The organism is Pseudoxanthomonas sp. CF125, from assembly GCF_900104085.1.
GTDB lineage: Bacteria > Pseudomonadota > Gammaproteobacteria > Xanthomonadales > Xanthomonadaceae > Pseudoxanthomonas_A.
In genome coordinates this window covers 1,791,751-1,906,773 of sequence record NZ_FNLD01000001.1, presented here as the reverse complement: position 1 = coordinate 1,906,773, position 115,023 = coordinate 1,791,751, and the positions used below count along the sequence as shown (strand labels likewise).

98 protein-coding genes, 1 other RNA gene and 1 pseudogene (2 of these 100 cut by a window edge) are annotated in these 115,023 nt (G+C 64.4%); 53 read left to right on the top strand and 47 right to left on the bottom strand.

Annotated features, from left to right (window positions below):
- A pseudogene (locus BLR66_RS08555) lies at positions 1–1,103 on the bottom strand (sodium-translocating pyrophosphatase); its annotated part reaches 967 nt to the left of the window's first position; the annotation flags it as partial.
- Positions 1,104–1,366: 263 nt separating this feature from the next.
- On the opposite strand from BLR66_RS08555, the gene BLR66_RS08550 reads away from it, so the two are divergent.
- Positions 1,367–1,888 carry a hypothetical protein gene (locus tag BLR66_RS08550; RefSeq protein ID WP_255402347.1) on the top strand — a complete coding sequence of 174 codons (522 nt, stop codon included), beginning with the start codon at positions 1,367–1,369 and terminating at the stop codon, positions 1,886–1,888.
- Positions 1,889–1,939: 51 nt separating this feature from the next.
- On the opposite strand, the gene BLR66_RS08545 is transcribed toward BLR66_RS08550, so the two are convergent.
- The 3 genes from BLR66_RS08545 to BLR66_RS08535 all read right to left on the bottom strand — a co-directional run bounded on the left by BLR66_RS08545 (position 1,940) and on the right by BLR66_RS08535 (position 5,133).
- Positions 1,940–2,488, bottom strand: coding sequence for a DUF2846 domain-containing protein (locus BLR66_RS08545; protein ID WP_093283317.1), 549 nt, complete (start codon positions 2,486–2,488; stop codon positions 1,940–1,942).
- 2 nt (positions 2,489–2,490) lie between these two features.
- A complete protein-coding gene (locus BLR66_RS08540) occupies positions 2,491–3,207 on the bottom strand; it encodes a hypothetical protein (protein WP_093283313.1) in 717 nt (238 codons plus the stop codon).
- A gap of 396 nt (positions 3,208–3,603) precedes the next feature.
- The gene (locus tag BLR66_RS08535; RefSeq protein WP_093283308.1) at positions 3,604–5,133 is read right to left on the bottom strand and encodes an acetaldehyde dehydrogenase ExaC; all 1,530 of its coding nucleotides are present in this window, start codon (positions 5,131–5,133) and stop codon (positions 3,604–3,606) included.
- Positions 5,134–5,378: 245 nt separating this feature from the next.
- Here BLR66_RS08535 and BLR66_RS08530 point away from each other — a divergent pair, with 245 nt between their 5' ends.
- The gene (locus tag BLR66_RS08530; RefSeq protein ID WP_093283303.1) at positions 5,379–7,307 is read left to right on the top strand and encodes a sigma-54-dependent Fis family transcriptional regulator; all 1,929 of its coding nucleotides are present in this window, start codon (positions 5,379–5,381) and stop codon (positions 7,305–7,307) included.
- A 378-nt stretch (positions 7,308–7,685) separates the two neighbouring features.
- Here BLR66_RS08530 and BLR66_RS08525 read toward each other — a convergent pair whose 3' ends face one another.
- Positions 7,686–8,942 carry a 6-phosphofructokinase gene (locus BLR66_RS08525; protein ID WP_093283298.1) on the bottom strand — a complete coding sequence of 419 codons (1,257 nt, stop codon included), beginning with the start codon at positions 8,940–8,942 and terminating at the stop codon, positions 7,686–7,688.
- 123 nt (positions 8,943–9,065) lie between these two features.
- Here BLR66_RS08525 and BLR66_RS08520 point away from each other — a divergent pair, with 123 nt between their 5' ends.
- From BLR66_RS08520 to BLR66_RS08510, 3 genes are all read left to right on the top strand, one after another.
- Complete coding sequence (locus tag BLR66_RS08520) at positions 9,066–9,644, top strand: adenylate kinase (protein WP_093283286.1); 579 nt, start codon at positions 9,066–9,068, stop codon at positions 9,642–9,644.
- Positions 9,645–9,802: 158 nt separating this feature from the next.
- Positions 9,803–11,176, top strand: a complete 1,374-nt coding sequence (gene mpl, locus BLR66_RS08515) for a UDP-N-acetylmuramate:L-alanyl-gamma-D-glutamyl-meso-diaminopimelate ligase (protein ID WP_093283282.1) — start codon at positions 9,803–9,805, stop codon at positions 11,174–11,176.
- A 93-nt stretch (positions 11,177–11,269) separates the two neighbouring features.
- The gene (locus BLR66_RS08510) at positions 11,270–11,851 is read left to right on the top strand and encodes an LON peptidase substrate-binding domain-containing protein (protein ID WP_093283277.1); all 582 of its coding nucleotides are present in this window, start codon (positions 11,270–11,272) and stop codon (positions 11,849–11,851) included.
- A 457-nt stretch (positions 11,852–12,308) separates the two neighbouring features.
- Here BLR66_RS08510 and BLR66_RS08505 read toward each other — a convergent pair whose 3' ends face one another.
- Entirely contained in the window at positions 12,309–14,324 is a 2,016-nt protein-coding gene (locus BLR66_RS08505; protein ID WP_093283273.1) for a bifunctional DedA family/phosphatase PAP2 family protein, read from the bottom strand.
- A gap of 344 nt (positions 14,325–14,668) precedes the next feature.
- Between BLR66_RS08505 and BLR66_RS08500 the strand changes: the two genes are divergently transcribed.
- Positions 14,669–15,487 carry an SDR family oxidoreductase gene (locus BLR66_RS08500; protein ID WP_093283268.1) on the top strand — a complete coding sequence of 273 codons (819 nt, stop codon included), beginning with the start codon at positions 14,669–14,671 and terminating at the stop codon, positions 15,485–15,487.
- A 35-nt stretch (positions 15,488–15,522) separates the two neighbouring features.
- Positions 15,523–15,960, top strand: coding sequence for a VOC family protein (locus BLR66_RS08495; protein ID WP_093283265.1), 438 nt, complete (start codon positions 15,523–15,525; stop codon positions 15,958–15,960).
- Positions 15,961–16,022: 62 nt separating this feature from the next.
- Here the strand turns inward: BLR66_RS08495 and BLR66_RS18870 are convergent, their stop codons facing one another.
- Complete coding sequence (locus BLR66_RS18870) at positions 16,023–16,724, bottom strand: hypothetical protein (protein ID WP_143014589.1); 702 nt, start codon at positions 16,722–16,724, stop codon at positions 16,023–16,025.
- Between the two features lie 723 nt (positions 16,725–17,447).
- Here BLR66_RS18870 and BLR66_RS08490 point away from each other — a divergent pair.
- The 3 genes from BLR66_RS08490 to BLR66_RS08480 all read left to right on the top strand — a co-directional run bounded on the left by BLR66_RS08490 (position 17,448) and on the right by BLR66_RS08480 (position 21,149).
- Positions 17,448–19,151, top strand: coding sequence for a S8 family peptidase (locus BLR66_RS08490; protein WP_176943799.1), 1,704 nt, complete (start codon positions 17,448–17,450; stop codon positions 19,149–19,151).
- A gap of 197 nt (positions 19,152–19,348) precedes the next feature.
- Positions 19,349–19,888: a cysteine hydrolase family protein gene (locus BLR66_RS08485; protein ID WP_093283252.1), complete on the top strand. Its 540-nt coding sequence runs from the start codon at positions 19,349–19,351 to the stop codon at positions 19,886–19,888.
- A gap of 25 nt (positions 19,889–19,913) precedes the next feature.
- On the top strand, positions 19,914–21,149 hold the full coding sequence (locus tag BLR66_RS08480; RefSeq protein WP_093283247.1) for an acetylornithine transaminase: 1,236 nt from the start codon (positions 19,914–19,916) through the stop codon (positions 21,147–21,149).
- A gap of 166 nt (positions 21,150–21,315) precedes the next feature.
- On the opposite strand, the gene BLR66_RS08475 is transcribed toward BLR66_RS08480, so the two are convergent.
- The 4 genes from BLR66_RS08475 to thiE form a co-directional block, all read right to left on the bottom strand.
- Positions 21,316–22,440: a trans-sulfuration enzyme family protein gene (locus tag BLR66_RS08475; protein ID WP_093283242.1), complete on the bottom strand. Its 1,125-nt coding sequence runs from the start codon at positions 22,438–22,440 to the stop codon at positions 21,316–21,318.
- Positions 22,430–23,062, bottom strand: coding sequence for an HAD-IA family hydrolase (locus BLR66_RS08470; protein ID WP_093283237.1), 633 nt, complete (start codon positions 23,060–23,062; stop codon positions 22,430–22,432). The genes BLR66_RS08475 and BLR66_RS08470 overlap by 11 nt, the downstream gene beginning before the upstream one ends.
- The gene (hemL, locus tag BLR66_RS08465) at positions 23,059–24,351 is read right to left on the bottom strand and encodes a glutamate-1-semialdehyde 2,1-aminomutase (protein ID WP_093283231.1); all 1,293 of its coding nucleotides are present in this window, start codon (positions 24,349–24,351) and stop codon (positions 23,059–23,061) included. The genes BLR66_RS08470 and hemL overlap by 4 nt, the downstream gene beginning before the upstream one ends.
- A 111-nt stretch (positions 24,352–24,462) precedes the next feature.
- Entirely contained in the window at positions 24,463–25,104 is a 642-nt protein-coding gene (gene thiE, locus BLR66_RS08460; RefSeq protein ID WP_093283228.1) for a thiamine phosphate synthase, read from the bottom strand.
- Between the two features lie 67 nt (positions 25,105–25,171).
- On the opposite strand from thiE, the gene BLR66_RS08455 reads away from it, so the two are divergent.
- The gene (locus tag BLR66_RS08455; protein WP_093283224.1) at positions 25,172–25,363 is read left to right on the top strand and encodes a rubredoxin; all 192 of its coding nucleotides are present in this window, start codon (positions 25,172–25,174) and stop codon (positions 25,361–25,363) included.
- A gap of 94 nt (positions 25,364–25,457) precedes the next feature.
- Here the strand turns inward: BLR66_RS08455 and BLR66_RS08450 are convergent, their stop codons facing one another.
- The 3 genes from BLR66_RS08450 to BLR66_RS08440 form a co-directional block, all read right to left on the bottom strand.
- Complete coding sequence (locus BLR66_RS08450) at positions 25,458–26,303, bottom strand: SirB1 family protein (protein WP_093283221.1); 846 nt, start codon at positions 26,301–26,303, stop codon at positions 25,458–25,460.
- A 259-nt stretch (positions 26,304–26,562) separates the two neighbouring features.
- Positions 26,563–27,003: a DUF192 domain-containing protein gene (locus tag BLR66_RS08445; protein WP_093283217.1), complete on the bottom strand. Its 441-nt coding sequence runs from the start codon at positions 27,001–27,003 to the stop codon at positions 26,563–26,565.
- Positions 27,004–27,202: 199 nt separating this feature from the next.
- On the bottom strand, positions 27,203–27,637 hold the full coding sequence (locus BLR66_RS08440) for a hypothetical protein (protein ID WP_093283213.1): 435 nt from the start codon (positions 27,635–27,637) through the stop codon (positions 27,203–27,205).
- A 179-nt stretch (positions 27,638–27,816) separates the two neighbouring features.
- On the opposite strand from BLR66_RS08440, the gene BLR66_RS08435 reads away from it, so the two are divergent.
- On the top strand, positions 27,817–28,203 hold the full coding sequence (locus BLR66_RS08435) for a hypothetical protein (RefSeq protein WP_093283210.1): 387 nt from the start codon (positions 27,817–27,819) through the stop codon (positions 28,201–28,203).
- A gap of 142 nt (positions 28,204–28,345) precedes the next feature.
- On the opposite strand, the gene rpiA is transcribed toward BLR66_RS08435, so the two are convergent.
- The 7 genes from rpiA to BLR66_RS08400 form a co-directional block, all read right to left on the bottom strand.
- Positions 28,346–28,999 (bottom strand): ribose-5-phosphate isomerase RpiA, encoded by a 654-nt coding sequence (gene rpiA, locus BLR66_RS08430; protein WP_093283206.1) that lies wholly within the window; start codon positions 28,997–28,999, stop codon positions 28,346–28,348.
- Between the two features lie 113 nt (positions 29,000–29,112).
- Positions 29,113–29,580 (bottom strand): EVE domain-containing protein, encoded by a 468-nt coding sequence (locus BLR66_RS08425; protein ID WP_093283202.1) that lies wholly within the window; start codon positions 29,578–29,580, stop codon positions 29,113–29,115.
- Entirely contained in the window at positions 29,577–30,176 is a 600-nt protein-coding gene (locus BLR66_RS08420; RefSeq protein ID WP_093283197.1) for a 5-formyltetrahydrofolate cyclo-ligase, read from the bottom strand. The genes BLR66_RS08425 and BLR66_RS08420 overlap by 4 nt, the downstream gene beginning before the upstream one ends.
- Positions 30,177–30,390: 214 nt before the next feature.
- Positions 30,391–30,575: non-coding RNA, 6S RNA (ssrS, locus tag BLR66_RS08415), on the bottom strand.
- A 124-nt stretch (positions 30,576–30,699) separates the two neighbouring features.
- On the bottom strand, positions 30,700–31,002 hold the full coding sequence (locus BLR66_RS08410) for a cell division protein ZapA (protein WP_093283192.1): 303 nt from the start codon (positions 31,000–31,002) through the stop codon (positions 30,700–30,702).
- A complete protein-coding gene (locus tag BLR66_RS08405; protein WP_093283188.1) occupies positions 30,999–31,217 on the bottom strand; it encodes a TIGR02449 family protein in 219 nt (72 codons plus the stop codon). The genes BLR66_RS08410 and BLR66_RS08405 overlap by 4 nt, the downstream gene beginning before the upstream one ends.
- Positions 31,218–31,448: 231 nt before the next feature.
- The gene (locus BLR66_RS08400) at positions 31,449–33,710 is read right to left on the bottom strand and encodes a putative bifunctional diguanylate cyclase/phosphodiesterase (protein ID WP_255402346.1); all 2,262 of its coding nucleotides are present in this window, start codon (positions 33,708–33,710) and stop codon (positions 31,449–31,451) included.
- Positions 33,711–33,867: 157 nt separating this feature from the next.
- On the opposite strand from BLR66_RS08400, the gene BLR66_RS08395 reads away from it, so the two are divergent.
- The 3 genes from BLR66_RS08395 to BLR66_RS18865 all read left to right on the top strand — a co-directional run bounded on the left by BLR66_RS08395 (position 33,868) and on the right by BLR66_RS18865 (position 36,292).
- Entirely contained in the window at positions 33,868–34,410 is a 543-nt protein-coding gene (locus BLR66_RS08395; RefSeq protein ID WP_093283180.1) for a UPF0149 family protein, read from the top strand.
- Positions 34,410–35,762: a Xaa-Pro aminopeptidase gene (gene pepP / locus BLR66_RS08390; protein ID WP_093283176.1), complete on the top strand. Its 1,353-nt coding sequence runs from the start codon at positions 34,410–34,412 to the stop codon at positions 35,760–35,762. The genes BLR66_RS08395 and pepP overlap by 1 nt, the downstream gene beginning before the upstream one ends.
- Positions 35,763–36,031: 269 nt before the next feature.
- Positions 36,032–36,292 carry a hypothetical protein gene (locus BLR66_RS18865; protein WP_143014588.1) on the top strand — a complete coding sequence of 87 codons (261 nt, stop codon included), beginning with the start codon at positions 36,032–36,034 and terminating at the stop codon, positions 36,290–36,292.
- Between the two features lie 499 nt (positions 36,293–36,791).
- Here BLR66_RS18865 and BLR66_RS08385 read toward each other — a convergent pair whose 3' ends face one another.
- The 10 genes from BLR66_RS08385 to rph form a co-directional block, all read right to left on the bottom strand.
- A complete protein-coding gene (locus BLR66_RS08385; RefSeq protein WP_093283171.1) occupies positions 36,792–37,247 on the bottom strand; it encodes a YybH family protein in 456 nt (151 codons plus the stop codon).
- A gap of 96 nt (positions 37,248–37,343) precedes the next feature.
- The gene (locus BLR66_RS08380; protein WP_093284590.1) at positions 37,344–37,673 is read right to left on the bottom strand and encodes a low molecular weight protein tyrosine phosphatase family protein; all 330 of its coding nucleotides are present in this window, start codon (positions 37,671–37,673) and stop codon (positions 37,344–37,346) included.
- Between the two features lie 10 nt (positions 37,674–37,683).
- Positions 37,684–39,027: a Xaa-Pro dipeptidase gene (gene pepQ, locus BLR66_RS08375; RefSeq protein ID WP_093283168.1), complete on the bottom strand. Its 1,344-nt coding sequence runs from the start codon at positions 39,025–39,027 to the stop codon at positions 37,684–37,686.
- Between the two features lie 121 nt (positions 39,028–39,148).
- Positions 39,149–39,496, bottom strand: coding sequence for a PilZ domain-containing protein (locus BLR66_RS08370; protein ID WP_093283164.1), 348 nt, complete (start codon positions 39,494–39,496; stop codon positions 39,149–39,151).
- Complete coding sequence (locus BLR66_RS08365; RefSeq protein ID WP_093283160.1) at positions 39,493–41,928, bottom strand: DUF1631 domain-containing protein; 2,436 nt, start codon at positions 41,926–41,928, stop codon at positions 39,493–39,495. Before BLR66_RS08365 ends, BLR66_RS08370 begins: the two co-directional genes overlap by 4 nt.
- 94 nt (positions 41,929–42,022) lie before the next feature.
- Positions 42,023–43,204 carry a radical SAM family heme chaperone HemW gene (gene hemW / locus BLR66_RS08360; RefSeq protein WP_093283157.1) on the bottom strand — a complete coding sequence of 394 codons (1,182 nt, stop codon included), beginning with the start codon at positions 43,202–43,204 and terminating at the stop codon, positions 42,023–42,025.
- Complete coding sequence (locus BLR66_RS08355; RefSeq protein ID WP_176943798.1) at positions 43,174–43,470, bottom strand: antibiotic biosynthesis monooxygenase family protein; 297 nt, start codon at positions 43,468–43,470, stop codon at positions 43,174–43,176. Before BLR66_RS08355 ends, hemW begins: the two co-directional genes overlap by 31 nt.
- 20 nt (positions 43,471–43,490) lie before the next feature.
- Positions 43,491–44,087 carry an RdgB/HAM1 family non-canonical purine NTP pyrophosphatase gene (rdgB, locus tag BLR66_RS08350; protein WP_093283150.1) on the bottom strand — a complete coding sequence of 199 codons (597 nt, stop codon included), beginning with the start codon at positions 44,085–44,087 and terminating at the stop codon, positions 43,491–43,493.
- Complete coding sequence (locus BLR66_RS08345; RefSeq protein WP_093283143.1) at positions 44,084–44,476, bottom strand: VOC family protein; 393 nt, start codon at positions 44,474–44,476, stop codon at positions 44,084–44,086. The genes rdgB and BLR66_RS08345 overlap by 4 nt, the downstream gene beginning before the upstream one ends.
- Before the next feature lie 106 nt (positions 44,477–44,582).
- Positions 44,583–45,308, bottom strand: coding sequence for a ribonuclease PH (rph, locus tag BLR66_RS08340; RefSeq protein WP_093283139.1), 726 nt, complete (start codon positions 45,306–45,308; stop codon positions 44,583–44,585).
- 67 nt (positions 45,309–45,375) lie between these two features.
- Between rph and BLR66_RS08335 the strand changes: the two genes are divergently transcribed.
- From BLR66_RS08335 to BLR66_RS08315, 5 genes are all read left to right on the top strand, one after another.
- A complete protein-coding gene (locus BLR66_RS08335) occupies positions 45,376–46,236 on the top strand; it encodes a YicC/YloC family endoribonuclease (protein ID WP_093283135.1) in 861 nt (286 codons plus the stop codon).
- A gap of 132 nt (positions 46,237–46,368) precedes the next feature.
- Entirely contained in the window at positions 46,369–46,980 is a 612-nt protein-coding gene (gene gmk / locus BLR66_RS08330) for a guanylate kinase (RefSeq protein ID WP_093284586.1), read from the top strand.
- 174 nt (positions 46,981–47,154) lie between these two features.
- Positions 47,155–47,454, top strand: coding sequence for a DNA-directed RNA polymerase subunit omega (rpoZ, locus tag BLR66_RS08325; protein ID WP_093283131.1), 300 nt, complete (start codon positions 47,155–47,157; stop codon positions 47,452–47,454).
- A gap of 493 nt (positions 47,455–47,947) precedes the next feature.
- Positions 47,948–50,116 (top strand): RelA/SpoT family protein, encoded by a 2,169-nt coding sequence (locus BLR66_RS08320; protein WP_093283126.1) that lies wholly within the window; start codon positions 47,948–47,950, stop codon positions 50,114–50,116.
- A 123-nt stretch (positions 50,117–50,239) separates the two neighbouring features.
- Entirely contained in the window at positions 50,240–50,620 is a 381-nt protein-coding gene (locus BLR66_RS08315; protein WP_093283122.1) for a RidA family protein, read from the top strand.
- Positions 50,621–50,779: 159 nt separating this feature from the next.
- Here the strand turns inward: BLR66_RS08315 and BLR66_RS08310 are convergent, their stop codons facing one another.
- Positions 50,780–51,826 (bottom strand): AraC family transcriptional regulator, encoded by a 1,047-nt coding sequence (locus tag BLR66_RS08310; protein ID WP_218119607.1) that lies wholly within the window; start codon positions 51,824–51,826, stop codon positions 50,780–50,782.
- A 151-nt stretch (positions 51,827–51,977) separates the two neighbouring features.
- Between BLR66_RS08310 and BLR66_RS08305 the strand changes: the two genes are divergently transcribed.
- From BLR66_RS08305 to BLR66_RS08275, 7 genes are all read left to right on the top strand, one after another.
- The gene (locus BLR66_RS08305; protein WP_093283119.1) at positions 51,978–53,213 is read left to right on the top strand and encodes a parallel beta-helix domain-containing protein; all 1,236 of its coding nucleotides are present in this window, start codon (positions 51,978–51,980) and stop codon (positions 53,211–53,213) included.
- Positions 53,214–53,222: 9 nt separating this feature from the next.
- Complete coding sequence (locus BLR66_RS08300) at positions 53,223–54,362, top strand: SO2930 family diheme c-type cytochrome (RefSeq protein ID WP_093283113.1); 1,140 nt, start codon at positions 53,223–53,225, stop codon at positions 54,360–54,362.
- 76 nt (positions 54,363–54,438) lie between these two features.
- A complete protein-coding gene (locus tag BLR66_RS08295) occupies positions 54,439–56,883 on the top strand; it encodes a TonB-dependent receptor (RefSeq protein ID WP_093283109.1) in 2,445 nt (814 codons plus the stop codon).
- 104 nt (positions 56,884–56,987) lie between these two features.
- Positions 56,988–59,093, top strand: coding sequence for an ATP-dependent DNA helicase RecG (gene recG, locus BLR66_RS08290; protein WP_093283104.1), 2,106 nt, complete (start codon positions 56,988–56,990; stop codon positions 59,091–59,093).
- Between the two features lie 90 nt (positions 59,094–59,183).
- Positions 59,184–60,122 (top strand): nucleoside hydrolase, encoded by a 939-nt coding sequence (locus tag BLR66_RS08285; protein ID WP_093283101.1) that lies wholly within the window; start codon positions 59,184–59,186, stop codon positions 60,120–60,122.
- A gap of 73 nt (positions 60,123–60,195) precedes the next feature.
- Entirely contained in the window at positions 60,196–60,444 is a 249-nt protein-coding gene (locus BLR66_RS08280) for a type B 50S ribosomal protein L31 (RefSeq protein WP_093283098.1), read from the top strand.
- A 224-nt stretch (positions 60,445–60,668) separates the two neighbouring features.
- Positions 60,669–61,958: a citrate synthase gene (locus tag BLR66_RS08275; RefSeq protein ID WP_093283095.1), complete on the top strand. Its 1,290-nt coding sequence runs from the start codon at positions 60,669–60,671 to the stop codon at positions 61,956–61,958.
- A gap of 73 nt (positions 61,959–62,031) precedes the next feature.
- Here the strand turns inward: BLR66_RS08275 and BLR66_RS19480 are convergent, their stop codons facing one another.
- The 5 genes from BLR66_RS19480 to BLR66_RS08245 form a co-directional block, all read right to left on the bottom strand.
- Positions 62,032–63,963 (bottom strand): XVIPCD domain-containing protein, encoded by a 1,932-nt coding sequence (locus tag BLR66_RS19480; protein ID WP_143014587.1) that lies wholly within the window; start codon positions 63,961–63,963, stop codon positions 62,032–62,034.
- Positions 63,964–64,005: 42 nt separating this feature from the next.
- Positions 64,006–65,223, bottom strand: a complete 1,218-nt coding sequence (locus BLR66_RS19190; RefSeq protein WP_176943797.1) for a hypothetical protein — start codon at positions 65,221–65,223, stop codon at positions 64,006–64,008.
- A gap of 10 nt (positions 65,224–65,233) precedes the next feature.
- Positions 65,234–66,913 (bottom strand): type IV secretory system conjugative DNA transfer family protein, encoded by a 1,680-nt coding sequence (locus BLR66_RS08255; protein WP_093283086.1) that lies wholly within the window; start codon positions 66,911–66,913, stop codon positions 65,234–65,236.
- A 299-nt stretch (positions 66,914–67,212) separates the two neighbouring features.
- Positions 67,213–67,866, bottom strand: a complete 654-nt coding sequence (locus tag BLR66_RS08250) for a hypothetical protein (protein ID WP_093283085.1) — start codon at positions 67,864–67,866, stop codon at positions 67,213–67,215.
- Positions 67,867–67,969: 103 nt separating this feature from the next.
- Positions 67,970–70,462, bottom strand: a complete 2,493-nt coding sequence (locus BLR66_RS08245; protein ID WP_093283082.1) for a penicillin-binding protein 1A — start codon at positions 70,460–70,462, stop codon at positions 67,970–67,972.
- Between the two features lie 214 nt (positions 70,463–70,676).
- On the opposite strand from BLR66_RS08245, the gene BLR66_RS08240 reads away from it, so the two are divergent.
- From BLR66_RS08240 to BLR66_RS08170, 15 genes are all read left to right on the top strand, one after another.
- Positions 70,677–71,735 carry a pilus assembly protein PilM gene (locus BLR66_RS08240; RefSeq protein ID WP_093283079.1) on the top strand — a complete coding sequence of 353 codons (1,059 nt, stop codon included), beginning with the start codon at positions 70,677–70,679 and terminating at the stop codon, positions 71,733–71,735.
- On the top strand, positions 71,735–72,562 hold the full coding sequence (locus BLR66_RS08235) for a PilN domain-containing protein (RefSeq protein WP_093283076.1): 828 nt from the start codon (positions 71,735–71,737) through the stop codon (positions 72,560–72,562). Before BLR66_RS08240 ends, BLR66_RS08235 begins: the two co-directional genes overlap by 1 nt.
- Positions 72,559–73,269, top strand: coding sequence for a type IV pilus inner membrane component PilO (gene pilO / locus BLR66_RS08230; protein WP_093283073.1), 711 nt, complete (start codon positions 72,559–72,561; stop codon positions 73,267–73,269). Before BLR66_RS08235 ends, pilO begins: the two co-directional genes overlap by 4 nt.
- A 2-nt stretch (positions 73,270–73,271) precedes the next feature.
- Positions 73,272–73,814: a pilus assembly protein PilP gene (locus BLR66_RS08225; RefSeq protein ID WP_093283069.1), complete on the top strand. Its 543-nt coding sequence runs from the start codon at positions 73,272–73,274 to the stop codon at positions 73,812–73,814.
- 14 nt (positions 73,815–73,828) lie between these two features.
- Positions 73,829–75,730, top strand: coding sequence for a type IV pilus secretin PilQ (locus BLR66_RS08220; protein WP_093283065.1), 1,902 nt, complete (start codon positions 73,829–73,831; stop codon positions 75,728–75,730).
- Between the two features lie 158 nt (positions 75,731–75,888).
- Complete coding sequence (locus BLR66_RS08215) at positions 75,889–76,911, top strand: AAA family ATPase (RefSeq protein ID WP_093283061.1); 1,023 nt, start codon at positions 75,889–75,891, stop codon at positions 76,909–76,911.
- A 19-nt stretch (positions 76,912–76,930) separates the two neighbouring features.
- On the top strand, positions 76,931–77,839 hold the full coding sequence (locus tag BLR66_RS08210; protein ID WP_093283056.1) for a DUF58 domain-containing protein: 909 nt from the start codon (positions 76,931–76,933) through the stop codon (positions 77,837–77,839).
- On the top strand, positions 77,839–78,291 hold the full coding sequence (locus tag BLR66_RS08205; protein WP_093283046.1) for a DUF4381 domain-containing protein: 453 nt from the start codon (positions 77,839–77,841) through the stop codon (positions 78,289–78,291). The genes BLR66_RS08210 and BLR66_RS08205 overlap by 1 nt, the downstream gene beginning before the upstream one ends.
- Positions 78,288–79,304 carry a vWA domain-containing protein gene (locus BLR66_RS08200; RefSeq protein ID WP_093283042.1) on the top strand — a complete coding sequence of 339 codons (1,017 nt, stop codon included), beginning with the start codon at positions 78,288–78,290 and terminating at the stop codon, positions 79,302–79,304. The genes BLR66_RS08205 and BLR66_RS08200 overlap by 4 nt, the downstream gene beginning before the upstream one ends.
- Positions 79,301–81,067: a tetratricopeptide repeat protein gene (locus BLR66_RS08195; protein ID WP_093283039.1), complete on the top strand. Its 1,767-nt coding sequence runs from the start codon at positions 79,301–79,303 to the stop codon at positions 81,065–81,067. The genes BLR66_RS08200 and BLR66_RS08195 overlap by 4 nt, the downstream gene beginning before the upstream one ends.
- Positions 81,064–82,737 carry a BatD family protein gene (locus BLR66_RS08190; RefSeq protein WP_093283035.1) on the top strand — a complete coding sequence of 558 codons (1,674 nt, stop codon included), beginning with the start codon at positions 81,064–81,066 and terminating at the stop codon, positions 82,735–82,737. The genes BLR66_RS08195 and BLR66_RS08190 overlap by 4 nt, the downstream gene beginning before the upstream one ends.
- Positions 82,738–82,876: 139 nt before the next feature.
- Complete coding sequence (locus tag BLR66_RS08185; RefSeq protein WP_093283031.1) at positions 82,877–84,181, top strand: dicarboxylate/amino acid:cation symporter; 1,305 nt, start codon at positions 82,877–82,879, stop codon at positions 84,179–84,181.
- 166 nt (positions 84,182–84,347) lie between these two features.
- Positions 84,348–86,366 carry a transketolase gene (gene tkt, locus BLR66_RS08180; protein WP_093283026.1) on the top strand — a complete coding sequence of 673 codons (2,019 nt, stop codon included), beginning with the start codon at positions 84,348–84,350 and terminating at the stop codon, positions 86,364–86,366.
- A gap of 136 nt (positions 86,367–86,502) precedes the next feature.
- Complete coding sequence (gene mprF, locus BLR66_RS08175; protein ID WP_143014586.1) at positions 86,503–89,088, top strand: bifunctional lysylphosphatidylglycerol flippase/synthetase MprF; 2,586 nt, start codon at positions 86,503–86,505, stop codon at positions 89,086–89,088.
- On the top strand, positions 89,085–90,470 hold the full coding sequence (locus BLR66_RS08170; protein ID WP_176943795.1) for a virulence factor family protein: 1,386 nt from the start codon (positions 89,085–89,087) through the stop codon (positions 90,468–90,470). Before mprF ends, BLR66_RS08170 begins: the two co-directional genes overlap by 4 nt.
- A gap of 196 nt (positions 90,471–90,666) precedes the next feature.
- Here BLR66_RS08170 and BLR66_RS08165 read toward each other — a convergent pair whose 3' ends face one another.
- Entirely contained in the window at positions 90,667–92,625 is a 1,959-nt protein-coding gene (locus BLR66_RS08165; protein ID WP_093283016.1) for an acetyl-CoA hydrolase/transferase C-terminal domain-containing protein, read from the bottom strand.
- A 109-nt stretch (positions 92,626–92,734) separates the two neighbouring features.
- Here BLR66_RS08165 and BLR66_RS08160 point away from each other — a divergent pair, with 109 nt between their 5' ends.
- Entirely contained in the window at positions 92,735–93,130 is a 396-nt protein-coding gene (locus BLR66_RS08160) for a BlaI/MecI/CopY family transcriptional regulator (RefSeq protein ID WP_093283012.1), read from the top strand.
- Positions 93,120–95,228, top strand: coding sequence for a TonB family protein (locus BLR66_RS08155; protein ID WP_093283006.1), 2,109 nt, complete (start codon positions 93,120–93,122; stop codon positions 95,226–95,228). Before BLR66_RS08160 ends, BLR66_RS08155 begins: the two co-directional genes overlap by 11 nt.
- A gap of 107 nt (positions 95,229–95,335) precedes the next feature.
- On the opposite strand, the gene BLR66_RS08150 is transcribed toward BLR66_RS08155, so the two are convergent.
- Genes BLR66_RS08150 through BLR66_RS08120 form a run of 7 tightly spaced genes read right to left on the bottom strand, consistent with a single transcriptional unit; the run spans position 95,336 to position 100,358 of the window.
- Complete coding sequence (locus BLR66_RS08150; RefSeq protein ID WP_093283001.1) at positions 95,336–95,953, bottom strand: ATP-binding cassette domain-containing protein; 618 nt, start codon at positions 95,951–95,953, stop codon at positions 95,336–95,338.
- Complete coding sequence (gene modB / locus BLR66_RS08145; protein WP_093282997.1) at positions 95,953–96,642, bottom strand: molybdate ABC transporter permease subunit; 690 nt, start codon at positions 96,640–96,642, stop codon at positions 95,953–95,955. The genes BLR66_RS08150 and modB overlap by 1 nt, the downstream gene beginning before the upstream one ends.
- 6 nt (positions 96,643–96,648) lie before the next feature.
- The gene (gene modA / locus BLR66_RS08140) at positions 96,649–97,440 is read right to left on the bottom strand and encodes a molybdate ABC transporter substrate-binding protein (protein WP_093282993.1); all 792 of its coding nucleotides are present in this window, start codon (positions 97,438–97,440) and stop codon (positions 96,649–96,651) included.
- Positions 97,437–97,940 carry a molybdopterin-dependent oxidoreductase gene (locus BLR66_RS08135; RefSeq protein ID WP_176943794.1) on the bottom strand — a complete coding sequence of 168 codons (504 nt, stop codon included), beginning with the start codon at positions 97,938–97,940 and terminating at the stop codon, positions 97,437–97,439. The genes modA and BLR66_RS08135 overlap by 4 nt, the downstream gene beginning before the upstream one ends.
- Before the next feature lie 7 nt (positions 97,941–97,947).
- Positions 97,948–98,814: an MBL fold metallo-hydrolase gene (locus BLR66_RS08130; RefSeq protein ID WP_093282987.1), complete on the bottom strand. Its 867-nt coding sequence runs from the start codon at positions 98,812–98,814 to the stop codon at positions 97,948–97,950.
- An 8-nt stretch (positions 98,815–98,822) separates the two neighbouring features.
- Positions 98,823–99,665 carry a S1/P1 nuclease gene (locus BLR66_RS08125; RefSeq protein ID WP_093282984.1) on the bottom strand — a complete coding sequence of 281 codons (843 nt, stop codon included), beginning with the start codon at positions 99,663–99,665 and terminating at the stop codon, positions 98,823–98,825.
- A gap of 48 nt (positions 99,666–99,713) precedes the next feature.
- Positions 99,714–100,358, bottom strand: a complete 645-nt coding sequence (locus tag BLR66_RS08120; RefSeq protein WP_093282981.1) for an OmpW/AlkL family protein — start codon at positions 100,356–100,358, stop codon at positions 99,714–99,716.
- A gap of 189 nt (positions 100,359–100,547) precedes the next feature.
- Between BLR66_RS08120 and gap the strand changes: the two genes are divergently transcribed.
- The 8 genes from gap (at position 100,548) to BLR66_RS08080 (ending at position 111,545) form a co-directional block, all read left to right on the top strand.
- The gene (gap, locus tag BLR66_RS08115; RefSeq protein ID WP_093282978.1) at positions 100,548–101,552 is read left to right on the top strand and encodes a type I glyceraldehyde-3-phosphate dehydrogenase; all 1,005 of its coding nucleotides are present in this window, start codon (positions 100,548–100,550) and stop codon (positions 101,550–101,552) included.
- A 180-nt stretch (positions 101,553–101,732) separates the two neighbouring features.
- A complete protein-coding gene (locus tag BLR66_RS08110; RefSeq protein WP_093284572.1) occupies positions 101,733–104,447 on the top strand; it encodes a DUF2339 domain-containing protein in 2,715 nt (904 codons plus the stop codon).
- Entirely contained in the window at positions 104,444–105,823 is a 1,380-nt protein-coding gene (locus tag BLR66_RS08105) for a DUF3999 domain-containing protein (RefSeq protein WP_093282975.1), read from the top strand. The genes BLR66_RS08110 and BLR66_RS08105 overlap by 4 nt, the downstream gene beginning before the upstream one ends.
- 185 nt (positions 105,824–106,008) lie before the next feature.
- Complete coding sequence (locus BLR66_RS08100) at positions 106,009–107,184, top strand: phosphoglycerate kinase (RefSeq protein WP_093282970.1); 1,176 nt, start codon at positions 106,009–106,011, stop codon at positions 107,182–107,184.
- A 388-nt stretch (positions 107,185–107,572) separates the two neighbouring features.
- Complete coding sequence (pyk, locus tag BLR66_RS08095) at positions 107,573–109,039, top strand: pyruvate kinase (protein ID WP_093282967.1); 1,467 nt, start codon at positions 107,573–107,575, stop codon at positions 109,037–109,039.
- 185 nt (positions 109,040–109,224) lie between these two features.
- Positions 109,225–110,229, top strand: a complete 1,005-nt coding sequence (locus BLR66_RS08090) for a class I fructose-bisphosphate aldolase (protein WP_093282964.1) — start codon at positions 109,225–109,227, stop codon at positions 110,227–110,229.
- 266 nt (positions 110,230–110,495) lie between these two features.
- Complete coding sequence (locus tag BLR66_RS08085) at positions 110,496–110,882, top strand: SMU1112c/YaeR family gloxylase I-like metalloprotein (RefSeq protein WP_093282960.1); 387 nt, start codon at positions 110,496–110,498, stop codon at positions 110,880–110,882.
- 51 nt (positions 110,883–110,933) lie between these two features.
- Complete coding sequence (locus BLR66_RS08080; RefSeq protein WP_218119606.1) at positions 110,934–111,545, top strand: ribosomal protein L7/L12; 612 nt, start codon at positions 110,934–110,936, stop codon at positions 111,543–111,545.
- Positions 111,546–111,638: 93 nt separating this feature from the next.
- On the opposite strand, the gene cysK is transcribed toward BLR66_RS08080, so the two are convergent.
- The gene (gene cysK, locus BLR66_RS08075) at positions 111,639–112,598 is read right to left on the bottom strand and encodes a cysteine synthase A (RefSeq protein ID WP_093282955.1); all 960 of its coding nucleotides are present in this window, start codon (positions 112,596–112,598) and stop codon (positions 111,639–111,641) included.
- 21 nt (positions 112,599–112,619) lie between these two features.
- Positions 112,620–114,107, bottom strand: coding sequence for a siroheme synthase CysG (cysG, locus tag BLR66_RS08070; RefSeq protein WP_093284564.1), 1,488 nt, complete (start codon positions 114,105–114,107; stop codon positions 112,620–112,622).
- Between the two features lie 169 nt (positions 114,108–114,276).
- Between cysG and BLR66_RS08065 the strand changes: the two genes are divergently transcribed.
- On the top strand, positions 114,277–115,023 hold the 5' portion of the coding sequence (locus BLR66_RS08065) for a LysR family transcriptional regulator (RefSeq protein ID WP_093282949.1). It continues 237 nt past the right edge of the window; the window shows 747 of its 984 coding nt (coding positions 1–747); its start codon is at positions 114,277–114,279; the stop codon falls past the right edge of the window.

Genomic DNA, 115,023 nt, shown 5'->3' with positions numbered 1-115,023 from the left:
GTGGTGGAGGCCGCGGCGATGTGCTGCACGGGCTTGTATTGGGTGCCGGTGTAGTACTCGGTGATCCACACGATCAGACCGGTCAACGCCAGGCCGATCAGCGCGCAGCCGTACAGGCTCATGGCGCCGTAGGCGTTGTCGCCCATCAGCTGGGTGGTGACCGGGTAGAACGCGATCGCCGACAGCACCGCCGATACGATCACGCCCTTGTACAGCGCGCCCATGATCGAGCCGCCTTCCTTCACCTTGACGAAGAACGCGCCGATGATCGAAGCGACGATCGACACTCCGCCCAGCACCAGTGGATACAGCACCGCATTCTTGCCTACCTGATCCATCATCAGTCCACCCAGCAGCATGGTGGCGATGATGGTGACCGCGTAGGTTTCGAACAGGTCGGCGGCCATGCCGGCGCAGTCGCCGACGTTATCGCCCACGTTGTCGGCGATCACCGCCGGGTTGCGCGGGTCGTCTTCGGGAATGCCGGCTTCCACCTTGCCCACCAGGTCTGCGCCCACGTCGGCGCCCTTGGTGAAGATGCCGCCGCCCAGACGCGCGAAGATCGAGATCAGCGAGGAACCGAACGCCAGGCCTACCAGCGCATGCAGCGCCGGCTCGCCGGTAATGCCCATGCGGCCCAGCACCAGCCAGTAGCCGGCCACGCCCAGCAGGCCCAGGCCCACCACCAGCATGCCGGTGATGGCGCCGCCGCGGAAGGCGACGTCCATGGCCGCGCCGATGCCTTTGCGGGCCGCTTCGGCCGTGCGCACGTTGGCGCGCACCGAGACGTTCATGCCGATGTAGCCGGCCGCGCCGGACAGCACCGCGCCGATCAGGAAACCGATCGCGGTGGGCCAGCTGAGGAAGAATCCGACCAGCGCGAACAGCACCGCGCCGGCGATGGCGATGGTGGTGTACTGCCGGTTGAGATAGGCGCTGGCGCCTTCCTGGATCGCTGCGGCGATCTCCTGCATGCGGGCGTTGCCGGCAGGTTGTTTCAGGATCCAGCGTGCGGAAATGATGCCGTAGAGAATCGCAATCGCGGCGCAGACCAGCGCCAACGTCAAACCCCAAGCTTCCAGAAAACCATGTTGTTCCAGCATGACCCCTCCCAAGGTTGGTGGATGCAATCCAGCGAACCGCTTGAGAACGTCCAACGCAACAACGGGGCAAGTCACTCGAACTAGGCAGCGGACTTGGCGACCGCAGGAACGATTCAGTGTTCTGGCAGCCCGTGTCGCGGTGTGTTCAGCAATCCCTGGAGCTCCCCGAGTATGACCGGATGGCCCCGAAGCCGCCAGACGCCGGGCCGGGGTTCAGCCGTGGCATGGCAGCCTGCGGCCTTCAAGACTGCATGGAGAACCGCATGCGACCGATGTTTCCGACCCTGTTGGCCGCTGGCTTGGCGGCGGTTTGTTCGCCCGCTTGGGCCGCCGATCCGGCGCCCGAGATCCAGCGCCCGACCGGCACCGCACAGGCGGTGGGCGCGGCCCACACGCTGCGCACCATTCCCGAGGCCTGCGCGCGCCTGGAAGGCGTGTTCACCGCCGATGCGGCGCTGCCTTACAAATACGCGGTAGTGCGTACCAGCCCGCAATGCCAGCCGCGCGCCCGCTTCGTGGATTTCGCCAAGGCCAAGCCTTCGCTGGCGGGCGGTTGGAAATTGAACGACGTGATCCGCGTGCCCAACGCCAGCTGCCCCTCGCAACAGGCCGTGGTGCGCGTGTGGCGGTTGCCTGCCGATAACACACCGAAGTTGGACGGGCAGGGCAGTGCCCGCGTGTATCTGCAGGAAGCCAAAGAGAACGCCGCCGCCGGCAAGAAGCTGCCGCCGGTGACGATGTATGCGGCGGAGATGAAAGTCGAAGGCAAAGCCTGCGGAGGCTGAAGGCAAAAAAGAAAGGCCGCTTACGCGGCCTTTCTTCGCTTCCGGCAATGCTTATTTTTTCTTGATCGGCTTGGCGGGCTTCAACTTGCCGGCCAGCGCATCGAAAGCGGCCTGGTCGGAAGGCGAGAGATTGGGGCGGCCCGCGAAAACGCCCATGGTGATGCCGCCGGTCACGTAGTAGGTTTCGCCCGCTTCCACTTCCAGGTTGAGGATGTCCTTGGCCTCGGAATGCACGGTGTACTCGTGCGCGCCCGGTTCGACGACAGAAACGAAAAAAGTGCCGTTGCTGAGCTTGCCCAGCTCGTTCTCGCCTTCGCGTACTTTGTAGCTGACGCCGCCACCGACGAATTTCTTCTCGCGGAAAAACACGATCTGGCCCTTGCCGGCAGGAGGAGCGCCGATGGAGCCGCTGGCGGCGGGCGCTGCGGTGGCGTCGCCGGCTTCTTCGGCAACGGCTTCGGTCGCCTCGGCAGCCGGTTCGGCCGTTTCCGCAGCAGCGGCTTCGGCGGCGGCGGGTTCTGCGGTTTCGGTTTGCGCGTAGGCGTAAGCGGGGCAGAGCAGCGCCAGTACCAGCAGCGAACGGTGCAACTTCGAATACATGGTTATTCCTTCGGTTCTTGGGTGGATTCGTTGGTCGTGGATCGGGTTGTCGTGCCTTCCGGAACAGGTTCGGCAGGCAGTAACGGGATCGGCGGTACGGCGGTGGGGTTCTGGTCGGCAGTGGCCGCGCTTTCCGAAGCGATTGCGACCGGTTCGGAAACTTGTGCGTCCGGCTGCGCGGGAAGTTGCAGTTCCTGCGCGATTTTCGCTTGCGCCAAGGTGCCGGCGGGGATCACGATTTCGCGACCATGCACGAAAAGAGCCAGCGGCCCCAGGGCAAAGGAGGTGGCCAAGGCCGCGTTGGTGTTGTCCTTGCCCTTGCCGCCGAGTTTGAGCGCGCGCAGCGGAATCGGCGTTCCCGAGGTTTCCAGGTAACGCGCAGCGATCAGCAATTCGCCTGCCTTGCCGCCGCTGCGCGATTTTTCGGCATGCACGATTTCGCCCACGCCTTCGATGCCGGAAGCCAGTACGGGCTTGCCCTCCACCAATACCGTCTCGGCAAGACGCAACCGGAACTTGTCGCCGCGCTTGACCAGCGCAGAACTCAAAGGCTCCAGAATTTCGATGGACACCGCTGTGCCGTCGGCGATGCGGCAGCACGTACTGCTCGTGTCCTGCGATTGCGCCAGCGCTACTGTCTCCGTAGCGGGCGCGGTTTCCTGCGCCACGCAGCACGGCGACGCCGCCAGTGCCAGCAGCACGTATCCCAACTTGAGCATAGTCCCCCGACCTGCTGTCTCCCCTGTGAGGGAGGCTAACCGAATCCGACGAGGGTTCCAATAGGCGGAGAGCAACTGGTGCTGTCGTCCCGATGCGTGCGAAGCATGGTCGTCAGCAAAAAAGCTGATTTACCAGAATCCTGTCATCCCGAGCGCAGCGAGGGATGCACGCACGCGAGAAGCGAAAAGCCAATAGCCAATAGCAGGGGAAAAAGGACCAGAGTAAATATCCGTTTCAAATCGATATTCGCTCTGGCCCCTTTTGTTGGCCCCTCTGTTGGCCTTTATCGCTGGTTCTCCAAAACTTGGAAAGCAAGAGGCCGGCGGCAAGTCGCGCCGCTGCCCGCCCACCCCCTGGATAAGCCGAGGATGAGCGGGCCGGATGGACATCAAGGCTCAGAAGAAGCCCAAGGCTTTGGGCGAATAGCTCACCAGCAGGTTTTTGGTTTGCTGGTAGTGGTCTAGCATGGCCTTGTGGTTTTCGCGGCCGATGCCCGATTGCTTGTAGCCTCCGAAAGCCGCCGCCGCCGGATAGGCGTGGTAGCAATTGCTCCATACTCGCCCGGCCTGGATGGCGCGGCCTACGCGGTACAGGCGCGCGCCATCGCGGCTCCACACGCCGGCGCCCAGACCGTAGGCGGTGTCGTTGGCGATCGCGATGGCGTCGGCCTCGTCCTTGAAGGTGGTCACGCTGACCACCGGCCCGAAGATTTCCTCCTGGAACACGCGCATCCGGTTGTGGCCGCTGAACACCGTCGGCTTGACGTAGTAACCGCCCTGCAAATCGCCACCCAACTTGTTCTGTTCGCCGCCGATCAACACTTCGGCGCCCTCGGCCTTGCCGATGTCGATATAGGCAAGGATCTTGTCGAGCTGCGCCTGCGAGGCCTGCGCGCCGAGCATGGTGTTGGAGTCGAGCGGATTACCCTGCTTGATCAGCGCTACCCGCGCCAGCGCCTTTTCCATGAACCGCTCGTAGATCGACTCCTGGATCAGCGCCCGCGATGGGCAGGTACAAACCTCGCCCTGGTTGAAGGCGAACAGCACGAAACCTTCCACCGCCTTGTCGAGGAAATCGTCGTCGGCCGCCATGACGTCTTCGAAGAAAATATTCGGAGACTTGCCGCCCAGCTCCAGCGTGGCCGGAATCAGGTTGCCGGCCGCGGCCTGGGCGATCAGGCGGCCGGTAGCGGTGGAACCGGTAAAGGCGATCTTGGCGATACGGGTGCTGCCGGCCAACGCCATGCCGGCTTCGCGGCCGTAGCCGTTGACGATGTTGAGCACGCCCGGCGGCAGCAGGTCGGCGATCAGCTCCATCAGCACCAGCAGGCTGGCGGGGGTCTGTTCTGCCGGCTTGAGCACGACGCAGTTGCCGGCGGCCAGCGCCGGCGGCAGTTTCCAGGCCGCCATCAGGATCGGGAAATTCCACGGAATGATCTGCCCGACCACGCCCAGCGGTTCGTGGAAGTGATAGGCGATGGTGTTCTCGTCGATCTCGCTGATCGAACCTTCCTGCGCGCGCACCGCGCCAGCGAAGTAGCGGAAATGATCGGCCGCCAACGGTATGTCGGCGTTCATGGTTTCGCGGATCGGTTTGCCGTTGTCCCAGGTTTCGGCATAGGCCAGAAGTTCGAGATTCTGATCGATGCGATCGGCGATCTGGTTGAGGAGATTGGCGCGCTGGGTGACGCTGGTCTTGGCCCAGGCGTCCTTGGCGGCATGGGCGGCATCCAATGCGGCTTCCACATCCTCGGCCTGCGAGCGCGGAACGCGGGTGAACGGCTTGCCGGTGACTGGGGTGATGCAATCGAAATACTTGCCGCCCTTGGGGGCAAGCCAGCGACCGCCGATGAAATTCTCGTACTGCGGCTTGAAGATGGATCGCGGGTCGGTGGCGTGCGGCTTGGCGGTAACGACGGCGTTCATGGTGTGCTCCCGGTTGGCTAGAAGGCCCTGCGGGGTGATCCCTGCGGGTACCGATTCAAAGCGCAAGCGCTGTGCCAAACCACGGGTGCTGCAATGCGGCAACACTGCAGCCAGGCGCCGCAATGAAGCCGACCAGAACTTGTTGCGATGCCGCATGAAATGCAGCTTGCATCGTCGCACGGATCGTGCTGTTAATCGGGACAGCACACGCAACAGCTGTCGCAAAACGCGACAGGAGGCGATCGGTGGCGCAACTCACTTCCAAGCAGCGGCTGGGCCAGGCACGGCGCACATTCTTCGAACGCGGAGCCGCGCCCGTCGGCCAGGTGCCGGACACCATCCTGCAATCCTGGCGGCGCTGCCAGCAATTGGGATTGACCGCGCAAAACCGGCCGGCGATGGAACCGGTACCCGATTTGCGCCTGCGCGAAATGCGCGAACGTCACGAAAAGCTGTGGCGGCTGGCGCGCGCCGAACTCGACGGCCTGCGCGGCGACGCCGTGGCCACGGGCAGCATTGTCCTGCTCACCGACGATGAGGGCTGGATTCTCGACGCCGAAGGCAGCACCGGATTTCTCGACAAGGCCGGACGGGTGGCGCTGATGCCCGGCGCCTGCTGGAGCGAAAACCGCGTTGGCACCAATGCCATCGGCACCGCCATCGTGGAAGGCCGCGGCGTGGAAGTGCGCGGCGGCGAGCATTATTTCGACCCGCACGGCATCTTGAGCTGCTCGGCGGCGCCGATCTTCGACCCTTTTGGGCAGTTGGTCGGCGTGCTCGATATTTCCGGCGACGCCAGCGTGCCCCAGTTGCATGCGCTTGGCTTGGCGCGGCTGGCGGTGGCCAATATCGAACACCGTTATTTCGACGATGGCATCAAGGGCTGCGAACTGCTGCGCCTGCACCATGCTCCGGCCCTGCTCGGAACCGCACGCGAAGGTCTGCTGGCGTTTCGCGGCGGCAGACTCGTTGCCGCCAACCGTGTCGGCCTGCATCTATTCGGGCTGGAGCGCGGCGACCTGGGCCGCACCCAATACCCGCAATTGTTCGCCGAAGCCCTCACCCGTTTGCGCGACGACGGCATGCTGCTCGACCGCCAGGGCCGCGCCTTGCACGGCCGCGTCGACGACGACGATAGCCAGCGTCCCAAGCGCCCGCCCACACGCGCACCGATCACGGTGTCGGCGGCGGCGCGCGGCCTGGGCGCCGATGCGCCGCTGTTCGATGCCGCGCTCGAAACGGATCTGCAACGCGCCTGCCGCGTACTAAACGCCGGCCTGCCGGTGCTGGTGCAGGGCGAAACCGGCACCGGCAAGGAAGTGTTCGCCCGCGAACTGCACCGCCGCAGCGCTCGCGCCGGCAAGCCCTTCGTCGCAGTCAATTGCGCGGCCTTGCCCGAAGGCCTCATCGAAGCGGAACTGTTCGGCTACGAAGACGGCGCCTTCACCGGCGCCCGCCGCCAGGGCAACCCCGGCTTGCTGCGCCAGGCCGATGGCGGTGTCTTGTTTCTCGATGAAATAGGCGATATGCCGCTGGCCCTGCAACCGCGCCTGCTGCGCGTGCTGCAGGAACGCGAGTTGACCCCGTTGGGCGGCGGCAAGCCGCTCAAACTCGACTTCGCCCTGATCTGCGCCACTCACCGCGACCTGGAAGAGGCGATCCAGGCGGGCCGCTTCCGTCCCGATTTGTTTTACCGCATTGCCCACCACGGCGTGCGGATCGCGCCGCTGCGCGAGGCCGGCGAATGTACGGAACTGGTTGCAGCGTTGTGGCAACGCATTGCCGCTGGGCGCGAGCTCGATGAGGCCGCACTGGCGCGGCTGGCGGCCTATCCCTGGCCCGGCAATCTGCGTCAACTGGCCGCGTGCCTGCGCACCTTGGTGGCATTGAGCGAACCCGATCAGCGTATCGACGTGGAACTATTGCCCGCCTATCTGCGCTGTGGCGAGCGCGCTGGGACTACGGCGCCCGTGCCGGTGCCGGCAGCCGCGTCGGCCGCAGGCGAGGCCATCAACGACCTTGACGCCATCACTCAGACTGTCATGCGCGAGGCTCTGGTCATGTGCCACGGCAACGTCGCACAGGCCGCCAAGCGCTTGGGCATCAGCCGCAGTACTCTCTACCGGCGCCTGGGCAGCGACCCGCGTGGACTGGATCCGCGACGTCTACAGTAGCTTTACGCCGCATGATTTTACGAATCCATTTCGTGCCGCTTCGGCGTTCTTGCCCCGCACGCGCCCAGGCACGGCGGGACCAACTCCAACAGCGTTAACAAGCCCTGGTAAATGTTCGGCTTTATGCATCGAAATGTTCGGCGACGCCTTCAGCCCGACCGTCCAACGACGCCTGCCAAGAAAGGCGGCAGACAACCCCGGAACGGCGGATTGCTCCCACGCTGATTGCCGTTTTTGCTGAAAGCCTGTCATCCCGAGACCCCTACGGGGTTCCGATGCGATCGGGATCATAGGGTGGGCCCTGGCCCACCATTGCGATGCATCCGATTGCGATGGCTTCGAAGCGAAGAGCGGCGGGCCAAGGCCCATCCTACGCGCTCAACCTTCCCACTTCGGCAGCTTCTTCTTCACCGCCACATTCTTCAGCGACACGTAGTTGGGCAATCCATCGCGCCCGTATGGCGGATAGGCTTCGCCGCGGATCAGCGGCTCCAGGTATTTACGTGCCGGTTCGGTGATGCCATAGCCGTCCTTGCGCAGGAAGTTGTTGGGCATCTTCTTTTCGTGGTTGGCTACCTTGGTCAGCGGCGCCGCTTCGATCTTCCACTTGTACGGCGAATCCGAGGTGCGAACGATCACCGGCATCACCGCGTTCTGCCCCTTCAGCGCGAACTGCACCGCCGCCTTGCCCGCCGCCTGCGCCTGGTCCCAATCGCTCTTGCTGGCGATGTGGCGCGCGGAGCGTTGCAGGTAGTCGGGCAGGGTCCAATGTACCTTCATGCCCAGTTCGTTCTTGACCCGGCCGGCCAGATACGAGGCCACGCCGCCCAGCTGCGTATGGCCGAAGGAATCCTTGCCGCCGCCGGCATCGGCCACGAAGCGGCCGTCGGCGTACTGGATGCCTTCGCTGGCCACCACCACGCACCAGCCGACCTTGGCCACCACTTTCTTGACCTGGGCCAGGAACGCGGCCTCGTCGTAGGCGCGTTCGGGAAACAGGATGATCTGCGGGGCGTCGTCCGGATTCTTGCCGGCCAGGCCCGCGGCCGCGGCCAGCCAGCCCGCGTGCCGGCCCATGGCTTCATAGACGAACACCTTGGTCGAAGTCTCGGCCATGGCGGCCACGTCCAGCGCCGCCTCGCGCACCGACACCGCCGTGTATTTGGCGGCAGAACCGAAGCCCGGGCAGGTATCGGTCACGGCCAGGTCGTTGTCCACGGTCTTGGGCACGCCGATGCAGGTCAGCGGATAGTCGTAGGCCTTGGCCAGCTGCGACACTTTCAGCGCCGTATCGGCCGAATCGTTGCCGCCGTTGTAGAGGAAATAGCGCACGTCGTGGGCCTTGAACACCTGCAGCAGCCGCTCGTACTTGGCGCTGTCCGCTTCCAGCGACTTGAGTTTGTAGCGGCAGGAACCGAACGCCCCGCCGGGAGTGTGGGCCAGCGCGCGGATGGCGGCAGCCGATTCCTTCGAAGTATCGATCAGGTCCTCGCGCAGGGCGCCCAGGATGCCGTTGCGGGCGGCCAGAACCTTGATTTTGCGGGCCCTGGCCTCGGTGATGACGGCCGAAGCGGAGGCATTGATGACGGCGGTGACGCCGCCGGATTGAGCGTAGAGGAGGGTGCCTGCGGCCATGGTCTAGGTCGTTCCGGATTGGTGGGATGCGGTAAGCTTGGGCCATAGCGCGGGCCGCGCTGGCGCAGCAAAGTCTAGCGCCGCCGTCCGCCATCCGGTCATTTTTGGTTTTGGGAGTCAGTAATGCGATTGGTTCTACTGGGCCCGCCCGGGTCGGGCAAGGGCACGCAGGCCGCGCGCCTCAAGGAATATCTGCAGGTTCCGCATATCTCCACCGGCGACCTGTTGCGGGCCGAAGTGGCCGCCGGCAGCCCGTTGGGCATGCAGGCCAAGGAAGTGATGGCCCGTGGCGACCTGGTCAGCGATGAAATCCTGCTGGGGATGCTCGAATCCCGCTTCAGCCGCGCCGACACCGCCAACGGCTTCATTCTGGACGGCTACCCCCGCAACCAGGCGCAGGCCGACGCGCTGGGCGTGCTGCTGCAGAAGATGGGCAAGCCCATGGACTATGCGGTACAGCTGGAAGTGCCCACCGAGTTGCTGGTGGAACGTATTGCCGGACGCGCCGCCGCCGAGGGACGTGCCGACGATACCCCCGAATCCGTACGCACCCGGCTCAAGGTCTACGACAGTCAGACCGCGCCGGTGATCGACTATTACCGCCAGCACGGCCAGCTGACCGTGGTGAACGGCGTGGGCTCGCTGGATGAGGTGTTCAGCCGCCTGATCGAAGCGTTGTCGCCGGCCAAAGAGGTCGGCTGATCCGCGCTCTACTTGTAGGAGCTGCGTAAGCTGCGACGGAATCCTTTCGGCTGCGATAACCCTCCCGAAAGCCCACAGCGTGGCGGTCGCAGCTTACGCAGCTCCTACAGGTGCAGGATGGGTTTCGTTGCCGCGGGTAAAACGGCGACAATTGGGCCATGAGCAAACTCCATATTCTCGGCATCGCCGGCACTTTCATGGGCGGCGTCGCCGCATTGGCGCGCGAGCTGGGCCATGTCGTGGAAGGCAGCGACCAGGCCATCTACCCGCCCATGTCCACCCAGTTGGAAACGCTGGGTATCGCGTTCTCGCAAGGCTACCTGCCGCAGAACATTTCCCCCGACTGCGACGAAATCGTTGTCGGCAACGCGCTTTCGCGCGGCAACGCGGCGGTCGAGGCGGTGCTGGATGCGGGCCGCAAGTACACCTCAGGCGCGCAATGGCTGGCCGAGCGCGTGCTGCCCGGCCGCGACACCATCGCGGTGGCCGGCACCCACGGCAAGACCACCACCACCACCATCCTCAGCTATCTGCTGGAAGCGGCCGGCCGCAATCCGGGCTTCCTGATCGGCGGCGTGGCCGAGGATTTCGGTGTGTCCGCGCGCGTCGGCGGCGGCAGCGAGTTCGTGGTGGAAGCCGACGAATACGACACCGCATTCTTCGACAAGCGCAGCAAGTTCGTGCACTACCGGCCGCTGGTGGCGATCCTCAACAACCTGGAATACGACCACGCCGACATCTTCCCCGACATCGCCTCGATCCAGCGTCAGTTCCACCATCTGGTGCGCACGGTGCCTGGGCGGGGGCGCCTAATCGTCAACGGCGAGGACGCGCGTCTTGCCGAAGTGCTGGCGATGGGCTGCTGGACGCCGGTCGAGCGCTTCGGGCTTCAGAACGAAGTGCCCGATGCGTCGCTGGAATGGAGCGCGCGTCTTGTCAACGAAGACGGCAGCGCATTCGCCGTGCTCCACAACGGCAACGAGATCGGCGTGGTGCGCTGGCCCATGCTGGGCCGGCACAATGTGTTGAACGGACTGGCGGCGCTGGCCGCGGTGAACGCGGTAGGCGTCGATATCGCCAGCGTGATCCCGGCCCTGGCCGACTTCCGCAGCGTCAAGCGTCGCTTGGAAGTCATCGGACAGGCCGAAGGCGTCACCATCTACGACGATTTCGCCCACCACCCCACCGCCATCCAGACCACGCTGCAGGGCTTGCGCGCGAAAGTCGGCGATGCGCGGATTGTCGTAGCCATGGAGCCACGCAGCAATTCCATGCGTCTGGGCGCGCATTCGGATGCGCTGGCGCCCTCGCTGGACGGCGCCGATGCGGTGGTGTTCCTGCATCGTCCGGAATTGGCGTGGGACGCCGGCAAAGTAGTGGCGGCGATCCGCGGCGACGCGCGCACCGTCGCCGACGTGGATGCTTTGATCGATGCGCTGCGCTCGCTGGTCCGCGACGGAGACCACGTGGTGTTCATGTCCAACGGCGGCTTCGATGGCGCGCCGCGCCGTTTCCTGGCGGCATTGCGATAATCCACGTAGGGTGGGCCTTGGCCCACCGCCTTTCCGTTCCAACGCCATGGCAATTTAATGCATGGCAATGGTGGGCCAAGGCCCACCCTACCGATGACATGCATGACCGAGTCGCTGCCGTTGTTTCCGTTGCATACCGTGTTGTTGCCGGGCGCGTCGCTGGGCTTGCGCCTGTTCGAGCGCCGCTATCTGGACATGGTGCGCGATTGCGGGCGCAATGGGCACGGCTTCGGCGTGTGCATGATCCTGGCCGGCAATGAGGCCGGGGTACCGGCCACGCCCGCCGCCTTCGGCACCGAAGCGCTGATCGAGGATTTCGATACCGGCGACGATGGATTGCTCACCCTGCAGGTGCGCGGCGCGCGGCGTTTCCATGTCAGCCGCACGCGTGTGCGTGACAACGGCCTGATCATGGGCGAAGTGGAATGGCGCGAAGCCGACTTGGACGATCCGCTGCGCCCGGAACACGCGCTGCTGGCCACGGTGCTGCAGCACTTCCTGGAGAAGATCGGCGGCGAACACAGCAAGGTCAGCAATGCGCGTTTCGACGATGCGGCCTGGGTGGGATGGCGGCTGGCCGAATTCCTGCCGCTCGAGGATGCGCAGCGATTGTCGGTGTTGCAGGAGGACGATGCGCACGAACGCTTGTCGATGCTGTTGCGGATGATGCCTTGAGTGTTCGCCTAATCGGGGTCGAGATAGCTGAAGGCTTTAGAAGTCAGGTCGTCATGTCGCCATGCTTCTGCTTCGCTTTTGATTGTGACCTGAAACCCCGTGAGATGCGGCAAGCAGGTCAGGCAAACCCCGCAGGGGCGGCGCACATGGATGTGCGCCGTTTCCGGAGGCGCAGGATGCGCCTTACGGAAATTCCTGACCTGCTTGCGGACCCGGCGGCTTTATCGCCGGGCGCATCGTTAGGGTGTGTTTCTTTGGTTACTTTCTTTGCACAAGCAAAGAAAGTGACTCGCGCGTAGCGCGGCTTTCAACAGCCGAACGGCTGGTCAACGCTCTTGCTCTGAGCTGAAAGATGGCGCCAAGAGCGCCCCCATCCGCCTTCGGCACCTTCCCCCGCAAGCAGGGGAAGGGTTCTTTCTCGAAGATGGCTGAGCCCGCGAAAGTCCCGCGGTTACCTCTACTTCGCAGTGCGATCCGTCCGGATCCGCAACACAGGTACCTGCGACTCAGGATGCAAAGCGACCCGCTGCTCCATCCCCTCGGTCGCTTCGGTCAACGCTTCCAGCGACGAGCCGGCCTCGCGCAACGGCCGCCACATGCCGACTACTTCGAAGGCACGCCGGTGCTGCAGCGTCTGCACGCTGCCGATCCACAACGGCAGCGCCTTCTTGCCCGGGCCGTCCGGCGACAACATTACCGGCGTAGCCCACAGCCGCAGCGCCAGCATCTCGCCGGGCTGCGGTCCGTCGCGCAGCATCAGCAGGCTTTCCGCGCGGGTATCCAGGGTGGCCGGTAGCACCGGCTGCCGTTGTTCGGGAAGATCGCTATCCAGCAGGTTGAGGGCCTGTTCCCAACCGGCTTCGTCCTGCATCCGCCAGCCCTTCGCCTGCAACTGCGCGCGCAGGGGAGCCAGCGGGCCGGCGACCTGCACATCCAGCGGCCAACGCTGTTCGTCGTCGAACTCGTTGCGCCGTGCGGGCTGCCGCTGCCAGTCGTTTTCCCACCAGTCTTCCAATGGAGTCGAGGTGGTGAATTGAATGACTTCAAATTGCGCCAGCAGCGGCGCGATGTTGCGCGGCGCGTGCCAGAGCGCCGCCACGGCGATGGCGCTGTAGAACAACCACGCCAGCGGCTTCATCCACAGCGAGCGGACGGTGCGGCGCCGGTAGGCGATGCCCAACACCAGCAGCCAGACGATGCCGAACAGCATTCCGCCGATGACGTCGCTCAACCAGTGCGCGCCCAGGTAGATGCGTGCGAAGCCGATCAACGCCACCACTAGGCCCGACACCAGGTAAGGCCAGATGCGCCGGCGCCCCGGCAGCTCGCGCGCGATCAGCACGGCAAAAAAGCCGAAGGTGATCGTGGCCATGGTGATGGTGATCGAAGGGAAACTGAAACCGCTGCCGACCGCGGGCGGGCGCGGAAAATCCACCGACACGCCCAACCAGGCGGTCAAGGCCAGGCCGAAGGCCAGCGCCGCCAGCCAGTGCGCCGCCGCCATCCAGCGCTTGCGCCAGGCCAGATACAGCAGCACCACCGCCGCAGCTGGGGTCAGTACTTCCCAGTCGCCCAGCGACGCAAGCGCGGCCAGCGGGTAATCGGCCAGCGGATTGCGCAAGGCCTGCATCGCCTGGTGGATGGCCAGGTCTACGCCCAGGGGTTCGCCATGCCCCAGCACCAGCGCCAGGAAGGCGAACCAGATCCAGCCCATGGCCAGCAGCATCACGCCCAGCAAGGCCAGCGGCACCGATTCGCGCCGCTGCGGGTCGAATACGGCCATCGAATAACGCCCCAGCACCGGGTGCTCGTGCGACCAGGCTAGCGCGCGCGCGAGCAGCGAGTCGGCATGCGCGGCAAACCAGCGATAGGTGTACAGCACACCCGCCCAGGCCACGGCGATCACTGCCAGCACCAATGCCAACACCAGCGCCAACCGTCCGGCGACCGCAGCCACCGCATCGTAGGCCTCGCCCAGCACCCATCCCGGGGCCAGGAACAGCACCGCCCAGCTGAGCGCGGCGATCAGGCTGGCCGGCAGATAGCGGCGCCACGGCATTGACAGCATCCCCGCGATCGCCGGCACGAAAGGGCGGATCGGCCCCACATAGCGCGCTATCAGGATGCTCTTGAGCGCATTGCGGCGGAACATCGTCTCGCCGCGATCCAGCAGTTGCGGATACTTGCGGAACGGCCAGTGATTGCGCAGCTGCGGTCCCCAGCGTCGGCCGATCTGGAAGCTGATCGCATCGCCGGCGAACGCACCTGCCGCCGCCGATACCACCGCATACGGCCCGGACAGTTCGCCCAGGCCTATCAGCATGCCCACGGCGAACAACAGCGGCAGCGCCGGCACGATCGCGCCCAGCACGATCAACGCATCGCAGAACGCGATGGCGAAGATCACGGCCCCCGCGGCCACGGGATGCGCAGTGATCCAGGCCAGCAGGTTGTCGAACCAGGAAGGATTCATTGCCGCCGATTATAAGGTGCGCGCCCAGGCCAAGCCTGGAGTGTGGGTTTAGACTGTGACCAGGCGTCGGGTATGGGACATTGATGTGTGGGTGGTGGTTCCTTCGAGTCGGTATTGGAACCCGAACCCCGGTTATCGTCATCCCAGCGAACGCTGGGATCCATCTTGATCTTGGCGTGAACCCGACGAGAGAACTTAAAAGCAAAGCAACATCAAAATGGATGACCAGCCATTCGGCTGTTGAAAAGCACTTCCAGCGTTCGCTGGGATGACGTCCGAGCGGCGACAGGCAGCGCAAGCATGTGGGTCTACCGCCCCAACAACACCGCACCACAGGACCTCGCATGACCACCCTCGCAGGCAAAACCCTCTTCATCACCGGCGCCTCGCGCGGCATCGGCCTGGCCATCGCGCTGCGGGCCGCGCGCGACGGCGCCAACGTGGCCATCGCAGCCAAGTCGTCGGTGCCCAACCCGAAGCTGCCGGGCACCATCCACACTGCTGCCGAGGCGGTGAACGCCGCTGGCGGCCAGGGCCTGGCGCTCAAATGCGACATCCGCGAGGAAGACGAAGTGAAGGCGGCGGTCGCCGCCACGGTGGATCTTTTCGGCGGCATCGACATCCTGGTCAACAACGCCAGCGCCATCTGGCTGCGCGGCGCGCTGGATACGCCGATGAAGCGTTTCGACCTGATGAGCCAGGTCAATTCGCGCGGCAGTTTTCTGTGTGCGCAGGCCTGTCTTCCGCATCTGCTGGCGGCGCCCAATCCGCATATCCTCACGCTTGCACCGCCGCCGTCGCTGGATCCGAAATGGTGGGGGCCGCACACCGGCTATACGCTGGCCAAGATGGGCATGAGTTTCGTCACCCTGGGTCTGGCGGCGGAGTTCGGGCCGCAAGGCGTCGCGGTCAATGCGCTGTGGCCGCGCACGCTGATCGCCACCGAGGCGCTGAACATGATTCCCGGCGTGGACGCCGCCAACGGCCGCAAGCCGGAAATAATGGCCGACGCCGCGCACGCCGTACTCACGCGCGGGGCCGCAGGATTCTCCGGAAATTTCCTGATCGATGACGAAGTATTGGCCGAGGCCGGCGTCACCGATCTTTCGAACTACGCGGTCGATCCTTCCAAACCGCTTTATCCCGATCTGTTCCTCGATTGAGCAGACGACTCAACGCCATCGGAGCCCCCGTCACGATGAAATACCTGCATGCCATGATCCGCGTCCACGACCTGGACGCCACCGCCAAGTTCTTCACCCAAGGCCTGGGCCTTGCCGAAACCCGACGCATCGAAAACGAAGGCGGACGCTTCACCCTGGTCTATTTCGGCGCGCCCGCCAATCCAGAAGCCGAAATCGAACTGACCTACAACTGGCCGCCCGCCGACGATTCGCCCGCCGAGGACTACGGCAGCGCGCGCAACTTCGGCCACCTGGCTTTCGAAGTCGACGACATCTACGCCACCTGCGCGCACCTGCAATCGCAAGGCGTCGTCATCAACCGTCCGCCACGCGACGGCCGCATGGCGTTCGTGCGCACGCCCGACCTGATTTCCATCGAATTGTTGCAGAAAGGCGGACGCCTGCCGCCGCAGGAGCCGTGGCTGTCGATGCCAAACACTGGGGTGTGGTGACGACAGTGGAGTGGTCTTCCAGGGTCGGGCATGTGAATGGCTGACCGGGAAAAGGCTGGTGATTAATCTACCGTGATCGTGTTGTTATTCCTGTCGGTCGAGAAAAACACCCGATACGTTGCAGGATCATTCGGGGTTGGTGGTGGGAAAGCTCGAACTATTGCCGAATATATGCCCACGCCTCTTTCGCTTCCCGCCCCGAGGAGCATAGTGGTAAATCTCCCCTCATCCATGGGGCTGCCGTTAAAAGAAGCTGCGCATACAGTGAGTCCGCATGCCAATTTGTTTAGAGAAACTCCTGTGTCGGATGACTTCAGGGAAGACCTAAGGATTTCCTCGTATAGCTTGCTGATCTGGGTTGCATCCGGGTCGGTGTAGCTTTCGGTTCTCAGCCGGTCGAGAACGCGATCAAATTCGTCCACTCCAATGATCGCGTTGATGTATCCAGTCTTTAATCCGCCGGGAGAAACCAGCAATGATTCTACTGGTCGGGGTCGTTCGGTTGGAGTTGAGTGTGCGGAAGAAGTGGCAGGGGCTACATTCTCGGAAGCTTTAGTCTTCGCCGCACTCGAGGACAGCCCATTGTCGGTGGAGCCGCTTTGCCGATCCTCGCCAGCGCTGACTGAAGATTCTGTGTTCAGTGGAGAATCGGTTTGTGCACCAAACAGCGTGGTTCTAACGCCCCGTATATCCGTCGCAAAGGTGTAAATGATCGCGATCGCAGCTACGATTGTTAGTGCGAAGATTACTTTTGTTTTGTGCATGGGCTGTCCGGTTAGCGGTGCTGGTTTATGAAATCAAGGAACCATTATGGACCCAGGACCTTTCACGATCATCGCAACCCAGCCGAACTTGCTATCTCTGACACTTAATTGCCCATTGCTATTGGAAGACACTACGCAAGAGTTCTGGCAAACAAAAGTATTTCCGTTAACTTCGACCGACTGTCTAGCAAGCGCTTTATTCATATTGGCAAGGGAGGCGATAGCCAAGACGCCGAATATGATTGCGACGCCAATTGTGCGATTCCGTAACATTTCTCATCCTTGTTAGTGCCGCTACCTTGCGGCAAGACAAAGATGTGCTTTCTTTCTGGGGGAAGTCAACTCCGTGTGTGCTGTTCAATCAAGAAAATCATCTGCGGGCTCTGAGCATTGTTGGATGGCTCACAGTAGTTCGTAGGATTTGGTTGTTTAAGCGGAGCTCTATATGGATTGATGAAATTTCGCACGGTGTGTCTTAGGCCAATTTTCACCAGAAATAAAATAACGTGGGAAATGCTGCAAATAGGTTCGTGTCGTGGAGATTGAGCGATAACGGTTTATCTGTAAGTAAAAGCACACTTGCATCGCAACGTGCGATGCAACGTTCACGGCGTAGTAGGCTCGTGACGCGTCTTCGACGCGCGTCGTTCCGTCGTCCTTCAGGACGGATTCCATCCCTTTACAAGGAAGAGCAAACCTATGTCGTTTGTATCAAATCGTCGTATGCGTATGCATGCATTGTCCTTCGCTACCGCCGTTGCGGTCTCGCTGATCGCCGCGCCCGCCATGGCCGGCAGGGTCGATCTTGCGGGTCTGAGTTCCGGGCAGGCCTATGACCAGTTCATCGTCGGCTATCGCAGCGGAAGTCCGGAGCGCGGCAGCGTTTCCAAGGCGAAAGAGTCGCTGGTGCGCGCCGCATCGGCGCAGGTAGGTGGCAAGGCGCTGGCTCTCAAGCATCTGCGCCGCATGGGCATCGGATCTGACGTGGTGCGTATCGACCGCAAGCTGGACCGGGTGGAAGCCGAATCGCTGATGCGCCAGATCGCTGCCGATCCGGATGTGGAGTACGTCGAAGTCGACCGGCGCATGCATGCGTTCCTCACTCCGAACGATACCTATTACCTGCCACGCCAATGGGATATGTACAAAACGTGGGGTATCCGGGCCGACCATGCCTGGGATGTCACGCAGGGCGCTGGCGCGGTGGTGGCGGTGATCGATACCGGCATCACCAACCACAGCGATCTCAACGCCAATATCCTGCCGGGCTACGATTTCATCGGCGATGTGACCGTCTCCAACGACGGCGATGGACGCGACAGCGATCCGAACGATCCTGGCGACTGGGTCGCTGCCAATCAGTGCGGAGGTTCGCACCCGGCGCAGAATTCAAGCTGGCACGGTACCCACGTTACCGGCACCATCGCGGCAGTCGCCAACAACGCACAAGGCGTGGCGGGGGTCGCGTACGCGGCCAAGGTGGTTCCGCTGCGCGCTTTGGGGACCTGCGGAGGTTATGACTCCGATATCGCCGATGCGATCACCTGGGCAGCCGGCGGCAGCGTGCCCGGCATTCCGGCCAATCCGAATCCCGCCGAGGTGATCAACCTCAGCCTGGGTGGGCAGGGCGCCTGCGGCACGACCACCCAGAGCGCGATCAATACCGCAGTGGGCCTGGGTGCGACGCTGGTCATTGCGGCCGGCAACAGCAATGCGAACACCGCCGGCTTCTCGCCTGCCAATTGCAACCAAGTCATCGCGGTCGGAGCCACTACCAACGCTGGGACACGTCCGGACTTCTCCAACTACGGACCCGCCGTGGATCTGGCCGCACCTGGGTCCGGCATCTTTTCCACAAACAACAACGGTACGACCGCTCCGGCAAGCGAGTCCTACGCCAGCAAGAGCGGAACGTCGATGTCGGCCCCGCACGTGGCAGGCGTGGCCGCGCTGGTCCAGTCGATCTCCACGATTCCCAAGACACCGGCGCAGATGGAAGCCCTGCTCAAGTGCACGGCTACCCCATTTCCGTCGACGGCCTCACAGCCCATCGGTACAGGCATCGTGAATGCCCGGAGCGCGGTCAACGTCGCCTTGAGCATGCCGCTGAGCGTTAGCGGCAACGGCGGCGCCGTTCCCGCCCAGACGGTGGGCGTGCGTACGTTGCTCGCTCCGGGACCGGGCAACGCGTCCTGCAACACGCAGATCTTCGTGAGCGCCAACCCGGCCAGCCCTGGCAGTTTGCAACTGCAACTGGTCGCGCCCGACGGAACGGTCTATCCCTTGCCACCGCTGGGCGGCTTCGGCACCCAGCCGTTCACGCTGAACCTGTCCGGCGAAGTGCGCGAAGGCACCTGGAAGCTGCTCGTCAACAACGCGTCCTCGACCACGGCCCCGATGCTCGGCTGGGGCATGACCTTCAACTGATCGGGTTCTCCACGCCCAGACACGTCTCGAGCCCCGGTTTGCGCCGGGGCTTTTTCGTTTCCTGGCGCACGGCTCGTGATACGCCGCACGCATTGAGCATGGAAGGCCGATGCGGCTGCGACCCGGTGTTCGCATCTGTACAATGACCAGCACAGCCATTCGATCGCGTGCTGCGCTCCTTTTGCCGGAACCTCTCAATGAAGAACGCGCTGTTGATCATCGACGTCCAGCAAGGCCTGTTCGACGAAATCCCCGCTCCCGCCGAAGCTGATGCCGTGATTGCACGCATCAACGCACTGGCTGCGCGTGCACGGGCCAGCGACGTGCCGGTGATCCTGGTTCAACACGAAGTTCCCGGCACCCAGCTGCAGCACGGCTCGCCCGGTTGGCAGCTGGACTCCCGCCTGCAGGCCGGCTCCGCCGACCATCGCATCCGCAAGACCACGCCCGATTCCTTCCTGCGCACCGGCCTGGACGAAGTGCTGGCGTTCTCCGGCGTCGAACAGCTGGTGATCTGCGGCTACGCCACCGAATTCTGCGTGGATACCACCACCCGCAGCGCCGCCGCCCACGGCTATGCGGTGATCCTGGCGGCCGACGCGCACACCACCCAGGACAAGGCGCACGCCAGCGCCGCCCAGATCCGCATCCACCACAACGCGACCCTGCCCGACATCAGCAGCTTCGGCCCGGTGATCGAAGCCGTGCCGGCGGACCAGATCCGCTTCACCTCCTGATCCATCGCTCCAGGATCCCAATCGAATGTCCGACACCGCCGACCTGCTCGCCGCCGGCCAGCACTACTACCTCCCCGTCTACCGTCCGCGCGAAGTGATCCTGGAGCGCGGGCAGGGCGCGCGGGTCTGGGACCGCGACGGCAACGAGTACGTGGATCTGTCGGCCGGCATCGCCGTTTGCGGACTGGGCCACAACGATCCCGATCTGGTCGCCGCGCTGACCGAGCAGGCCGGCAAGCTGTGGCACACCAGCAACGTGTTCTACAGCGAACCGCCGCTGCGCCTGGCCGAGGAGCTGGTCACCGCCTCGCGTTTCGCTTCGCGCGTGTTCCTGTGCAACTCGGGAACCGAAGCCAACGAAGCGACGATCAAGCTGATCCGCAAGTGGGCCACCGCACAGGGCCGCGCGCCGGATCGTCGCGTGATCGTCACCTTCCGCGGCAGCTTCCACGGACGCACGCTGGCGGCGGTCACCGCGACCGCGCAGCCGAAGTACCAGGAAGGCTACGAACCGTTGCCGGGCGGTTTCCGGTACGTAGATTTCAACGATCTGGGGCAGCTTGAAACGGCCATGGCTGCCGGCGATGTCGCCGCAGTGCTGGTCGAGCCGATCCAGGGCGAAGGTGGAGTGATGCCGGCGGCCGAAGGCTTCCTGCGCGGCGTGCGCGGACTCTGCGACCGCCACGGCGCCTTGCTGGCGCTGGATGAAATCCAGTGCGGCATGGGCCGTACGGGCACTTTGTTCGCGCATTGGCAGGAAGGCGTCACGCCGGACATCGTCACCCTGGCCAAGGCGCTGGGCGGCGGTTTCCCTATCGGCGCGATGCTGGTAGGGCCGAAGGTCGCCGAGGTGATGCAGTTCGGCGCGCATGGCACCACTTTCGGCGGAAATCCATTGGCCGCTGCGGTGGCGCGGGTGGCGTTGCGCAAGCTGGGTTCGGCGGAGATTTCGGCCAATGTTGAAAAACAAGCGCAGGCATTGCGCGATGGCCTGGATTCGCTGAATGCGGAATTTTCGCTGTTCTCGGAAGTTCGCGGTCGAGGCTTGATGCTGGGAGCGGTGCTGAAGCCGGAATATGCGGGGCGCGCCGGAGAGATTCTCGATCACGCCGCTGCTGCAGGGCTGTTGCTGCTACAGGCAGGACCTGACGTGTTGCGGTTCGTGCCGGCGTTGAATATCACCGATGTGGAAGTCGCTGATGGCATGGCGCGCTTGCGCTCGGCTTTGTCGGTTTTCGCAAAGAACTTGCCGACACCCTAAAAGCCCCTCTCCCCTCGGGAGAGGGGTTGGGGTGAGGGTACGGCGAAGTCCATGATGGTGAACTATTCTGACTCCGCCGTACCCTCATCCGGCGCTACGCGCCACCCCGTATCGAGTACGGGGCAGGCTCTTCTCCCGAGGGGAGAAGGGTTGGAACAGCGCGCACTCAAGCTTCTTGCAAGGCTTGCTGCAGATCCGCAATCAGATCGTCGATGTGCTCCAACCCCACCGACAAGCGCAGTAGATTCTGCGGAGTAGTCGTATGCGGCCCTTCCACCGAACCGCGATGCTCCACCAGCGATTCGCAGCCGCCCAGCGAGGTCGCATTGGTGAACAGCTGCAGCCTGCCGGCCATCGCCAGCGCCGCCTCACGGCCGCCGCGCAGCTGCACGCTTAGCATGCCGCCGAAATCGCGCATCTGACGCGCAGCCAGTGCGTGTCCCGGATGCGAAGGCAGGCCCGGATAGTTCACCCGTTCCACCTGCGGCTGCGCTTCCAGAAATTCGGCGACGCGACGCGCATTGGAGCAGTGCAGGGCCATGCGCGCCGGCAGCGAACGGCAGCCGCGCAACGTCAGCCAGGCGCTGAACGGCGCCAGTACCGCGCCGGTGATGTGCAGGCGATGGGCGACGCGCTTGCAGAAATCGTCGTCGTGCTTGAATGCCAGCGCCCCGCCCAGCACGTCGCTGTGACCGCCGAAATACTTGGTGGTGGAATGCATGACGATGTCCGCACCCAGCGCCAGCGGCTGCTGCAGTACCGGCGAGGCGAAAGTGTTGTCGCAGACCAGCAGCGCGCCGCGTTCGTGCGCCAGTGCCGCCAGCGCGGCGATATCGCTGACCTTCATCAATGGATTGGAAGGCGTTTCCGCCCAGATCAGGCCCACGCCTTCGGCACAGGCGGCGCGCACGGCCGCCAGGTCGGCGATGTCCAGGCGCCGGACTTCGATGCCGCGCTCGGGCAGGAATTCCGTCGCCAGCATGCGTACGCCGGAATAGCAGTCGTCCGGGACCAGGATGCGCGTGCCGGACGGTAGCGATTCCAGCAGTGTGGTGACCGCGGCCATGCCCGACGCGAAGGTCAACGCCGTGGCGGCGCCTTCCATCGCGGCGATCGCCTCGCGCAGACGGTCGTTGGTCGGATTGCTTTCGCGCTGGTATTCGTAGTCGGCGATGCGCTCGCCCGCGGGCCCGTGCTTGAAGGTGGTGGCCAGATGGATGGGCGGCGCCAGCGCGCCGGTTTCGCGGTCGCTTTCGCCGCCGGCATGGATGGCGAGGGTTTCAAGGCGCATCGGGTTGTTCCTCCAGTAGGCCGCGCTGGAACAACTCCGCGCGCAGCAGGGTGTCGTTGAGATAGTGGTGCGCGGAAAGCCCGGCGGCGCGTGCGCCTTCGGGGTTTTCGGGTTTGTCGTCGATGAAGAAGCAGGCTTCCGGTGGCGTACCCAGTGCCTCCAGGCAAAGCAGGAACACCTTGGGGTCGGGCTTGCCCAGCCTGAATTGCGCGGAGCAGAACACGCGTTGTTCGAACAGCGGGAACAGCGGCGGGCAAATGGCGGCCAGGTTGTCCCGCAGCAACAGGTTGTTGTTGGTCAGGATGGCGACGCGCGCTTTGCGCGCCACCTGCTTGGCCATCGCCAGCACGCCTGCGTTTGCGGTCATCGCCGCCGCGCGCGCGGCGACCAGATCGGCAATGGCGACCGGTGCACCCAATCGTTTCGCCAATTCCTCGGCGTGATCCTGGGCGTCGTGCAAGCCCAGGTCGGCTTCCTGTTCCAGGCCCGATTCGAACAACGCCGCAGACACCGCGCGTTCGCTGGTGCCGGTGCGTTCGGCCAGCACGCGCAGACGCGGCGCGTGATCGTAGTGCGCCAGTACGCCGTCCAGGTCGAACAGGACCAGGGCCGGCGCGCTCATCCGGCGGCGGCGACCTGGAAGGCCTCGCGTGCGGCCGCAATGGTCTGCGCGATGATCGCTTGGTCATGCGCACTGGACATGAAGCCTGCTTCGTATGCGGACGGCGCCAGATAAACGCCGCGTTCGAGCATGGCGTGGAAGAAGCGGTTGAACGCGGCCGTGTCGCAGGCGATAGCCTGGGCGTAGGTGTCGACTTTTTCGGAAGTGAAGAACAGGCCGAACATGCCGCCGACGCGGTTGGTGGTGACAGCAACGCCGGCATCACGAGCGGCCGCTTCCAGTCCGTCGCACAACGCATGGGTAGCCGCAGTCAGCTTGTCGTGGAATCCAGGCGCCTGCACCAGCTCCAACATGGCCAGACCGGCCGCCATCGCCACCGGATTGCCGCTGAGCGTGCCGGCCTGGTAGATCGGGCCGCTGGGCGCGATCTGCGCCATCAGCTCGCGCCGGCCGCCGTAAGCGCCCACCGGCATGCCGCCGCCGATGATCTTGCCGAAGGTGGTGAGGTCGGGGGTGATGCCGTAATGCGCCTGCGCGCCGCCGAGCGCGACACGGAAACCGGTCATCACTTCGTCGAAGATCAATAGCGCGCCGTGTTTGCTGCACAGCTCGCGCAGGTGTTGCAGATAGCCTTCGCGCGGCGGCAGGCAGTTGGCGTTGCCGACCACCGGCTCCACGATCACGCAGGCGATCTCGCCGCCCAGCGATTCGAACAATTCCGTGGCGCCGTCGAAATCGTTGTAGCTCAGCGTCAAGGTCAGGTCGGCCAATGCCTTGGGCACGCCGGGCGAAGTCGGCACGCCCAGCGTCAACATGCCGGAGCCGGCCTTGACCAGGAACGAGTCGCCATGGCCGTGATAGCAGCCCTCGAACTTGACGATGCGCATGCGCCCAGTCGCGCCGCGCGCCAGCCGGATCGCCGACAGCGTGGCCTCGGTGCCGGAGTTGACCATGCGTACCATTTCGCAGGACGGCACCAGCCGGGTGAGGGTTTCGGCCATGGTCACTTCGGCCGGACAGGGCGCGCCGAACGACAGGCCGTCCTGGATCGCGCGCTGCACGGCGTCGCGCACGGCAGGATGGTTGTGGCCGACGATCATCGGGCCCCATGAGCCCACGTAGTCTATGTAGCGGTTGCCGTCCACGTCGAACAGATACGGGCCGTCGGCGCGCTGCACGAAGAACGGTTCGCCGCCCACCGACTTGAAGGCGCGCACCGGCGAGTTGACGCCGCCGGGCAGCAATTTTTGGGCGCGCGTGAACAGGGTGTGGGATTTTTCGTGGTTCATGAGTGGCCGTCGATTCGTGAAGTTTCTTTTTTGTAGGAGCGGGCCCTGCCCGCGACAGGCTCTACCGGCAAAGCCCCGTCGCGGGCAGGGCCCGCTCCTACGAAGAGCGGGTTATCGGGCGAAGCAGCGGAGGTAAGCATGGACCGCAGCTACCGCATCGGCCGCGTCGTAGACGCCGGAAATCACCGCAACCAGGTCCGCTCCGGCTTCGATCAGTGAATGCGCATTGTCCGGGGTAATGCCGCCTATCGCCACCCGCGGCACGCCCAGCGAGGCGGCCCGCGACAACAGATCTACCGTGGCCCGACGAGTCCCGGTCTTGCTGCGAGTGGGAAAGAAGGCGCCGAAAGCCACGTAATCCGCGCCGGCCGCAACGGCGGCTTCGGCCAATTGCAATTGGTCGTAGCAGGACGAACCGATGATCGCCTCCGTACCCAGCAGCGCACGCGCTGCGGCGATATCGCCGTCGTCTTCGCCCAGGTGAACCCCCGCCGCGCCGACCGCCTTGGCCAGGCGCACGTCGTCGTTGACGATCAACGGTACCCCGGCGTTTGCGCATAGCGCTTGCAGCGCTGCGGCCTGTTCGTGCCGCAAAGCCTCGCCCGCCGCCTTGTTGCGGTATTGCAGCCAGGTCGCGCCTTGCGCCAGCAACGGTGCGGTACGGGCCAGCAGCCGCGCGGTGTCGGGCTCGTCCGGGGTGATCAGGTACAGGCCGCGGGGTGCGGAGCCGGGCTGCGGCCAGCGGGAATTCATCGGCAAACTTCCGGTGCGGGGTGGGGAATGGGACAATAGGCGCCCGCTTCCCCGCCATTATCCCCCGATGACCGACGCCGACGACAGCCGTTACCAGACCTGGATGTGCGTGGTGTGCGGCTTCATCTACGACGAAGCCAAGGGCCTGCCCGAAGAAGGTCTGGCGCCCGGTACGCGCTGGAAAGACATTCCGGACACCTGGACCTGTCCGGACTGCGGCGTGACCAAGGACGATTTCGAGATGGTCGAGGTCGATTGATCTTGTAGGAGCGGGCCCTGCCCGCGACAGGCTCTACCGGTAAGGCTTCGTCGCGGGCAGGGCCCGCTCCTACAACGGCGGTTTCTATAAGTGGTCAGTGCATCCGCGATTTGCTGGTGTTCAATTCCACCAGGCGCTCGCGCAGGGCGTGCGCGTCGGCTGCTTCCGGGGCCACGTGCAGGTAACGCGCCAGATCGTGCCGCGCTCCTTGCTTGTAGTCCATTTTCAGGTAGGCCAGGCCACGGTCGCGCAAGGCCTCGGGCTGGTCCGGCGAAAGCTTGAGCACGCGGTCGGCGCTGCGCGCGGCGCGGTCCCACTCGTCGCGTTCGGCGTACACGCCGTGCAGATTGCGCAGCATGCGGATCAGGATGGCGCGGTGCGAGGCCGGGTCCAGGATGTGCATCAGCGCGTTGTCGTCGGGAATGTCGCCGCCCAGGTGCGGTTTGGCGCGTTCGCGTAGTTCGTCCGCGCCCAGCGGGCGCCCGCCGTTGAACGGATCCATCACCAGGATGCCGTCGTCCACCGGCAGCCGCACCAGGAAATGGCCGGGGAAGGACACGCCGTCCAGCGGCACGCCCAGGCGGCGCGCGACTTCTATCTGCACCATCGCCAGCGAAATGGGATTGCCCAGCCGGCGCTCGAACACTTCGTTGAGGTAGCTGTTGCGCGGGTCGTAGTACTCGTCGTGATTGCCGGTGTAGCCCAGCTCGTCGAACAGGTGCCGGTTGATAGCCGCCATCTTCAGCGGCCAGGCGTCGATGGCCTCGATCTCCGGGCGCAGGTGCTCGGCGTGGCTTTGCACCAGGGTGTCGTAGAGATCGGCGTCGAGGTCGGGATATTCGTCGCGCGCGATCAGCAGCGCGGTTTCCAGCAGGGGCACGGATTCATCGGCCTGCGCCGCCAGCGAACTCCATTCCGGCAATGTCAGTCTTACCCCCATGGCCCAAGATTGGCGTCAATTACCGCCACAATCAAGCCCTGCGGGGCAGTTCGGGCGCAATCGATTCATTGATGTCGAATCGCGGTTTGTTGCCCCGTTCGTGGTGAGCTTGTCGAACCACGCTTTTCGCCGGATATTGGAGCGTCGCTGTCTGAAGAATGCCGCCAAGAGCGTGGTTCGACAGGCTCACCACGAACGGAATGGGGGACGGGGACTTCCGTGTGTCCGTGTCCCCGTGCGTCGGGGGCGTAGCCCCGACCTACGGGAGGATGTCTTTGCTGAATTTCAGCTCGGCGCCGTTCTGCAGCTTCAGCTTCGCCGCTTCGCCGGCGTTCAGTTCCAGCACGTAGCGGGCCGGCGCGTTGCTGGGATACGGCGGGCAGGCGTTGCCGGCCGAACAGGGCGGCACGTCGCGCTGTTGCGCCACCAGCTTGCGCGCGCTGTCGAAGTACAGGATGTCCAGCGCGATCTTGGTGTTCTTCATCCAGTACGCCTGCGGCTCTTCGCGGTCGTGCAGGAAGATCATGCCGGTGCCGGGCGCCAGTTGGTCGCGGAACATCAACCCGCGCGCGCGTTCGGCGTCGTCGTCGGCCACTTCTACTTTGTAGCGCTGGCCGCCCAGTTCCACCCAGCTGCTGGCGCTAGCGCAGCCGCTGAGCAGCAACATTCCGAGAAGCAGGGAAGGACGGATCGAAGGCATGCCGGTTTCCGGAAGGACGGGACGGGCCGCTAGTGTATCGGCAAGCCGCCGCCCTCCAGAACAGGGTAGTCAGAAACGGGGCAGTCAGAAGTTGATCAGAACCGCGGCCGGGTTGCGCCGATTTACGGTTCGGCGCTGCGCTTCCTGCCGGATTGCCAGCCGCCCGGGAGATGCTTTTGCCGCATGACGGGTCGCCGGTTCAGTCGCAGCGATCGTGCGGAAACAGGTAGCTGGAAATGCGCGCGGCGACCTGCACGTTGTCGCGGTAGTAGGCCGCGTTGTCGGCCAGGTCGTGCCAGCGGCGCTGGTCGCGCGCTAGTCTCAATAGCTGCCGGGTCATGCGCAGCAGCGTGTCCGGTTCCGGCGTGGCGTTGTGCTCCACGCAATATTCCAGCAATTCCAGGAACAGTTCCGAACGGTCCTGGCAATGCTCCGCTTCCTGCCGGGCGCTGCTGTGGAGCCGGTCGAGCTGGGCCTGGGGCAGAGTGGTGATGCCGACATCGGCCAGGTTCGGCCGGGAGCTGCCCTGTAGCAGGTGGACCAGGCTTTCCAGACTGGTGTGGGTAGCGGCGGGCTCGGGCGAGGGTTCCCTGGAAGTTTCTTCGCCCGGTTCACCCGGCAACGACAGGCTCATCGGCATCTCTCCGTGTCATCAAGGCCAATCCGGCATGGCATGGCCAACACCGACGGGGAATACGAGGCAGGGCGTCCCGTCATTATCGCCTTGGAATCACTGTATTAACATAATAAGTTCATGTCAATGAACATTAAATGTGAATCAGGGGGTCATGTGCACCAGTAACTTCCCTTGTCATGAGCGACGAGCGACAACAGTTTTCCCAACGGCTGGCCGAAGCGATGCGGACACTCGGCTATGAGCCGCGTCCGGCGGTGCTGTTCCGTTTGTTCAATGCCAAATATCGTGGCCGTTCTGTGAGTTTCCAAACCACTTCGCGCTGGTTGAACGGGCATTCCATGCCCGAGCAGGACAAGCTGCAGGTGCTGGCGGCCCTGTTCGGCATCGAGCCGCAGGTGCTGCGTTTCGGCAAGGATTCCAAACACCGGGTGGCCGAGACGCAGGCAGCCTGGCCAAGCGGGACCGGGGCGCGCGAGCGTCAGGTGATCGAAGCGTTCCTGGCATTGCCGCCCAAGCGGCGCGAGTTGGTGGGCGAATTGGTCAAGGCGTTGTCCAAGACTTGAATCCGCTTTGCCCCCTTTGGAAAAGGGGGCTTACGGGGGATTTGCTTTTGCTCTGTTTGTAAGCAAATAAAGCTCCAGAGTGTCAGCAGGAGCGCTGTTGGCGGCTTACTCCGGCCTGTGGCGTCGGAGGCGTAGCCCCGACCTACAACACCCGCGGCGGCTCGCCGCCGATGATCACCACGTCGGCCGGGCGGCGCGCGAACAGGCCCACCGAGACCACGCCCGGGATCTGCGACAACTCGCGCTCCATGGCCACCGGATCGACGATGGCCAGCCCGTGCACGTCGATGATCACGTTGCCGTTGTCGGTGACCACGCCGTCGCGCCACACCGGCTGGCCACCGGTCAGCGCCAATATCCGCCGCGCGGCCAGGCTGCGCGCCATCGGGATCACTTCCACCGGCAGCGGGAACTTGCCCAGCACCGGCACCTGCTTGATCGGGTCGATGATGCAGACGAACTTCGCGCTGGCCTCGGCGATGATCTTCTCGCGGGTCAGCGCCGCGCCGCCGCCCTTGATCAGGCGCTTGTGCGGGTCGCATTCGTCGGCGCCGTCCACGTACAGGGCCAGATCGCCGGTGTTGTTGAGCTCCATCACCTCGATGCCGTGCGCGCGCAGGCGTTCGGTGCTCTGGTCGGAGCTGGAGACGGTGCCGGCGATGCGGTGCTTGATCCGGGCCAGCGCGTCGATGAAGAAGGCCACGGTGGAGCCGGTGCCGACGCCGACGATCATGCCGTCTTCCACGTACTCGATGGCTTTTTCGGCGGCCAGGCGTTTTGCTTCGTTCTGCGACATGTCGGATTTCCTGTTGATCGTATCTGCAACTGTAGGAGCGGGCCCTGCCCGCGACGAAGCCTTACCGGTAGAGCCTGTCGCGGGCAGGGCCCGCTCCTACAGGGAGGGGTGATTCATTCCAGCGACAGCAGCAGCTTCCACTGCGCCGCGCTGACCGGCGATACCGACAGGCGCGAACCGCGCTGGGTCAGTGCGAAGCCTTCGCCCAGCGCATCGGCGTGCTGCTTGATCTCTTCCAGCGGGATCGCGCGCTTGAGCTTGCGCTCGAAAGCGACATCGACCAGCGACCAGCGCGGTTCCTCGCGCGTGCTCTTGGCGTCGAAGTAGTCCGACTTGGGATCGAACTGGGTAGGGTCCGGATACGCCACGCTCGCCACCTTGGCGATGCCCACGACTGCGGGCACCGCGCAGCTGGAGTGGTAGAACAGCACGCCGTCGCCGACCTGCATCTGGCGCATATGGTTGCGCGCCTGGTAATTGCGCACGCCGTTCCAGGGTTCCACGCCTACCTTCTGCAGGTCGTCGATGGAGAAGGCGTCCGGTTCGGACTTCATCAGCCAATAGCGTTTGCGGCTACTCATGGGGCTTCGTACTCATGGGGCTCGGCCAGCAGGGTTTCGGTTTCGGTGCAGATCGCGTCGGGCAGCACGTCCCAGGCTTCGGCGGCGAGCCGGTCGATGCGTTGCGCGTCGAAGCCCACGCCGACCAGCCAGGGCGGCGGCATCGAGGCGTTGCGGAAGGCGAAGCTGCGATCGTACCAGCCGCCTCCCATGCCCAGACGGCGGCCGGCGCCATCGAATCCGACCAAGGGCATGGCCACCAGCGACATCGCTTCGGGCGGCAGTGCAGAGGCTGGCTCCACGTCCGGTTCCGGAATGCCGAAGCGATTGGTCACCAGCGCGTCGCCCGGCCGCCACGGCGCGAACCGCAGCTGGTTTTCGTGATGCAGCACGGGCAGGCAATAGACCAGTGCGCGCGGCAGGCGTACTTGCCAACTGTGCAATGCGATCTCGCCATCCATCGCCCAGTACCCGGCGACGTAGCCGGAAGTAGGCGCGAAAGCGAGCGAGAGCAGGCGATTGGCCAGCGCGTCGGCCGCGGCGATGCGTTGCGGGGCGGGAATGGCGCGGCGCTGCGAACGCAGCTCGGTGCGCAGGCGGGCGCGGTCCGGAATCATGGGGCAAGCCGCGCAGGAAAATTCATGTGCGGAATTCTAAGCCAAGCCGGGCCTGACGGCCGAATGCCGTAGCGGAAAACCAGAAACGAAGAGGTGCGCCGTGCCGGACGGATGGCGCGATCGGAGGCCCGGATTGCCAACCGGATTACCAATTCGACGGAGACCCGTCGAATCGCGATGAACAGGGAGGCCACTGCTCATGCGAGGAAGAAATACATCCTCCGCCATGACGATGCTTGCGAAACGACCTTGAACCCGGGGTTCAAGTGGGAAGAGTTGGGGGCCTTCGGGCTTTCCGCTGCGAGGCGGACATGCACTCCTGGCTTCCGTTCCCTTCCCGTGGTCGTATTTAAGGGACAAGGCGAATGTTTTGCACGCCGTCGTTCACGGCAGAGGATGCGGAGGCCAGTATAGCGACGTCGCCGGAAATGCAAAGTCCGTTCGTCGGTCGAAATTCATTCTGCAGTGTGCATCGTCGTGATCGTGTTTGTTCCACGCAGCGGCGAGCGACCGTGAAACAGGATCAGCGCGGCGATTCCAGGACGCTGTCCAGCCTGCGGTGCAGATCGTCCAGCGTGGTGGAAAGCTCGCGGTCGCGCGCGCTGCGTTCGTCGCGCAGCTGCTGCAATTCGTGGGCCAGATTGAGCGCGGCCAGCACCGCCACGCGGTCCACCGCCGCCATCTTGTTGCCGCCGCGCACCTCGCGCATTTTGCTGTCCAGCAGTTTGGCCGCAGCCATCAGGCTGCTGCGCTCGCCCGCTTCCACGCCCACGGTGTATTCGCGGTCCAGGATGTGCACGCTGACCGGTTCGCTGCCGGCGCTCATGTGTGCTGCTCCAGCGACTTCAGGCGAGTGATCATGGCTTCCACGCGCGAACGCGCCTGTTCGTTCTTGGCCAGCAACTGCGAGCGCTCGCCGACCAGTTGTTCCTGCTGGGTTCGCAGGCTGCGGTTTTCGTCCGCCAGGCGTTGGCAACGTTCGACCAGCGCCTGCACGCGCGCGGCCAGGGTGCGGAGCTGTTCGATGGCGTCGTTGTCCATACGGCCACGATAGGGGTGCGCCGGGCAGGCGGTCAAGCTGCGGCTGCAGGAGCAGGCTGGAACGTCGTGAAAGCTTGTGGGAGCGGTGCGTGGGAGCGGCGTCCCGCCGCGAGCTTTTGCGGTCTTAAATCTGAAAGACGCAGGAAACCATCGGCATAGCTCAGAGCTCGCGGCGGGACGCCGCTCCCACGGGCCGCTCCCACCCACGCGCCGCTCCGAGCGACGCCGCGCTCAGGAAGCGACCGCGATCTCGTGGCCCATGCCGTACTCGCGGATGAAGCGCAGGCAGGCGTCCGGAGGCAGGGCGTGGGAAATCCAGTGGCCCTGGATCTCGTCGCAGCCGTGGTCGCGCAGGAACTGCAGCTGGGCGGCGGTTTCCACGCCTTCGGCGATGACGTTGAGCGACAGCGAGTGGCCCATGTTGATGATGGTGCTGGTGATGGCTTCGTCATCGGTGTCGTGGGTCAGGTCGCCTACGAACTCCTGGTCGATCTTCAGCGTGGTCAGCGGCAGGCGCTTGAGGTAGGCCAACGAGGAATAACCAGTGCCGAAGTCGTCGATGGCCAGCGACACGCCCAGCCGGCGGCACGCGCGCAGGGTGTCGGCATTCTTTTCGGGATTGGCCATGATCACGCTTTCGGTCAATTCCAGTTCCAGGCAGTGGGCGGACACTCCGGTCTCGGCCAGGATGCGCGCCACCACGTCGGACAGATCGCCGCGCTGCAATTGCAGCGCCGAGACATTGACCGCCACGGTCAGGCCGGGCAGGCCTTGCTGGTGCCAGCCGTGCACCGTGGTCAGCGCCTGCCGCAGCGCCCAGGCGCCGATTTCCAGGATCAGGCCCGATTCCTCGGCCAGCGGAATGAACTGGCCGGGCGAAACCTCGCCGAAGTCCTTGCTTTGCCAGCGCAGCAGCGCCTCGACTCCGGTGATGCGGTGCTTGGCCAGGGAAAGGCGCGGCTGGAACACCAGGGTGAGTTCGTCGCGTTCCAGAGCCCTGCGCAAGGCGCTGGCCAGGATCGCGCGGTGGCGGGTTTTCTCGTCCATCGCTTCCGAATACACCTGGTAGGTGTGGCGTCCGGCGGCCTTGGCCTGGTACATGGCCGTATCGGCGTGCTTCAACAGGTCGGTGGGCACCTGGGCGTGGTCCGGATACAGACTGATGCCGATGGAAGGCGATACCGACAGTTCCAGGCGCTCGCCGAAGCTGAGCGGCAGCATGAAGGCGTCGATGATCTGCTGGGCGACGGTTTCCGCGTCCTCCATCGAACCCACGTCTTCCAGCACCACGGTGAATTCGTCGCCGCTCAGCCGCGCCACGGTGTGCTGCGCGCCCACGGTCTGCTGCACGCGCGCGGCGGCGGCGCGCAGGATGCGGTCGCCGGTGGCATGGCCCAGGGAGTCGTTGATGTCCTTGAAACGGTCCAGGTCGATGAACAGTACGGCGACTTTGCCGTTCTCGCGACGCGCCCGCACGATGGCGCGCGACAGGCGCTCGGACAGCAGCGAGCGGTTGGGAAGACTGGTGAGGGTGTCGTAGTTGGCCAGGTAGCGCAGTTCCTGTTCGGCGCGCTTCTGTTCGGTGATGTCGTTGAGCACCTGCACGTACAGATTGCGCTGGCCGCTGGCGTCGGGCACTACGTTGGTCTCGACCTTGCAGAGGATTTCCTCGCCGTCCTTGCGCAGCCGCCACATCTCGCCGGACCAGCGGCCGTCGCGGCCGATGTCCTCGCGCATGCGCTCGTGCAACGCGGCATCCTGCTGACTGCTGTCCAGCATCTCCACGGGTTTGCCGATGACTTCGGCATCGGCGTAGCCGGTGATGCGGGTGAAGGCCTGGTTGACGGCGATGAAGTTGTAGTCCCAGTCCAGCACCGCCACCGCTTCGCTCATGCTGCGCATCACTTCGCTGGCGATACGGTGCTCGTATTCGGCGTTGCGGCTGGCGGTGATGTCGCGCGCGGTGCCGGCGATGCGCAGCGGCCGTCCCTGCAGGTCGCGTTCGACCACGCGGCCGCGCGCGCGCACCCAGGCCCAAGTGCCGTTGCCGCTCAGGTCCATGCGGTGTTCGGACATGAACAAGGGAGTTTCGCCCTGCAGATGGCTGCGCAGTTGTTCCATCACCAGCGGCAGATCCAGTTCATGGATGGGCGGGACGTCGCCCTGCCGGGTCAGCACGGTGATTTCCGCCGAATGCGCGGTGCTTTCGTCCGCGCGCATGTGGTGCAGGCGGCGCCTGATCAGGTCGTAGTCCCAGAAATGCTCGCCCGAGGCCCACAGCGCCAGTTTCAGGTGCTCGTCGCGCTCGCGCTGCGACTCGGTCCTGGGCGGCTCGAAGGTTTGCCGCTGCCTGGACTGCCAGTAGCGCTGCGCCGCGATCGCCAGCACCACCGCCAACACCAGCAACGCCACCCCTATCGCGGCCATCCGCGCGCCCGGAGGGGCTGACGGTATGGCGGTTGCGACCGTAACGGCGGCGGAAGCGAATGGCATGACGGGGTCTGCGGGTCCTCGCCGCGCGGAATGCGGCCGGCGGATTGGCGAGTGTAGGCACGCCGAGGACCGGACAACAAGCGGTCCGCACGGGTTTTCGTTGCTACACTTTCCGCCCGGGCTGTCGCTGTCCGAATTGCTTTACGGAATACGTTGAATGGCCGAGCTCCCCCTCATCGATGATGTGGCCCAGGCTTCCCGGCGCGCCGGGCTGGCCGCGGAACCTTCCGAGTTGCATGGCGCGTTGTGCGGCTGGTTGTCCGGCGGCGGCGAAAATGCGGCGAACTGGCCGGCGCGCGTGCTGGCCGACGACAGTCTGCCGGCGCCGGAAGCGGACAGTGCGCTGGATCAATTGCGCAAAGCCAGCGTCGCCCAGCTGGACGACCGCGGTTTCGGCTTCGAACTGCTGCTGCCGGAAATAGACGATTCGCTCAACGCGCGCGCCGATGCGCTGTTCGACTGGTGCCGCGGGTTTCTCGGCGGTTTCGGTCTGGCGGCGGGCGCGCATCCGCCGTTGTCCGAGGAAGCGGAGGAAGCCCTGCACGATCTGGCGCGGCTGGCCCAGGCGGCGCCGGAGAGCAGCGACGATGACGAAGACGAGCATGCGCTGGCCGAGATCGAGGAATTCGTCCGCGTCGCGGTTCTGCTGCTGCATGGGGACTGCGTACTGGCGCCGCGCCATCGCCAGAGCCTGAACTGATGAAAGCGTCGACGGGCATCGCCGCCGCCGAGTTCGCGCGGCGACGCAAACAGCTGATGCGGATGTCCACCGACGACGCGATCCTGATCCTGGCCGCCGCGCCGGAGCGCGTACGCAGCCACGACACGCATTACCCGTACCGCCAGGATTCGGACTTCTGGTACCTCAGCGGATTCAACGAGCCCGAAGCGGTGCTGGTGCTGGTGCCGGGCCGCAAGCACGGCGAGGCGTTGCTGTTCTGCCGGGAACGCGATCTTGAACGCGAGGGTTGGGACGGCCCACGCGCGGGCCAGGAAGGGGCGGTCGACCAGTTCGGCATGGACGACGCCTATCCCATCGAGGACCTCGACGAGATCCTGCCCGGGTTGCTGGAAGGCCGCTCGCGCGTCTATTACCACTTCGGCCGCGACGCCGAGTTCGATCTCAAGCTGATCGGCTGGGTCAACCGCGTGCGCGAACAGGTCCGTCACGGCGCGCAGCCGCCGCACGAATTCCTGGAGTTGGGCCATCTGCTGCACGAGCTGCGTCTGTTCAAGTCGAAGGACGAACTGAAGCTGATGCAGCGCGCGGCCGATATCAGCGTACAGGCGCATGAAGCGGCGATGCGCGCGTGCCGCCCCGGTATCCACGAATACGAGCTGCAGGCCGACCTGGAGCGCGTGTTCCGCGCCAACGACGCCTGGCCGGCTTACGGCAGCATCGTCGGCGCCGGCGCCAATGCCTGCGTGCTGCACTACCGCGCCAACAACGCGCGCGCCGCCGAAGGCGATCTGGTGCTGATCGATGCCGGCGCCGAGTTCCGCGGGTATGCGTCGGACATCACCCGCACCTTTCCGGTCGACGGCCGTTTCAGCAAAGCGCAGCGCGCGCTGCACGATCTGGTCGGCGCCGCGCAGGCGGCCGCCTTGGCGCAGGCCAGACCGGGCGTGCCTTACGAAGCCGGCCACAACGCTGCGGTGGAAACCTTGACCGAAGGCCTGCTGCAACTCGGTCTGTTGAAGGGAAAGCTGGAAAAGAATATCGCCAGCGGCCAGTACCGCCGCTTCTACCGGCACAAGACCGGCCACTGGCTGGGCCTGGATGTGCACGATGTGGGCGAATACCGCCTGGCCGGAGAATCGCGCCTGTTGGAACCGGGCATGGTGTTCACCATCGAGCCCGGCCTTTATGTGTCGTCCGACGACACCACGGTCGATGCGAAGTGGCGCGGCATTGGTATCCGTACCGAGGACGACGTGCTGATCACTGCGGATGGAAATCGCGTGCTGACCGATAAGCTGGCGCGGAGTGCGGATGAGATTGAAGCTCTGATGGCTAAAAGGAGCCGCGCAGCCGCTGAGCCGGAAGAATAGGTGCGCGGATCGAGTACAGCGTTATATGCGGGTGACGTCATAAATTACGACTGTTACTGCTCGGCCGATTATCGCCAATGCATAGCGATCGAATACTCAATTCGTCGCGTGTGCGTGCCATCGCTCACAGTAATGCCAACATGCCTGGCGGTGACTCCGGCAATTGTGAGTTGCATTTAGCATCGAAGCATGTCGATCATTTAGTCGCTGAAAGCTTCAGCGGTGTTGGCTAATGATGGCCGCATTGAAAATAAGAATGGAGAATGCATATGCGTAATTTATCAAGCAATGAAATTTCGGTGGTCGATGGTGGTTATGGCGGTACACCACCGCTCGGAAGTCCGAACGCTTCCACTTATTTTGAAAGGTGTATGAGCTACACCAACCCTAATGCATCTACCAGCGCGGCTCTTACCTTGGCGGCGTTGATTCCTGGAGTCGGTACGGCTCTCACATTCCTTGGTGTCGTCAACACGATCGGCACTGGCACCGCATGTGGACTGGGTACGCTTCAATACGCGCAGCATTGATAAGTCGAGATATCGCGCAATGGACAAGAATCGAGCTTCTTACCTTTGTTACACCGCAATATTCCTGTCGATATCTGGGGTTATATCGCTCATAGGCCGCCTTCTTCCACATGCTTACTGGCAGCTTGGCGTCGCTTTCGTTGCCGCAGCGATCTGCATCTTGAAGCGGAGTCGGAAAGTTCGTTAGTTTGTCTGTGCTAGCTGCCGGACGTGTCTGGCAGCTAGCTTTTCATCAAGAAGATAGAAGAACTTGCTCCGAAGCGTGCGCTCAATTGGTTTACAAGGATTGGCTGCTCCCACGAATGAAGTTCTATGAATATGCTCAATCTTAAGAAGCAGAAAACAACCTTGATCCTATTGGCGTTGTTTATCTCTGTCTGGACCCAAAGGATCCATATCCGTGACTTCTTTGACGGCGTTCTTCAAGGCTATTCGATGAATATCGCCAATCATATCGTCGCGGAATGAATTGAAAGAGAGGCCGAAATTTCTTCTGTGATCATGGGCTCTTTGGCAGCGGCAACGAAGCCTGTCCAAACACGTAGCGCCAACCGTCCTTCGTGCGCACATAGGTATCGCTGAACCACAGTTGGTAGTCGAACGGCGTACCATCTTTGTTCGTGCCCTGCATCCACAGCTTGGCGGTGACCACCGCGGTATCGCCCCACACACGCACGGTCTGCTCGCTGTCTTCCTGGTGCGTGTATTCGCGGATGTGGTCCTCGGCTTCCTTCAGCAGATCCGCCTTGGTCGACACCGTTCCGTTGCCGATGACCAGGATGAAATCGTCGGCGAGTATCTTCGCCATGCCGGCGGCATCGTTGGCTTTCACGGCGGCCTGGTACTGCGTGTCCAGCGCGGCGACGGCGGCGATGTCGTCGCTTTCCGAAGCCTGCGCCGCGAACGGGGCCAGCACAAGGAGCAAAGTGGCGATGCGTGGCGGTTGAATTTTCATGAGGCATTCCGGTTGTTGGAAGGCCTCCAGACTATGGCCTGCCTGGACCCGAAGCTCGCCGTTTTCGGACAAGGTCACCCTGTCGCTGAAGCCGCTTTATGAGGCAGGCAGATACCTGGGAACACGGGCTTTCAGCAGCTCCACCAGCGCCGGTTCCATGTAGTCGAAGTCATCCGGGATTTCCAGGCAGACCATGCGCTTGCTGGCCAGTTGCGCGCTGAACTTCGCCGACAGTTTCGAGCGATGCGCGCGTTCCATGACCAGGATCAGATCGGCCCACTGCAACAGTTCCGGTGTCACCGGGTTGTCCGCATCGCGATTGATGCCTGCCGAAGCGGTTTCGATGCCCGGCCACGACGCGAACACCTGTTCGGCGGTCGGACTGCGCAGCCGGTTGCGGCTGCATACGAATAGAACGTTCCTGATCGTCGTCGGCTCAGGCCGCGGCCGCAAACGCAGGCCGGGTCAGGTTGTCCGCATCGCCCTGCGTGCACATCACCTCGTCCTCGATGCGTATGCCGCCATAGGGGCGGAACGTACTCACGCGTTCCCAATCCACGCTGTCGGCGTAACCGTTCTTCTTCACTTCGTCCAGCAGCATGTCGATGAAATACAGACCCGGTTCGATAGTCACCACCATGCCCGGCTCCAGCACGCGCGTCATGCGCAGGTACGGGTGTCCGGGCGGGCGCGGAATCTTGCCGCCGCGGTCGCTTTCGGCGAAGCCGGCCACATCGTGCACCTGCAGGCCGATGGGATGGCCCAGGCCGTGCGGGAAGAAGGCGGCGCTGACGCCGGTTTCCAGAGCGGCTTCGGGAGAAACCCTGATCACTCCGAAATCCTTGAGGATGCCCATCAAAGCCAGGTGCGCATCGATGTGCAGTTGCTTGTAATCGACGCCGGCGCGCACGCCCTTGCCCATTTCGATCTGCGCGCGGTCCACCGCATCGATCATCGCCTGGAACTCGCCCGACTTGTCGGCCGCGTAGGTGCGGGTGATGTCGCTGGCGTAGCCGTGGAAGCTGGCGCCGGCATCGATCAGGAAGCTGCGCGAGGGAGCGGGCGCGGTACGGCCCAGCTCGGTGTAGTGCAGCACCGCGCCGTGTTCGTTCAAAGCCACGATGTTGTTGTAGGGAAGTTCGCCCAGGTCCTGGCCCACGGCGCCGCAATAGTCCATGTGGATGGCGAACTCGCTCTTGCCTTCGCGGAAAGCGGCTTCGGCCGCGCGATGGCCGCGTACGGCCAGGTGCTGGGCTTCGCGCATCAGTGCGATTTCGTACGGGGTCTTGTAGGAGCGCTGGTACTCCAGGTAATCCACTACTGCTGCCGGGTTATTGGGAGCGTAGTCGCCCAGCGCGCTCTGCGGCTCGCCCAGGATCGCGCAGCGCGCGGCCGGTTTGGGCAGCAGCGCCAGCGCTTCTTCCGGCTTGCGGATGATGTGGATGTCGAAATGCTCCACCCACCAGCCGCTGGGCGCGTCGGGCACCACATGCCAATAGTCGAAAGGCTGGTAGAAGATCACCTGGGGGCGCTGGCCCGGCCGGCTTGTATCAGATGTGTACACCAGCCAGCTGTAGGGCACGCGCGTCAGCGGCAGCCAAGCCTTGAACTGCGGGTTGACCGCATACGGGTAATCGCGGTCGTCGAAGACCTGGTAGTGCTGGGTGCCGCTGGGCACGACCAGATGGTCGAAGCCGCCGCGCGATAAAGCCTCGTCCGCGCGCTGTTTCATCGTGGCCAGGTGGTCGGCGTACAGGGCGTTGAAGTCGGGCTGGGTCATTGCGGCTACTCGTCTGGACTCCCGCAATTCTGCCGCAATTGGCGTTTCCGCGCCGTAGGTCGGGGCTACGCCCCCGACGCGGCGGAGTTGAGTTCTCGCGCGTCGGGGGCGTAGCCCCGACCTACGACCTTGCTTCGGGGCGCGCGATCCAATCGCGCAGCATCGACAGCTGGCCTTCGTCGATGGTCAGGAAACGCAGGCCCGCCCAGCTCTGGCCGGGCGTATTGGCGCTGCCTACCCAGATCAGGTGCGCGCCCACGTCGATCGCGATCGCCCGCCCGCTGGGGTCGGCGATCTCGAACCGCAGCTGGTACAGCGCGTCCTCCACCAAAGGCGCGTTGGCCACCAGCAGCATGCCCGATTCGGAAAGATTGCCCAACCGGCCGATGATCTGCTCGGACATGGTGTCGACCACCATCACCGGCTCGTGCACATTGCGGCGCTGGTTGCGGCGCGAATCGTTGCTCATGCGTTCGCTCCCTGGCCCGTCGCGGGGGCGCTGGTGAAACTGCGCAGCGCGCTGACCGTGGCGCGCCAGGCGCGATCGATCAGGCGGCCCTTGTCCTGGGTGACCACGTGCACCTGCTCGAGCGCCATCAGCCGCGCCAGGCTGTCCATCGACTGCTCGCCGATGCGCTGGCCGCGCTGGTTGACGAACAGCGCGTGGTCGGTGACCGGGCTGTACCAGGACAGGCGCTGGCGGGTGACGTCGCCCTGCTGGTTCTTGACGAACTCGAACCAGGTACCGAACGGCAGCGTGCGCAGGTAGTCGTGGCACTCCTGTTCCTTCGGCGTGCGCTCGATGTGCTTCTTCTTTGGAGCCTCCACCTGTTCGCCCAGGCGGGCGCGGGCTTTGAGGCGTGCGGTAAGCTCGGTTCGCGAAGTGGCCTCGTCGTCCTCGGCGCTGGACAAGCGTCGGGCGATGGCCGCCGCTTCGTCTGGGTGGTAGCCCACTTGCGACAAAGCCGCTTCGATCTTCGGGGTGAGTTCGCCATCGGTCAACGTGGCGCCTTCCGCTTCGCTGGCGCCGCTGGTGGCCTTGGCGATACGCTGGGTGAGTTCCACCTGTTCGCGCCATTCCTCCGAATCCTGGCCGTTGCGCAGCTGGGTCAGCGTGAGCACGTCGGCCCAGGCCTGGTTCAACAGGGCCTGGACGAATTTCGGCGGCACCTGTCCGTGCAGCGCGGTATCGATGGTTTCTGCGGCGCGCTGCTTGGCGATCTCAAGACGGTCCTTGCCGCGCGCGGCTTCCACGTGCCGCCGCTCGGTGACTTCGGCTTTGCGCGCCATCGCGCGGAAGTGCGCCTGCACATCGTTGTTGACGCTCTCGAACACCTCGTCGTCGCCGTTGTAATCGGTGACCACCCGATTCACGGCATGGTGCAGTTTCTGCAGCAGCTGCGGGTCCGCGTCGTCTTCGCCCAGCCAAGCGGCGCCGGATTCGGCCACCGAGTTCAGCAGCTCGCGTGCCGGATGCTGGGGGCGCAGGAAGAATTCGCGATCGTGCAACGCCGCCTGCGCCACCGGCACCTGCAGCCGCACCAGCAGATCAACCGCAGGCGCGTCGCGCTGCACTTCGCGTTCGATTTCGTTGTACAGCAGGCCGAGCAGTTCGAAGGTGTCGGCGTCCTGCTGCACCAGCGCCGCCTGCGGGCCATGCTGTTCGCGGACCTGCGCGAGCATGGCCTTCTGCACGTCCAGCATGGTGCGGCGCGGCTGGCCGGGTTCGGCCGCCACCGGGGCGGCCTGCAACGAACGCAGCGAGCTCAGTACGTCGTGGGTGGGAAGCGGGGTGCCGGTTGCGTGTGTCCCGGTCGCGAAAGAAGCGACTGCGGCGCCTGACGGTCTGGCGCCGGCCTGTCCGGCAGGACCCGTCGATGCCGGTCCCGTCGAACCAGACGACATCGCCGCACGGCGCCCTTGCAGCAGTTGCTGCAAGGTGGCGAAAGAAGACGCATCGCTGTTCGCCTGCTCTGCGGCGGCATTGCCGATACCCGGGATGGCCTGCGCCGCGTCGGCATGGCCGGAAACCGGCGCGGCAACGGCCGAGGCCATGGCCTGCTGACCGAACGCCGACCAGGCCGAAGGCGAGGAATGCCCGTACCAATCGGTCATGGGACGCGACGCGCCTTCCGATGGGTGGGGGCCGCTATGGCCAGGCCTGCGATTTCCCTCGTCGCTGCGCGCGCGTTGCGGCGCAAAGACCAGGCCCGGCAGCACGCCTTGCTGGGCCAGCAGGGTGTTGAGTATCTCCATCCAGCCGAGGTAATCGGCCAATGCCTTCTGATCGAAGGCCTTGTACAGCAGCAGCTGCGAATCCAGGTCGATCTTGAAAGCCGCGGCGACCGAAGCGCGCAGCACTTTGCACAAGGTCTGCGGCCCGACCGGCAGCTGCGCGGCGTCGAACGCGGGCGAACCGGCCAGTACCCCGAAACGCTGGCCCATGAGATAGAGCGGCGTACGCGCACGCGCGTCGTGGCGCCGGGCGATTTCGCGCAGCACGATGTCCTGGTCCATCTCCGCGTCTTCGACCAGGGTCATGGTCTGGTATTCGATGCGCTCGTGCGCGTCCTTGGCCGGCACGGCGCGCGGCAGGCGGATGGCGGCGAACTCGCCTTCCAGTCCGGCCAGGAACATCGGCAGCAGGTCGGCGCGGCTCTTGCGCAACCCGTGCAGGTTGGCGAATTGCTCGGCCTGCTTTTCGTTGCTGCGCGCGCGTTCGGCCAGCTTGAACAGCTGTTGTTCGGATTCGACCAGCATCTGGCCGATGCGTTCGCTCAGATCCAGAGAGACCCGGCCGAAAAAGACGCCCAGGATCTTGCGCACGCGTGGCGGCAGCGACGACGCTTGCGCGATCGTTGCCGGCATGGACGAAGGCAGGGCGGGCGGTACGCTGGACATTGTTGATTGACTCCCCTGATGCCGGTTTTAACACATTCCCCAGCGGCCAGCGCGGCGGGGGGGCGGGTCTGTAGCTCTGGTTACCGCTGCAGGGCTACGGTTCCAGGAACAGTTCCACCACATCATTGGTGAAGCGGCGGCCAAGTTCGGTGGGCACCACCCGGTCGCCCGCGACCGCCACCCAGCCGCGTACGCCGGCCTGCGCCAGGGGGGCGGCAATGCGATCGCGCTGCAGGCCGGTCCAGGCTTCGAAATCGGCCAGTGCGAACCCTTCGTTGAGCCGTAGCGCATTGAGCATGAACTCGAACGGACGCCGCCCGGGCGCGATGCGTTCGTCGCCGCCCAGCGATTGCGCAGTGCCGGCTTCGGCCAGATAGGCGGTCGGATGCTTGGTCTTCCAGCGCCGCAGGATGTCCTGCTCCGCGCCCAGCGTGAGCTTTCCGTGCGCACCCGCGCCGATGCCCAGGTAATCGCCGAAACGCCAGTAGTTGAGGTTATGCGCGCACTGCCGTCCGGGCCGCGCGTAGGCGCTGACTTCGTATTGCGCGTAGCCAGCATCGGCCAGCAGGGCCTGGCAGCGTTCCTGCATGTCCCAGGCGCTGTCGTCGTCGGGCAGGCCCTTGGGCGGCCGGGCGAAGAACATCGTGTTCGGTTCCAGGGTCAACTGGTAATGCGAAATATGCGCAGGCTGCAGGGCGAAGGCGCGCTGCAGATCGTATTCGGCCATCGCCAGATCCTGGCCGGGCAGCGCGTACATCAGATCCAGGTTGAAATTGTCGAAGCCCGCGTCCTGCGCCAGCTTCACCGCGCGCTCGGCCTCGGCGCTGTCGTGGATGCGGCCCAGGCGCTTGAGGCAGCCGTCGTCGAAACTCTGGATACCGAAACTGATACGGTTGACGCCGGCCTCGCGGTATTTATCGAAGCGTCCGTGTTCGGCGGTGCCCGGATTGGTTTCCAGGGTGACCTCCAGATTCGGCGCGAAGCGCAGCCGGCTGCTGGCGGTTTGCAGAAAACGGTCGATCTGCTCGGGCGGGAACAGGCTGGGCGTGCCGCCGCCGAAGAACACCGAGTGGATGCTGCGCCCCCATACCAGTGGCAGATCCTGGTCCAGGTCGCGGATCAGCGCATCCACATAACCGGCGAAAGGCAGCGTGCCTTTGCCTTCATGCGAATTGAAATCGCAGTACGGACATTTGCGCACGCACCATGGCAAGTGCACGTACAGCGACAGCGGAGGCGGGATCATCATGGGACGGTGTAGCGGCCGATGCGGCATTCGTCCAGGGTCAGCGTATCGCCCAGTGCGTCGATTTCCGCATAACGCGGCGCGGCGGCGCGCTGGAACGCATCGTAGTGCGCTTCGCTGAGCCAGCGGTCGATGGTGAGGTAGGCGCCGGCTTCGTGGCTGCGCAGCAGTTCGGTGTCCAGGTAGCCGGAATACTCGCGGAACAGCGCGACCCACGCCCCTTGCGGGCCGTACAGGGCCTCGAAAGCGGATTCCGATCCCGGGCGTACCGCGTATTCCCAAATCACCACGAACATCATGCCTGTCCCAAGAAGGCCTACCCTAGCGCCGATCGCAGGCGTTCGCGCAACAGCGCAAGGGCCTGGCCGCGATGGCTCAGCCGGTTCTTCAGTCCTGGCTCCATTTCGGCCGCGGACTGGCCATGAAGCGGATCGAAGAACACCGGATCGTAGCCATGTCCGCCGTTGCCATGACGCTCGTGCAGGATGCGGCCGTTCCATTGGCCTTCCACGATCAGCGGCTGCGGATCGTCGGGATGGCGCAACAGCACCAGCACGCAGTAGAAATGCGCGGTACGAAGGTCGTCGGGGATTTCCCCCAGCACCTCCAGCAACTTGTCGATATTGCGCGAGGCATTGCCGTGCTCGCCGGCGTAGCGCGCCGAATACAGACCGGGCGCGCCTTTCAACGCGTCCACGCAGATGCCGGAATCGTCGGCCAGGGCCGGCAGACCGGTGACTTGCGCCGCGTGGCGCGCCTTGATCAGCGCGTTCTCCACGAAGGTGCTGCCGGTTTCGTCGGCGTCCTCGACGCCCAGGTCGGATTGGGCCAGCAGTTCTATGGCGTCGCCCGCCAGCAGTTCGCGCAGTTCCTGCAGCTTGCCCTGATTGGAGGAGGCCAGTACCAGTCTCATGCTTTCAATTCCAATAAATCCCACTTGTTGCCGTAACGGTCGCGGAACACGGCTACGGTGCCGTAGTCCTCCTCGCGTGGCGTTTCCAGGAACTCCACGCCTTTGCCGGTCATGGCACGGTGATCGCGCCAGAAATCGTCGGTCTGCAGAAAGAATCCCACGCGTCCGCCGGTCTGGTCGCCGATGCGCGCGTGCTGGGCGTCGTCGCTGGCTTTGGCCAACAACAGGCCGGTCTCGCTGCTGCCCGGTGGCGCCACGCGGACCCAGCGCTTGCCGTTGCCCAGGTCGGTGTCTTCCAGCAGCGTGAAGCCGAGCGCGCCGGTGTAGTGGGCGATGGCGGTGTCGTAGTCGTCTACGACCAGAGTGATGAGGCTGAGGGTTTGTTTCATGGCGTCGATTGCAATGTCAGAGTGCCGTGGGAGCGCCGTCCCGGCGCGAGCTCTTTCTCGCCGAACCCCAGGAGCTCGCGCCGAGACGGCGCTCCCACGTTTGGGGTCATAGCGCCAATGCGGCGCGCTGCGCGGCGAATAATTCGCCGATGCCTTTCTCGCCCAGCGCCAGCAGGTCGTTGAGTTCGTCGCGGCGGAACGCGTGGCCTTCGGCGGTGCCCTGCAGCTCGATGAAGCCGCCGCCGTCGTTCATCACCAGGTTCATGTCGGTATCGCAGTCGCTGTCTTCCGGGTAGTCCAGGTCCAGCACCGGCACGCCGCGATAGATGCCGACCGACACCGCGGCCACTGCGCCGTGGATCGGATCGCGCTTGATTTCGTTCCTGGCCTTCAGCCAGTTGACCGCATCGACCAGCGCCACGTACGCGCCGGTGATGGCGGCGGTGCGGGTGCCGCCGTCGGCCTGCAGCACGTCGCAGTCCAGGGTGATGGTGCGTTCGCCCAGGGCGTTGCGGTCCACGCAGGCGCGCAGCGCGCGGCCGATCAGGCGCTGGATTTCCAGGGTGCGCCCGCCCTGCTTGCCGCGCGAGGCTTCGCGGTCGCTGCGGGTATGGGTGGAGCGCGGCAGCATGCCGTACTCGGCGGTGACCCAGCCTTCGCCCTTGCCGCGCAGGAAGCCCGGCACGCGGTTCTCCACGCTGGCCGTGCACAGCACCCGGGTCTCGCCGAAAGACACCAGTACCGAGCCCTCGGCATGGCGGGTGTAGCCGCGCTGGATGCTTACTTCGCGCATCTGCTCGGGGAGGCGGCCACTGGGGCGAACGACGGTCATGCGCGAATCCGTAAAAAGGGCGGGCTAGGTTACCATTCGCCTCCCGCAGCACGGCCCGGCCTTGACCATGATCCGCAGCATGACCGCTTACGCCACCGCCGAGCGCGCCACCGAGGGCGGCACCCTGGCGTGCGAATTGCGGGCGGTGAACCACCGCTTCCTGGAGCTGGGCCTGCGTTTGCCCGAAGAGCTGCGCGTGCTGGAACCGGCGCTGCGCGAGCGCATCTCCGCGCGCATCGCCCGCGGCAAGCTGGATTTCTCGCTGCGCCTGCGTTCGCCCGAAGGCGAGGGCGGACTGCAACTGAATGCAACGCTGGTGAGACAGTTGTCCGAACTGGCGCTGGACATGACCGCGCGCTTCCCGGCGCTGCGCACCGAGTTCATCGACCTGCTGCAATACCCGGGCGTGCTGCAGGCGCGTTCGACCGATGCCGAGGTTCTGCAAGCCGAAGCGTTGGCGCTGCTGGATACGCTGCTGGACCAGTTCGTCGGCGCGCGCGAGCGCGAGGGCGAAAAGCTGGCGGTGGCGATCAGGGAGCGGGTCGATGCACTGGCCGCGCGCGCGGCCGAGGTGCGCGAACTGATTCCGGTCATCCGCGCCGGCCAGCGTCAGAAGCTGGACGCGCGCTTGGCGGACCTGGCCCAGGCGGCCGATCCGGGACGCGTGGAGCAGGAACTGGTGCTGTGGCTGCAAAAACTCGATGTGGACGAAGAACTCGACCGTCTGGACAGCCACATCAAGGAAATCCGCCGGGTGCTGAAGCAGACCGAGCCGGTGGGCCGCCGCCTGGATTTCCTGCTGCAGGAGTTCAATCGCGAGGCCAACACGCTGGGTTCCAAATCGGTCGATGTGCGTACCACCAATATCGCGGTGGAATTGAAGGTGCTGATTGACCAGATCCGCGAACAGGTGCAGAACATTGAATAAGGCCGGGATTCGGGATTCGGGATTCGGGAATGGGAAGAGCCGCTGGCTTTTCAGGGTTCCGGCTGTCCTGGTGGCATGCGGATCTATTTTTTCCCCAATCCCCAATCCCCAATCCCCAATCCCGTCATGACCATGCGCGGAACTCTTTACGTAGTCGCCGCGCCCTCGGGCGCCGGCAAGAGCAGCATCGTCAACGCGGTGCTGGCGCGCGATGCGCAGATCGCGCTGTCGATCTCGTTCACTTCGCGCCAGCCGCGCCCGGGTGAACGCCACGCGCAGCATTACAACTTCGTCAGCGAGGACGAGTTCCAGCGCATGATCGACGCGGAGGATTTCTTCGAGTACGCCCGGGTGCACGGCGACTGGAAAGGCACTGCGCGCCAGTCGGTGGAGCCGCAATTGAATGCCGGCAAGGACGTGCTGCTCGAGATCGATTGGCAAGGCGCGCGTCAGGTACGGGCCAAGGTGCCCAACGCGGTCAGCGTGTTCATCCTGCCGCCCTCGCGCGAGGCGCTTGAGCAGCGCATGCGCAACCGCGGCCAGGACAGCGAAGCGGTGATCGCGCAGCGGCTGGCCGCCGCACGCGAGGAAATGTCCCACTACGGCGAATTCGATTACGTCATCGTCAATGAGGTCTTCGACACCGCGGTGGAGGAGATGTGCGCCATCTTCACCGCCAGCCGTTTGCGCAAGGAGCCCCAGGTGGCACGGCACGCCGGGCTGATCCAGACCCTGCTGGGGTAGTCCTGGACCGTCCCGCTTGCGCCACGGAAGCCAGGCCGGGGTTGCTTTCTGCGCTCAAGTTATTGATTAGCAAGGGCGAAAAGACCCAAATGCTTGCATGCGGCCGGCTCCGGCCCTACAATCCGCGCCCCTTTCTGTATTAATCGCGCGGCCCCCGGGTCGCCGGGAGCCCGCATGGCCCGCATCACCGTAGAAGATTGCCTGGAAGTCGTCGACAACCGTTTCGAGCTGGTCATGATGGCCGCCAAGCGCGCCCGCCAGTTGGCCAACGGCGTTGAGCCGACCATCGACAATCACGAGAGCGGCGACAAGCCGACCGTGCTGGCGCTGCGCGAGATCGCCGCGCGCAAGATCGACAATGAGCTCATCGACCGGGTCGAGAAGGCCGAGCGCGAACGCGCCGAGCGCGAGGCGCTGGAATGGGCCGCCGCGGAAGTGGTCGCCGACGACGATCTGTCCAAGGGCGACGACTGATCGGTTTTTCGGTCTTCGGTTGCTTATCGAACGGCCCGCGAAAGCGGGCCGTTCGTTTTTCAGGAATATTGGGATCACTGGCGATGGTTCATCGCGACCTGCCCCTCCAGTCGTCATCCCAGCGAACGCTGGGATCCATCTTGATCTTGCTCTGGCTTTTACTTTTGCTTCAAAGCAAAAGCGTTTCGCGCGCTGCGCGAGTCACTTTTCTTTGAACGGCAAAGAAAAGTAACCAAAAGAAAGCCGCCCTACGGTGCGCCCGGCGATGAAGCCGCCGGGTCCGCAAGCGGGCCGGGAATTTCCGTAAGACACATCCTGTGTCTACGGAAACGGCGCACATCCCTGTGCGCCGCCCCTGCGGGGTTTACCCGTCCCGCTTGCCGCGCCTCACGGGGTTCCTAAAGCAGCATCGCCGGCAACGGCAACCAACTGCCCTTGCTTCGCCATCGCACATTAATTTGCCGTTATATGCCCGCTGGCATAGGCTTGGGGCATGTCCCCCAGCCGCCCCGCTAAAACTGTCTCTTCTGTTCCCTCCCCGGACGACGGGGTGCCGGAATACCTGCGCCAGTTGGAGCGTGCGGCCAGCTACCTTCCAGCCGAACAACTGCCGCTGCTTCGGCGCGCTTGGGAAGTGGGCGCAGCCGCCCACGAGGGCCAGACCCGCAAGTCGGGCGAGCCCTACATCACCCATCCGGTTGCCGTGGCCCAAGTGCTGGCCGAACTGGGGCTGGATGTCGAAACCCTGATCGCCGCGATCCTGCACGACACCATCGAGGACACGCCGCTGACCCATGCCGAGATCGCCGAAGGTTTCGGCGAATCGGTCGCCGAGCTGGTGGACGGCGTCACCAAGCTGGACAAGCTGCATTTCCGCGACCGCCAGGAAGCGGCGGCCGAGAGTTTCCGCAAGATGCTGCTGGCCATGTCGCGCGACCTGCGCGTGATCATGATCAAGCTGGCCGACCGCCTGCACAACATGCGCACGCTGGGCGCGCAGAGTCCCGAGGCGCGCAAGCGCATCGCCAAGGAAACCCTGGACATCTACGCGCCCATCGCCCAGCGGCTGGGCATGAACCTGGTCAAGTCCGAACTGCAGGACCTTGGTTTCCGCGCCATGTATCCGTGGCGCCACGCCATCATCGACAAGCACATCCGCAGCCAGCCGGTGGTGCGGCGCGAATCGATGGCGCAGATCGAAGCGCACCTGTCGCAGCGCCTGACCCGCGATGGACTGGAACACCGACTGGTCAGCCGCATCAAGACGCCCTGGAGCATCTACAACAAGATGCACGGCGAAGGCAAAAGCTTCGACCAGGTGATGGACGTATTCGGTTTCCGCGTGGTGGTGGACAGCGTGCCGCATTGCTACCAGGCGCTGGGATCGGTGCATGCGCAGTACAAGCCGCTGGACGCGCGCTTCCGCGATTTCATCGCCATTCCCAAGGCCAACGGCTACCAGTCGCTGCACACGGTACTGTTCGGGCCTTACGGTTCGCCGATCGAGGTGCAGATCCGCACCATGGAAATGGACCTGATCGCCGAACGCGGCATCGCCGCCCACTGGACCTACAAGTACGGCGCGCAAACGCCCAACAGCGCGCAGAGCCGCGCCCATGCCTGGATCATGGAGCTGATCGAGAACCAGCGCGCCGCCGGTTCGTCGCTGGAATTCCTGGACAACGTGAAGGTCGACCTGTTCCCGGACGAGGTCTACCTGTTCACGCCCAAGGGCAAGATCCTGTCGCTGCCGCGCAGTTCCACCGCGCTGGATTTCGCCTACGCCGTGCACACCGACGTGGGCAACCAGGCGGTGGCTTCGCGGGTGGACAAGAAGCTGGTGCCGCTGCGCACCAAGCTGGCCAGCGGCCAGAGCGTGGAGATCATCACCGCCAAATCCGCGCTGCCCAAGCCGCAGTGGCTGGAATTCGTGGTCACCAGCAAGGCGCGCACCGCCATCCGCCACCAGCTCAAGCAGCTGGAGCACGAGGACGCGGTGCAACTGGGCCACCGCATGCTGGATCGCGCACTGGAAGATCTGGACAGTTCGCTGGAGCGTTTGCCGCAGCAGCGGTTGGAGGCGTTCCTGGCCGAGCACCGCTATCCACGATTGGAAGCGTTCCTGGCCGACGTGGCGCTGGGCAACTGGATGCCCACGCAGGCCGCGCAGGCGCTGACCGCTTATGCCGAGCTGCGCGGCGGCGGCCATTCCAAGCATTCGCAGGAAAAGATCCTGATCAACGGCACCGAGCGCGGCGTGGTCAGTTTCGCCAACTGCTGCCAGCCCATTCCCGGCGACGAGATCATGGGTTATCACACCGCCGGCAAGGGCATCGTGGTGCACCGCCTGGATTGCCCCAACGTGGTCGAGTTCCGCAAATCGCCCGAGCGCTGGATCCCCATCGATTGGGACACCAACGTCACCGGCGATTACGACGCTTCGCTGCTGATCGATGTGGAAAACCGTCCCGGCGTACTGGCCCAGGTCGCCGCCGCGGTGGCCCAGAGCCAGTCCAACATCGATCGCGTGGAGTATCTGGAACGCGACATCAATGCCGCCGTGCTGCGTTTCTCCATCCAGGTGCGCGACCGCAACCATCTGGCCGAAGTGATGCGCAGATTGCGCCGCCTGGGCGTCGTCCACGGCGTCAGAAGGCAATAACGTCCTTGGTTGTAGGAGCGGGCCCTGCCCGCGAGCTCTTGGCGACATCCAACCGAAGCAAAAGCTCGCGGGCAGGGCCCGCTCCTACATAGAATGTGTGCACGTCCCGCTTATGGAATCGCCATGACCCGCCAGATCATCCAGACCGACCATGCTCCCGCCGCCATCGGCCCCTATTCGCAAGCGGTGCGCAGCGGAAACACGGTTTATTTCTCCGGCCAGATTCCACTGGATCCGGCCACCGGCAATCTGGTGGAAGGCGACATCGCGGTGCAGGCCCGTCGCGCGTTCGACAATCTCAAGGCGGTGGCCGAAGCGGCGGGCGGTTCGCTGCCGCAGATCGTACGTCTGGGCCTGTACCTCACCGACCTGGGCCAGTTCGCCGCGGTGAATGCGGTGATGCAGGAATATTTCAATGCGCCGTTTCCTGCGCGGTCCACCGTCGAAGTATCGGCGCTGCCCAAGGGCGCGGTGTTCGAAGTCGATGCGGTGATGGTGCTCTGACGTAGGTCGGGGCTACGCCCCCGACGCGCCTGACCCGACGGAAACGTGGGAGCGGCGTCCCGCCGCGAGCTTTTGATCCTGCTTTACGCGCCGGTCGCAAGACCACGGAAAGAGCTCGCGGCGGGACGCCGCTCCCACGCTTGGTTACTTGCTTTCCGTTCACGCCATCTGCTCGCGCGCTTCGCTGGGCGTGTGCCCCGTCCAGCGCTTGAACGCGCGCCGGAACTCGCGCGCGTCGGCGAAGCCGATGCTGGTACCGACCTGGCTGATGGTCAGGTTGTGGTCGTGCAGCAATTCCAGCGCGCGCTCGGTGCGGATGCGGTCGTGCAATCGGCTGAAGCTGATCCCGTCGGCGGCCAGCTGACGGCGCAGCGTGCGTTCGCTCAGGTGCATGACCCCGGCGATGGCGGAAAGCGGCGGATTCTCGCGCACGTGCTGGCGCAGGAAGCGTTCCACCGTCGCCGACAGTTCGCTTTGCGGTGAGGCGATATCGGCCAGTTGCCGCTGGCACAGCTCCAGCACCTGGCGCGCGTTGACCGCGTTGTAGGTGGGAAATTCCAGCGCCATCCATTGGCTGTCGATCACCATCAGGTTGCGCGGGCGATCGAACTGCAACTCGCACTGGAACAGTTCCGTGTACTTGTCGGCATAGGCGGGCGCCGGATAGGTCAGCTCCAGCCGCAAAGGGCGGAACTGGGGGCCGATCAGTTCCCGCGCCACCATCAGCGAGCTGGCGAACATCTCCTCGCACAGGAACGGCAGGATCGCCGGTACGGCGACCGGCGCGCGCGCAGTCATCGCCACTTCGCCGTCGGTGCTGGTCTCGGTGTCGATATCCAGCATGGCGCCGGTGGTGCGCTGGTAGGTCATGCCCAGCAGAACCGCTTCGCCGAAGGTCGGCGCGGTCTTCATGGCCAATCCCAGCAGGCCGAAATTGCCGACGTTCTGCCGGCAGCCCACCTGCAGCCCCAGATCGGGCTGAGCCAACGCCGCCAGTGCGCGCGCCACGATCTCGCTGGCCTGGCGATAGGACACCCGGGTGGCGGGGTCGTCGATCTCCTGCGGGTCCAGGCGCATGCCTTTGAACCAAGGCGCGCTGTCCATTCCCTGCTCGCGCGCCAGCTGCACCAGATGGCACAGCATGTTGGTCGGAATGACCGCCGCCGCCAGCCGCGTTTCGCTGACCGGGTCTGTGGTGACGCGCATCGAAGCCCCTCCAGCTTGTCCGCTTTGCCCCCCCAAGTATGCCGCTCCTGCCCTCACTCCCGTCAAGGATGGCGAACCAGACTGCATCACCACCTCTGTGTGGATACGCGGCCGTATGCGCCGCCACCGCCGATATTCCGGGAGATTCCAGATGCGACAGCACGTCGTGGTAGTTGCCTTGTTGCTGGCGCTGAGCGCTTGCCAGAAAGACCAGACCGCGCCGGCAAGCGCGGCTGTCGCCGCCGGCGATGCCGGTTTCGTCGCCACCCTGCACGAGCGCCTGCTGGACGCCAAACCGGGCGAGGTGATCGAGATACCCGCCGGCAAGTTCTCCTTCGACCGCAGCCTCACCTTGCGTGCCAATGGAGTGACCATTCGCGGCGCGGGCATGGACAAGAGCGTGCTCAGTTTCAAGGGCCAGAAAGCCGGCGCCGAAGGCCTGCTGGTCAACGGCGACGATTTCACCATCGAGAACCTGACCATCGAGGATTCCAAGGGCGATGGCCTGAAGATCAGCGAATCCAAGAACATCACCATCCGCAAGGTCAAGGTGCAGTGGACCGGCGGCCCCAGCACCAAGAACGGCGCCTACGGCCTGTATCCGGTGCTGACGAAAAACGTGCTGATCGAGGATTCGGTGGCCATCGGCGCCTCCGACGCCGGCATCTACGTGGGCCAGTCCGACGGCGTGATCGTGCGCCGCAGCCGCGCCGAATCCAACGTGGCCGGTATCGAGATTGAGAACACCATCAACGCCGACGTGTACGAGAACGTGGCGACCAGGAACACCGGCGGCATCCTGGTCTTCAACATGCCCAACCTGACCCAGCAGGGCGGCAACATCCGGGTGTTCAACAACAAGGTGATCGCCAACAACACCGAGAATTTCGGCGCCAAGGGCACGCCGGTGGCCAGCGTGCCGGCGGGCTCGGGCATGGTGGTGAACGCCAACGACGACGTGGAGATCTTCGACAACGAGATTTCCGATAACGCCACCGCCAACTTCATCATTTCCAGCGTGTATTCCACCGGCTACAAAGATTCCAGCATGGCCAAGGATTTCGATCCGTATCCGGAACGCATCTACGTGCACGGCAACAAGGTCAGCGGCGGCGGCGATTCGCCCGACGGGCTGGATCTGAAAGCGCTCAAGGTGGCGATGTTCGGACTGGGCGGAAGCTTTCCCGACGTGCTGTGGGACGGTTACTACAACAAGGACCGCAAGGTCGATGGCAAGGCCGCTACGGGTCCGGAAATCTGTCTGCGCGATGTCAGCGGCGTGGTCAATGCCGACGGTCCTGGCGGTTACAAGAATCCGAGCAAGGACGCCAAGCCTTTCGAATGCGATCTGCCGCGGCTGCCGGCGGTGGATCTGGGGCGTGGTTGAGGTCGGGTGATGCAGTTTCGCGGTTTCGCATTGCTTGCTTTGGTGTCGCTGCTGTCGGCGTGCGGAGGCGAAGACGCCGGCGTGCGTTTCTTCGCCGAGGGACAGCCCAAGGCGTTGAGCGAGTGGCGCACGCTCAAGGTCGAAGACGGGCGTCTGTCTTTGAACGAAGGCGTAGTGCCGTACGATCTCAATACGCCGCTGTTCAGCGATTATGCGCACAAGCTGCGCACGGTCTGGATGCCGAAGGGCAAGTCCGCGTCGTACGCGGCGCAGAACAGTTTCGCCTTTCCGGTGGGCACCATCATCAGCAAGACGTTCTATTACCCGTTGCCCGGCGACGGGAAGTGGGACGGCAAATCGGTGGCGCGCACCGTCGGCAACGACGATCTTCAGAACGAGACGCTGGATCTTTCGAAAGTGCGCCTGATCGAAACCCGGCTGCTGGTTCGCCGCGAAGGGGGTTGGGAAGCGATGCCCTATGTCTGGAACGAGGCGCAGACCGAAGCCACCCTTAAACGCGCGGGCGAACTGATCTCTCTCGAGCTGGTGGACGGCGATGGCGGCCGCGAAGCGGTGGACTACCAGGTTCCCGACCAGAACCAGTGCGCCAGCTGCCACGCCACCGACAACAAGACCCGCGCGCTGCATCCCATCGGACCGAAGGCGCGCAATCTCAATCGCGATTTCGCCTATGCGGCCGGCAGCGAGAACCAGATCGCGCATCTCGCACGCGTCGGCTACCTGACCGGTGCGCCCGATCTCGCCCAGGCGCCGCGTAATGCGAATTGGCGGGACGCCGCTCACGCCAAGCTCGAAGATCGCGCGCGCGCCTATCTGGACGTCAACTGCGGCCACTGCCATAGCCAGACCGGTCCGGCGATCACTTCCGGCATGTGGCTGGACGCGGCCATCGACGATCGTCTGAAGCTGGGTTTCTGCAAACAACCGGTGGCGGCGGGCAAGGGCACGGGCAATCGCCTGTACGACATCGCGCCCGGCCAGGCCGATGCTTCGGTACTGGTGTTCCGCATGGACAGCGACGACCCTTCGGTGATGATGCCGGAACTGGGGCGCTCGGTCGTCCACCGCGAAGGCGTGGAGCTGATAAGGGAATGGATAAACGCGCAGCAGGGCGCATGCGATAGATGAGGGTAGCGACGGACTAATTCGGCGTGGCGATGTCTCAGCGACGATTCGCCGCATAGCAATCAACGGGGAGAGAGCGATGAAGTTGATCCAACGTGGACTGGTAGTGGGAATGCGGCGCGCCTTGTTCGGCGGATGCCTGCTGGCGGTATCGACAGGAACGGCCTGGGCGCAGCAGACCGAGGCGGCGCCGGCAGAAACCGATGCGACCACGCTGGACCGCATCCTGGTCACTGCGCAGAGCCGTACCCAGGAACTGCAGGACGTGCCGATAGCACTGCAGGTGCTGGACGACCGCATGATCCAGGACGTGGCGGCCGAAGACCTGGGCGACCTGGACAGCTTCGTGCCGGGCCTGCAGATCAACAGCGTGCAGCCCACGCAACCTTCTATCGCGCTGCGCGGCATCAGTACCGACGATTTCGGTATTGGCACCGATCCGGCCGTGGGCGTGTTCATCGACGGCGTCTACACCGGGCGCAGCGGCGGCATCTTGCTGCCGCTGACCGATGTGGAACGCATCGAAGTACTGAAGGGCCCGCAGGGCACTTTGTTCGGCCGCAACACGGCTGCGGGCGCGGTATCGGTGATCACCAAGCGGCCCAGCAACGAGACCGAGGCCGCGGCCAAACTCAGGTTGGGCAACTATGGCAAGCAGTACCTGGAAGCGATGGCCAACATCCCCCTGAGCGACCGCGCCGCGCTGCGCCTCAACGGCCTGCTGAACACCAGCGACGGCTGGTTGCAGGACGGCGCAACCGGCAAAGACCTGGGTGGCGACAACGTCTGGGCCACGCGTGCGGCCTTGCAACTGGGCATCACCGACAACACCACGGCGCTGCTGAGTTGGGACCACGAGAGTCTGGATCAGCTCGGGCGGCCCACCACCGGCATCGTGCCGTTGCCCCCGGCGCCGGGTTTGCCGGTCGCTCCAGCCGACCCGCTGACTTATCTCGATCCGCGCGACATCGACACTTTCAACGACACCGCCGCCAGCGCCGAGTGGCGCACCTTCGATGGCGTCACCTTGATCGTCGATCACGGCTTCGAATGGGGCCATCTGACTTCCACCACCGCCTGGCGCCAGTTCGATGCGCTCAATCGCGTGGAAGAGGACGGTACCAACCGGCCCAACCTGTATCTGGATTCCACCAACAGCGAGTCCAACGAGACCAGGTATCAGGAATTCAAGTTCAGCGGCGCCACCGATCGGCTCGACTGGGTGGCGGGAGTGAGCTACTACGAAGAGGAAGCGAATCAGACCAGCGAGATCAACACCACTACTACCGCGGTGGATACGGCGGTGTCCAATCTGGGTCTGGCGCCGACGCCGGACGGCACGCTGTTCGGATTCTTCTCCCAGGTGCTGGGTTCGTTCGGCATTCCGCTGACGCTCATGGACCATGCCTGGAACGAGCAGTTCTACAACACGTTGAAGACGAAATCGTATGCCGGTTTCGGCGACGTGATCTGGCATGTCAACGACAAACTCAACCTGACCTTCGGCCTGCGCTATACCCGCGACGAGAAGGACTTCAGCTGGTTCAACGACATCCGCAATGCGCCCACCCTGGACGCCACGCTCGATGCGTTGGACGCGGCTGGATTCTTCGCCCTGGCCGGCGTGCCGAAGGAATTCTTCATCTTCGACCTGGCCTTCATCGATCCGCCGGCGATGATGAATAAAGGCGTGACCAATCGCGCCAGCAAGTCTTGGAGCGACTGGAGCCCGCGCCTGGTTGCGGACTATCACTTCACCGACAATTTGATGGGCTTCGCCTCGCTGGCCAAGGGCTACAAGGCCGGCGGCTACAACGCCTTGCAGATCGGCAGCGAGTTCGACAACGAAGACGTGTGGAACGCCGAAATAGGCATCAAGCACACCTTGCCGGAGGCGCGTCTGGCCTACAACGCATCGGTATTCTCCTATCGCTACGACAATCGCCAGTCGATCCGTCTGGACAACACCAGCACTATCCCGCGGTTCGTCGTGGATACCGGCGACGTGGAAGCCTACGGCGTGGATTTCGACCTGCGCTGGCAGGTCAGCAATGCGTTCGGCATCGATTTCAACGCCGAGTACATCAACTCCAAATACAAGGACTACAACGTCAACACCGCTGCCGGGTTGCTGGATCTCAACGGGCAGCCCACGGGCGAGCCGTCGTGGTCGGCGGCGGTGGGCGGCCACTACACCTGGAACCTCGGCGATGGCGGCGACCTGCGCCTGGCCTTGCGCCACGCCTATCGCGGCGCCTGCCGCAGCAACGACTACAACCGCGGTTCGGGCGACTGCACAAGCCTGCCCAATTTCTCCACCGGAGAATCGCAGAACCGTACCGACGTCCGCCTGGGCTGGTCTTCGGCCCGCGGCCACTGGAACTGGGCGGTCTACGCCAACAACGTGTTCGACAACCAGTACGTCGGCCAGCTGAACGTGTACGGCCGCGAGGCCTTCGGCACGGTGGGCGCGGTGGTCAGCGAGCCGCGCACCTACGGGATGGAAGTAGGGGTGAAGTTCTGACCTGCGGAGATCCCGGCGCTTCCAATGCCTGGAGCTCCGTTCTGACACGCTGGCGCGGCGAATCCTGACTGGCGTTAATCCGGTGCGGTCGGCATCCTAGTCAGATGCCGTCCGCGCCACGCAGCGAAGAACCCGCCTTCAACCAGCCCATCGCCGGACAACTCGCCGGCGTGGGCCCGCGCGTGGCGGAAAAACTGGCGGCGCGCGGATTGTTGACGCTGCAGGACCTGTGGCTGCACCTGCCGCTTCGCTATGAAGACCGCACCCAGCTCACGCCCATCCGCTCCCTGCAGCCGGGGGTGCCGGCGCAAGTGGAAGGCCGGGTGGAGGCAGTCGAGCGCGGTTTCCGTTATCGCCCGCTGCTGCGCGTGGCGATCGGCGATGAATCGCACGCCACCCTGGTGCTGCGCTTTTTCCATTTCCGCGCCGCACAGGTCGCGCAGTTCGCGCCGGGCGCGCTGGTCCGTTGCTACGGCACGCCCAAGCCGGGGCAGAACGGTTTGGAAATCGTCCATCCCAGCTACCGGGTGCTGGGCGAGGGCGACGCCGCATCGCTGGGCGAAGAACTGGACCCGGTCTATCCCGCGGTCGAAGGCATCGGCCCGGCTTCGATGCGCAAGCTGATCGGGCAGGCGCTGGATCGCCTGCCCGATGAAGCTTCATTGGAACTGCTGCCGCCCGAAATGTTGCGCGGCCTGCAGTTGCCTTCGCTGCGCCAGGCCCTGCTGGGCATGCACCGGCCTGCACGCGATGCCGATGTCGCCGCGCTGGCGACCGGCACCCATCCCGCACAGCGCCGCCTGGCGCTGGAAGAGCTGCTCGCGCACAACCTGAGCCTGCGCCGGCAGCGCATCGCCTTGCAGCGTCACCACGCTCCTGCGCTGGCGGGCAAAGGCAAGCTCGCTTCGCAACTGCGGTCGGCATTGCCGTTTTCGCTGACCGGCGCGCAACGGCGCGTGTTCGCGCAGATCCGCCACGACCTGGCGCAACCCTCGCCGATGATGCGGCTGGTGCAGGGCGATGTGGGCAGCGGCAAGACCGTGGTCGCGGCGATGGCGGCCATGCTCGCGGTGGAAGCAGGCAAGCAGGCTGCGCTGGCCGCGCCGACAGAATTGCTGGCTGAGCAGCACCTGGCCAACCTGCGCCAATGGCTGGAGCCGCTGGGTATCCGCGTAGCGTGGCTGGCCGGCAAGGTCACCGGCAAGGCGCGCACCGGCGTGTTGGCGGAAGTCGCCTCCGGCGCGGCGCAAGTAGTGGTCGGCACGCATGCGTTGATGCAGGAAGCGGTCGTCTTCCACGATCTGGCCCTGGCCATCATCGACGAACAACACCGTTTCGGCGTGCACCAGCGCCTGGCGCTGCGCGACAAGGGCGCTTCCGGCCGATCGGTGCCGCACCAGCTGATCATGACCGCCACGCCCATTCCGCGCACGCTGGCGATGGCGGCGTACGCCGACCTGGACGTATCCGCCATCGATGAGCTGCCGCCCGGCCGCACGCCGGTGCAGACCATCGCCTTGAGCGGCGAACGGCGGCCCGAACTGGTGGAACGCATCCGCGCGGCCTGCGCCGAAGGGCGGCAGGCCTATTGGGTGTGTACGTTGATCGACGACAGCGACGAAGTCGTGGCGCAGGCGGCGCAGGGTACTTACGAAGCCTTGTCGGCGCAGCTTCCCGGCGTGCGCGTGGGACTGGTACACGGCCGCATGAAACAGGCAGAGAAGCAGGACACGATGCGCGCCTTCAAGGCCGGCGACATCGACCTGCTGGTGGCGACCACGGTCATCGAGGTAGGCGTGGACGTGCCCAACGCCTCGCTGATGATCGTCGAGAACGCCGAGCGCCTGGGCCTGGCGCAACTGCACCAGCTGCGCGGACGGGTAGGGCGCGGCGCGGCGGCTTCCAACTGCGTGCTGTTGTACCAGGCGCCGTTGTCGCTTATGGCCAAACAGCGGCTGGCGACCATGCGCGAAACCAACGATGGCTTCGTCATCGCCGAGAAGGATCTGGAACTGCGCGGCCCCGGCGAGTTGCTGGGTACGCGTCAGACCGGCCTGGCCGCCTTCCGCGTGGCCGACCTCGCGCGCGATGCAGGCATGCTGCCGCTGGTGCGCGAACTGGCGGACCGGTTGCTGGCCGATTCGCCGGACGTCGCCGACCGGATCATCGCGCGCTGGGTGGGCGGCGCGGCCAGATACGCGTCGGCGTAGGTCGGGGTTACATCCCCGACGGGCGCAATGCGTCGGGGACGTAGCCCCGACCTACGTGCGAAACTCCATCATCGAATTGGAAGACGAAACATGACCGACAAGATTCCCCTGTTGATCGACACCGACCCCGGCGTAGACGACGCTCTCGCCCTGTTGATGGCGTTCAACGATCCCGATCATGAGTTGGTCGGCCTGACCATCGCCGCCGGCAACGTCGGCCTGGATTACACCGTGCGCAACGCGCTCAAGCTCTGCGAAATCGCCGGGCGCCAGGACGTGCCGGTCTACGCCGGCTGCGCCGATCCGCTGCTGCATCCGTCGGTCGACGCCGCGCATGTGCACGGGCGCGATGGCTTCGGCGATATCGGCTTCGACCCCGCCACGCGCCAGGCCGAGGCCGAGCACGCCGCGCTGGCGATCCTGCGCCTGTCGCACCAGCATGCCGGCCGATTGCTGCTGGTCGCGCTCGGCCCGCTGACCAACATCGCGCTTGCGCTGAAGCTGGACCCCACGTTGCCCCAGCGCATCAAGCGCTTCGTGGTCATGGGCGGGGCGGTCAGCGCCCACGGCAACATCACCGCCGCGGCCGAGTTCAACGTCGCCTTCGATCCGGAAGCGGCGCATATCGTTTTTCAGGGGTTCCCGCATATCGACCTGGCCGACTGGGAAGCGGTGATGGCGCACGGCTTCCTGCATACCAAGGCCGAGCAATGGCTGCAGGCGGACTCCCCGCGGGCCCGTTTCTACAACCAGATCTCCCTGCAGACCCGCAACTGGTCGGCCGACCGCCGCGGCGACCATTGGCACTCGGCCGACGCCCTGGCCATGGCCTATGCCCTGCAGCCGCAAGGGGCCCAGGAGCTGCTGGACCGCCCGGTGGCGGTGGAGCTGGCCGGCACCCTGACCCGCGGCGCCACCGTGGTGGACTGGAACCGCCAGCACGGCAAGCCGGACAACGCGACCCTGCTGATGCGCTACGACCAGGCCCGTTTCGAGGCCCTGGTCCAGGCTGCCCTGGCGGCCGGTTGAAGGGCGGGTTGCACGGAAGGGCGGCGGCGGGCTAAAATGCCGCTCTTCACTTCCCTAGATACCTGGTGCCGCCATGAAGGCCGACATCCATCCCGAATACCGCGACGTCGTCTTCCAGGACGTCACCTCCGATTTCAAGATCCTGACCCGTTCCACCCTGGCCTCCAAAGAGACCGTGAAGTGGGAAGACGGCAACGAGTATCCGCTGATCAAGGTGGAAATCTCCTCCTCGTCGCACCCGTTCTACACGGGCCAGCACAAGGTCATGGACACCGGCGGCCGCATCGACAAGTTCCAGAAGCGCTACCAGCAGGCGAAGTAATTCCTGCAGCGCCGCTGTACCGGACGGCCGCGCCCAGCGCGGCCGTTTTCGTTGCGGCGCCATGACACTCCGTTCTCATCCTTTGGTCTGAACTCCGCGTTCTTTTGAGCGACGGCTCCAAAACGCGTGTGCGATAATTCGGCCATCCAGCGTCAACACGGCCTGGACTCCCGTCCCGCGCCGCCGGCATCGCCGACCGGCGCATCCCCACGAAGGAGCGCACTGTGTCAGAACTCGACCAGGCCACATTGACCGCCGGCGAAAAATCGGTGGTCATGCCGGTACTCAAACCCACGCTCGGCAATAGTTGTGTCGACATTTCCAAGCTGACCAAGGAAACGGGTCTTTTCACCTACGATTCCGGCTACACCGCAACGGCCAGCTGCAAGTCCGCCGTCACCTACATCGATGGCGACGCCGGCGTGCTGCTGTATCGCGGCTACCCGATCGAGCAATTGGCCAAGAACTCCAGCTTCCTGGAAGTGGCGTATCTGCTGATGAACGGCGAGCTGCCCACGGCGGACGAATTCGCCAAGTTCGACCATGAAGTCGCGCATCACACGATGATGCACGAGGCCTTCAAGAACTTCCTCGGCGGTTTCCGCCACGACGCGCATCCGATGGCGATGATGGTGGGAATGGTCGGCTCGATGGCCGCGTTCTACCACAACACGTTGGACCTGGAAGACCCCGAGCAGCGCCGCCTGGCCGCGATCCGGCTGATCGCCAAGGTGCCGACGATCGCGGCAGCCTGCTACCGCTATTCGATCGGTTGGCCGGTGCGCTTCCCGCGCAACAACCACGCCTACGTGGATCGCTTCCTGCACATGATGTTCGAAGTGCCCAGCGAGCCGCTGGACCTCAATCCGGTCGCCGCCAAGGCGCTGGATCTGCTGTTCATCCTGCACGCGGACCACGAGCAGAACGCTTCCACCTCCACCGTGCGCATGGTCGGTTCCACCGGCGCCAATCCGTACGCCTGCGTCGCCGCCGGCGTTGCCGCGTTGTGGGGCCCTGCGCATGGCGGCGCCAACGAGGCCGTGCTGAAGATGCTGGCCGAGATCGGCAAGCCGGAGAGCGTGAGCTCGGCGATCGACAAGGCCAAGGACAAGGAATCGGGTTTCCGTCTGATGGGCTTCGGCCACCGCGTCTACAAGAATTTCGATCCGCGCGCCAAGATCATCCGCGAGATGACCCACGAAGTGCTGGCCGAACTGGGCGTCAACGACCCGATGCTGGAAGTGGCGTTGCGTCTGGAAGAGGCTGCGCTGAAGGACGACTACTTCGTGCAGCGCAAGCTGTACCCCAACGTCGACTTCTACAGCGGCATCATCTACAAGGCGCTGAACATCCCCACCGAGATGTTCACGGTGATGTTCGCCATCGCCCGCACGGCAGGCTGGGTGGCGCACTGGCTGGAGCAGCAGGTCGACCCGGAAGCCAAGATCGGCCGTCCACGTCAGATCTACACCGGCTACGCGGAACGCGACTACAAGGGCATCGATCAGCGTTGATCGGTTCGGTTGGTGCAAGAGAAAAAACGCCCCGCATTGCGGGGCGTTTTTCTTATGCGGAGCAGGCAATACCCTAAACGCTGTGGACGGGCCCGCTGCGGCTTTGGGACACCTGTTCCTGCTGGGCCAGGAACTGGGCCTGTGTCTGTGCGTGTTCCTGCGTGGCATGTTCGAACTGCCGGTAGGAGTCCTCCGGCGGGGTCGCGGCTGCCCGCTGCGTCTCGGTCGCGCTGTAGCGGGTGGCTGGATTGTTGGGATCGCCTTGGTAGGCGATGAGGTTGCCGTTCAAGTCCGGCTTGCCGGTGGCGTAGTCCTCGCTGAATTCCAGTGCAGTCACCTTGGTCATCCCGGAGCGCCGGGCGTCGGCCATGACGCAAGCGGTGGTGCGATCGAGTTGCTGATCGGTCAAGGGTATTCCGTGGTCGGCATACAATGAGCGAACTTGATCGCGTACAGATTGATTCATGACGTGGTCTGGGTGGTCAGGATCACGTGGATCACGGGCAGTACGGTCCGCTTGGCTGGGTCCGGATAGGTTGACCCCAAGGGTACCGTTCTCAAAATTCTTTACAACGATCTTTTCGCGCAGTGTCTGATCTGTTGCGGTACTGTCCGTAATGGTCAGGTCGCCATTCACCAGTTCATAAGTGTAACGACCGTCCACACTACGATATGCGTTCTCGGGATCGGACTGCTCACCGGTGCCGCCCGTAAGCTGGCGACCGCCCCATCGCACTTCACCCTGCCGGTCACTATCCTGAATAACGTCGCCATTGCTCACGACGTAGGTATCGTGCCCTTGTCCTCCTTGGAGCTGGTCGCTACCTTGCCCGCCGATAAGAACATCATTGCCGCGCCCACCCTTGAGAGTGTCATTGCCTCCCATGCCGATCAACAAGTCGTTGCTGTCTATTTCCACATCACTCTGCGTCCGCGTAGCATCGAGCGTAGCGACGTGATCGGGGTCAACGTCTTGAATGGTAGTGTTACGCTGTTCGCGCCGCACTGCATTCTGCGTTCTAGTGTTGCCAGGATGGTCTCGATCTACTGTGGCAGTATCTTGACGGTCACGCCCTTGATCGAGGTAGATGCGGCCTGCACCGAAATTGGCATCGGTCAATCGGTCGGCAAGGTCAGGATGCTGTTGTCGTAACTCTTGGAGCAGCGTAGTGCGAGCCGGGGCGAGCGCCTCAGCAATTGTTTGCACGCGGCCATATTCACCAACTAAACCCGGATAGTCGCGATTCGCTTCTGCGATACGATTACGACGGGCGACATCGCCCTCGATAGTGGTGCCGAAATTGCGCTCTACGCGATCAATTTCATCGCGATGGAGTTGATACATTCGATACACATCACGTGCCTCTTCGGACGTGATGTTACTGGGGTCATCGTAGAGACCAAAGGTTTGTGCTTCGGCGAATCGCCGCTTACGTAACCCACCCTCGTTAGATGCTGCATCTGGGTATTGATGTTGCAGGCTGTCGCTTCCCCAGCAGTTATAACGCATCTGAAACCAGGCCTCGGCTCGATTGCCGTCCCGGATTGCATCTATCACAGGATGTTCAGGTACATTTTGAACGGGTATGCCGTTCAGCATGCCAACACCACGATTATAAGTAAGCGATACTACTGCGACTCGTTCATCAGAAAGAGGCATGTTGAGACGAATCGCAGGCGCCTCGTATTCGCGGAAAGATGCTCGTAGCAATTGGCTGGACTCGGCCTCGTTCAGAACTCTTGGAAACGCCAGTCCGAGACGAGTACGGTCTGCAGCCCCGGCATCATCGATAGCTGCCAATGATTGCCATTCTTGTTGTGTAAGATTGATGCCAGAGTTGCGCCATATTTCGACGTTGTTGTCGCGATTGAAGGTGTAGCCCCATCCGATCGTCGCTCGGCCATCGCCCACGTCCTGGGCATGAGCATGGAGCCCTTCGGTACCGATGATGGTTGTGCGCAATTTGCGCTCATATTCAGCTTGATCGAGCTCCCTATAGTCCATGCTGATTTCTCCTTTTTAAATCCGTCCTTAGCGGCCACTTGGTTAGCGGCATACTTGCGCAGCAGAATCTCTAGTTAATACATCGTCAAGCGCGACGATATCGATATCACCATCTGCGGGCCGAACAGTATCGCGAATCTTCCAGCGCATGCAGTTGCCATGAATGGAGGCCTGTACGAGATAGATCGCTCCGCTGCGCAGACTTTCTATTGTGAGTATTGCCGTATCTCCAATTGCGATGCCATGTATTACGCCGCCTTCATCAACTTGCGCTAAACGAACGCGCGCTCCAGAGGATTCACCATTCACTCTGTCGCCTTCTTGGATCAGATCAGCTGAAAACCCACCACACTCTGCTTCAGGCGCAGTCTTGTCGCACCATTTCACGGACCATTCGCCACTGAAATCTGTCTTCAACTTCTGAATCGGATGATCGGAAACGGACGCGGATGTCCGTTGCAAGCCGCTGTTGCATAGATGAATATTTGTTCTTGCGGCTTTGATAATGGCTAGGTACTGATTCGCCACCGACGGTGGCGGCCAATTCTCTACAACCTCATTATCATCCTTCCTAGCATCAACGATGTAGGACTCAAGTGTTCTCAAGCAGGAAGAGTTGAGTCCCAATTTATGCTGTGTAATTGCGATGTCGTTTCGGATTCCTCCTTCTTCTTGCCATTCAAGTACGGATAAACAATCTTCCAAGATGGGGGACAGCTTAGACAGTGCCGTCTTGTATTGCTTCTGATCGTAAAGTTGCTTGAACTCGATCCTCGTGAATTCAATTTGCCCGGAGCGGCATCCTTCTTTGGCCTTCAGGTATAGACCTTCAAACCCGCCATTCACGCCGCAAAAATGCCTGCATTCCTCTGGAGTATTCGTGGACACTGCAATGGCACCATCAGATTCTGCAAACTTCACGACACAGGAGGTATTTCCGCGATAATCAACCGCGATGCCGTTTTCATTGAAAACTTTTCCACTGAGATCGCAGACATTCTCGCCTGTGACAGACTGGATGTTAAATGAAGTCGACTTCCCAACTTGCTGGGAAATGATGAGCTGCCCCCAGCCCTTAGCGGTGACATACTCGCCCTCTTGTAGCGAGTTGGCTGAATCTGTTTTCTGTTTTGCTTCGGCTGTTGCTGCTCGTACATCTACATATGCAGGTGTTTTGGTATCTTGAGCGGCAGACGGGACAGACGCTAGAGCTGCGATATGGTAGAAAGCGATGGTCTTTAGCCATGATGGAGCATTCATATCTGTCGGCTCATAGTTTTAGCTGAGGAATTTCTATCTTCGGCAACAGCCGCTGCGTGAAATACTTGTCCTGGTAATACTTGATCTTCTCGCACATCACCGGATGTGGAATGCCTTCGTACAGAAATACCTCCTTGTCGAAGCCCATCGCCTTGAGCTCCTGCGGCAACATCAACGCCCGGCGCTCCTGAGACTCGCTGCGGGAAAAGTCCCGTCCTCGGGTGATGTTCTGTTTGCCTACCGTGGTGTAGCCCAGCATCTCCGAATAGTCATTCGCGTCCTGTTGCTCGCGAGGGGCATAGACGATCTGCAAGGCGTGATTGGTAATGAGAGTGCGCGAAACATCCTTGCCGTAGGTGGCGTCCAGTTGCGACATGCTCTGGATGATAGGCAACAGACGGATGTTGTAGCCAGCCATGTAGCTCACCGCACTGGCGATGATTTCCACCTTGCCGATGGCGGTGAACTCGTCCATCAGCAAGAGGCACTGGTGCTTCAATGCTGGATTGTTCTGCGGGAGCTCTTTGGTGTTCAGGTTGATCAGCTGACTGAAGAATAGATTGACGATCAGCCGGCTCTCGGCCAGCTTGTTAGGCTGGATGCCGATGTAGATGGTCATCTTCTTCTTGCGCACGTCGGTGAGCAAGAAGTCGTTGACGCTGGTGGCCGCATCCAGTATCGGGTTGATAAAGGCGTTCAGGGGTTCCTTGAAGGTACCGAGGATGGACGAGAACGTCTCTTCGGCCTGCGAGAGTATATTGGCGAAGGCCGTCTTGGCGTGGCCGCTAAGGTAGGGTTCCTGCGACAGGCCCTGCAGATACTTCTTCAGGTCGGTGCCGTCTCCTGAGGAGAGCCGATAGATATGCCCCAGCGTGGGGAACTGCAAGCGCTTCCGAGGCACCTTGCGCGCTCGCTGGTCATCGAAGCGTTCGAACAGATACAGCGTGAATGCCGTAAACGTGTTGCGCGCCTGGCTGATCCAGAATTTCTGGGTGTCCGAACCATCCGGGTACAACATCGCTGCGACAGCCTGGATGTCGGAAATGCGGAAAGCCGGGTCCGGCGAGATATAGCTGAGCGGGTTCCAGCGATGGGTACGGCGGTCTTCGGCGAAAGGGTTGAACAAGTAGACTTCGTGGCCTTGGGACTTGCGCCATCCGCTGGTCAGGTCGAAGTTCTCCTGTTTGATGTCCAGAACCACCATCGATTCCTGGTAGTCCAGTAGGTTGGGGATCACGACACCCACGCCCTTGCCCGAGCGGGTGGGCGCGGCCAGGATTACGAACTGTTGTCCCGGTAGCCGCACCAGCTTGCCGTCGAACCTGCCCACGACGATGCCCGTGGGCGAGGGCTTGAACATGTCCTTCCTGACCAGATCGCCACTGTGGGCGAACCGAGCCTCACCGTGCAGAGACTTGGCCTTGGGCTTGAGGATAAATACCAGGAGCGCGACGTACCCGGCTAGAGGTGCACCAAAGCCGATGGCGCCGCCAAGCTTGATCTTCTTGGCATAGGGTGCCCATTGCGGGACATCCAGCGTCTTGTAATAGCCCCAATAGGTATGCCACTTCAGAGGGATATGCTGCTTCAGCAACAGCAGGGTGAGGTAACCCGACAGGTACAGGCCAGCCAACAATGCCAGCAATCCAATTGCCAGAACGAAGGTCCATTTCGACTTGCTCACTTCCATCGCCTCCTTGGCAACAACTACAGACTCACACCTAGAGCGCCCTATCGCAGGTCTGGTTGGGCACGACAGTCAGTGTGTATTGGAGAAGGAAAGGCGATCAATATCAAAAAATTTCAAAGGTGCAAAGTTGCACACTTGCGTTCAAGTCAATCGGACAATTCTTAATGGCCCTGGCTCAAGGTAGGCCGCGGTGATCGGGTAGCGCACACCGTCAATCAATAAGTTCCATCGACTAAACAAAAATTACTGCTACTTCCGCATGCAAACGCAAGCGGGCCGATCCTGGAAAAAGAACGCCATTAACGAGATGCGTTCAGTTCATATCCCACAATCTCCTCATCGGCCAGCAACTGCCGCAGCTGCGCCAACGAAGCCCGTTTCATCGGCCGTTCGTCCACGCCCGACAGCGGCGCCTGCCGCAGGGCATCGTGCGGAAGCACGGTCACATCGAAGGTCAGTTCCTCTGCGCTGAACACCCACACCGGGAAATCGTCGCTGCGCTCGCGGTCCAGCCGCAGATGGCGTGCGCGCGCGTCGGCGGGAATGCGGTGCTCTTCCAGGAAGCGCGGCACTGCGTCGGCGTCGTCGGTATACAGCTGCAGATGCACCGGCGAATTGGCGTCTGCGGTTCCGTCCAGCACTGAGCCGACCAAACGCGGGGAAAAACCGGCGAAGAATTCCAGCGCTCGCAACGCGGCATCGCGGCGCACGCGCACCGCTTGCTGTTGCGATTGGCCGACGAACAGACGCTGGTACTCGCGTAGCGCGTCCTCAATCTCGCGGTTGCGCGGTAGCGAGGCGTCGTCGTGAATGCCCAGGCGCTCGGCGGCTTTCAGCTTGGCCTGGTGGTAATCGCGGAAACCGCCTTCGGCCATCAGCCGGGCCGCTTCGTGGGCCAACCGGTGGCGTCGTTCGCGGGTGCGGGTTTCGGCATGCTGGCGCGCGTGGTGCATGGTGAGTCTCCGCGTCGAAACCTGCGTGGACTGTACCCGATGAATGCGGCAAGTTGTAGGAGCGGGCTGGCCCGCTCCTGAACCGGCCGCTATTGGTTCGAAATCAGAAGATGTCGAAGGCGGCTTCGTCGGCGGCGGCGTTGTCGTCGGTGTTGAAGAACTCTTCGCTCTGTATGCGATCCAGGTCTTCGGCCTTGACCCATTCGGTCGCACCGTTGCTGGTCACCTGCACCATGCCCTCCGGCGGATCGTTCTGCGCGATCGGCTGGTCCTTCAACGCCTCGCGCATGAAGTCGATCCAGATGGGCAGCGCGGCCTTGCCGCCGTATTCACGGTAGCCCAGGCTGCGGAAATCGTCGCGGCCCACCCACACTACGGTGGAGTAGGGGCCGCCGAAGCCGCCGAACCACGCATCGCGGTGGTCATTGGTGGAACCGGTCTTGCCGCCCACATCTTCCCGATTGAGGACCTTGGCCGCGGTGGCGGTGCCGCGCAGGACGACATCGCGCATCATCGAAACCAGCTGATAGGCGGTGCGTTCGTCGATGGCGCGCGGGGCGACCACCAGGTTGGGGTCTACGGGCTTGGGTGCCGCGACGGGCTTCTTCGGGGCCGTTTCGGCCGGTGCTTTCGGCTTGCCGTCCTGGGCGGGACCGAAATCGAAGCCATCCACTACGGTGCTGGCCTGCTGCGCGGGAGCACCGGCGACACCGCCTCCTCCGCAGGTGCGGCAAGCGGTGGCGGGCTTTTCCTTGAAGACGACGTTGCCCTCGCGGTCCTTGATCTCATCGATGAACCACGGGGTCACCCGCGAGCCGCCGTTGGCGAACACCGCATAACCGCGCGCCATCGACAGCGGCGTGAGCGAAGCGGTACCCAGCGACATCGACAGGTTGGGTGGCAGTTCGGCTTCGTTGAAACCGAACTGGCTGATGTACTTGCGCGCGAAATCCACGCCGATACTGTCCAGCAGGCGCACCGACACCAGATTGCGCGACTGCACCAGCGCCTCGCGCAGGCGCATGGGTCCGCGGAAGCCGCCGCCGTCGTTCTGCGGCCTCCACATGTGGCCGCGGCGGTCGCGGAACACCACCGGTGCGTCCAGGACGATAGAGGCCGGATTGAAGCCGCGCTCGAACGCCGCCGCATACAGGAACGGTTTGAAACTGGAGCCCGGCTGCCGCCGCGCCTGAGTGGCGCGGTTGAACTTGTTGCCGGCGAAGCTGTAGCCGCCGATGATCGCCTTCACTGCGCCGTTGCTGGCGTCCAGCGATACCAGCGCGGCCTGGCCGCGCGGGATCTGGTCGATCTGGTAGGTCACCGGCGCGGCATCGGCCGGCTGGGCGGTTTCGCCCGGTTTTGCGGCGGTCACTTTCGGCGCGTCCATCTTGATCCGGGCCAGGTCGCCGCGCTTGAACAGCGAAGCGGGGCTCTTGCCGGTCCAGCGGCTGGCCGAGGCGGGCAGGGCGACTTCGCTGGCGTCGGGCAGGACGACGGTAATGCCGCCGTCGCTGTTGGTCCTGGCCACCACCGTGGCAATCAGTCCGTTCTGGGCGGGGATGCCGGCCACGTGCGAGGCCAGGGCCGCTGCATCGGCATCGGCGGTGACCTCGAAATGCCTTTCCACGCCGTTCCAGCCATGGCGGTGGTCGTACAGACGCAGGCCGTCGCGTACCGCAATGTCCGCCGCGATCTGCATGACCGGGTCGATGGTGGTGGTGACGTGGTAGCCCTTGGTCAGCACCTCGCCGCCGAAGCGCGCGATCATTTCCTGGCGCACCATTTCGGCCACATAGGGCGCATAGACCTCGACCGGGCGCTCATGCGGCTTGGCGTGCATCGGTTCGGCCTGGGCCTCGGCGGCCTGCGCCGGCGTGATGTATTTGTCCTCCAGCATGCGCTCGATGACATAGACGCTGCGCTGGTGGTTGCGCTCGGGGTTGCTGATGGGATTGCCGCTGGAGGGGAATTTGAGCGCGCTGACCAGGGTGGCGGTCTCGCCCAGGGTCAGCTGGTCCAGGGGCTTGCCGTAGTAGTACTCGGCCGCGGCGGCCACGCCGTAGGCGCGATTGCCGAAGAAGCTCTTGTTGAGATAGAGCTCCAGGATCTGGGGCTTGGTCAGCATGCCCTCGATCTTCATCGCAAGCATCATTTCGACCAGCTTGCGGGTGTAGCTGTATTCCGAGCTCAGGAAGAACTGGCGGGCCACCTGCTGGGTGATGGTGCTGCCGCCGGCCACGCGGCCTTCCTTGAGGGTAGCGGTCTGCCACAGGGCGCGCGAGATGCCCTTCGGGTCGATGCCCTTGTGGGTCCTGAAATTCGAGTCTTCCGCGGCTATGAACGCGTCCTGGACCTGCTTGGGGACGTTTTCGATGTTGACCGGGTAGCGCCGGGTCTCGCCGAAAAGCCCGATCAGACGCCCGTCGCTGGCATAGACGTAGAGGGGTTCCTGGAGTTCGACCGTGCGCAGGGACTGGATGTCCGGCACCTTCGAGGAGACCACGTAATAGAGGATTCCCAGGCCGATTGCGCCAAGCAGGAACAGGGCCGTAAAGGTGAAAAATGCCCAGCGCAGCAGGCGGCGGAAACGGGACATCCGGTCAGATTCCGATTGCAGAATACGTGGCGCGGGAGTATAGATGACTCGGGGTAGGGCGGTTACGTTCCGGGGGGAAACAGTGACTTGCCGGACATCTTTAGTGAACCGTGACAAGCCGCACAGGCTGGTTAACGGCTATTGCAAGTGGTGAAAACTTCGTTATTAATGTGAGCCGGGGCTGCTTGTCGTGCCTGTCGGAAGGGGAGATACCGTGGGGCTTATACCTAAAAGCCAGTCGCCGCTCATTGGCGTCGACATAAGTTCGACCGCGGTAAAGCTGCTGCAGCTTTCCCGGGTCGGCAATCGCTTCCGCGTAGATCACTACGCTGTGGAGCCGCTACCGCCCAATGCGGTGGTGGAGAAGAACATCGTCGAGGTCGAGGCGGTAGGCGAGGCGATCCGCCGCGCCGTGACCCGCGCCGGGACCAAGACCAAGTACGCCGCTGCCGCGGTAGCAGGTTCGGCGGTGATCACCAAGATCATCCCCATGCCCGCCGAGCTGGACGAGAACGACCTGGAAGCCCAGGTGGAGCTTGAGGCGGTCAACTACATCCCGTATCCGATCGAGGAAGTGAACCTCGACTTCGAAGTGCTGGGCCCGATGCCCAACAACCCCGAGATGGTGCAGGTGCTGCTGGCGGCCTCGCGCTCGGAGAACGTGGAACTGCGGCAATCCGCGCTGGAGCTGGGGGGCCTGACCGCCCGGATCATGGATGTGGAAGCATTCGCGGTCGAAAACGCCTTCGCCCTGTTGTCCAGCGAACTGCCGATTCCGCACGACGGCGTGGTGGCCCTGGTCGATATCGGCGCCACCATGACCACGTTGAACGTCCTGCGCTCCGGCCGCAGCCTTTACAGCCGCGAGCAGGTGTTCGGCGGCAAGCAGCTCACCGACGAAGTGATGCGCCGCTATGGCCTGACCTACGAAGAAGCCGGCATGGCCAAGCGCCAGGGCGGCCTGCCCGAGAGCTATGAGGTGGAAGTGCTGGAGCCTTTCAAGGAAGCCACCGTGCAGCAGATCAGCCGTCTGCTCCAGTTCTTCTACGCAGGCAGCGAATTCAACCGTGTCGACCAGATCGTGCTGGCCGGCGGTTGCGCCGCGCTGGTGGGTCTGCCGGAGATGGTGGAAGAACAGTTGGGCGTGCCGACCGTGGTCGCCAATCCGCTGGCGCAGATGACGCTCGGCCCACGCGTGCAGGCGCATGCGTTGGCCCAGGACGCTCCGGCGCTGATGATCGCCACCGGCCTGGCCCTGAGGAGCTTCGACTGATGGCGAAGATCAATCTTCTCCCCTGGCGCGCCGAGCGGCGCGCCAATCGACAGAAAGAGTTCTACGGCATGCTGGGCCTGGCGGCCGCGGGCGGGCTGGTGCTGTCGTTCCTGATCTGGTTCCACTACGGCCAGCAGATCAGCGGCCAGAACACCCGCAACCAGTTCCTGCAGGCCGAGATCCAGAAAGTGGAGGGCAAGATCAAGGAGATCGAAGCCCTGGACAAGCAGAAAGACCGCCTGCTGGCGCGCAAGAAAGTGATCGAGCAGCTGCAGGCCAACCGTTCGCAGATGGTGCATCTGTTCGATTCGCTGGTGCGCACCATTCCCGATGGCGTGGCCCTGGCCAGCATCAAGCAGGAAGGCGAGATCCTCACCCTGGAAGGCCGCGCGCAGTCCAATGCGCGGGTCAGCAACTACATGCGCAATCTGGAAGGTTCTGGTTGGATGACCAACCCCGACCTGTCGATCATCGAGGCCAAGGCGGAAGACAAAGCGGCCGGCGCGGCCGTGGTGACCTCCGAAGCGCGCCAGCTTCCGTATGTCTTCACCTTGAAAGTGAAATTGGCGAACCCGAACGCTCCCGATGCCGAAGGCAACGTGCCGGCTGCCGCAGGTACTGCGGAGTCGGGCGCGAACACCGCTGCAAACATGCCTGCGGCGCCGGTTCCGGCGGCCCCCCCGTCCGTGAGCCCAGCACCCGCCGCTGCGCCGGCACCCGGCGCGGCCCCGGCGACGACGCCCGCAGCCGCACCCGCCGCCACTTCGCCGTCCAATACACCGGCTGAGAAGCCGGCGCCGACGAATCAGGGGAGGCCGGCGTCATGAGCCAGAAGAAAGTAAAAATCAGCGACCTCGATTTCAACAACATCGGCAACTGGCCGCAGAACTACAAGATCGGGTTCTGTGTACTGGTGGGCTTGTTGATTCTGTTTCTCGCTTATTTCCTGCTGATCAAGGGCAAGCGCGAGGAGTTGGAAGGACTCGAGCGCCAGGAGTCCGACCTTCGCCGCGATTTCGAAGACAAGGCCGGTCGCGCCGCCAATCTCGAACCCTTGAAGCAGCAGTTGGCCCAGATGGAGCAGGTTCTGCAGCAGATGTTGCGCCAGCTGCCCAGCAAGACGGAAATGCCGGACCTGATCGTGGACATCTCGCAGACCGCTCTGTCCAGCGGCCTGGCCAATGAGCTGTTCCAGCCCGGCCCGGAAACTCCCAAGGAGTTCTACGCCGAGAAACCGATCGCACTGCGCATGGTGGGCAGCTACCACCAGTTCGGCGCGTTCGTGAGCGGCGTGGCGTCGCTGCCGCGCGTGGTGATCCTGACCATGCACGACATCTCGCTCAAGCCCCGGGACACCAAGGGCCGGATCACCGACAACAGCGCCCTGGAGCTATCCGGCACGGTCAAGACCTACCGGTACCTGGACGAAGAAGAAACCGCAGCGCAGGAAAAGAAAGCTGCCGAAGCGGCCAAGGCCGCCGGGGGCGCGACTCCGCCTGCAACGCCAGCGCCAGCCGCCGGTGGTGGAGCATGAGCATGGCTCTCGAGAAACCGAATCGCTTTTCCCGTCGGCTTTGCGTGCTGCTGATCGCTCTGGCGGCGACCGGCTGCGCCCGCAGCATCACCAGCACGCCTGGCGATGCGCCCAATCTTGAGAAGTGGGTCGCCGACGTCCAGGCTCGCCCGGCGCCCGCGCTTGAGCCATTGCCGGTCATGCAGCAGTTCGAGACCTTCGAATACGCCGCGCAAACCCTTCGCGATCCCTTCAGCGATGCCTGGAGCAACACCGATGGCGGTGGCCTGCGACCGGATCCGAACCGGCGCAAGGAAACGCTGGAGCAATATCCGCTGGATAGCCTGGACATGGTCGGCACGATCGGCAAGGGCGCGGGACTGATTGCATTGGTGATGGCGCCGGACAAGGTCACCTACAGGGTGCGGCCGGGCGCTTACTTGGGGCAAAGCGATGGTCGCATCACCGGCGTCCATGAAGATCGCATTGAACTTGTCGAACTTGTGCCGGACGGTGCGGGCGGCTGGCTGGAAAGGCCTGCGTCGATTGCGCTTGAAGATCAATGATTAGGGGATACACGATGACCGCTTCGAACGTTCACAGCCCATTGCCCTTCCGGCGCTTGGCCACCCATGGGGTCTGCCGCCTTGGCCTAGCTATCGGTTTGCTGGCCGTGGCCGGCGTAGCCACGGCCGCCGCGCCGGCTCCCGCCGCAGTAGCAGGCAATGCCGATCCCGCGCGGCAAGCGACGGGCAAGCTGGAGATCGCCAACATCGACTTCAAGCGAGGCGATGGAGGGGCGGGCAGACTGATCGTCCGTTTCAACGGCAAGGGGGCGATGCCCGACTTGCGCAACCAGGGGTCTTCGGTGGTCGTGGACGTCGGCAATGCCGTGCTTCCCGCCGCGCTGCAGCGACCGATGAACGTCGTCGATTTCGCCACCCCCGTGCAGCGCATCGACGCGCACGCTTCGGGCAGCGGCACCCAGGTGGTGCTGAGCACCAATGGCGCGTTCGAGTCCCTCGCTTACCAGACCGGCAACGAATACATCGTGGAAATCGTGCCGCGCGCGGCGCAATCGGCGATGGGCGCTTCGGCCTCGTCCTCGGTCGCCGCAGGTTCGGCGAGCGTGGCCGCCGCCCCGCGCGCCTACAAGGGCCGCCCGGTCACGTTCAATTTTCAGGACGTTCCGGTCCGCACCGTGTTGCAGCTGATAGCGGAGGAATCCAACCTCAACATCGTGGCTTCCGACACCGTCCAGGGCAACGTCACCTTGCGATTGGTCAACGTGCCGTGGGACCAGGCGCTCGATATCGTTTTGCGCGCGAAGGGGCTGGACCAGCGCCGTGAAGGCGGCGTGGTCTGGGTCGCGCCGCAGCCGGAGCTGGCCAAGTTCGAGCAGGACAAGGAAGACGCGCGCATCGCCATCGACAATCGCGTGGACCTGATCACCGATTACGTGCAGATCAACTATCACAGCGCTACCGAGATATTCAAAGCGTTGACCGAAGCGAAGGGCATCGGCAACGGTGGTGGTAGCGGCGGTGGCGGTGGTGGCGGAGGAAACAATCAGGAAAATGGCTTTCTGTCGCAGCGCGGCCGCCTTGTGGCCGATGAGCGCACCAACACACTAATGATCAGCGACATCCCGAAAAAGGTCGCGCAGATGCGCGAACTGATCAACGTCATCGACCGGCCAGTCGATCAGGTGTTGATCGAGGGCCGCATCGTCATCGCGACCGACAGCTTCGCACGTGACCTGGGTGCCCGTTTCGGTGTGTCCGGCAAGCACCAGTACGGCGGCAATACGGCTGTTATCGGCGACACCGCTTCCGGAAACACGGGTGGTACGGGAAACAATCGGGGCGGCTTCAACGTCGACCTGCCTGCCGGCGGCTTCGTCGATGGCACCCCCGGTTCGCTCGCCTATACCCTGCTGGGAGCCAACTTCTCGCTGGACATCGAACTGTCGGCGCTGCAGGAAGAGGGCCGTGGCGAAGTCATTTCCAACCCAAGATTGGTAACGGCGAACCAACGAGAAGCGGTCATCAGGCAGGGTCGCGAAATCGGCTATGTGACCGTCACAGGGGGTGCGAATGGTACGGCGACCCCCAACGTGCAATTCAAGGAAGCATTGCTCGAGTTGAAGGTCACCCCGACGATCACCAATGACGGCCGCGTCTTCCTGAACCTCAACGTCAAGAAAGACGAAGTCGACAGCTTTATCAATATCGGCGATTACGGCGCGGTCCCCCAGATCAACAAGCGCGAGATCACCACCGCGGTTCTGGTGGAGGATGGGCAGACGGTGGTGATCGGCGGTGTATACGAGTTCACCGATCGCAGCAGCCTGTCCAAGATCCCGTTCCTCGGCGACATTCCGTTCCTGGGCAATCTCTTCAAGAAGAAAGGCCGCCAGAAGGAAAAGGCGGAGCTGTTGATTTTCATCACTCCGAAAGTGTTGACGGTCGCCAAGCGCTGATACGCCGCAATAGCATCGAATTCGACGGGGCCGCACGCGGCCCCGTTTTTATTTGCAAACGACGTTGCTGAACAAGTGGGAATATGCCGCCATCGGCAGTGAACCATCGGTTCTCCGATCGGTCAGAATCGAGCGACGCCCTGACAGATCAAGTGCCCATGGACAGCCAGAACGCCGGCATCGCTGCCGATCCGCCCGTCATTGCCGGCAATTCCCGGCTCCACAAGGCATTCGGCGCTTTGCGCGACGGTCTCTCGGAGACCATCGTCGGCCAGTCCGCGCTGGTCGAACGCCTGCTGATCGCGTTGCTGGCCGATGGCCACCTACTGGTGGAAGGTGCGCCCGGCTTGGCCAAGACCACCGCGATCCGAGCCCTGGCTTCGCGCTTGCAGGCCGATTTCGCCCGTGTGCAATTCACGCCGGACCTGTTGCCGGCCGATCTGACCGGTACCGAAGTCTGGCGCCCGCAGGACGGGCGTTTCGAGTTCCAGCCCGGTCCGATCTTCCACCCCATCCTGCTGGCGGACGAGATCAACCGCGCGCCGGCCAAGGTGCAGTCCGCCTTGCTGGAGGCGATGGGCGAGCGCCAGGTGACGGTCGGCCGCCACACCTATCCGTTGCCGCAGTTGTTCCTGGTGATGGCCACGCAGAATCCCATTGAGCAGGAGGGCACGTTCCCGCTGCCGGAAGCGCAGCTGGACCGTTTCCTGATGCATGTGCGCATTGGTTATCCGGAAGCGGCGGCCGAGACGGAAATCCTGCGGCTGGCGCGCGAACGCGCGCGCGATACCTTGCAGCACACCGCCGAAGCGGTTGCGCGGTTGCCGATCGAAGACGTCTTCGCCGCGCGCGCGGCCGTGCTTGATCTGCACGTGGCGCCGCAACTTGAGCGCTACCTTATTGAACTGGTGCTGGCTTCCCGCGACGCCAAGCGCTACGACGCGCAATTGGGGCGGCGTATCGCATGGGGCGCGAGCCCTCGCGGCTCGATCGCGCTCGAGCGTTGCGCGCGCGCGCGCGCCTGGCTGGCGGGGCGGGACTACGTCACCCCCGACGACGTCCGCGCGATCGCGCCCGACGTGCTGCGGCATCGCGTATTGCCCAGTTACGAGGCCACGGCCGAAGGTTGGGATGGCGACAAGCTGGTCGCCGCGCTGATCGCCGCCGTACCGCTGCCCTGAGCGGCGAGGAGGCAGACGGATGAAACCGTCCACCGGCGATGGTTTGAAGCCGACACTGGCCGAGCTGGTGGCGTTGCGCGCCATCGCGCAACGAAGGCCGCCCGCACGCAAGGGAAGATATAACGTCGCCGGTCCGGCGCAATCCAGCGCGCGCGGGCGCGGGATGGAGTACGCCGAATCGCGCGAGTACGTGGCCGGCGACGATGTGCGCCATATCGACTGGCGGCTTACCGCGCGCAGCGGCCGCACGCATACCAAGTTGTTCCAGGCCGAACGCGAGCGGCTGACCTTGATCGTGGCCGATACTTCGCCGGCGCTGTATTTCGGCACGCGTGTCCGCTACAAATCGGTGCAGGCGGCGCGGGCGGCGGCGGTGGCGGTGTGGGCGGCGGTGCGCGACGGCGACCGTGTCGCCATTCTGCGCGGCAGCCGGCAGGAGGCGCCTGTGCCGCCCGCATCGGGCGCACGCGGCGCATTGCGCGTGCTCGACGCGCTGGTGCGCTGGTACTCGCAACCGCCCAAGGACGATTCGGGTCTGGCCTCGGCGCTGGATAGCGCCACGCGCCTGCTGCGTCCCGGCTCGCGGCTGATCGTGCTGGCCGATCCGCGCAGTATTGCGGCGATTCCGGAATCGCGCTGGCCCGCGCTGGCCATGCACCACGAAGTGGTCGTCCTGCTGTTGACCGACGCGCTGGAAACCGAGCCTCCCAAGGCAATGCTGCCGTTCTCGCTAGGCGACCATCGTGTCGAACTGGACCTGGGCAACGCTACGCAACGCCAACGTTGGCGGCAGGAGTTCGGCCGCCCGATCGAAAGCGCGCTGGAGAACCTGCCGCGCCGTGGCGTGCGCGCGTATTCGCTGCAAGGCGATGCGCCCAGCGAATCCTGGCTGCCGCTGCTCGGCCGCGCGCAATCGCAGGTGGCCTGATGCAGGCGCAGGAACTGGTGCTTCGCGACGTGCATGTGCCGCCAGCGCCCTCGTGGTGGCCGCCGGCGTCAGGTTGGTGGCTGGCGGCCGGTGCGATAGCGCTGGTATTCGCGATTCTGTGGTGGGTCGGGCGACAGCGTCGGCGCAGGAAGCTCGCTTGGCAGAAACTCTTCGACGACGCTTGCGGCGACGCCGCGCCCGCCGCGCAAGTGGCGGCTATTTCGGAGCTGCTGCGGCGCGCGGCGCGACGTGTGAATAAGCAGGCGGACAGTCTGCAAAGCGAAGACTGGCTGCGCCTGCTTGATGGGCAGAAGCAGAAGGCCTTCAGTGAAGGCGTTGGACGAATGCTGCTGGAAGGAGGGTATCGCCGCGAAGTGCCGACGGACGAGTTCGCCGCAGCTAAAGCGCTGGCGCGTGTGCGCTTCCTTGAATTGATGGCGGGTCGGAAATGATCGATTCCTGGCTCGAGACGCTGAAGATCGCGTTCGGCGGCTTCGCCTGGCCGTGGATGTGGCTCGCTTTCCCGCTGCCGTGGCTGGCCGGCTGGCTGTTGCCGCCCCATCGCAGTACTTCGGCGTCGCTGAAGGTGCCCTACGGCAGGCGGCTGGATGCCATCGCCACGCTCGGCGGGCGTTCGCGGCGGTTGCATATCGCTGCCCTGGCCTGGCTGGCGTGGTTTCTGCTCTGCGCCGCCGCGGCGCGTCCACAGCAACTTGGCGAAGCGGTGGCGCCACCGCAAAGCGGTCGCGATCTGATGCTTGCCGTGGACCTGTCCGGCAGCATGAGCGAGCCGGACATGGAGCTGGGCGGCAATGTGGTCGACCGGCTCACGGCGGCCAAGGCGGTGCTGGCGGATTTTCTCGATCGCCGCGCAGGCGACCGGGTGGGACTGCTGGTGTTCGGCCAGCGCGCGTACGCGTTGACGCCGCTGACCCTGGACCGCGATTCGGTGCGCGACCAGTTGCGCGACAGCGTCGCTGGCCTGGCAGGGCGCGAGACCGCCATCGGCGATGCCATCGGTCTGGCGGTGAAACGCCTGCGCGATCAGCCCAAGGGCCAGCGCGTGCTGATCCTGCTGACCGACGGCGTCAACACCGCTGGCGTGCTCGATCCGCTCAAGGCGGCCGAACTGGCCAAAGCCGAAGGTGTTCGCATCCACACCATCGCCTTCGGTGGATCGGGCCGAGGTTTTTCCATCTTCGGCCTCACCGTGCCCATGCCCGGCGGCGAAGACGAGATAGACGAGGAAACGCTGAAGAAGATCGCGCAGGAAACCGGCGGGCAATCGTTCCGTGCGCGTGATACCGAGCAGCTGGCCGGCATCTACGCCGAGCTCGACCGCATCGAACCGGTGAAACAGGAAGGCGCGCGCGTGCGTCCGCGTGTCGAACGCTACGGATGGCCGCTGGCGGCCGCCTTGCTGGTCGCGTTGCTCGCATTCCTTTTGCCGAGGCGGCTGCAATGAGCTGCTGGCTGGACTCGTTGCACCTGCTGCGCCCGCACTGGCTGTGGGCGTTGCTGGCCTTGCCTGCCTTGTGGGCGCTGTGGCGCATGCGTTGGCGCAACGACAATGTATGGAAGGGCGTGGTGGACGCGCATCTGCTGCCGCATCTGCTGGAACAAGGCGGCAAGGCCGTGCGCGGCGCACTGTGGATGGGCGCGCTGGGTTACGTCATCACCATCCTCGCGCTCGCCGGCCCCAGTTGGCGTCAGAGCGAGCAGCCGCTGTGGCAATCGCATTCGCCGCTGGTGATCGCGCTGGATCTGTCCAGCAGCATCGCGGCCTCGGACTTGCCGCCATCGCGCCTGCTGCAGGCGCGCGCCAAGCTGGCCACCTTGCTGCGCGAACGCGCAGGCGGCCAGGTCGCGCTGGTGGTCTATACGGGCGAGGCGTTCACGGTGGCGCCGCTCACCGACGATGCGGCCAACGTGGCGTTGTTCCTGGATGCGCTGGAACCGGAGGTGATGCCGGTCGATGGACAGCAACCCGGCAAGGCCATCGCCTGGTCGGTGCGTTTGTTGCAACAGGCAGGTTTCGAACGCGGCGATATCGTGCTGATCAGCGACCACGCCGATACGGCGGCCAACGGCGCCGCGGCCGAGGCGCTGCGCCAGGGTTATCGCGTATCGGCCCTGGGACTGGGCACCGCTGCGGGCGCGCCATACCGCACTGCCGAAGGCCGCATCGCGCAGGCGCGCCTGCAGGCGGGAACGCTGCGGGCGCTTAGCGCTGTCGGTGGTGGCCGCTATCAGGCCGTCACTGCCGACGACTCCGATCTGCGCGCGTTGGAACTGCTGATGCCGCGCGAAACCGACGCCAGCGCCGCGCGCGGCAAGAAAGGCCTGGCCTGGCAGGACGAGGGCTACTGGCTGCTGCCGCCGTTGATGCTGCTGGCGTTGTTCGCGTTCCGTCGCGGTGGTGCGTTCGCCGCGGTCGCGTTGTGTCTTTGCTTGCCGTTGGCGATGTCAACGACGGCGCAAGCCGCGGAAAACAAATGGTGGCAGCGAACCGACCAACAGGAGCATGCACGCATCGAACGCGGCGCCGATGCCTATCGCAAAGGGGACTACTCTGCAGCCGAGCAGGCTTTCACGGGCATCGACAGCGCCGACGCCTGGTACAACCAGGCCAATGCGCTGGCCAAGCAAGGCAAGTACGACGAAGCGATCGCCGCCTACGATCAGGCGCTGAAGCGGCAACCGAAGATGGAAGACGCAATCGAGAACCGCAAAGTGGTGGATGCGGCGCGCAAGCGAAAACCGCAAGGCGGGCAGAACCAGAATCAAAACCAAGACCAGGGCAAGCAGAAAGACCAGCAGCAGAAGAGCGGGCAAGCGGGCGACGGCAAAACCGAGCCCAAGCAACAGCCTTCCGATGCAAAGGACAAGGCGGGCAATCCGCAGCAGACTCTGCCGAAGACCGGCGCCGGGAAAACGCCCGAACAACCGCGTACCCCGCAACAACAGGCTGCCGACGCCAAAGCGCAGCAGGCCGCCGATGCGGCGCAGCGCCAACGCATGCAACAGGCCATGGCGCAGGCAGGCAAGCAATCCGCGCAAGCAGACAAGAGCGGCGCGCAGGTGGCCCGGGCTACGGAAACCCCCGAGCAGCGCGAGCGCAGACAGGCCATCGAAGCCTGGTTGCGGCGTGTGCCCGATGAGCCGGGCGGCTTGCTGAAAACGAAATTCCAGCTGGAATACGAACGCCGGCAGAAGGAGGGACAATGAAACGCAACCTGATCCTGATGCTGCTTTGCCTGCTTGCTTCAAGCATGGGAGCGGAGGCGGCGCAGGCCGCGACCCGTGCCTGGCTGGATAGCAACCGGATCGCGCTGGGCGAATCGGCCACGCTCAACATCGAAACAGACCAGGCCGCCGCGACTCCGGACTTTTCTCCGCTGCGCGCCGATTTCGATCTCAGCGGCCAGTCCAGCAGCCGCCAGGTGCAGATGATCAACGGCGCGGTGACGGCCAAGGTCGTCTATGTCGTAAACCTCTCTCCCCGTCGCGCCGGTACCCTGGCCATTCCCGCTTTGCGCGTCGGCGCCCAGAGCAGTCCACCGCTGGCATTGGTGGTCGAAGCTTCCGCGCCTGTATCGCCACGCGGCAACGCGACCGCTTTTCTGGAAACCGAAGTCGACGATCCCAATCCCTACGTGCAGCAGTCCGTCGGCGTCACCTTGCGGTTGTTCTACGCAGTGCCGCTGGCTTCGGGCCAACTCGACCTGGACGCTCCCGACGGCGCTTCCCTGCAGCGCGTGGGCGATGACGTGCAATCGGTGCGCGAGCTCAACGGCCGCCGCTACAACGTGGTGGAACGGCGTTTCATGATGGTGCCCGAGCGCAGCGGCAGGCTGGTGATTCCCGGCCCCCGGTTCGCAGGCCGTGGCGTGGGCGGGTGGATGGACGACCTGCTGGGCGGCAACAGCCGCGAGATGCGCGCCAACGGCGCGCCCCGTACGCTGCAGGTACGCGCACAGCCGGCCAATGCGCCGCAGCCCTGGTTGCCGTTGCGCGACCTGCGCATGCGCTACGTCGGCGCACCGCAATCGTTGCGCGCGGGCGAAGCGGCGACGCTGGTGGTGGAAGTCGTCGCACAGGGTGCCACGCAGGCGCAGATGCCCGAGCTGCCCGCACCGTCGGTGGCCGGCGCGCAGGTGTTCGCCGAACCGCCGCAATACAACGAGACCTTCAACGCCGGATCTCCACAGGTGAAGCTGACCCGGCGCTATTCGCTGGTGCCCAACGGCGCCGGCAAACTGGTCGTGCCCGGAGCGAAGATGGCGTGGTGGGACGTGCGCGCAGGCGCGGCGAAGACCGCCGGCCTGCCCGATCTGACCCTGCAGGTCGCACCCGGCGCCGGCGGGTTCGCAGACTCGACGCTTCCCGCGACGGCCGACGCAACCGCCACGGCCGGCGACAACTCCCTGCAGGCCACCGGCGAACGCGGGCGTCTGCCCGACAGCGTCTGGGTCTGGCTGGCGGTGGCGTTCGCCGGGCTGTGGCTGATCACGTTGATCTGGGCGCTGCAGCGCCGCAGCGCCGCACCCATTGCACGGCGTTCGCCTGCGCGCATGGGTGAAGAATCTCCGGAGTCGCCGCCCACGCAGACGCGGGCCGACCTCAAGCGCGCGCTGGATAGCGGCGATCTGGAGGAAGTGGGCGATGTGCTGTGCGGCATGTCCACTCCTCCCAGCGCCGATCTGGATGCCCTGATCGCGAAGCTTGAATCGCCCGCGCAGCGCAATGCGGTGGAACAGCTGCGTCGGGCGAAATGGGCCGATGGCGACGGCGTCGCCGCACGGGCCGCATTGCGCGAAGCGTTCCGGGACGGGCCGGTTTGGAGGGCCAGGGCCAAGCCCGCCAAGGAAATCCTTCCGCCGTTGTATCCGGCCTGATGATTCGCGGGGCGGCGTAGGAGCGACGTGAGTCGCGAAGGCACGTTGTCTCCGACGGTTCATCGCGACTCACGTCGCTCCTACGGTCTCCCTTGGGAGGTTTGCTAAGCTGCGGCCTTGTCCGCAGAGGAACCACCGCATGAGCGATACGCCCGTTTCCGGCAGGAAGAAGCTTCCCTTGCACTGGAAGATGGCCATCGGCTTCGGCCTGGGCCTGCTGCTGGGACTGGTGGTGCACGCGACCGGCGGCGGCGATGCGGAATGGGTCAAGTGGGTCACCACTTACGTGACCACGCCATTCTCCAAGATCTTCCTCAACCTCATCTTCATGCTCATCGTACCGTTGCTGTTCTCGGCCCTAGTGGTGGGCATCGCCGAGATGGGCGATATCCGCGCACTGGGCCGCATCGGCTGGAAGACGCTGGCCTATACCGTGATCCTGTCCTCGGTGGCGGTGATCATCGGTCTGGTGCTGGTGAATGTGCTCAAGCCCGGCGCCGGCGTGGACCCCGCGCTGGCGCAAAGCCTGCTGACCGACAACGCCGAGCGCGCCAAGGAAATCGTGGCCAGCGTCGATAAGCAACCGCGCGGCCTGGACATGCTGCTGTCGATCGTGCCCGACAACGTGATCAGCGCCGCTGGCAACAACGGTTCCATCCTGGCGCTGATGTTCTTCGCTGTGATGTTCGGCGTGGGCCTGGTGCTGACCGAAAGCGAAAACACCTCCATCCTCAAGCGCGGCATCGAAGGCGTGTTCGAGATCTCCATGACCCTGATCGGGCTGGTGATCCGGCTGGCGCCGTATGCGGTGGCGTGTTTCATGTTCAATCTGGCCGCCATCTTCGGTTTCGACCTGCTGGTGCGGTTGGGCGCGTATGTGGGCGTGGTGGTGTTGGCGCTCGCTTTCCACATGTTCGTGGTCTATTCGCTGGCCCTGAAGACCGTGGGCAAGTCGCCGCTGGCGTTCTTCCGCGCCACCCAGGAAGCCAGCGTGATGGCGTTCTCCACCGCCTCCAGCAACGCCACCCTGCCCACCGCGCTGCGCGTGGCCGAAGAGAAGCTGCATCTGCCCAATCGCGTCTCGCGCTTCGTGCTGACGGTGGGAGCCACCGCCAACCAGAACGGCACCGCATTGTTCGAAGGTGTCACCGTACTGTTCCTGGCGCAGTTCTTCGGAGTGGACCTGACGATCTGGCAACAGGTGATGGTGATGCTGGTCTGCATCCTGGGCGGCATCGGCACGGCCGGCGTGCCTTCCGGGTCGCTGCCGGTGGTCGCCCTGATCTGCGCCATGGTCGGGGTGGACCCGGTCGGCATCGGCATGATCCTGGGCGTGAACCACTTCCTGGACATGTGCCGCACCACCCTGAACGTGACCGGCGACTTGACCCTGGCCACTCTAGTAGCCCATGGGGAAAAAGATCAGCCAAGAGTCCTGGACTGACCTCCCCCTTTGAAAAAGGGGGATTGAGGGGGATTTGCTCTTGGCGCCAAGAGCAAATCCCCCATGGCCCTCTTTTCCAAAGGGCGTAAGAGCAAGCGCTCTGCGCCCCAACCATGGGACAATAGGGCCGCCCGAGCTACGGGCGACCTCACTGAAAATCGCCCCCATGACGACGCCCGCCTCCAACAAGCCTGGCCGCCGCCAGCTCGCCAACGCCATCCGTTTCCTCGCCGCCGATGCGGTGGAAGCCGCCAAATCCGGCCATCCTGGCATGCCCATGGGCATGGCCGACATCGCCGAAGTGCTGTGGAACGATTACCTCAGCCACAACCCCAGGAATCCGAAGTGGTTCAACCGCGACCGCTTCGTGCTGTCCAACGGCCACGGCTCGATGCTGCAATACGCCCTGCTGCATCTCAGCGGCTACGACCTGCCGCTGGAAGAACTGAAGCACTTCCGCCAATTGCACAGCAAGACCGCCGGCCATCCGGAGCACAGCGAAACCCCCGGCGTGGAAACCACCACCGGGCCGCTGGGCCAGGGCTTCGCCAATGCGGTCGGCTTCGCGCTGGCCGAAAAACTGCTGGCGCAACGCTACAACCGTCCCGAATACCAGATCGTCGACCACCGCACCTGGGTGTTCATGGGCGACGGCTGCCTGATGGAAGGCATCTCGCACGAAGCCGCCTCGCTGGCCGGCACCTGGGGCCTGGGCAAGCTGGTCGCGTTCTGGGACGACAACAAGATCTCCATCGACGGCAATACCGACGGCTGGTTTACCGACGACACGCCCGCGCGCTTCGAGGCCTATGGCTGGCAGGTGATCCGCAACGTCAACGGCCAGGATGCGGTGGAAATCAAGACCGCCATCGACACCGCTATCAAGGCCACCGACAAGCCGACCCTGATCTGCTGCCGCACCACGATTGGCTTTGGCGCGCCCAACAAGCAGGGCAAGGAATCCTCGCACGGCGCACCGCTGGGCAAGGACGAACTGGCGGCCGCGCGCGTGCAGCTGGAATGGCCGTACGCCCCGTTCGAAATTCCCGAGGAAATCTATGCCGGCTGGCGCGCCGGCGAAACCGGTGCGGTGCGCGAAGACCAGTGGAACGCGCTGTTCGACCAGTACGCCGCCAACTTCGGCAGCGAAGCGGCCGAGTTGTCGCGCCGCTCGCACGGCGACCTGCCGGAAGGTTTCGTCGAATCGGCCAATGCCTTCATCGCGAAACTGCAGGCCGAAGGTCCCGTGATCGCCTCGCGCAAGGCCTCGCAGATGGCCATCGAAGCCTTCGCGCCGCTGCTGCCGGAACTGATCGGCGGCTCGGCCGACCTGGCCCATTCCAACCTGACCCTGTGGAAGGCCAGCAAGTCGGTGGCCACGGACGATCCCAACGCCAACTACGTCTATTACGGCGTGCGCGAATTCGCCATGACCGCGATCAGCAACGGTCTGGCGCTGCACGGCGGCTTCATTCCGTTCGACGCGACGTTCCTGGTGTTCAGCGACTACGCGCGCAATGCAGTGCGCATGAGCGCGCTCAACCCGGCGCACGCGATCCATGTGTACACGCACGACTCCATCGGCTTGGGCGAGGATGGCCCGACCCATCAGCCGGTCGAGCACCTGGCCTCGCTGCGCTACATCCCCAACAACGACGTCTGGCGCCCGTGCGACGCGGTGGAATCGGCGGTGTGCTGGCGCGCGGCCATCGAACGCAAGGACGGTCCCAGCTGCCTGGTCTTCAGCCGCCAGAATCTGCCGCACCAGCCACGCGACGAAGCGCAGGTCGCCAACATCGCGCGCGGCGGCTACGTGCTGGCCGATGCCGAAGGCGGTACGCCGGACGTGATCCTGATCGGCACCGGTTCGGAAGTGGGCCTGGCTACGCAGGCCAAAGCCACCTTGGATGCCGCAGGCATCAGGACGCGTGTGGTGTCGATGCCTTCGACCGACGTGTTCGACCGCCAGCCGGCCGAGTACCGTGAATCGGTCTTGCCCAAGGCCGTGCGCAAGCGCGTGGCGGTGGAAGCGGCGGTCACCGATTTCTGGCGCAAGTACGTGGGCCTGGACGGCGCGGTGATCGGCATCGATACCTTCGGTGCGTCCGCTCCAGCCGAGACGCTGTATCCGTACTTCGGCATCACCGCCGAGAAAGTGGTGGAAGCGGCCAAAGCGCTGAGTTGAGGTCCCTCGCGCGCACGGAATGAAGCGGCGTCCGCATCGCCTTCACGGCGATGCCTCGCCGCTTGCGCGATAAAGGCAGGGAACTGCGACCAATGGAAACCTGTCGCACAGAGGCGTTCAACGGCGGTTAGGGGTCATGTCGCGGAGGCAGCGGACCATCGATTTCAAAGCGGCATCGTGGTTGCCCTTGCTGCAGCGGGGCAGGCCCTGGTTGTTGGCGGCGGGCGTGATCGCGCTGGCGGGATTGCTTGCGTTCGCGTTCAAGGGCCTGTGGCAGGAAATCAGCTACGACCAGGTCGTAGCGGCGGTGCGCGGCGTCGATACGGGCGGCCTAGCGTTGGCCTTGCTGGCCACGGCGGTCAGCTACCTGGCGTTGAGCGGTTACGACCACTCTTCGCTTCGCTACGTGGGTGCATCGGTGCCCTACCGGGTAGTCGCGCAGACTTCCTTCATCGCTTACGCGTTGACCAACACCATCGGCCTGGGCGTGTTCACCGGCGGCGCGGTGCGCATGCGTCTGTACGGGGCCGCCGGCGTGGAAGCCGGGCTGATTTCGCGGGCCATCGCTTTCAATGCGGTGGCTTTCGGCCTGGGTGTCGGTACGGTCGGGGCGTTGGGCTTGCTGTGGGACGTGCAAGTGCTCGCTCCACTGGTGCATGTCCCCGCCTGGCTGTTGTCGATCGGTGCCTGGCTGGTGCTGGCCGCGATCGGCGCCCTGCTGGTGTGGTGCCGCGATGGCCGCGAACGCCGTTTGTTCGGGCGCTTGCCTCTGCGCCTGCCGCAGGCCTCGCTGGCGCTGCGGCAGTTGCTGTGGTCGGTGCTGGATATCCTGGCTGCGGGCGCGGTGCTGTGGGTGCTGTTGCCTGACGGCGCAGTGAGTTTCCCGGTCTTCATCGGTTTCTACGCCGCGGCGCTGGTGCTGGGCGTGATCAGTCATGTGCCGGGCGGACTGGGCGTGTTCGAAGCGGTCATGCTGGTGGCTCTCGGCGGACGGGTGCCCGCCGAAGCGCTGGCCGGAGCGCTCGTGCTCTATCGCCTCGTCTATTACGTGCTGCCGCTGCTGCTGGCCATGCTGCTGATGATGCTGCACGAACTGCGCAGCGGGGTCGCGGCGCCGTTGACCCGGGCGGTCAGCAGTCTGGCGCCGTTGCTGCTTGCCGCCTATACGCTGGTCGTGGCGGTGGTGGTGCTGGTGTCGGGGGTCACGCCGGCCACCGAAGAAGCCACCGAGCTACTGGCCTTGCACGTGCCGCTGCCGCTGGTGGAAGCGTCGCATTTCCTCAGCAGCGTCGCCGGATTGGCGCTGCTGTTCGTGGCGCGCGGCATGTTGTCGCGACTGGACGCGGCATGGTGGGCGGGGTTGGGGTTGGCTGGGATGACCTTGCTGATGGCGCTGCCCAAGGGCATTGCCGTATCGGAAGCGGTGCTGTTGGTGTCGCTGGTGACCGCGCTGGCTTTGTCGCGGAAACAGTTCACGCGCAAGGCCTCGCTGTTGTCGGTGCCGTTCACCGGCGGCTGGTTGCTGGCGGTCGCGGCCATCTTCGCCGCATTGATCGCGTTGCTGTTCTTCGCCTATCAGGACGTCGACTACACCCATGAGTTGTGGTGGCAGTTCGAGTTCAACGGACATGCGCCGCGTTCATTGCGTGCGCTGGTGGGTATCGCCCTGTTGGCCCTGGTGCTGGCGGTGCGCCAGCTGTTGCGTCCTGCCTCGTCGGCGCCGGAGCCGCCGGACGCGGCCGCATTGGCGCGCGCGGACTCGATCGTCCGCCGACAGGACAACGCCGACGGTTTTCTGGCGCTGACCGGCGACAAGCAGTTCCTGTTCTCGGAAACCGGCAACGCCATGGTGATGTTCGGACGCCAGCGGCGCTCGTGGATCGGCCTGTTCGATCCGCTGGGGCCGGAAAACGAACAGGCGGAGCTGGTATGGCGCTTGGTGGAGCGCGCACGCGAGGCGGGAGGGCGCGCTTGTTTCTACCAGGTGCGTCCGCAAGCGTTGTCGATGTATCTGGACGCGGGCATGCGCCTGTTCAAGCTGGGCGAATACGCCTATGTGCCGCTGGCCGATTTCTCCCTGGAGGGGAAACGCCGTTCCAACCTGCGCTACAGCCTCAAGCGCGCCGAACGCGAAGGCGCGCAATTCCGGATGGTGCCGGTGGAAGAAGTGCCGGAGATACTCGGGGAGCTGCGCGCCGTTTCCGATGCGTGGCTGGCCGAACACCGGGCGGCGGAGAAACGCTTCTCGGTAGGCGCTTTCATCGACGACTATGTGCTGAGACAGCCGGTAGCCGTGGTGCGTCACGAGGGCCGCATCGTCGCCTTCGCCACGCTGCTGACCACCGATACCAAGGCCGAGGCCACCGTCGACCTGATGCGGCACCTGCCGAAGATGCCTTACGGCACCATGGATTTCCTGTTCGCCGAACTGATGCTGCATTTGCGCGGACTCGGATTCCAGCGGTTCGGCCTGGGCATGGCGCCGCTGTCGGGCATGGCCAAGCATTCGCTCGCCCCGTTCTGGCACCGCGGAGGCCGGTTGTTGTTCGCGCATGGCGAGAATTTCTACAATTTCCGCGGGTTGCGGGCGTTCAAGGAAAAATTCGATCCGCAATGGGAAGCGCGCTACCTGGCATCGCCGGGCGGTGTCGTCCCGTTGCTCCTGCTGGCCGATATCGCCGCGTTGATCAGCGGCGGTTTGAAGGGTGTCATCGCAAAATGATCAAACGTCTCGTGGTTTCGCTGTCGGTCGCGTTTCTGTCCATGCTGCCTGCGCATGCGCAGGAGCGCATCTCGCATGGTTCCTTCGACCGCGTCGCGCTGTATCGGCCGCAAGGGCAAGCCAACCAGTTCGTGCTGTTCCTTTCCGGCGAGCAGGGTTGGGACGGCGCAATGGATACTGCCGCCCGCGCCCTGGTCAAGGAGGGAGCGATGGTGGCGGGCATCGACATGCCCAAGCTGCGCGCCGCCCTGGCCAAAGACGGCGACGATTGCGTGTTGCCCGACGGCGACTTGGAGAACCTTTCGCACTACCTGCAAGGCTACGCACAACAGCCTACTTACCGCACGCCCTTGCTGGTCGGCTACGGGCCAGGCGCCGCGCTTGCTTACGCGATGCAGGCGGTCGCCGACCAAGACACCTTCGCCGGGGCGATCTCGTTGTCGTTCTGCCCACGGCTGGATCTGGGAAAGCCGCTATGCCAGCGCGCCGACAAGCACTTCCTTGAGGACGCGAAGGGCGATGTTTCGGTCCTCGCGCCCGTATCGGAGTTGCCGCAACCCTGGGTCGTGCTGCAGCAGACCAATGACGATCGTTGTGCAGTCGCCGGCGTGCGCGATTTCGTCGGCCGCACCCACGGCGCCGCGCTGTCGGCGCTGCCCGGCCGCGGCTGGGATCTGTGGACGGACAAAGGCGCGTTGCCAGCGCTGTTGGCCAGTTACCGCGTATTGACCGCGGGGCGCGACATAGCGCTTCCGCCGCCGCCGCCGAAACTGATCGACCTGCCTTTGATAGAAGTGCCGGCCGCCGGCGACAACGACACCTTCGCCATCCTGCTGAGCGGCGATGGCGGTTGGGCCGGACTGGACAAGGAAGTGGCGAACGCACTCGTCGCCAAGGGAATTGCCGTGGTCGGTTTCGATTCCCTGCGCTATTTCTGGAAGGCGCGCGAACCCGAGGAGCTGGCCGCCGATATCGACCGGATCGTGCGCCATTACGCCAAGCATTGGGGCAAGAAACGGGTCGTGCTGATCGGTTACTCGCAGGGCGCCGACGTATTGCCCTTCGCGGTGAACCGGCTGCCCGACGCCTCCCGTGCACGGGTGGCGCAGACCGTGCTCATGGGCCTGGGGCAGAACGCTTCCTTCGAATTCCATCTTGCCAACTGGATCGGCAAGGACGACGGTCTGCCCATCTTGCCGGAGGCGGTCAAATTGAGCGAAGCCGACGCTTTATGCCTGTACGGCGAGGACGAGGACGATTCGCTATGCCCGGATATTCCACCCGGACACGTGCATGCGCAATCGCTGCCGGGCGGACATCATTTCGACGGCGCCTACGACAAACTCGCCGAGCTCATCGTGCAGCGCATCGCGGAGCCCTAGGGCCTGCCGTAAAGTCAGTCAAACCATCAAAGCGGCAAGAGCCGTAAGGGTAGGTCGGGGCTACGCCCCCGACGTACGGAAAACCTAGCCATTACGCGCGTCGGGGGCGTAACCCCGACCTACCGCTCACCTGGGCCGTTCTTGCAATCTGCAGTGCGTTGTCGCCTCAAGCTCGCCGAGGATTTGACGACAGGCACTAATCCGCTGGTCGGGATAGGGTTTTCGACAAGGCGTGCAAAACCAGCCTGGAGTACAGCCATTCGCCCGCACTGGCGGGTCGGTCGAGCGCCATGCGCTGCAACGCCTCTGAATCCGTATGCTTGCCGGCGAACAGCGCCCGGCAGATCGTCCTCAGCTTCCTAGGCAGCGTGTCCGTTTCGGTCTTCAACCAGCCCAGCGCCTTCACCAAACGTTGCTCCACTTCGGTGAAGTCGCTGCCCAGCGGATAGTCCGGCAGCGTGCCGTCGTTGCGGAACGGAGCCAGCGCGTCGCGCAGGCGCTGCGGCGTGTTCCGCGCCCATTCCGGTTCGGTGGAAAAATCCGCGCGCAGTTTCTTCGAGTGCTTCGCCTTCTCCAGCAAACCAGCTTGGAACTGCGCGCCGGTAATGCCAGCCATGGCGATCACGCAGTCTTCGTCGGTCTGGCCCAGCAGATCGGCGATGCCGTACTCGTTGACGTAGATGTCGCGCAGATGGCGCGGGATGGTGGTGTGGCCGTAGTTCCAGCGCACGCTGGATTCGGCCTTGCCGCCTTCGCCGCGCTGCGAACGGAACATCAGCACGCTGCGCGCGTCTTCCAGCGCATGGGCCATGGCCACGAAGTTGTACTGCCCGCCCACGCCGGACACGATGCGCCCGTCCTCCAGCCCGTCGGACACCGCATCGCCCAAGGCGGTAGCCATCATGCAGGTGTTGAAGAAGCGCGATCCGCTGCGCTGCAGGCGTTCGAGCGACTCGTGCCCGCCGTAGAGCTGGTTGATCTCGCTGATTCGGCGCATGCCGATGCTGCGGCGCTGGTCGTCGGGAAGATGGCGCAGCCAGTCGTAGAACGCGGGCGAACCCAGATAGAAGGCACCGTGCAGATATTCGCCGTCGCGTTCCAATCGCGCCTGGTCGCCGATGTTGGCGGTGCCTTGGGCGATGCGTGCCATCAGCGCCTCGTCGTCCACCACCTTGCGACGGATGACGCCGGCCTCGACCAGGCGCTTGAAGCCTTCGTTGAGCATCTCGCTGCAGCCGTACAGGCCGATGGCGAACGGGTCCATGCCGCCGCTAGCGATCACTGCCGGGTGGTGCGCCAGTTCCGGGTCCAGCGCATGCAGCACTTCGCGGTATTTTTCGTTGTCGGTATGGCGCAGCGCCAGCGCATGCGACAGCGCATCGGCCAGCGCGCCGATGCCTATCTGCAGCGTGCCGCCGTCGCGCACCAGCGTGCTGGCGTACAGGCCTATGGCGTAGTCCACGTCGCCCACCGGCTGGCGCGGCAGAGCGAACAGTTTCGGGTACGGGCCGGGCGGCGCTATCACGATGTCGAAGAAGCTTTCGTCCACCGCCGCGGTGCCGCCGATCCACGGCAGCTGCGGATCGATTTCGGCGACCATCAGCGGGCGCGGCAGGCCCAGTGCGCGGATCGCATCGATGGTGTCCTGGGTGGTGTCGTTGTTGCACGAAAGCGATAACCGCGTGCCATCGGGTTCGCGCGCGACCTTCTGCAGAATCGCGTTGGCCCCGCGTTGCGCCACGCCGGCGGCGGCCTGGGTGTAGTTGAGGCTGGTGTAGGCGCGCTGCGCCTGCGAGGACTTCAGCAGCGCGCCGGATTGCATGTAGAACTCTTCTACCTGGATGTGCGCCGGCAGGGCATCGCGTTTCATCGCTTGCGCATAGAGGAGCACGGGAAAATCGTCGCCGAAGTGCCGTTGCGCGAAGGGCGCCAGGAAGCGTCGTTCCAGATCGCTGCCGGCAGCGGGCGGGTCGAGCGACAGCGCGGTGTAGATCTGCATCGGCCGCGAGGGATCTTTCTCCGCACGCCGATACAGGGCATTGAGCAACCGATGCGGCTTGCCGATGGCAAGGGGAGCGGCGATGCGCAGGGTGCCGGGAATGCGGCGAAGGAGCAGCTCGACAGCCTCGTCGATATTGTCTAAATGGATGGTCATGGCGGACAGCTTAGGCGATCGGCATACAAACCGATAAACGGTCGTCCGGGCACTTGACAGAACTGTTGATTACAGGCGTAATCGCAACACGTTTACAGGTGTAATCAATATGCAGATCAGCGAAGCCGAGGCCATGGTGATGGATGTGTTGTGGCAAAAGCATCCGTTGGGTGCGGATGAAGTCGTTTCCGTGCTTTCGGCGCGTACCGACTGGGCCGAACCTACCATCAAGACGCTGTTGAACCGGCTGCTCAACAAGGGCGCGATACAAGCCGAGAAGGACGGCAGGCGGTTCCTCTATTCGCCGGTGCTGACCCGTGAAGCCTGGGTAGGCCAGCAAAGCGAAGGCATGCTCCAGCGATTGTTCGGCGGTCGCGTCGCGCCGCTGGTCGCGCATTTCAGCGAACGCGGCAAGCTCTCGGCCGCCGATATCGCCGAGCTCAAGCGCTTGATCGCCGAAATGGGAGAAGCGCCGCAAGGCAAAGGGGGCGGCGATGGTCGTTGACGCACTCGTTTGGCTGATCGAAGGCGCGCTCGCCGTGACCCTGGCGTTGTTTCTAGTGTTGGTGCTGCGTGTGCCGTTGCGACGGGCTTTCGGTGCGCGCATGGCGTATGCCTGCTGGCTGCTGGTGCCGCTGGCGATGTTGGCGGTAGCGCTGCCCGCACCTGCGCCAGCGCAATCGAGCGCCGTGAATGCCATAAGCGCCGCGTCGCCGACCGTGCACGTCGGTGCGATCATGCCGGTGCGGCCGGCGCTGGACGCTATCTCGCAGGATGCATCCTTACCGTGGTTGCAGGTCTTGCTGGCGATATGGACCTTGGGCGCGTTGCTGCTCGCGTCATGGTCCGCATGGCAGCAACTCCGGTTCGTGCGCGCGCTCGGCCCACTCTCGGCGCGCGGCGACGGACTGTTCGCATCCACTGAAGACGCCAGCGGTCCGCTCGTGATCGGTGTGCTACAGCCGCGGATCGTCCTGCCACCGGATTTCGACCGGCGCTATCCGCTTGAACAGGCCGCGTTGGTAGTCGAACACGAACGCGCCCATCTGGCGGCAGGCGATGTGCGTCTCAACCTGCTGGTTGTCGTCTTGCGCTGCCTGCATTGGTTCAATCCCTTGCTGCATTGGGCCGCCACGCGCTTCCGCCATGACCAGGAAATGGCCTGCGACGCCGCGGTGCTGGCACGCTTCCCCGAGTCCCGTCGCGCTTACGCCGACGCGATGCTGAAAACGCAGCTGGCCGTCCTTGGACTACCGGTCGGCTGCCACTGGCAGTCCAGCCAATCATTGAAGGAGCGCATCCTCATGTTGAAACACCCGATACCCGGCCGCGCGCGCAAGCGCGTCGGTCTTCTCGCCCTGGTCGTGGTGCTGTCCGCGGGCAGCTATGGCGCTTGGGCATTGCAGCCCGCGAGCCTGAATCAGCCGCCGGCCTACATCGGCAAAGTGCTGTGGGGAAACATGGCCGATGTCGATATCCGTAGCGACCAGAAAGCCGAGCGAATCGACGTGTCCGGAGGTTCCATGGCACAGAAAGCGGATGGCGCGCTCGGTGTTCACATGAATGGCGTCACGCCCTTGCAGGTGCAGATCGGCGATGGGCCGGGACAACTGCGTTTCGAGGCCCAATCGACCAATACGGTTTCGAAGACACCCTTGGTCGTATGGACGCTGCAGAGGGATGGACAGCGCATCGACCAAGGTCGAATAAATCTGTCGGACGTGCCGCAAGTCCTGGTGGTGGGAGGCGCTGCGCAGGGAATGACGTCTTCGGCGACGCTTACGTTCCGGATGCCGGTAGGCCAGACCCTGACGAGAGAGATTTCCCGGCCCCTGCAAGCGGATGCCTCGGGCCGCTACGTGGGTGAAGACAGCGTACTGGTCGGGGACCAGTTCAAGAGACCCGGGTCGGCGGAACTCGTATTGCATGTGTCTCCTGTCGGCGAAGTTTCGCGCGTGGAGATCGAGCATGTCTCGCCAGCGGACGCGTTCACCCAGCAGGATGCAGACGATCTGACCAGCGGCATGCGCTTCAACGCGCGCATCCAGGATGGCAAGGCGGTCGCGACCCTCGTCCGGACGAGGGTCCATTTCGCATCCAGCTCCGATGCGTTGGAGAACCCGCCCGCGTGGTTCAGGCCTGCGCAGTCCGACAAGGACATCCAGGCCATGGCCACCCCCGCGCCGGCGTATCCCGAGCTGGCGAAAGGCGCGCATGTCAGCGGCAAGGTGATGCTGCTGGTGGATGTGGCGGTAGATGGCGGCGTTTCGAACGTGGTCGTCGAGAAAGCCGAGCCGGCGGGCGTATTCGATGCGGCGGCGGTCGCCGCAGCCAAGGCCTGGAAGTTCAGTCCGGCAATGATCGACGGCAAGCCCGTGGCCGGGCGCGTGCGCGTGCCGATTACGTTCGAGGCGCCGCCGACGAAGAAAAAACCTGGGGAAACAGGTACTGGCGTGAATCCGGATGGCGTCGCTTATGACTGGATCAAGTACGACCCGGCCTTGGATAAAGACATTCGCAATATGGAATGCAAGACCCTTTGGATGGATGAAGGATCCGATGTGGCTTATTGCGGCCGTGAAAAATCCTACGCGCAGCGCTGATCCGTCTCTTTCGTGTGGGCCGGCGCTGTCATGGCAGCGCCGGAGAGTGGCGACCCGAAGCGCAAGAGCGAATGCCGATCCGGGGTTGCCGTATGGACGGCTGCGATTCAATCCAGCACGTGCACCGCATCGGTCAGCCGCTTCACCTCATCGGCGGAGTGGCTGACATAAACGATAGGCAAGGCGGTTTCGTCGCGCACGCGCTGCAGATAAGGGATCAACTCCTCGCGGCGCGCCTGGTCCAGCATCGACAGAGGTTCGTCCAGCAGCAACAGCGCCGGTTGCGAGAGCAGGGCGCGGCCCAGCGCGATCCGCTGGCTTTCGCCGCCGGAAAGATTGGCGATACGGCGATCCAGCAACGGTTCGATTCCAAGCAGTGCCACGACCGCATCGAAACCGAACGCATTACCGGTCTCGCTCTGATGGCGTCCGTACTGCAGATTGCGTCGTACGTCGAGGTGCGGAAACAAGCGGGTGTCCTGGAACATATAGCCAACGCGGCGGCGATGCGGAGCGACGTCGACGCCGCGTGCGCTGTCGAACAGGCGCCGGCCATCGACTTCGATATGTCCGGACATCGGCTTCACCAGTCCCGCAATCGCATGCAGCACGCTGGTCTTGCCGGCACCGGAATGGCCGCTGAGCGCGATTACGCGGGCGGAATCCTCGATGCGCACGTGCCGCTCGAACGAACCCCGGCGAAGTTTCAGATCCAGCGACAACATCAATGCACCTCGTCTTCGCGCTGGCGACGGGTCAGCCATTCCGACAGCAGCAGCGCCAGCAGCGAGATGCCTACCGCCACCATCGCCAGGCGCCAGATTCCGGACTCGCCGCCGGGAACCTGCAACAGCCCGTAAATCGCCGACGAAAGCGTCTGCGTCTCGCCCGGGATGTTGGAAACGAAGGTGATGGTGGCGCCGAATTCCCCCAGCGCCTTGGCGAAGGCCAGTACCGCGCCGGCGACGATGCCCGGCCAGGCCAGCGGCAAAGTGATCGTGCGGAAAACGCGCCAGGGGCTGGCGCCCAGGGTGGATGCCGCCTGTTCCAGGCGACGATCGGCGGCCTCGATGGAAAGCCGGATCGCGCGCACCATCAGCGGAAAGCCCATGATCGCGCTGGCCAGCGCTGCGCCGGTCCAGCGGAAAGCGAAGTCGATGCCGAAGGAAGCCAGGAACTTTCCGATCGCGCCCTGGTTGCCGAAATTCACCAGCAACACGTAGCCCACGACTACCGGCGGCAGCACCAGCGGCAAATGCACCAGCGCATCAAGCAGGGATTTTCCGGGAAAGCGCTTGCGCGCCAGCAGCCAGCCGAGTGCGATACCGAACGGCAGGCTGGTCAGCGCGGCCACGCTGGCGACCTTGAGACTAAGCGCGATCGCAGTGAGTTCGTCGGCGGTGAAGAGCGACATGTGGCCCTAGAGCACCTTGAAGCCGTGCGCGCGGAAAATCTTCGAAGCAGCGGGAGTGGACAGCCAGCGCGCGAAAGCGGCGGCGTTCGGGTGCTTGCTCGCCGCGATACGCGCGACCGGATAAACGATGGGCGCGTGCGTGTTTTCCGGGAACACCGCAATCACTCGGACCTTCGGCTCGGCCCGCGCGTCGCTTCCGTAGACCACGCCCAGCGGCGCCTCGCTGCGCGCGACCAGCATCAGCGCAGCGCGCACGCTTTCGGCCTCGGCCACGCGGGGTTCGAGCGACTTCCAGACGCCCAGTGAAGCGAAAGCCGCCTTCGCGTATTTGCCCGCAGGCACGCTGGCGGTCAAGCCGAGCGCAATGCGGCCTTTTTTGCCCAGTCGCGGAAGCAGATCGACGCCGGGCTTCAGTTCCACCGGCGTGATGTTGCCGCTGGCCGGCGCCACCAGCACCAGGGTATTGCCCAAGAGATTCCGCCGGGTCACGGGGTCGACAAGCTTGCGCTGCTGCAGATAATCCATCCATTCCAGATCGGCGGAAAGGAACACATCGGCCGGCGCCCCTTGTTCGATCTGGCGCGCCAGCGCCGAACTGGCCGCATAGGAAACGCGCACCGTCTGCCCGCTGGCCTTCTGGTACGCAGCAGCGGCTTCATCCAGCGATTCCTTGAGGCTGGCGGCGGCGAACACGGTCAACGGTTCGGCCTTCTCCGCTGCCCGCAGGCCGCCGCCGAACAGCGTCAATGCGAGCAGGCAGGTCCATGCCTTGAGAGTCAGGCCGCTCAGGCCGCTCATGGCGCTGCCACCACGGTGATCGACTGCACTTGACGCACCCAACGCCCCGGTCGCGATTCTCCTGGCGCAATCAGGCGCAAGGGGCCGCTGTCGCCGGGCAGGGGTTTGCCATCGCACTGATTCACCAGCACCACATTGTTGTTGCCCAGCGTGGGTTCCAGTTCCGCCAGCGAATAGATCACGCGATTGCCGTCACGGGCAGTCACCAGCACGTAGCTGGCCAGCGCGGGGCCGCGCAGGTGTTCTGCCGACAGCACACCGGCGCGGGTCAGCAGGACCGAAAGCCTGATGCCGGTGCAGGTCACGGTCTCGCCGTATGCGGTGACGGCTACGGCCGTGCGTGGAAGCGTAGCCAGCGTCGCTTCGTCCAACGGCACCGACAACGGTGAAGGGGAAGTAGGGTCGGAGGCGTGGCTGTGATCCTGGGCGCGCAACGATGGAACCGCGCCAAGCAGGACGAGAGCTATCGCGACTCTGCAATACGCTGGAAAAACGATCATGGCTTTCTCACAACGAATCGAGGGGAATCCGCAGGTACCGTACGCCATTGCCTTCGGGCTCCGGCAAAGCGCCGCCGCGCAGGTTGACCTGCAGCGAAGGCAGGATCAAGGCCGGCATGGCGAGTGTCGCATCGCGCGCCTTGCGCAGTGTTACGAATGCGTTTTCGTCCACGCCGTCGCGAACGTGAATGTTGCTGCGCCGTTGTTCGCCGATGGTGGTTTCGCAGGCGGCTTCGCGGCTTCCCGGCCCGTAGTCGTGACAGACGAACACCCGTGTGTCGTCCGGCAACCCGTCGTAGAGCCGGCGGATGGAGCGATACAGCGTCGCCGCATCGCCGCCCGGGAAATCGCAGCGCGCCGTGCCGGCGTCGGGCATGAACAGCGAGTCGCCGGTGAACAAGGCGTCGCCGATAAGATAAGCCAGACTGTCGCGCGTATGGCCGGGTACGGGAATCGTGCGGGCCTGCAGCGTGCCCACTTCGAAACGATCGTCGTCGCCGAAAAGCCGGTCGAATTGCGAACCATCGGTGTCCAGCGCGCCGTCCGGGTCCAGCTTGGGGGCGAAGGTCTTCTGCACCTCGCGGATGCCGGCGCCGATGGCGAGCGTGGCGGCGGGAAGTCTCTGCTTGAGCCAGTCCGCGGCCGACAGATGGTCGGCATGCGCATGGGTTTCCAGCAGCCAGCGCACGTCGTAACCGTGCTGCTGCACGATGTTTAGCAGCTTCTGCGCAGAAACGTGGGCGACGCGCGCGGATTTGGCGTCGAAGTCCAGCACCGGGTCGATGATCGCCGCCGCCCGCGTGGCCGGATCCGCCACCACGTAGCTCCAGGTGCCGGTATCGGCGTGGTGCAAGGGGTGGACAGCGGGTCGCATGGCGTGCGTCAGTCGGTCAGCGTGGCGTTGAGCAGGTCGGCAAGCCGTTTCGCCGCGATGCGCAGCTGGCGTTCGGCCAATGGCCGCTGCGCATCCAGATAGCGGCTGTCCATCTTGTGCGACTTGGGATAAAGATGCTGCGAATCGATCAGCTTGCAGGATTCGCTGGCCCAATCGGCAGGATTGGTGGATTTGCTCGGCAGCTTGGGCGGCCAGGGCAATGTGGACAGGCGGTCGGCGTACCGCGGAGTGGACAGGCCTTCCGACGCCAGAATGTAATAGTCCCAGATGGAATGCAGGTTGGTACCCATCACGCCATCGACGTAGTTCTTTTGCGCATAGGCTTCCGGCTGCAGGTCGGTGCGCAGACTGATCTGGAAGTCATTGCCGCCCTTGTCCTTGCGATTGCTGGCGTGCAGGGGCTGGTGCACGTCGCCGACGAAATGCACGAGGAACTTCAGCGCTTCCCGCCGCGCCTGCAACGGCTGCGCGCGATCGCCCAGGATGGCGCGCTGGCGTTCGATCTGGCCCGCCACGCAGTTGCCGTCGGGGCAGTCGCGCTGGGGACGATAGGCGCAGGTTCCGGCCGGGAAATTGATGTAATGCCAGCGCTCGGTCTTTTTGTAGCTTTCGGGATTGCTCTTGCGCAGCGCATCGGCCCACGAGGCCACGCCGGCAAGGCTGGGCTCCGGCTCGCCCTGCAGCAGTACGGCGACCTGGGCACTGGCTGCAGGCGTGAGGTGGCGTTGTGCGATATCGCCGACCATGCGGTGGCCGGAGTTGGACCAGGCCAGGACGTGCAGTGGGCACAGGAGAATGCAGGCGAGCAGTAGTGAGAGAATCCGGATCATGCCGGAGATTCTAACCGGCATGATCCGCGGATCATGCGATGCGCTGCCTCAGAACTTCCAGACGTAGGCCGCGCCGTACACCAGCGGGTCTATATTGGCGCTGCCCAGCTTGGCGCCATTCACCTCGACCTTTGCGTCGATATCGGCCCAGCGCACGTCCACCCGCAGCGCACCGCGGTCGCCGACCTTGAAGTCCAGGCCGGCATGCGCCGCCAGGCCCCAGGAGTCCTCCAGCTTCAGCCGGGTCCCGGCCAAAGCGCCTTTGCTTTCCTCGCTGAAGAATGCGGTGTAGTTGATGCCCGCGCCCAGAAACGGCGAGACCTTGCCGGCGCTGTTGAAGTGGTACTGAAACGACACCACAGGCGGCAGCTGTTTGGTTTCGCCGACGATGCCGACGCCGTCGATGCTGATCTCATGCTTGAAAGGCAGGGCGGCCAGCACCTCGATGCCCATGTCGTCGGCGATGAAATACTCGAGAGTGACGGTGGGCGAGATGTCGCTGTCGACCTCTACGGGCAGGCGACCCAGCCCCAGCGCCGTGCCATCGAGGGCGCCGTTGTCCGATTTCGGGTTGACCTGGTGCACGCCCACGCCAAGAGTCCAGTCGCCTCTGGACTGGGCGAAGGCAGGCGTGGCGGCCGTAGCGATGGTGGCAGCAAGGCCGGCGAGGATAAGAGGGAGGGTCTTGGGCATGTCGTTCTCTTCGTCTTGGGGAATGCATGCAGTTTTCCAATTTCTTAACGCAAGCACCTTGATCTCGATCAATCGCCGATAGCCTTGTTCGTCGCCAAGCCGGCCCTAGCTGCAGGCGGCACTTCGCTGGCTGCTAGAATGTGTACCCCGTCAATCCGCCGCAGCATGCGGCCGCAGGAGTTTCGAGCAATGACGATCAAGGTGGGCATCAACGGTTTCGGCCGCATCGGGCGCAACGTGCTGCGTTCGGCCGTGCAGAACTTCGGCAGCGACATCCAGATCGTGGCCATCAACGACCTGCTGGAGCCGGATTACCTGGCCTACATGCTGAAGTACGACTCGGTGCACGGGCGTTTCGATGGCGAAGTCTCGGTCGATGGCGATCACCTGGTGATCAACGGCAACCGCATCCGCCTGACCCAGGAGCGCGACCCGGCCAACTTGAAATGGGATGCCGTCGGCGCCGAAGTGGTGATCGAATCCACCGGTCTGTTCCTCGACAAGGCCACCGCGCAGAAGCACCTGGACGCGGGCGCGAAGAAAGTCATCCTGTCGGCGCCGTCGAAGGACGACACGCCGATGTTCGTGTTCGGCGTCAACGACAAGAAGTACGCCGGCGAAGCGATCATCAGCAACGCCAGCTGCACCACCAACTGCCTGGCGCCCCTGGCCAAGGTCATCCACGACAAGTGGGGCATCAGGCGCGGCCTGATGACCACGGTGCATGCGGCTACCGCCACGCAGAAGACCGTGGACGGCCCCAGCAACAAGGACTGGCGCGGCGGACGCGGCATCCTTGAGAACATCATTCCCTCCAGCACCGGCGCGGCCAAGGCGGTGGGCGTGGTGATCCCGGAATTGAACAAGAAGCTGACCGGCATGAGTTTCCGCGTGCCGACCAGCGACGTGTCGGTGGTGGATTTGACCGCCGAACTCGAGAAGCCCGCTACCTACGAAGAAATCAAGGCAGAGATGAAGGCGCAGAGCGAAGGCGCGCTGAAGGGGATACTGGGCTACACCGAAGACAAGGTGGTGGCCACCGATTTCCGTGGCGATACCCGCACCTCCATCTTCGACGCCGATGCCGGCATCGCCCTGGACAGTACCTTCGTCAAGCTGGTCAGCTGGTACGACAACGAATGGGGTTACTCCAACAAGTGCCTGGAGATGGTGCGGGTGGTCGCGGGCAAGTAAGCCGCGACACGGCCAACGGAATGTTTACAGGAGCGCCCAAGTGGCGCTCCTGTCGTTTGGGTACAGCAATCCGCTACCGTGGGTCCAGCCGCACGGCACCTGGGGGAGCCATGTTGCAAATACGCCGGCTTTGACTGAGGCTCCGCAAGCACACGCATAGGGGAAGTACGCATGGATGATCTGGCGGGCATACTGATTCTGCTTGGTCTGGTGGTATTGGCCGTACCGATCCTGCTGATCATGGCGCTGGTTTCCATCAGCGGCCTGAAGCGGCGCGTCGGCGAACTGGAAGAAGCGGTCTACCGCCAGCAACCAGGCATCGCGCCAGCGCCGTCCCGTCCCGAGTCCGCCTATCGTCCCCCTTACGCGCCAACGACGGACGAAGAGGCCTTCGTACCTCCAGAGACCGAGCGCGAGCCCACGCTTGCCGAACTGACCCGCGCGCCGACCGTGCAGGAACCGGTCGCTCCCATCAAGCAGGCGCAAGTGCCCGATCCCACGGCCACGCCATTGCCGCCGCCGTTGCCGCCGGCGCCTCCCACCGCTCCGCGCCGCGCGGTACCGCCACCACCCTCCACGCCGGACGTGTTCACTGTCGCTGCGCGCGCCATCAAACGCTGGTTCACCGTGGGCAACGTGCCGGTGAAGATCGGCATGCTGGTGCTGCTGGCCGGCGTGGCCGCGCTGCTGAAATACGCCAGCGACCAGGGCTGGCTGACCGTGCCGATCGAATTGCGGCTCGCCGGCATTTCCGCTGCCGCGCTCGCGGGCCTGGTGTTCGGCTGGCGCCAGCGCGAGAGCAAACGCTCGTTCGCGTTGGCGGTGCAGGGCGGGGCCATTGGCGTGTTGCTGCTGACCGTGTTCGCGGCGTTCAAGATGTACGGCTTGATCGAGGCCACTCCGGCCTTCGGACTCAGCGTGGTGCTGATCGCCGGCGTCGGCGTGCTGGCCGTGGCGCAGAACTCGAAGACGCTGGCGGTGCTCGGCATCCTGGCCGGCTTCATGGCGCCGATCTGGTTGTCCACGGGCAGCGGCAACCATGTCGCCCTGTTCTCCTACTACGCGGTATTGAACGCGGCGATCCTTGCCATCGCCTGGTGGCGCCCGTGGCGCGTGCTCAACCTGCTGGGCTTCGTCTTCACCTTCGGCATAGGCACGGTCTGGGGCGTGCTGCAGTACAACGCCAACAAGCTCGCCAGCACCGAACCCTTCCTGCTGCTGTTCTTCGCCTTCTACCTGATCATTCCGATCCTGTACGCGCGCAAGCAGCCGGCCAGCCGCGGCGACTTCATCGACGGCTGCCTGGTGTTCGGCACGCCGCTGATCGTTTTCTCGCTGCAGGCGGCGCTGCTGATGCCCACCGATCAAAGCCCGCGCATGCCGCTGGCCTGGTGCGCACTGGGACTGGGTGCGCTGTACGCGGTGCTGGCGCGGTTGTTCATCCGTCGCGAGCGTTACGCCGCGTTGGGTGCTTCGTACGCGCTACTCGCCGTCGGCTTCGCTACGCTCGCCGTTCCCCTGGCGTTGTCGGCACGCGCAACGGCGTCGGTGTTCGCACTGGAAGGCGCCGCGCTGGCCTGGTTGGGCCTGCGCCAGCAACGCTGGCTGCCGCAGCTCACCGGCGCGGGATTGCAGTTGGCCGCCGCTGCCGCGCTTTTCATCGGTGCGTCGGGGTACTGGCCGAACGAACAGGCCATCGCCAATCCGACCTTCATGGGCGCGCTGCTGATCGCGTTGGCGGGTTTGGCCAGCGCATGGGCGTACCGCCGCGAAGGGAAATCGCAGGTGGCGCTGCTGTATTACCTGTGGGGGCTGTTGTGGTGGTGCGGCAATGCGGTCAACGAGATCGAAGCCTTCGTCGCTCCAGCGACGCGCGCCGACGCGTTGCTCGCCTTCGCTGCCGCGACCGGCTGGCTGGCCGCGGAGGTGCATCGCCGACGGCCTGCGGCCGCATTGGCGCTGACTACGCTGGGCGGTTTCGTCGCTGCCATTCCGTTGGCGTTGGCGCAGATGGACGCGCACGTGCAGCCGTTTGCCGGCTACGGCTTGTGGGCGTGGCTGGTGTTCGCCGTACTCGGCATCCGCAGCCTGCTGTGTCTGCGCGCCAATGCCGATCGATTCGCCAGCTGGGCGCAGTTCGCCTGGTGGCTGGTCTGGCCCACGGTGATCTCGCTGCTGTTCTCGTGGTTGGCCGACCGCTTCGAACTGGCGCAAGGCTGGCGGATCGCGCTGCTGGCCTTGCCGTGGTTGGGTGCTGTGATGCTGTCCCTGTTCCGCTGGAGCTGGCTGGCCGCACCGCAGGGCGAACGTTTCGATCCCTATCGGACCGCCTTGCAGACGGTGTATTTCTCCTCGCTGGGGCTGTGGTGGCTGATCGCCTTGTTCCAGGCGGGCGATAGCGCACCGCTGGCGTGGGTGCCGGTGTTGAATCCGATGGAGCTGGCGCAATTGGCGGTGCTGGCCCTGGCCGCGCGCTGGCTGTGGTCGGAACAGGCGCCGGATTGGCTGCAAAGGCTGCGCATCTTCAAGATGGCCAGCGCCGGTTTCCTCATGGTCACCTTCATCACCTTGCGCGCCGTGCACCATTGGGGCGGTGTGGACTGGAATGCGGGAATGCTTTCTACCAGCCTGGCTCAGACCAGCCTGACCGTGGTGTGGAGCGTGCTGGGCGTACTGGGCTGGGTGATCGGCTCGCGCCGCGGCCATCGCGGTTTGTGGTTGGCCGGCGCGGTGTTGATGGGCGTGGTGCTGGCCAAGCTGGTATTCGTCGATCGCCAGAATCTGGGCGACCTGCTCGGCATCGGTTCCTTCGTCGCCTACGGCTTGCTGTGCACGCTGGTCGGCTATTTCGCGCCAGCACCACCGCGCACCGCAACCGAGGAAGCCAACGTATGAAACGTTTCGCCCTGATCGTATCGCTTGCCCTGTTGCCGCTGGCGGCTATCGCCGGCCCGCGCGACGACTACGCGCAGCAGTGGCCGCTGACTTTGGCCGAGCAGGATGCCGGCGCCTACCGCGTGGTGCTGGACCGAACGGTCTACCGGCAGCTGCAGTCGCCCACATTGAAGGATCTGGTGGTGGTGAATGCCGATGGTTCGGAGATGGCGGCTTCTCTATTCGACGCCGAACAGCCGCTGGCCAGGCCTGCCAATAGTGTGGAGGTACCGTGGTTCCTGCTGCCTTCCGGCAATGCCTCGCAATCGCGCGATATCGCTTCGATCAGCGAGATCGCCGCCGACGGTAGTCTGCGTCGGGTAGTGATGAGCGATGCCGGGACTACGGCAGACACTTCCAGCAACGAATTCCTGGTCGATACCAGCCGCCTGCATGAACCGGTGCGGGCCTTGCGGATAGTCTGGGCCGCGGGGCAGGCGCCGTTCGATCGGCCTTACCGGGTCACCGCTTCGGACGATCTGAAAAACTGGCGCACCGTGCAGGAAGAAGGCCATCTGGTCGAACTGCAGAACAATGGCGCGCGCATTTTCGAGAACCGCATCGCATTGGACGGCGTGAAGGCGAAATACCTGCGCCTGGAGCCGTTGCGCAAAGACCAGCGAGCGCTGAACTTGACCAAGGTGACTGCCGAGTTCGCGCCGGCGCAGGTCGTACAGGACTGGCAGTGGGAGGAAATCGGCGGCAAGCGTATCGTCGACAAGGACGGCTCGGTTTCCTTCGAGTACCGGGTCGAAGGGCGCTTTCCGTTCGAGCGCGCCGACGTGGCGCTGCCGGGCAACAGTTCCAACGAGTGGATACTGAAGTCGCGCGACAGCGAGGAATCGGAATGGCAGTTCGCGGCCGCGCCGTGGATGGCTTTTCAGTTGGAAGGGGGCAAAGTTTCCAACCGCTCGCCGCCGCAAGCGTTGCAGCAGTTGAACCGCGACCACTATTGGCGGTTGATTCCCAGGAACAGCCCCAATGAAGCCGCACCGACACTGAGGCTCGGCTATCGCCCCGAAGTGCTGGTGTTCCTGGCCCAAGGCAAGACGCCTTATGCATTGCTTGCAGGCAGTGCGCGTGGGAAGCGCGCCGAGTCGCCGCTGCCGCAACTGGTCGATGCCCTGCGTGCGCAGCGCGGACAGGACTGGCAGCCGGCCAGCGCCACGCTTGGAGCCGCGCAGTCCCTCGCCGGCGCCAGCGCGTTGACGCCAGCACCGGTGGAACGCGACTGGAAAGCCTGGTTGCTGTGGGGGCTGCTGGCCGCTGGCGCGCTGATCGTCGCGGGATTCGCTTTCAGCCTGTTGAAGAAGCCGGCTGCCGGCAAGCCCGATTGAGTCGGGAGAAACGTGGGAGCGGCGTCCCGCCGCGAGCTTTTTCTTTTCGCTGGCACCAGGCCAAAAGCTCGCGGCGGGACGCCGCTCCCACGTGCTTCGGTGCGTGTGTTTGAGGAGTTGTGCGTTGCCGTGCGCCGCCGCAGCCCGGACAATGATGGCTTGACCCGCACACGGAACGCCAAGCCATGTCCATCCTCCGCATGACCGACCTCGACCTCTCCGGCAAGCGCGTGCTGATCCGCCAGGATCTCAACGTGCCGATCGAAGCCGGTCGCATCACTTCGGAACAGCGCATCACCGCTTCGCTGCCCACCTTGAAGCTGGCGTTGGAGAAAGGCGCCGCGGTCATGGTCACCTCGCATCTGGGCCGGCCCAAGGAAGGCGTGTGGAGCGAAGCCGATTCGCTGGCGCCGGTCGCTGAGCGTCTGTCGGAGCTGTTGGGCATCGACGTACCGCTGGTCAAGGACTGGGTGGAGGGCGTGGAAGTGGCCCCCGGCAACATCGTGCTGCTGGAAAACTGCCGCATGAACGTGGGCGAAGGCAAGGACGACGAGGCGCTTTCGAAGAAGTACGCAGCGTTGTGCGATGTATTCGTGATGGACGCCTTCGGCACCGCGCACCGCGCACAGGCCTCCACCCATGGCGTGATCCGTTTCGCCAAGCAGGCCGCGGGCGGCCCGCTGTTGATGGCCGAGCTGGATGCGCTGGCGTTGGCGCTGGAAAAGCCCGCGCGCCCGTTGCTGGCCATCGTCGCCGGCAGCAAGGTGTCGACCAAGCTGGAGCTGCTGTCCAACCTGGTCGGCAAGGTCGATCAGTTGATCGTGGGCGGAGGCATCGCCAATACCTTCATCGCCGCCGAAGGCCACGGCGTGGGCAAATCGCTGGTAGAGAACGATCTGCTGGAGACCGCACGCAAGATCATCGCCGACGCCAAGGCGCGCGGCGCCGACATCCCGGTGCCGACCGACGTGGTGGTCGCCCCCGAATTCAAGGCCGACGCGAAAGCCACGGTCAAGCAGGTCGCCGAAGTCGGTGCCGACGACATGATCCTGGACATCGGCCCGGACACCGCCGCGCGCTACGCCAGGATGATCGCCGATGCGGGCACCGTGGTCTGGAACGGCCCGGTGGGCGTGTTCGAATTCGATGCCTTCGGCAAGGGCACCGAAACCTTGGCCCGCGCCATTGCCGCTTCCAAGGCCTTCTCCATCGCCGGCGGCGGCGACACCTTGGCGGCGGTCGACAAATACGGCATCGCCGATGAAGTCAGCTACATCTCCACCGGTGGCGGCGCGTTCCTGGAGTTCCTGGAGGGCAAAACCTTGCCGGCGGTCGCGGCGCTGGAAGCGCGCGGCGGTTGAGCTTGCGTTTCCGGCGATGCCGCAAGCCACTGTTAAAAGCAAAGTCGCTGGGTCCCCGCCTTCGCGGGGATGACGGCTGATTCTTGATCGCGTGGCTGCTCATGCCGTAGGTCGGGGCTACGCCCCCGACGCCCGTCGAGCTTACCGGCCTGGGAATCTCTCTGTCGCCGGGATGCGCGCGCGTCGGCCACGTAGAGCCTGCCCCGTGTTCGATACGGGGGCCGACCTACATGTCGTTAATTGTAAATACCAATAAAATACCAGTTAGCGATAGCAACTCAATGATTTAAAGGTTAATTTCCCATTTTTTGCACTGCGGCAAACCAATGGCATCGTAGTGGTCCCATGGATGTGGTAGTTTCCCCGTCACTCTAGAGGGGAGACCGCTGTGACCGATCGCCAACGCCGTACCAAGATTCTCGCCACCCTGGGTCCGGCCACCGACCCGCCGGGCGTGCTGGATGAACTGTTCCGTGCCGGCGTCAACGTAGTGCGCCTCAACTTCTCGCATGGAGATCCCTCCGGCCAGGCCAAGCGTGCCGCCGCCGTACGGGCCGCGGCGCAGCGTGCCGGTGCCGAGGTCGGGATCCTGGCCGACCTGCCGGGGCCGAAGATCCGGGTGGAGAAATTCGCCGAAGGCAAAGTGAAGCTCAAGGCCGGCGACCGCTTCGACCTGGTCGCCGATCCCGATGCGCCCTTGGGCGACGTCAGCCAGGTCGGCGTGAGCTATCTGGGTTTGCCCGGCGACGTGCAGCCCGGCGATGTGCTGCTGCTGGACGACGGCCTGATGCAGTTGCGGGTGGAATCGGTGGAAGGCCAACGCATCGTCAACACCGTGTTGAACGACGGCATGCTTTCCGACCGCAAGGGCTTGAACAAGCAGGGCGGTGGACTGTCGCTGGGCGCGTTGACCGAGCGCGACAAGGAACTGATCGGCATCGTCGCCAAGATCGGCGTGGACTTCATCGCCGTGTCGTTCTGCCGCAATGCCGAAGACATGAACGAAGCGCGCCGCATCGCGCTGAGCCACGGCTGCGACGCCGCGCTGGTTTCCAAGATCGAACGCACCGAGGCCATCGAGAACCTGGCCGAGATCATCGACGCCAGCGACGTGGTGATGGTGGCGCGCGGAGACCTGGGCGTGGAGATCGGCGACGCCGAGCTGCCCGGCCTGCAGAAGAAAATCATCCGCGAATCGCTGGCGCGCAACAAAGTGGTGATCACCGCCACGCAGATGCTGCAGTCCATGGTCGAAAGCCCCATTCCCACGCGCGCCGAAGTGCTGGACGTGGCCAACTCGGTCATCGACGGCACCGACGCGGTCATGCTGTCGGCCGAAACCGCCGCTGGCGCCTATCCGATCAAGGCGGTGGAAGCGATGGCGCGCATCTGCCTGGGTGCCGAAAAGCAGTTCCAGATGGACACCGATTTCGAGAAAGCGCCGCGCAACCTGGAGCGCGCCGACCAGGCCATCGCCATGGCCACCATGTTCCTGTCCGAGCACATCGGCGTGCGCGCCATCGTGGCCATGACCGAATCCGGCGGCACCGCCCGCTATCTGTCGCGCTTCCGTTCCAATGCGCCCATCTACGCGTTCTCGCGCCACGATGGCGCGCGCCGCAGGATGGCGATGATCCGCGACGTGTTCCCCATCGCCTTCGACAGCCGCGGCCTGGCCCCGCGCGAAGCCGCGCGCGATTCGCTGCGCATCCTGCGCGACCTCAACCGGCTCACACCGGGCGACCGCGTCATCTTCACCAGCGGCGACCACATGGAACAGCACGGCGCCACCAACACCCTGCGCCTGCTGCAGATCGGTGCGGACGGCAAGGCGGAAGGATTGGGAGAACTGTAGAACTCTCGTGGGAGCGGCGTCCCGCCGCGAGCTCTTGCCTCTCAAGGCAAAAGAGCTCGCGGCGGGACGCCGCTCCCACGACGAATAGCGAGGTGAAACCGGTTGCAAGCATCCGGTGAAGAGAAGGGCGACAGCGGGCGGGCTATAATTCCGGCCCCTTTCCCAGCCGCGCCCCCAGGAACCTCATGAGCATCGAACAGCTTGCCGAAACCGCCCAGGCCATGGTCGCCGCGGGCAAGGGCATCATCGCGATCGACGAATCCACCGCCACCATCGCCAAGCGTTTCGAGAGCGTGGGCATTCCCAACACCGAGGAAAACCGCCGCGCTTACCGCGAGATGCTGTTGACCACGCCCAAACTGAGCGACCACATCTCCGGCGCCATCCTGTACGACGAGACCCTGCGCCAGTCCACCAAGGACGGCGTGCCGTTCGCCAAGTACATGGCCGCCAACGGCATCATCCCCGGCATCAAGGTCGACAAGGGCACCCACCCGCTGGCCGGCTGCCAGGGCGAAGTGGTGACCGAAGGCCTGGACGGCCTGCGCGACCGCCTCAAGGAGTACTACGCCTTGGGCGCGCGTTTCGCCAAGTGGCGCGCGGTGATCAACATCGGCGACGACATTCCCTCCGGCACCTGCATCGAGGCCAACGCGCACGCGCTGGCCCGTTACGCGGCGCTGTGCCAGGAAGCCGGTCTGGTGCCGATGGTGGAGCCGGAAGTGCTGATGGACGGCGATCACGACATCGAAACCTGCTACGAAGTGACCGAAGCCACCCTGCGTGCGCTGTTCGGTGCGTTGTACGAGCAGAACGTGATGCTGGAAGGCACCATCCTGAAGGCTTCGATGGTCGTGGCCGGCAAGGACAGCGAAGAGCAGGCCAGCATCGACGAAGTCGCCGAAGCGACCGTCATGTGCCTGAAGAGCACAGTGCCGGCGATCCTGCCGGGCATCGTGTTCCTGTCCGGCGGCCAGAGCGACGAAGACGCCACCGCGCACCTGGATGCGATGAACCGCCTGGGCAATCTGCCGTGGCCGTTGTCGTTCTCTTATGGTCGCGCCATGCAGTCGGCGGCGTTGAAGCTGTGGTCGCAGGATCTGGTCGGCAATTTCGCCAAGGCGCAGACGATCGTGCATGCGCGCGCGAAAGAAAATGGCCTGGCTGCGCTGGGTCAGTGGGAAGGCTGAGCGGGCTGCGCTTGAGCCCCTCTCCCACCGGGAGAGGGGTTGGGGTGAGGGTACGGCGGAGTAGTGCGAGCGAACGATCGATGCAGTGACGGGAGCGGAGTGCGCTTGTTGCACCCTTCCGGTTTGTTTTGCGGACTGGTGTCGACGTGCCCTCATCCGCCCCTTCGGGGCACCCCGTATCAAGTACGGGGCAGGCTCTTCTCCCGATGGGAGAAGGGTTAAAAGACGCCGGCCATGCGCCGGCGTTTCCATTGAGGAACGTAACGATGAAAATCTCAGGCGTCCACCACATCGCCATCATCGCTTCGGACTATGAGCGTTCCAAGCGCTTCTATACCGAGGTACTGGGGCTGCGCGTACTGGCCGAGGCTTATCGCGAAGCGCGCGATTCATGGAAGCTGGATCTGCGCGTTTCCGACGGCGTCCAGATCGAACTGTTCTCCTTTCCTTCGCCGCCGCCGCGCGTCTCGCGTCCGGAAGCCTGCGGCCTCAGGCATCTGGCCTTCATAGTGCCGGATATAGAGCAAGCGGCAGCCCACCTGCAGGAACATTCGATCGAGGTGGAACCGGTCCGCACCGACGAATACACCGGCAAGCGCTTCACTTTCTTCGCCGACCCGGACGGGCTGCCGGTGGAGTTGTACGAGATCTAGCCGCCGCACCGATGCGTTATGGTGTCGGCACCTTCCGACCGATGCCCGCCCATGTCCCGTGAAATGCGCATTCCTGCAGAAGCCGTGGCCGCCCTCGCGAAAGGACTGCGCATCGAGGCGATCAAGCGGGTGCGCGAGGCCAATCATGGCGTCGATCTGCGCGGAGCGATGGAAGCCGTGGATGCCTTTGCATCGGGCAAGCACCATTTCTCCGTCGATCCGCCTTTAGCTCCCGCCACCGCGTCTTTCGATGGCTTGCCGCCGGAAGCGCTGGCGGCATTGTCCCGCGGCCAGCTGATCGAAGCGATCAAGATCGTCCGTGCAGCCACCGGGCTCGGGTTGAAGGAGGCCAAGGATCTGGTGGAGCGCCATTGCGACGGGCAGACGCCTGCGCGCGATGAGGCGATGCGCGCGAAGCTGGAAGGCGTCGCCCGCAAGCACGGCATGAAACTGCCGGAAGCCGCGCTGACCGCGATGGAACGCGGCGACCTGAAAGCTGCGCTGAATCTGATTCGGCAGGCCAAGGAGTCGGCCCCACATGCAGTGGGCACGGCGCGTGGCGCGAATACGGTCAGTCGGGAAACCAACCGGTATGGCTGGCTGTGGGCTCTGGCTTTGCTGGTCGTTATCGCGGCCGGGTATTTCTGGTTCGCGCGAATGTAGGGTGGGCCTTGGCTCACCGCTTCGTTCGACGCCTTCGCAATTTGGTGGATGGCAATGGTGGGCCAGGGCCCACCCTATGCCGCGCAATTCGACTCAGCCCAGCGACGCCAGCCACTCGTCGTCGGAGCCTTCGTTGACGCCTTCGAACAACGGCGTGGAGAAATAGCGCTCGCCGGTATCGGGCAACACGGCCAGCAATACCGAACCTTCGGTCGCGGTTTCGGCCACCTGCAATGCGGCGGCCACGGTCGCGCCGGCGGAGATGCCGACGAAGATGCCTTCCTCCGCAGCCAGGCGGCGCGAGGTGGCGATGGCGTCGACGTCGGCGATGGGCAGAATCTGGTCGGCGACTTCGCGGTTCAGCACTTCCGGCACGAAGTCCGGCGTCCAGCCCTGGATCTTGTGCGGCGACCATTCGTTGCCGCGCAGCAGCGAGGCGACGGCGGGTTCGGCGGCGGTGATCTTCACTTCGGGACGCGCGACTTTCAGTACCTCGCCCACGCCGGTCAGGGTGCCGCCGGTGCCCCAGCCGGTGACGAAATGATCCAGCCTCAGGCCGGCGAAATCGCGCAGGATTTCGGCCGCCGTGGTCTGACGGTGATAGGCGGGATTGGCCGGATTGGCGAACTGCCGCGCCAGGAACCAGCCGTGTTTGGCGGCGAGCTCTTCCGCGCGCCGCACCATGCCGCTGCCGCGTTCGGCGGCGGGCGTCAGGATCACCTTGGCTCCGTAGGCGCGCATCAGCTTGCGGCGTTCGATGGAGAAGGTTTCCGCCATGGTCGCCACGAATTTGTAGCCGCGCGCGGCGGCCACCATCGCCAGCGCCACGCCGGTATTGCCGGAAGTCGCTTCCACGATGGTATCGCCGGGCTTGAGCAGGCCCTTGGCTTCGGCGTCCAGCACGATGGCCAGCGCCAGACGGTCCTTGACCGAGCCGCCGGGATTGAACGATTCCACCTTCGCATAGAGGGTGACGTGCTTGGGTGCGACGCGGTGCAGCTTGACCACCGGGGTGCGGCCGATGGTGTCGAGGATACTGTCGTAGATTGCCATGGGGTTCTCCGTAAGAAAGCGTCAGGCGGCCTGCGGGAGTGTAGGCGCGCCCAGGTTGTCGGAATGTTGCGGGTCTGCGGACCGCTCTGGCGCAGCCAGCGGGGCGGCGCCGAACCAGTGCAGCGAGTCCGCGAGTGCGGCCACTTCGCCGAGGATCAGCAGCGCAGGCGATTGCACGCGATGATGGCGGGCGCTTTCCGGAAGCGACGCCAGCGTGCCGGTGATCACCCGCTGCTGCGGCCGCGAACCGTTCTCAACCAAAGCGAACGGAAGGTGAGGGGCGGCACCGGCCAACAACAGCCGTTCGCGCACCTTTTCCAGCCCCGCCACGCCCATGTAGACCGCCAGGGTCTGCTTTTCCTGGGCCAGGGCGCTCCAGTCCACACCGCCCTCATCCAGTGCGCTCAGCGAGTCCTTGCAATGGGCGGTGACCAGGCGCAGCGATTGCGCGTGGTCTCGATGGGTCAGCGGAATGCCCGCGTAGGCCGCGCAGGCCACCGCGGCGGTGATGCCGGGGATCACCTCGAAGGGAACATCGTGGGCGCGCAGGAATTCGAGCTCCTCGCCGCCGCGCCCGAATACGAACGGGTCGCCGCCCTTCAACCGCACCACGCGCTTGCCTTGCCGCGCGTGCTTCAGCATCAGCGCATGGATTTCGTCTTGGCTCGTGCTGTGGCGGCCGGCCGACTTGCCCACTTCGATGCGGATGGCGTCGCGGCGGGCCAGGCGCAGCACTTCGGCGCTGACCAGACGGTCGTGCAGGATCACGTCGGCCTCGTTCATCGCGCGCAGGGCGTTCAGCGTGACCAGGCCGGGATCGCCGGGGCCTGCGCCGACCAGCACCACCGAACCTGCCGGCAATGCGGGACTTTCCTTTTCCAATAACTCGTGCAGATAAGCGTCGGCCTGGGTGGCGTCCAGTTGCCGGCGCAGCAGCCGCGGCAACGGACCGGCCAGCAGCTTCTCGAAGAAACGGCGGCGCTGGCCCAGGTCGGGAAAGCGCGCGCGGATGGCATCGCGCTGGCGGGTCAGCACTTCGGCCAGCGTGCCCAGCGAATCGTCCAGCAGGGTTTCGAGCTGGCGGCGGACATGCCGCGCCAGCATCGGCGCGCCGCCGCCGCTGGAGATCGCCACCTGCAGCAGGCCGCGCTGCACCACCGCCGGGGAATGGAAGCTGCACAGTTCCGCATCGTCGACCACGTTGGCCAGGATCCGGCGCGCAGTGGCTGCGTCGTAGACCTGCCTGTTGACCGCGCTGTCGTCGGTCGCGGCGATCACCAGCCACGCTTCGTCCAGCCATTCCTCGTCGAAGGTGCCGGCGTGCCAGCGGATGCGGCCTGCCTCAAGCCAGCGCCGGAGTCCCTCGCTCAAGTCCGGCGAGCCCACCTGCGGCAAGGCGCCGGCGTGCAGCAGCGCCTCGACCTTGCGTTCGGCTACTGCACCCCCGCCAACCACCAGCACGGTCCGGTTGCGCAGGTCGGCGAACAGGGGAAAGAGAGAAGCGGTCACGGGCATGGCATCAAGGGTGGCTGATGACCCTAACGCTCGGTTATATGCAGCAGGAAATGACTTGCCGCCCGTTGCATATGACGGGCGGTTATAAGATGTGGGCCGGAAATCCTCTACATTCGCTCTTCCGCCCTTTTGCCCCGGGAGCCGCCAGGCTTCGAGACCGCCGATGACGTTGACCCAACTCCGCTACCTGGTGGCCATCGCCGACGCCGACCTCAACATCACCCTGGCTGCTGCGCGCGTGCACGCTACCCAGCCAGGGCTATCCAAGCAGCTCAAGCAGCTGGAGGACGAACTGGGCTTCCTGCTGTTCGTGCGCAAGGGCCGCAGTCTGGAGTCGGTCACCCCGGCCGGCGGCGAAGTGATCCTGCGCGCGCGCGCGGTGCTGGCCGAAGCCAACAACATCCGCACCTATTCGGCCAACCAGCGCCGCGAGAGCCAGGGCCAGCTGATCCTGGCCACCACCCACACCCAGGCGCGCTTCGTGCTGCCGCCGGCCATCGGCCAGATCAAGCGCGCCTATCCGCAGGTCAGCGTGCATCTGCAGCAGGCCGGCGAAAGCGCCGCGCTGGATCTGTTGAGCGAAGGCGATGCGGACATCGCCATCATCAGCACCGCTGGCGACGAGCCTCAGGCCGGCATCGCCGTGCCGCTGTACCGCTGGCGGCGGCTGGTGCTGGTGCCGCGCGGCCACGCGCTGGACAAAGGCGATGCCATTCCCACGATGGCAGACCTCGCCACTCAGCCATTGATCAGTTACGAATCCTCGACACGGCCGGAGTCGTCCCTGCAACGCGCTTTCGCCAGCGTCGGCCTGCAGCCCAGCATCGCGCTGACCGCGCTGGACGCCGACCTCATCAAGACCTATGTGCGCGCCGGAATGGGCGTGGGATTGCTGGCGGAAATGGCGGTG

Coding starts and splice junctions, on each gene's coding strand:
- mpl (WP_093283282.1), top strand. CDS start 9,803: ATGAGCAAACTCCATATTCTCGGCATCGCCGGCACTTTCATGGGCGGC.
- BLR66_RS08420 (WP_093283197.1), bottom strand. CDS start 30,176: ATGATTCCGGACCGCGCCCGCCTGCGCACCGAGCTGCGTTCGCAGCGC.
- rpiA (WP_093283206.1), bottom strand. CDS start 28,999: ATGTCGCAGAACGAAGCAAAACGCCTGGCCGCCGAAAAAGCCATCGAG.
- BLR66_RS08285 (WP_093283101.1), top strand. CDS start 59,184: ATGACCGACAAGATTCCCCTGTTGATCGACACCGACCCCGGCGTAGAC.
- BLR66_RS08315 (WP_093283122.1), top strand. CDS start 50,240: ATGACCCGCCAGATCATCCAGACCGACCATGCTCCCGCCGCCATCGGC.
- rpoZ (WP_093283131.1), top strand. CDS start 47,155: ATGGCCCGCATCACCGTAGAAGATTGCCTGGAAGTCGTCGACAACCGT.
- hemW (WP_093283157.1), bottom strand. CDS start 43,204: ATGCCGCATCGGCCGCTACACCGTCCCATGATGATCCCGCCTCCGCTG.
- BLR66_RS08170 (WP_176943795.1), top strand. CDS start 89,085: ATGATCAAACGTCTCGTGGTTTCGCTGTCGGTCGCGTTTCTGTCCATG.
- BLR66_RS08510 (WP_093283277.1), top strand. CDS start 11,270: ATGACATGCATGACCGAGTCGCTGCCGTTGTTTCCGTTGCATACCGTG.
- BLR66_RS08505 (WP_093283273.1), bottom strand. CDS start 14,324: ATGAATCCTTCCTGGTTCGACAACCTGCTGGCCTGGATCACTGCGCAT.
- BLR66_RS08455 (WP_093283224.1), top strand. CDS start 25,172: ATGACCGACGCCGACGACAGCCGTTACCAGACCTGGATGTGCGTGGTG.
- BLR66_RS19480 (WP_143014587.1), bottom strand. CDS start 63,963: ATGGACTATAGGGAGCTCGATCAAGCTGAATATGAGCGCAAATTGCGC.
- BLR66_RS08475 (WP_093283242.1), bottom strand. CDS start 22,440: ATGCGCCTTGAAACCCTCGCCATCCATGCCGGCGGCGAAAGCGACCGC.
- BLR66_RS08545 (WP_093283317.1), bottom strand. CDS start 2,488: ATGTATTCGAAGTTGCACCGTTCGCTGCTGGTACTGGCGCTGCTCTGC.
- BLR66_RS08395 (WP_093283180.1), top strand. CDS start 33,868: ATGGCCGAGCTCCCCCTCATCGATGATGTGGCCCAGGCTTCCCGGCGC.
- BLR66_RS08085 (WP_093282960.1), top strand. CDS start 110,496: ATGAAAATCTCAGGCGTCCACCACATCGCCATCATCGCTTCGGACTAT.
- modA (WP_093282993.1), bottom strand. CDS start 97,440: ATGAGCGGCCTGAGCGGCCTGACTCTCAAGGCATGGACCTGCCTGCTC.
- hemL (WP_093283231.1), bottom strand. CDS start 24,351: ATGAACCACGAAAAATCCCACACCCTGTTCACGCGCGCCCAAAAATTG.
- BLR66_RS08205 (WP_093283046.1), top strand. CDS start 77,839: ATGCAGGCGCAGGAACTGGTGCTTCGCGACGTGCATGTGCCGCCAGCG.
- BLR66_RS08245 (WP_093283082.1), bottom strand. CDS start 70,462: ATGTCCCGTTTCCGCCGCCTGCTGCGCTGGGCATTTTTCACCTTTACG.
- BLR66_RS08440 (WP_093283213.1), bottom strand. CDS start 27,637: ATGAGCCTGTCGTTGCCGGGTGAACCGGGCGAAGAAACTTCCAGGGAA.
- BLR66_RS08320 (WP_093283126.1), top strand. CDS start 47,948: ATGTCCCCCAGCCGCCCCGCTAAAACTGTCTCTTCTGTTCCCTCCCCG.
- BLR66_RS08235 (WP_093283076.1), top strand. CDS start 71,735: ATGGCGAAGATCAATCTTCTCCCCTGGCGCGCCGAGCGGCGCGCCAAT.
- BLR66_RS08335 (WP_093283135.1), top strand. CDS start 45,376: ATGATCCGCAGCATGACCGCTTACGCCACCGCCGAGCGCGCCACCGAG.
- tkt (WP_093283026.1), top strand. CDS start 84,348: ATGACGACGCCCGCCTCCAACAAGCCTGGCCGCCGCCAGCTCGCCAAC.
- BLR66_RS08305 (WP_093283119.1), top strand. CDS start 51,978: ATGCGACAGCACGTCGTGGTAGTTGCCTTGTTGCTGGCGCTGAGCGCT.
- BLR66_RS08500 (WP_093283268.1), top strand. CDS start 14,669: ATGACCACCCTCGCAGGCAAAACCCTCTTCATCACCGGCGCCTCGCGC.
- BLR66_RS08090 (WP_093282964.1), top strand. CDS start 109,225: ATGAGCATCGAACAGCTTGCCGAAACCGCCCAGGCCATGGTCGCCGCG.
- BLR66_RS08150 (WP_093283001.1), bottom strand. CDS start 95,953: ATGTTGTCGCTGGATCTGAAACTTCGCCGGGGTTCGTTCGAGCGGCAC.
- BLR66_RS08385 (WP_093283171.1), bottom strand. CDS start 37,247: ATGAAAATTCAACCGCCACGCATCGCCACTTTGCTCCTTGTGCTGGCC.
- gmk (WP_093284586.1), top strand. CDS start 46,369: ATGCGCGGAACTCTTTACGTAGTCGCCGCGCCCTCGGGCGCCGGCAAG.
- BLR66_RS08405 (WP_093283188.1), bottom strand. CDS start 31,217: ATGGACAACGACGCCATCGAACAGCTCCGCACCCTGGCCGCGCGCGTG.
- BLR66_RS08550 (WP_255402347.1), top strand. CDS start 1,367: ATGCGACCGATGTTTCCGACCCTGTTGGCCGCTGGCTTGGCGGCGGTT.
- BLR66_RS08450 (WP_093283221.1), bottom strand. CDS start 26,303: ATGGGGGTAAGACTGACATTGCCGGAATGGAGTTCGCTGGCGGCGCAG.
- mprF (WP_143014586.1), top strand. CDS start 86,503: ATGTCGCGGAGGCAGCGGACCATCGATTTCAAAGCGGCATCGTGGTTG.
- BLR66_RS08130 (WP_093282987.1), bottom strand. CDS start 98,814: ATGCGACCCGCTGTCCACCCCTTGCACCACGCCGATACCGGCACCTGG.
- BLR66_RS08520 (WP_093283286.1), top strand. CDS start 9,066: ATGCGATTGGTTCTACTGGGCCCGCCCGGGTCGGGCAAGGGCACGCAG.
- BLR66_RS08135 (WP_176943794.1), bottom strand. CDS start 97,940: ATGATCGTTTTTCCAGCGTATTGCAGAGTCGCGATAGCTCTCGTCCTG.
- BLR66_RS08105 (WP_093282975.1), top strand. CDS start 104,444: ATGAAACGTTTCGCCCTGATCGTATCGCTTGCCCTGTTGCCGCTGGCG.
- BLR66_RS08225 (WP_093283069.1), top strand. CDS start 73,272: ATGGCTCTCGAGAAACCGAATCGCTTTTCCCGTCGGCTTTGCGTGCTG.
- BLR66_RS08355 (WP_176943798.1), bottom strand. CDS start 43,470: ATGTTCGTGGTGATTTGGGAATACGCGGTACGCCCGGGATCGGAATCC.
- BLR66_RS18865 (WP_143014588.1), top strand. CDS start 36,032: ATGCGTAATTTATCAAGCAATGAAATTTCGGTGGTCGATGGTGGTTAT.
- BLR66_RS08215 (WP_093283061.1), top strand. CDS start 75,889: ATGGACAGCCAGAACGCCGGCATCGCTGCCGATCCGCCCGTCATTGCC.
- BLR66_RS08410 (WP_093283192.1), bottom strand. CDS start 31,002: ATGAGCGCCGGCAGCGAACCGGTCAGCGTGCACATCCTGGACCGCGAA.
- BLR66_RS19190 (WP_176943797.1), bottom strand. CDS start 65,223: ATGAATGCTCCATCATGGCTAAAGACCATCGCTTTCTACCATATCGCA.
- BLR66_RS08155 (WP_093283006.1), top strand. CDS start 93,120: ATGGTCGTTGACGCACTCGTTTGGCTGATCGAAGGCGCGCTCGCCGTG.
- BLR66_RS08435 (WP_093283210.1), top strand. CDS start 27,817: ATGAGCGACGAGCGACAACAGTTTTCCCAACGGCTGGCCGAAGCGATG.
- BLR66_RS08125 (WP_093282984.1), bottom strand. CDS start 99,665: ATGATCCGGATTCTCTCACTACTGCTCGCCTGCATTCTCCTGTGCCCA.
- cysK (WP_093282955.1), bottom strand. CDS start 112,598: ATGGCAATCTACGACAGTATCCTCGACACCATCGGCCGCACCCCGGTG.
- BLR66_RS08480 (WP_093283247.1), top strand. CDS start 19,914: ATGTCCGACACCGCCGACCTGCTCGCCGCCGGCCAGCACTACTACCTC.
- BLR66_RS08485 (WP_093283252.1), top strand. CDS start 19,349: ATGAAGAACGCGCTGTTGATCATCGACGTCCAGCAAGGCCTGTTCGAC.
- gap (WP_093282978.1), top strand. CDS start 100,548: ATGACGATCAAGGTGGGCATCAACGGTTTCGGCCGCATCGGGCGCAAC.
- BLR66_RS08490 (WP_176943799.1), top strand. CDS start 17,448: ATGCGTATGCATGCATTGTCCTTCGCTACCGCCGTTGCGGTCTCGCTG.
- BLR66_RS08120 (WP_093282981.1), bottom strand. CDS start 100,358: ATGCCCAAGACCCTCCCTCTTATCCTCGCCGGCCTTGCTGCCACCATC.
- BLR66_RS08280 (WP_093283098.1), top strand. CDS start 60,196: ATGAAGGCCGACATCCATCCCGAATACCGCGACGTCGTCTTCCAGGAC.
- pepP (WP_093283176.1), top strand. CDS start 34,410: ATGAAAGCGTCGACGGGCATCGCCGCCGCCGAGTTCGCGCGGCGACGC.
- BLR66_RS08220 (WP_093283065.1), top strand. CDS start 73,829: ATGACCGCTTCGAACGTTCACAGCCCATTGCCCTTCCGGCGCTTGGCC.
- recG (WP_093283104.1), top strand. CDS start 56,988: ATGCCGTCCGCGCCACGCAGCGAAGAACCCGCCTTCAACCAGCCCATC.
- BLR66_RS08190 (WP_093283035.1), top strand. CDS start 81,064: ATGAAACGCAACCTGATCCTGATGCTGCTTTGCCTGCTTGCTTCAAGC.
- BLR66_RS08470 (WP_093283237.1), bottom strand. CDS start 23,062: ATGAGCGCGCCGGCCCTGGTCCTGTTCGACCTGGACGGCGTACTGGCG.
- BLR66_RS08370 (WP_093283164.1), bottom strand. CDS start 39,496: ATGAGCAACGATTCGCGCCGCAACCAGCGCCGCAATGTGCACGAGCCG.
- BLR66_RS08080 (WP_218119606.1), top strand. CDS start 110,934: ATGTCCCGTGAAATGCGCATTCCTGCAGAAGCCGTGGCCGCCCTCGCG.
- BLR66_RS08300 (WP_093283113.1), top strand. CDS start 53,223: ATGCAGTTTCGCGGTTTCGCATTGCTTGCTTTGGTGTCGCTGCTGTCG.
- BLR66_RS08100 (WP_093282970.1), top strand. CDS start 106,009: ATGTCCATCCTCCGCATGACCGACCTCGACCTCTCCGGCAAGCGCGTG.
- BLR66_RS08495 (WP_093283265.1), top strand. CDS start 15,523: ATGAAATACCTGCATGCCATGATCCGCGTCCACGACCTGGACGCCACC.
- pepQ (WP_093283168.1), bottom strand. CDS start 39,027: ATGACCCAGCCCGACTTCAACGCCCTGTACGCCGACCACCTGGCCACG.
- BLR66_RS08445 (WP_093283217.1), bottom strand. CDS start 27,003: ATGCCTTCGATCCGTCCTTCCCTGCTTCTCGGAATGTTGCTGCTCAGC.
- rdgB (WP_093283150.1), bottom strand. CDS start 44,087: ATGAGACTGGTACTGGCCTCCTCCAATCAGGGCAAGCTGCAGGAACTG.
- modB (WP_093282997.1), bottom strand. CDS start 96,642: ATGTCGCTCTTCACCGCCGACGAACTCACTGCGATCGCGCTTAGTCTC.
- BLR66_RS08160 (WP_093283012.1), top strand. CDS start 92,735: ATGCAGATCAGCGAAGCCGAGGCCATGGTGATGGATGTGTTGTGGCAA.
- BLR66_RS08425 (WP_093283202.1), bottom strand. CDS start 29,580: ATGAGTAGCCGCAAACGCTATTGGCTGATGAAGTCCGAACCGGACGCC.
- BLR66_RS08535 (WP_093283308.1), bottom strand. CDS start 5,133: ATGAACGCCGTCGTTACCGCCAAGCCGCACGCCACCGACCCGCGATCC.
- BLR66_RS08540 (WP_093283313.1), bottom strand. CDS start 3,207: ATGCTCAAGTTGGGATACGTGCTGCTGGCACTGGCGGCGTCGCCGTGC.
- BLR66_RS08200 (WP_093283042.1), top strand. CDS start 78,288: ATGATCGATTCCTGGCTCGAGACGCTGAAGATCGCGTTCGGCGGCTTC.
- BLR66_RS08365 (WP_093283160.1), bottom strand. CDS start 41,928: ATGTCCAGCGTACCGCCCGCCCTGCCTTCGTCCATGCCGGCAACGATC.
- BLR66_RS08185 (WP_093283031.1), top strand. CDS start 82,877: ATGAGCGATACGCCCGTTTCCGGCAGGAAGAAGCTTCCCTTGCACTGG.
- BLR66_RS08310 (WP_218119607.1), bottom strand. CDS start 51,826: ATGCGCGTCACCACAGACCCGGTCAGCGAAACGCGGCTGGCGGCGGCG.
- BLR66_RS08400 (WP_255402346.1), bottom strand. CDS start 33,710: ATGCCATTCGCTTCCGCCGCCGTTACGGTCGCAACCGCCATACCGTCA.
- BLR66_RS08165 (WP_093283016.1), bottom strand. CDS start 92,625: ATGACCATCCATTTAGACAATATCGACGAGGCTGTCGAGCTGCTCCTT.
- pilO (WP_093283073.1), top strand. CDS start 72,559: ATGAGCCAGAAGAAAGTAAAAATCAGCGACCTCGATTTCAACAACATC.
- BLR66_RS18870 (WP_143014589.1), bottom strand. CDS start 16,724: ATGCACAAAACAAAAGTAATCTTCGCACTAACAATCGTAGCTGCGATC.
- BLR66_RS08525 (WP_093283298.1), bottom strand. CDS start 8,942: ATGGCCGCAGGCACCCTCCTCTACGCTCAATCCGGCGGCGTCACCGCC.
- BLR66_RS08255 (WP_093283086.1), bottom strand. CDS start 66,913: ATGGAAGTGAGCAAGTCGAAATGGACCTTCGTTCTGGCAATTGGATTG.
- BLR66_RS08210 (WP_093283056.1), top strand. CDS start 76,931: ATGAAACCGTCCACCGGCGATGGTTTGAAGCCGACACTGGCCGAGCTG.
- thiE (WP_093283228.1), bottom strand. CDS start 25,104: ATGAATTCCCGCTGGCCGCAGCCCGGCTCCGCACCCCGCGGCCTGTAC.
- BLR66_RS08250 (WP_093283085.1), bottom strand. CDS start 67,866: ATGCACCACGCGCGCCAGCATGCCGAAACCCGCACCCGCGAACGACGC.
- BLR66_RS08295 (WP_093283109.1), top strand. CDS start 54,439: ATGAAGTTGATCCAACGTGGACTGGTAGTGGGAATGCGGCGCGCCTTG.
- BLR66_RS08195 (WP_093283039.1), top strand. CDS start 79,301: ATGAGCTGCTGGCTGGACTCGTTGCACCTGCTGCGCCCGCACTGGCTG.
- rph (WP_093283139.1), bottom strand. CDS start 45,308: ATGACCGTCGTTCGCCCCAGTGGCCGCCTCCCCGAGCAGATGCGCGAA.
- BLR66_RS08345 (WP_093283143.1), bottom strand. CDS start 44,476: ATGAAACAAACCCTCAGCCTCATCACTCTGGTCGTAGACGACTACGAC.